This is a genomic window from Streptomyces sp. MGP-P1, from assembly GCF_057766565.1.
On sequence record NZ_JBYMEM010000007.1, the window covers coordinates 2337802 to 2446946 of the forward strand.

The following is a 109145-nucleotide window of genomic DNA, read 5'->3' on the forward strand; positions in this document are numbered from 1 at the left end:
CCGAAACCTACGCGTATGCGGAGGGACAACGGCTTACCTGCCCGCTGACCGCGCTGGGCGGCGACCGGGACGAGGACGCGAGCCTTCCGGAGATCGCCGACTGGCGCCGCCACACCACGGGCCCGTTCGACCTGGCCGTCTTCGAGGGCGACCACTTCTTCATCGACGACGCGTGGCAGGAAGTGGTGGCCACGGTCGGCGACCGGCTGCGCCCATCCCCCGGGGGTACCCGGCGATGAGGTCCGGCGGTGTCCGGCTCGGACACCGCCGGGCCGACGATCACGCTCCCCATTCCGGCCGGTGCTGCCGGCCGCATCAACGCCAACCGTTACCGCCGTACCCTTGTGGAGCTGCCGTGGGGGAAGCCGGAGAGCCTGTCGTGACCTTGGCGCGGGGGCTCGGACATTCTTCGCCGGCGATCACTCTCGGTTAATATGCTCACTTCATGCCGGAGGCCGGCAGCAAGGGCTGCGGCGCCATCGACGGGCTGCCTGGGAAGGGCGGGGCATCGGCTCGCCGGCCGAAACTCCTCGGATTCTCCCCAGCGCCGTCGGTCGGCGATTCTCGCCTCTGCGCCCCGCGGGGGTCCTCCGTTGATGGTAAGGCTGAAGAGATGGGTGGCCTGGGAAAGTGTTGAAAGAGGTCGTAGCGACTCGCTATGTCACGCCTCTGCGTGAGGGTGGCTCGCTCCCCGGAATCGTCGAGGCAGACGACCTGGGCACATACGTCATGAAGTTCACGGGGGCGGGGCAGGGCCGCAAGACGCTCGTCGCGGAGATCATCTGCGGGGAGCTGGGCCGTCGGCTGGGGCTTCGGGTGCCGGAGCTGGTGACCATCGAGCTCGACCCCGTCATCGGACTCGCCGAGCCCGACGAGGAGGTGCAGGAGCTGCTGCGCGCGAGCGGCGGACTGAACCTCGGGATGGACTACCTGCCGGGTTCGTTCGGGTTCGATCCGCTCGCCTACGAGGTCGGGGCCGCCGAGGCGGGCCGGATCGTCTGGTTCGACGCGCTGATCAACAACGTCGACCGTTCCTGGCGCAACCCGAACCTGCTCGTCTGGCACGGTGACCTCTGGCTCATCGACCACGGCGCGACCATGATCTGGCACCACAACTGGCCCGGCGCCCAGGCCTCCGCCGGCAAGCCGTACAACGCCTCGGACCATGTCCTGGCGCCCTTCGGGCCGGACATCGCGACCGCGGCCGCCGAGCTCGCCCCGCTGGTCACCGAGGAGCTGCTCACCGAGGTGGCCGCCGACGTGCCGGACGTCTGGCTGGCCGACGAGCCCGGCTTCGCCTCCGCCGACGAGGTGCGCCGGGCCTACATCGCACCGCTGCTCGCGCGGGCCGCCGACATCCACGGGCGGATCACGCTGGACGCGCCGGCCTCGACCCGGCCCTCCCAGGTGCCGGGCTGGCTCACCGAGCGGCTGCCGCCCCGGCCGAAGCGGGCCGCCGACGACCGCGCCGCGGCGTCCGCCGGTACCGGAGAGGAGGGTGGCCGATGACGCGCCGCGACGTCTTCGAGTACGCGCTCCTGCGCGTCGTGCCCCGCGTCGAGCGGGGGGAGTGCTTCAACGCCGGGGTGCTCGTCTACTGCCGGGCACACTCGTTCGTCGCCGCCCGTACGCACCTCGACGAGGCGAAGCTGAAGGCTCTGGACCCGGGCGCCGACGCCATCGGGGTGCGGGCCGCCCTGCGCGCCGTCGAGGGCGTCTGCGGCGGCGGTGAGGGGGCCGGTCAGGCGGCGGGCGACGACGCCGGGCGACGGTTCCGCTGGCTGATCGCCCCGCGCTCCACGGTCGTCCAGCCCGGCGCCGTGCACAGCGGCCTGACCACCGACCCGGCCGGTGAGGTGGAACGGCTGCTCGACCTCCTCGTGCGCTGATCCACGGCCCGGCGGGACCCTGACGGCACAGCGGCGGGCGCTTCCGCCCGGTGTGACGTGCGGCCCGCCGGGGCGTGCGCCGTTGACACCGGGTGCCAGGGCTTCTAGCGTCTCGTCTGCTGAAGGTACTAAGCGGTTGCTCAGCCATCGGGAGCCTTTCTGTCAGGGAAACGCCCCGGCCCCCGCTGAGCCCCGATCCAAGGGCGAGGAGAACCAAGCATGTCCACCACCGAGCAGCGCGTCGCCATCGTGACGGGAGCGGCGCGGGGCATCGGCGCCGCCACCGCCGTACGTCTCGCGGCCGAGGGCCGTTCCGTCGCCGTACTCGACCTCGACGAGGCGGCCTGCAAGGACACGGTCGAGAAGATCACCGCCGCCGGGGGCACCGCCCTCGCCGTCGGCTGCGACGTGTCGGACGCCGGTCAGGTGGAAGCCGCCGTCGCGCGGGTCGCCGCCGAGCTGGGCGCGCCGACGATCCTCGTGAACAACGCGGGAGTGCTCCGCGACAACCTGCTGTTCAAGATGAGCGAGTCCGACTGGGATCTCGTGATGAACGTGCACCTCAAGGGCGCGTTCCTGATGGCGAAGGCCGTCCAGGCCCACATGGTCGAGGCCAAGTTCGGCCGGATCGTCTCGCTCTCCTCCTCCTCGGCCCTCGGCAACCGGGGCCAGGCCAACTACTCCGCGGTCAAGGCGGGGCTCCAGGGCCTCACCAAGACGCTCGCCAAGGAGCTCGGCAAGTTCGGCGTCACCGCCAACGCCGTCGCGCCCGGCTTCATCGTCACCGAGATGACCGCGCAGACGGCCGCCCGTGTCGGCATGGGCTTCGAGGAGTTCCAGGCGGCGGCCGCCACCCAGATCCCGGTCCAGCGCGTCGGCCGTCCCGAGGACGTCGCGAACGCCATCGCCTTCTTCGCGGGCGACGACGCGGGCTTCGTCTCCGGGCAGGTCATGTACGTGGCCGGCGGACCCCTCAACTGACCCGAAGGGCAGCGGACATCATGACGGTGCAGGACAGCGGAAAGGTCGCCCTCATCACGGGCGCGAGCCGGGGCATCGGCTACGGGATCGCCGAGGCGCTCGTCGCCCGCGGCGACCGGGTGGCCATCACCGGGCGGGGCGAGGACGCCCTGAAGGAGGCCGTCGAGCGGCTCGGCTCCGACCGGGCGATCGGCATCGCGGGCAAGGCGCACGACGAGGCGCACCAGGCCGTCGCGGTCGAGCGCGCGATGGAGGCCTTCGGCCGCGTCGACTACCTGGTGAACAACGCCGGGACGAATCCGGTCTTCGGCCCCATGGCGGAGCTCGACCTGAACGTCGCCCGCAAGGTCTACGAGACCAATGTGATCTCGGCGCTGGGCTTCGCCCAGCAGACCTGGAAGGCCTGGCAGAAGGAGAACGGCGGGGCGATCGTGAACATCGCCTCGGTGGCCGGGGTCTCCGCCTCGCCGTTCATCGGCGCGTACGGCATGAGCAAGGCGGCGATGGTCAACCTGACCCTCCAGCTGGCCCACGAGTTCGCGCCGGTCGTCCGGGTCAACGCCATCGCCCCGGCCGTGGTCAAGACCAGGTTCGCCGAGGCCCTCTACGAGGGGCGCGAAGCGGAGGCGGCCGCCGCCTACCCGCTGGGCCGGCTCGGCGTACCCGAGGACATCGGGGGCGCGGCGGCCTTCCTCACCTCCGCCCAGTCCGACTGGATCACCGGTCAGACCCTCGTGGTCGACGGGGGAATTTTCCTCAACGCCGGCGTGGGCTGAGAGCGGCCTGGGCCGGTTTGGCCCTGATTGGGCCAAGTGCCCCGCCGGGCCAGCGGATTGACCCGGTGGGGCGCTGCGGTATGGTCTGCCGACCCATGGCTGATCGAGGAGCGTGCACGTGTTCTACCGGGCCAGTCTGCAGGCTGCTGCAGCCCTAGCTTCCCTTTCTCTGCTGGCCGGCTGCGGTCTCCTTTCCGACAGTGGATCGGAAACCGACCAGAAGATAACCGTCGGGACGACCAGCTCCCCGTCCACACTGGATCCCGCGGCAGCCTGGGACGGGTCCTGGGAGCTGATGCGGAACGTCTACCAGACCCTGGTGAGCTTCCCCTCCGGCACCACGATGCCGGAGCCGGACGCGGCGGACTCCTGCAAGTTCACCGACGCCACGAGCATGGCGTACCGGTGCACGCTCAAGAAGAACCTCACGTTCTCCAACGGCGAGAAGCTCGACGCCGAGGCCGTGAAGTACTCCATCGACCGCATCGTGGACATCCACTTCAAGGGCGGCCCGGCCGGGATGCTCGACTCCTTGGACCGGATCGAGACCAAGGGCGACGACACGGTCGTCTTCCACCTGAACAAGTCCGACGCCACGTTCCCGTTCATCCTGGCCACGCCCGCCATGTCCCTCGTCGCCCCCGGCGACTACCCCAAGGACAAGATCCGCGACGACGGCAAGGTCACCGGTTCCGGCCCCTACCTCCTGGAGTCCTACAAGGCCCGGGTCACCGCCGAGCTGAAGAAGAACCCGGACTACAAGGGCTTCGCGGACCGGAAGAACGGCGCGGTCACCATCCGCTACTTCGAGAAGTCCGCCGACATGGTGAGCGCGCTCAAGGCGGACGAGATCGATGCCACCTACCGGGGCCTGACCGCCGAGGAGGTCGTCAGCCTGGAGGACAACAAGGACGACAACGCCGGCCTCCAGATCGTCGAGAGCACCGGCTCGGACATCCGCTTCCTGGTCTTCAACCCGAAGGACCCGGCAGCCAAGAACCCCGCCGTCCGTAAGGCCATCGCCCACGTGGTGGACCGCGACGCCCTCGTCGCCAAGGTCTACCGGGGAACCGCCGAGCCGCTCTACTCCATGGTCCCCAAGGGCATCGCCGGACACACCACGAGCTTCTTCGACACCTTCGGCGACCCGGACGTCAAGAAGGCGAAGAACATCCTCACCGAGGCCGGTATCACCGAGCCCGTGAAGATGAAGTTCTGGTACACCACCGACCGGTACGGCTCCTCCACTGAGCCCGAGTTCGAGGAACTCAAGCGGCAGCTGGAGGCCTCCGGACTGTTCGAGATCACGCTGCAGGGCGAGCCCTGGACAACCTTCCAGGAAGGCTTCAACAAGGGCGAGTACCCGGTCTTCGGTCGCGGCTGGTACCCGGACTTCCCGGACCCCGACAACTTCATCGCGCCCTTCGTGGGCAAGGAGAGCGTCACCGGCACCCCGTACATCAACAAGGAGATCACCCAGCAGCTGATCCCCGCCTCGCGGCAGGAGAGCGACCGGGGCGCGGTCAGCAAGCAGTTCGAGCGGGCCCAGGAGATCCTCGTCGAGGACGTCCGGCTGCTGCCGCTGTGGCAGGCCAAGCTGTACGTCGCCTCGGGCGAGGACATCGGCGGCACCGAGCGCGCACTCGACCCGCAGACCGTGATGCAGCTGTGGGAGCTGTACCGCAAGGCCAGCTGGTAGACGCCGCACGGAGGGGCTTTCGGGACCCGTTGTCAGTGGTGACCGGTAGGTTCTGGGATCAAGAACCTGTTGCTCACCGGAGGTTGTGGACGTGACCGATATCGACCTGCTGCCCGAGTCCTGGCGCGCCGTCCTCGGCGAAGAACTCCAGAAGCCGTACGTCAAGGAACTGGCGGACTTCGTCGAGGAGGAGCGGGCCAAGGGCCCGGTGTATCCGCCGCGCGAGCAGGTCTTCGCCGCACTGGACGCCACTCCGTACGAGAAGGTGAAGGTCCTCGTCCTCGGCCAGGACCCGTATCACGGCGAGGGCCAGGGACACGGACTCTGCTTCTCCGTGCGCCCCGGTGTCAGGACGCCGCCGTCCCTGCGCAACATCTACAAGGAGATGCAGCAGGAGCTCGGCCTGCCGATCCCGGACAACGGCTATCTGATGCCCTGGGCCGAGCAGGGCGTCCTCCTGCTCAACGCCGTGCTCACCGTCCGGGGCGGCGAGGCCAACTCCCACAAGAACAAGGGCTGGGAGAAGATCACCGACGCGGTGATCCGCGCCGTCGCCGACCGGCCCGACCCGGCGGTCTTCGTGCTCTGGGGCAACTACGCGCAGAAGAAGCTGCCCCTGATCGACGAGGAGCGCCACGTGGTGGTGAAGGGAGCGCACCCCTCGCCGCTCTCCGCCAAGAAGTTCTTCGGCTCCCGCCCCTTCACGCGGATAAACGAGGCGGTGGCCGCCCAGGGGCACCAGCCGATCGACTGGCGCATCCCCGAACTCGGCTGACGGCCCCGGCCGGCAGACCCCGACCGGCGGGTCTCGACGCCCGTGTCTGACCGGTTATGCGTAACCCCGGCGTTAGCGTCGGACCGACGGCAACCGGCTGGACCGGCGACGGAGGAGACCGCAGTGGTGGAGCAGCAGGAGGCGTCCGACGACGCCGTCATGACCAGGATCGGCCAGGCGATCATGCTGCTCCACGGGGGTGACCGGGAGGAGGCCCGCAACCGCTTCGGCGCGCTCTGGTCGGAACTCGGAGCGGACGGCGACGCCCTGCACCGCTGCACCCTCGCGCACTACATGGCCGACACCCAGGACGACCCCGGTGACGAGCTGGCCTGGGATCTGCGCGCCCTGACGGCCGCCGAGGGGCTGAGAACCGCCGAGGGGCCGGGCGACGGGACGGACGGCGGGGACGGGCCGGGCGGCGGCGAGGGGCGTGACGTGGCCCGGTCGGCGGAACACCGCGACACCCCGGCCGTCCGGGCGTTCTACCCCTCGCTGCACCTCAACCTCGCGGCGGACTACCTCAAACTCCAGCGCCCCGACTCGGCCCGCATCCACCTCCAGCGGGCCCGCGCCGCGGCCGAGTCGCTTGCGGACGACGGGTACGGCGGCGGGGTCCGCGCCGCCATCGACCGCCTGGAGCTCCGCATGCGGGAGCAGTGACCCCGCGCGGAGGCGGGAGCGTCAGCGGCCGTACGTCTCCGAACAGCTGCGGGACTCCGGACTGCCCGCGGGCCAGCCGCCGTACCCCCGGCCGAGCGCGCAGACGCCCGCCCCGAGGCCGGGGACGCGCGGCAGGGTGGGCACGGTGACGGACGGGAGGCCCGGGACCCGGCGCGGCGCCCGGGACTCCGGCGGCTCCGGGCGCTCCCGAGGACGGGAGACCCCCGCCGGTGCGGTGCGCCGGGCCCGCGGTGGGGAGTCGGCGGCCGGGGTCGCGGGGGAGGGCGGCGGGGCCGCCGAGGGGCTCGGATCCGGCACTGCCTCCAACGCCTCACGGGCGGGCGGCTGCACGATCTGCGGGGCCACGTCCTGGACCGGCCCGGTGGCGCCGGGATGCGGCGGGGGAACGGCCCGGGGCTCCACCGAGACGCAGCCGGAGACGGCCGTGACCGTCAGCCCGACCAGGAGTTTCGCGGCGATTCTGGTTCTCTGCACCCGGGTAACTCTGCGGTGCGGCGCGCCCGCCGGGGGCCCGGTGGGCGCGAAATGGCCCGCACGAGTGACCCGGTCAGCTGCGTACCCCCAAGGGGGCGCCGGTCCTTCGGTGCGGAGCCGGGCCGGGCGCCGGTGCGTTCACTTGCCGGTCGCACCGTCGACGCGCTCGCGTATCAGATCGGCGTGGCCGTTGTGCTGGGCGTACTCCTCGATCATGTGCATGTAGATCCAGCGGAGGCTGAACGGCTCGCCCGACGAGCTGACGCCCCTGGAGAGGTCGTCCAGACGACATGCGGCGGCGCTCTCGCGGGCCGCCGCGATCTCCGCCCGCCAGACAAGCTCCGTCCCGGCCCACGTGGTGGACTCCGTCACCATGAAGTCCCCGTCCGGATCCTCCTCGGTGGAGTAGAGGTCCGGCAGCTCCGCGCCCTCCAGGATCTCGCGGAACCAGAAGCGTTCCACCTCGGCCAGGTGCTGTACGAGGCCGAGCAGGGTCAACGCGGAGGGCGGGACGGACGCCTCGCGCAGCTGCGCGTCCGTCAGACCGGCGCACTTCATGGCGAGCGTCTCGCGGTGGAAGTCGAGCCAGCCCTCCAGCATGGGGCGTTCGGCGGCGTCGAAGGCCGGCTCGGAGCGTTCAAGGTTCGCGGAAGAAGTCATGACGACCATCGTCACCCATGATCATGTCCCTGGCCAGGGGTTTTGTGACCGGAACCGGAGCGCGGGCCGACAGCGGAGGCGACGTATGCTGCCGGGGCGCGAACAGCCGCGCACCGCGGCGCGACACGGCGACAGGAGACCTCGTGAAGATCGGTTGCATCGGGCTCGGCGACATCGCGCGGAAGGCGTACCTGCCGGTGCTCAGCGCCGTACCGGGGGTCGAACTGCATCTGCAGACCCGCACCCCCGCCACGCTCCACGCGGTCGGCGACTCCCACCGCGTTCCGGCCGACGGACGCCACACGACCCTCGACTCCCTCCTCGCCGCCGGGCTGGACGCCGCGTTCGTGCACGCCCCGACCGCCGTGCACCCGCAGATCGTGGAACGGCTCCTCGAAGCCGGTGTCGCCACCTATGTCGACAAGCCGATCGCCTACGAGTACGCCGACTCCGAGCGGCTGGTGAACCTCGCCGAGGAACGCGGCGTCAGCCTCGCCGTCGGCTTCAACCGCCGCCTCGCCCCGGGCTACGCGCAGTGCGCGGAGCACCCGCGCGAGCTGATCCTCATGCAGAAGAACCGGGTCGGACTCCCCGAGGACCCCCGGAAGATGGTCCTCGACGACTTCGTCCACGTCGTCGACACCCTGCGCTTCCTGGTCCCGGGCACCGTCGATCACACCACCGTGCGGGCCCGGATCGTGGACGGGCTGATGCACCACGTGGTGCTCCAGCTGTCCGGCGACGGATTCACCGCGATCGGCATGATGAACCGGCTGAACGGGTCCACCGAGGAGATCCTCGAAGTCTCCGGCCAGGACTCCAAGCGACAGGTCCTCAACCTCGCGGACATCGTCGACCACAAGGGGCAGCCCAGCCTGCGGCGGCGCGGCGACTGGGTCCCCGTGGCCCGGCAGCGCGGCATCGAAGCCTGCGTGCACGCCTTCCTCGACGCCGTGCGCCGGGGCGAAACGCTCAGTGCCCGGGACGCCCTGGCGACCCATGAGCTGTGCGAGCGGGTGGTCCGGGAGGCCCTGGAGCAGGCCCCCTGAGCGCCCGCAGCCCCTCGACGGCGCACAGCACGGCCAGCGCCGCCAGCCCCCCGTACACCGGCCAGTCGCCGAGCCGGACGTAGAGCGTGCTCCCGCGCGCCACCGGCAGGTCGAACACCTCCGCCGCGCTCGCGTCCGTGCCGAGCGGCCGGCCCACACGCTCCCCCCGGGGCCCGTACGCCGCGCTGATCCCGGTGAGCGTCGAGTGGACCATCGGGCGGCCGTTCTCGGCGGCCCGCAGCGCCCCCAGCGAGGCATGCTGGGCCGGGGCCCAACTCTCCTGGAACGTCGAGGTGGCGGACTGGGCGACGATCACCTGCGCCCCGGCGCGCACCAGCCCGCGGCTCATGTCGGCAAACGCCGTCTCGAAGCAGACCAGGGGGCCGATCCGCAGCCCCCGCGCCCCGTCCGGCAGGGTCATCACCACCTGGCGGTCGCCGCGCAACCGGTCCTCGCCCGCGGCCTTGCCCACGGAGGTCGCCCACCCCAGCAGGGAGCGGGCCGGGACGTACTCACCGAACGGGACCAGACGCATCTTGTCGTAGCGGTCCCCGGTCGGCCCGTCAGGGCCCACGAGCACCGCCGACTTGAAGATCCCCGACCGCCCCGAGCCGTCCGTCTGCCGGGCGTCCACATTGACCAGCAGATCCGCGCCGACCAGGCGGGACAGCCCGGCCAGCCGCCGTGCAGTCTCCGGACGCTCCCAGGCGCCCGCCCCGATGCTGCTCTCGCCCCACACGACCAGGTCCACGTTCCGGCCCCGCAGCGAACGGGTCAGCTCCTCGCCCCGGTCGAAGCGGCGCGCGACGCTTCCCGGTCCCTCCACGACGCCCGGCTGCACGACGGCGATCCTGACCGCTCCCGTGTTCGTGGGCCGCGGCGCCCAGGCCCACACCGCCGCGACGGACAGGGCGCACCCCACCAGCAGGACGCCGGCGGCCGTACGGGCCGCGCGGTCGGCGACCAGCAGGGCCGCGCCGGTGTTCACCGCGAGCACCAGCAGACTCACCAGCCACACCCCGCCCACCGAGGCGACCCGCAGGGCGGGGGCGACCTCCCACTGGCTCGCGCCGAGGAGCCCCCAGGGCCCGCCGAGCCCCTCCCAGGAACGGACGAGCTCGATCATCAGCCACCCGGAGGGTACGACGACCACGGCGGCGACGGCACGCGGCACGGAAGGGGCTCCGCCGAGCAGCCGGGACACCAGCAGCCCCCAGGGCGCCCAGAGCAGTCCCAGCAGGGCGGCCAGCAGCACGATGAAGACGTGGAGGCTCGGGATCAGCCAGTGGTGCATCGCGATGACGAAACCGATGCCGCCGAGCCAGCCGTCCAGCGCGGCTCTGCGGGGTGAGGGCGCGGTGCGGATCAGCAGCAGCCAGGGGACCAGCGCCCCGTAGGCGAACCACCAGAGTCCGGGCGCGGGAAAGGCGAGCGCGGGCAGCGCCCCGGCGAGCAGCGCCGCCGCGCCCCGGGCCCAGGGGGACGAGAGCGCCCCCGCGCCGGCGGAGCCCCGGCCGCCAGCCGCCGGACCGTCCCCGGAGGCGCCGTCCCCGGTGGCGGCGTCTGCGCCGGTACCGCCTTCGGCGGCCGTGCCCGCACCGGGCGTGCCCTCGCCGGCCGCGTCCCGGCCGGCCGGGAGACGCCCGCCCCGGATTCGCATGCCGTGCCCTCCTCGGTCGTGCGCGGGCGGGCGGTCGCCGTCACCGCGTCAACCCCTGGATACCCAGTGTGGGGGAGGTGGTCCCCGCCGGACACAGGACGCGGGCCGAGCGGGGCACGGCGGACGGGCCCGGCGCCCTTCGACGGCGGCAATGCGAGGGCGGCGGCAGTGCGACGGCGAGGCCTACGCGCCCGGCGCCCGGCGCCACTTCTCATGGACGGTGACTGTACGGATCAGCCAGCCCGGTTCGGCGCGGTGCAGCTCGAAGGTGTAGCGGCCGCCGGTCACGAAGTCGGGCGTGGCGACCCCGGACTGCCCGGAATCCGTCCGGCCCGGGGCGCCCGCCTCCGGTCCGTCCGCCGTCCTCGGGGCCGGGCACATCGAATTGAGGTAGTCGGCCCGTACCTCGGCCCGGTCGCCCGTGTAGCCGCCCAGGTCCTCCAGGTCGATCCGGCGGTTGACGATCAGGTGCTGACGTACGGGGAAGAGGCGCATCGTCTCCTCCAGCCACCGGGCGATCTCGTCGGCCGGGCCCTCCACGCCCCCGGCGCCCCGGTAGTCGGCGCGGCCGTCCGGGGCGAACAGGGCGCCGTAGTCCGACCAGGCCCCGTCGTCGACGGCCACCGCGTATCCGGTGATCACCGCATCGATGGCAAGCCGGTCCAGCACGGTCGCGAGTGCCACACGCTGTGTCATCGGGCAAGTCTCGGTCACGCCGCCCGCCAGGCCAAGGGGCCCGCGCCGACGGGCCGCGTCCGGCGACCCGTCGACGCGTGGGAGAACGGCTCGGCGGAGCAGGGGAGCCGGCTCGGCGGAGCAGGGGAGTCGGCTCGGCCGAGCAGGGGAACCGGCTCAGCAGGGCACGACGGCGACCGGTCCCAGCGCGTGCGTGACCGCCGTCTGCGCCACCGGGGACAGCCCCAGTCCGAGCGACTCGCCGCCCTTGCGACGGCCGACCACCGTCAGGGCCGCCGTCGCCGACGCGGTCACCAGGGTGCGCGAGGCCGAACCGTTGACCGGCTCCCGGACGATCTCCACCTGCGGGTACTTCTCGTGCCACCCGGAAGTCAGCTCGGCCAGGGTCCGCGCGGCCGAGCCGGCGGCCTCCTGCCGGTCCAGGACGGGGCCGCCCGCGAGCATCGAGGAGAACATCGTCCAACCGTGCACGATCCGCAGCCGGGCGCCCGGCCGGGAGGCCGCGGTGGCGAAGGCGAACTCCAGGACCGCCTCGCTGCTCTCGTCGGCTGCCACACCCGCCACGATGTCGGTGAAGGCCCCCGCGTCCCCGGGACGGCTCTCGTCCCCCTCCGGGCGGTCCTCCTGCACGACCACGACGGGACAGCTCGCCATCGACGCGGTGGCGAGGCTGTTGGAACCGACCATCAGCGAGCGGAAGCCGCCGAGCCCGCGCGAGCCGACCACGATCATCGACGCGTCCCGGCCGAGCGAGACCAGGGCCGCCGACGGGAAGTCCAGCGGGGCCAGCGTCGAGGGCCGCAGCTCCGGAGCGATGAGCGCGCTCTGGCGCACGGACTCGGCCAGGAGGGCCTCCGCCTCGCGCCGTCCGGTCTCCTCGTCGACCTGCCGGGTGAGCGGGCGGACGTGGACGATCAGCAGGGGCAGCCCCCGCCGCACGGCTTCGTGGGTGGCCCAGTCGAGCGCCTGCCGACTGTGCGTGGAGCCGTCGACTGCGGCGATCACGGGAAGATCGTTGGTGGTCATGGCTCCGAGCGTACGTCGCCGGGCGGACGGCCCTCACCCGCGGTGGCGGACGCCGCGCACCCGCGGTGGCGGACGCCGCGCACCCGCGGTGGCGGACGGCGCGCACGCCCGCCACCGGACGGCGCGCACGCCCGCCACCGGACGGCGCGCACGCCCTGCGGCGGACGGTCTCTCAGTCGTGGTTGTGGGTGGAGGTGGCGTCCTTCGGGGTGTGCTGCGCCCGCCGTCACTGCCGCTGGCCACGACGGCGACGAGAGCCGCCAGGACCGCCACCACGGCGAGCCGGCCACCCACGCGCAGGGCCCACCCGGTACGGGCCCCGGTGGTCGTGCCCGGCCGGCCGGGCAGCTTCTCGGAGCGGCGGGCGGGCCGCATCAGGCGCAGGAGCAGCAGCGCGGCGATCGGGAGCTGGAGCAGCCAGACACTCGTGCGGAACCAGCCGTCGTACCAGACGTTGGTCCCGTACAGCAGGGTGTGCCAGACGCTGAGGACGTAGACGACGATCACGCAGCGGTGCAGTACCCGCCAGGTCTTCTGACCGATGCGGTGGCGCACGTAGAAGATCAGGCCGAGGGGGATCGCGAGGTAGAGGGCCGCCTGGCCGATGGGGATGGCGATCTTGCCGGTCCCCGAGTCGTAGCCGCCGGGTACGAGGGCCTCCACGAAGGCGGTGGCGACCGCGGAGTTCCAGGACGCGGTGTCGTGCCGGACCAGTTCGGCCCCGAACAGCAGGGCGTGGGCCGCGATCAGGGCGATGGTGTTGAGGCTCGTGGTGCGGTGCAGACGTTCCAGCCGGGGGCCCGACAGCGGCAGGCGGCCCGGTCGCGGCCCGGACAGCATCAGCCCGAGGATGACGGTCCCCCAGGCCCAGAGCAGGGCGGACCAGCCGAACGCCTGGCTGAGGAAGTACATCCAGAAGCCGCCCGCGTCGGCCATGAACGGCATCACGGTGACCGTGGACGAGGTCTTGTTGCGGATGCGTATGTAGAGCAGGACGAAGATCGCCGCGGTGATGAGGAGCGCCACCAGGCCGTCGGGCCACGAGGCCCGCAGGTCGGAGCGGAGCGTCGGCCGTCTCGGCTCTGCCGGCCGTCGGGCGGCGGGAACCCGGCCGTCGTCCGGTGCGGTGCTTCCGGGGGCCGCGGCCGCGGTTCCCGGTCGGACTTCGGTGGTCGGCGCGGTGCTTCCGGGCGTCTCGGCGGCCGCTGCCGGTTCAGGGGTGGGGAGCGGGTTCGTCATGCGGCCTCTTCGGGGCGGGGGGCATCGGGTGGCGGGGGCGGATGCGGCGGCCCCGGGCCACGAGGCGTACGCAGACGCGTTGTTGGAGCAGTCGGACGCTCGGAGGGGAAAGTTCCCGCTCTTCGTGTGTGATATGGATCACGTGTGGTTGCTGGTGGGGCAAACGCGGCGAACTCCCGTTGTTTCGGCATCTGGTGCTCTTCTCTCCGGGGTGGGTGCGACTGGCACGATGGCCGCTATGGGAGCCGGAACCGCACTCCGACTCGGACGCACCGCGCTGTTCGCGGTGGTGTGCGTCGCCGTGTCCGGACTCGGCCACGCGCTGATGTCCGGCGCGCCCCTGCCCGTGCCCGTCCAGGCCGCCGCGCTGCTGCCGGTGTGCGGGGCGGGGTGGTGGCTCGCCGCGCGGGAGCGGAGCGCTCCGGTGACCGTGACGGCGCATGTCCTGGGCCAGTTGGGGCTGCACGCCCTCTTCGCCTGCGCCGGATCCTGGCTCCCGTCCGGCTTCGGCGCGCACCACTCGGGCGGCGGGCGTCGTGCGTCGGACGCGATGAACCACTCCGCTCACGAGGTCCCGATCGGCGGACCGTCCGACCTGATGGGGCTTCTGGCCGCTTTCGACGGGGCGGTGTTCACCCTCGGCATGGCCGCCGCCCACGCGGTGGCCGGGCTGATCTGCGGCTGGTGGCTGTGGCGCGGCGAGGTCGCCCTCGCCCGGCTGGGCCGCTGTCTGGTGCTGTTCGTCCGGGCTCCGCTGCGGACGGCCTGGCGCCTGTGGTCCGCGACGCCCCCCGCACCCGCGCCGCCCGTCCGACGACGCGTCCGCCCCCGGCCCCGCCGCCCCCGGGACCTTCTCGCCCTGCACGCCATCTCCCGGCGCGGGCCACCGCACTCCCTCCCCTTCCTCTGACCTCCATCCGCCCTCCGGCCGCTGAGCGCCGGGGCGGCACGGGTGTGCGCCGCGCACACCCGTGACAGGCATGCCGGTCCACCGGGCCGCCCCCGACGGGGCCCGGGACCGGTCGCCGGAGCCGGGCGACCGCTGCCGCGGCTCCGCAAGGACGCGAAGGACTGCTGTGACACTTATCGCTCCCGCGCTACCGGCCGCCGTGCTACCGGCCCCCGCACCACCGACCGTCGCGAGGCCCGCCGCTCCCGCACCACCGGCCGTCGCGAGGCCCGCTGCTCCCGCGCCACCGGCCGTCGCAACGCCCGCTGCCGCCGCGCCGCCGACCGCCCCCCGGCCGCCGGTCATCCGGGTGTCCGCCACCCGCCCGCCTCGCCCCCAGGCCCCGGCCGCACGGCAGAACGACGGGCAGATCACCGACTGGGCGCTCGCCGCGGGCGGCGGGGACCGGGAGGCCGCCGACCGCTTCGTCCGGGCCACCTACGAGGACGTCCGCAGATTCGTCGCCTACCTCAGCTCCGACGTCCCCGGGGCCGATGACCTCGCTCAGGAGACCTACCTCCGGGCGATGAGCGGACTGGCCCGGTTCGGAGGGCGTTCCTGCGCCCGGACCTGGCTGATGTCGATCGCGCGACGCGTCGTCATCGACCGGCACCGCGCCGCCGCCGTACGCCCCCGGACCGCCGACACCGCGGACTGGCAGACCGCCGCGGAGCGCGCCCAGCCCCGTCATCCCGCCGGATTCGAGGAGTCCGTCGCGGTGCTGGACGCCCTGCGCCGACTGGACCCGGCACGCCGTCAGGCCTTCGTCCTCACCCAACTGCTGGGCGCGTCCTACGAGGAGGCGGCCGCCGCCGCCGGCTGCCCGATCGGCACGGTGCGCTCCCGCGTGGCCCGAGCACGCCGCGAACTCGCCGGGCATTGGCGTGGGGCGTCGGCCCCGGAGCACCGGCCCCCGCTCCCCGCATCGGCCTGACCGACCTGCTCCGGACGGGCACCTCTCAGCCGACGCCCGCCCGCGATCCCTCGGGGTCCCGGGCGGTGCGCCGTCGGCGGAGCAGGAACACGGGCAGCAACAGACACTGGAGGCAGACCGCCACCCAGAACCCCCGCGCCGAACCCGCCGCCTCCGCCGCCCCGTACAACTGCCCGCCCACCACCCCGCTGGCGAACGCGCCGATGCCCGCCGCCAGCCGTTGGCGACCGAACACACTCGCCGGGGCGGCCGACGAACGGGCCAGCGCCTCCAGGTCGTTCTTGAGGAAGAGCACGATCTCCCCGAGACACAGCAGCGCCCCGCCCACCGCGATCCCCGCGTGCCCCCCGGCCCCGATCGCCGCCATGCCCGCCGCCATCGCGCCGAACCCCCACCGCAGGGCGGCCGGGTAGCTCAGTGCGGCGACCCGTTCCGCCAGCAACGGCTGGCCGACGACGAGGAGGGCCGCGTACCCCGTCAGGACGGCCCCGTAGAAGGCCGCCGACGTCCGGGGGACCGCGTACAGCGCCAGGTAGTGCTGGAAGAACATGAACGCGTACACGCTCAGCACGGTCACCACGAACGGCGAAGGCCCGGGGCGCGGTGCACCGGAGTCCGGGGCCCGACCGGCGGCGGGCGCCGCGGAGGACCCGTCGAACGACCCGTCCTCGGAGGGCCGGTCCGCCGCGCCCGCCGGCAGCAGCGCGTGCCCGGCCCCCACGAGTGCGAACAGCACGGTGACGCAGGAGAACAGCACCCCGGGGGAGCCCATGACGAGTGGCGCGGCGGCCGGAGGGCCCAGTGCCATACCCGCGTTGAACGCCGAACCGCTCGCCGACAGCAGCCGGGCGCCGCGCCTTCGACGCCCCCTCCACCAGATACGCCTTGTTCGCCGGGAGGTACAGCGCCGCGCCCGCCGACACCAGCAGCAGCGCCCCGACCGCCAGGACCGGACTCGTCAGCCCCGGGACGAACGCGGCGAACCCCGCCGTACGCAGCCCCAGCGCCAGCAGCATCGCGCGCCGCAGCCCGATCCGCCCGGTCACCGGCCCCGCCACCACACCGCCGGCGAACTGGATCAGCGAGGCGACGGCCAGCACGAAGCCGACCGTGCCGAGGCCCAGGCCGAGCCGCTGGTGCAGCAGCACCGACATATAGGGCAGGACGGCGAAGCTGCCCAGCGTGATCAGGAACGAGCCCCCCAGCAGGAACCGCTGCGGGCCGGTGAGCGACGAGTGCCCCCTACGCCCCGGGGCGGCCCGGCCCGGCCGCCCCGGGCCCGCGCCGGCCCCCGGAGCTGCGTCCGTCCGGCCGGGGCTCACCTTCCCGGGCTCACGGCGCCCCGGCGACGACCGGGCGGACCCGGACGGCCGCGCTCCACGCCCGGTGCTGGGCCAGCTCCGCCGTCCGCGCCTCGGCCAGCACCATGCCCGTACAGCCCCGCTGGTCGCCGACGTGGAGCACGCTCTCGCCGGGCTCGCGGACCGGGAACCACTCCACCGCCCCGGGGAACGCCCCGAGTTCGTCGAGGCCGTGCCAGCCCTTCAGCACCCCGGGCCGCTCCGCGTACACCAGGACGAAGCCGTACGCGGGCCCTGCGGTGTCGAGCGGGGTGTCCAGCAGCGCCGGGCGGCGGCCGAGCGCCTCGTCCATCATGGCCGTGTAGACGTTGGTCCGCAGCGTCCGGCACAGCACCTCGCCGACCAGCGCGCCGCCGATCCTGCGGTTGATCTCCACCAACTCGGGCCCCTCGGGCGTCAGGACGAACTCCACATGGGCGAAGCCGCGCACGTGCCCCGCCGCCGCGAGGACCCGGCCCACCCACGCCTCGATCCCGGCCCGCTCCTCCTGGTCCAGCGCCACCGGGAACGCCGCCGCCTCCTCCCGTACCACCGCCGCCCGGGACGTCTGGCGGCTCAGCACCCCGAGCAGCCGGGTGGTCCCGTCCCAGCCGATGGTCTCCGCGCTGTACAGCGGACCGGCGAGGAAGGCCTCGGCGAACAGCTCGCCGGTCAGAGGCTGTCGCGCCGCCTCCGCCAGCGCCCGGTGCAGGGCCTCCTCGTCGTGCACGATCCACACAGAGCGCGAGGAGGTGCCCGCCGAGTCCTTCAGGACCGCGGGCAGCCCCACTGCCCGCAGCACCTCCCCGGCGCCTTCGGGACCCGGCGGGACGGATACGGCCGCACTGCGGCTCAGCCCGCGCGCGTGCAGCGTCTGACGGACCCGGCGCTTGTCCCGCAGCAGGGCCACAGCGCCGGGATCGGCGCCCGGGAGCCCCAGTTCGGCGGCCAGTTCGGCGGCCGGCAGGCTCCAGGTGTCCGTCGTGTTGATCAGCCCGGCCAGGCCGGGCACGGCGGCCAGGGCCCGGCGGGTGGCCTCCGAATCCATCGTGTCGACGTCCACGACGTCCAGCGCGTCCGGCGGCAGGACCGCCAGCTCGTGCCGGTAGACCGAACGGTCGCCGGTCAGCAGGCACAGCCGGTGCCCCGCTCCGGCGGCGGCCTCCGCCATCCTGCCCAGGCCGAAGGACAGAGACTCCAGTGCGGCGATCGTCATGGCAGCAGCTCCACGGTCGGTACGGGGGAGGGGGCGTCGCCCTCGACGGTCCTGGCGGCCTCCGGCGCGGCCCGCCCGGCCCACTCCATCACGGACCACGGCGGTCGCAGCTCGGCCGGCGACGCGATGGTCCGGGGCCGCAGCCCGGCCGGGTCCAGGGCCTCGGCATGCCGGGTGAACACCCGCTCCGCGTACCGGTGCCCGGTGTCGGCGCCCAGCACCAGATGCAGCCGGCCGGGATCGCGGGCCGCCTCCCAGGCCGCCGCCAGATGGGCCGCCCCGGTGGACAGGCCGGCGAACACCGCGTGCTCCCGCAGCAGTCCGACCGCGCCCGCCATCGCATGGCGGAAGTCCATCCAGTGGACGGTGTCGTACAGCTCGTGGCGGACGTTCCCGAAGGGTATCGAGCTGCCGATGCCCGCGATGATCGCCTCCGGGTCCTCGAACCCCTCGCTCCCGAACGTCACGCTGCCGAACGGCTGGATGCCCACCAGCCGCACCGACCGGCCCGACTCCCGCAGCGCGCGGGCCAGTCCACCGGTCGACGCACCCGTGCCCACCGCGCCGACCACGGTCAGCGGGCCCTCGGGCAGCGCCCCGGTGAGCAGCTCCGCGAACTCCCGGTAGCCCTCGTGGTGGACCTGGTCGTGGTACTGCCGCATCCAGTGGAAATCCGGCCGCTCGGCCAGCAGCCGGCGGACATGGCGCACCCGCAGCTCCTGGTCCAGGCGCAGGCTCCGCGAGGGCGGCATCGCGTCGACCGTCGCGCCGAGGATCTCCAACTGCGCCCGCATGGTGGCGTCCACGGTGGTGGAGGCGACGATGTGGCAGCGCAGCCCGTAGCGGTGGCAGGCCATGGCGAGCGCCAGCGCGTAGATCCCGCTGGAGCTGTCGACCAGGGTCTGCCCGGGGGCCACCCGGCCCCGGCGCAGCAGCGAGCGGACCGCGCCGAGCGCCGCGTACACCTTCATCGTCTCGAAGCGGGCGAGGACGACGTCGTCGGTCAGCCGGATCAGGTCCGGGGTCTTCACCGCGTCGGTGATGTGCTCGTGGACCGTCGCGACGGCCGGGCGCGCGGAAGCGTCCGGTCCCGCGGCGCGCGGACGGGCGTCCGCCCCGGCCCTCACTTGCGCCGCCCGCGCACGATCAGCCGGTCCGAGCGCTGGTCGTAGCCGGACGCGTCGAACCCGCCGAAGCACTCCACGTCGGTGAAGCCCGCGCTCTCGAAGAGGGCGTGCAGCTCGGCCGCCGAGTAGAGCCAGGAGGTGATGGACGCCGTCCGCGCGGTCGTGCCGCGCACCAGCGTCCAGTCCGTGCGCAGCCGCCGCCAGCTGTCGAGGACGGTGTCGCGCTGGAATACGTAGGCGCCGTCGGGCAGGTCGACCGCCTTCGGCCGCCCGATCCAGCCCGCCAGCACCTCCTTGCCCATCACGTCCACCAGGAGCTGCCCGCCCGGGGCGAGGCTCTCGTGGGCGTTGCGCAGCACCCGGAGGTTGTCCTCGGCCTCGTCGAAGTAGCCGAACGACGTGAAGACGTTCAGCACCACGTCGAAGGCGCCCGGCTGCCGGTACGCGAGCATGTCGGCGCGCTCCAGCCGGACCTCGGCGCCCGCCGCGTCGCAGGCGGCCCGTGCGCCCTTGAGCATGGAGGGCGACAGGTCGACCCCCGTCACCTCGTACCCGCGCTCCGCCAGCGGCACCACGAAGAGACCCGGCCCGCAGCACAGGTCCAGGACTCTCGTGCCCGGTGGGAAGTCCAGCAGGGGAGAGGACGCGACCAGGGCGGCGGCGGACTCGGCCCGCGCCGCCGAGAACATCGTCGGGGCGAAATCGGACCAGAGCGCGTCGTCCTCGTACCAGTGCATGCCTCGCGGCCTCCTCCCGGGCCCGGGGCCCGTGGGTGTCCTGCTGCCGTCGCCCCGGCAGCCGTGTCACGTCACCGGCCGCCGCTTCCGTCGCCGGGAGGGCCTCCCACACCCGGCGTCTCTCCAGTAGTCGGGCGACCCGACCGGGAAGTTCCCGGCGATCACCGGCCGGCGCCGGGGCCACCGTCCGGCGTCGCCCGGGCCTCACCGGCGGCCCCCGGGCGGTGTGCAGGCGACGTAACCGTCGTTGTTCGCCCGGTGTCATCCCCGGGTAACGGGCCCTTCCTAGATTCGGGGGTGACCGCAGCCCGCCCCCGCGTCCCTCCGGGAACGCCGTCCCCGAAGGGCCCCCATGACCGTGCCGCCCCCGCCGCCGGACGCTCCCGCCACCGACCGGGTGCGCACGGTCTGCTCGTACTGTGGTGTCGGCTGCGGGATCGTCCTCGACATCGCCGCAGGACCCGACGGCCGCCGCACCGTCGTGAAGGCCTCGGGGACAAGGAGCACCCGTCGAACGCCGGCCGGCTGTGCACCAAGGGCGCCACCGGCGCGGACCTCCTCGCCGCCCCCGGACGGCTGACCACCGCCCTGGCCCGCCCCGACCGCAGCGAGCAGCCAGCCCCGCTCGGCCGGGACGCCGCCATCGAGGAGACGGCGCGCCGACTGCGGTCCGTGCTGGACACCCACGGCCCCGACGCGGTGGCCCTCTACGTCTCCGGCCAGATGACGCTGGAGGCGCAGTACCTCGCCAACAAGCTGGCCAAGGGCTTCATCGGGACCAACACCATCGAGTCCAACTCCCGGCTCTGCATGGCGAGCGCGGGCAGCGGCTACAAGCTGTCCCTCGGCGCGGACGGGCCGCCCGGCTCCTACGAGGACTTCGCCCACGCCGACGTCTTCCTCGTCACCGGCGCCAACATGGCCGACTGCCACCCGATCCTCTTCCTGCGGATGATGGAGCGCGTCAAGGCGGGCGCGAAGCTGATCGTCGTCGACCCCCGGCGCAACGCCACCGCCGCCAAGGCCGACCTGTACCTCCGGATCCGGCCCGGCACCGACCTGGCCCTCCTCAACGGGCTGCTGCACCTCCTCGTCGAGAACGGGCACACCGACCCGGAGTTCATCGCCGAGCACACCGAGGGCTGGGAAGGGATGCCCGCCTTCCTCCGCGACTACCCGCCCGCCGCGGTGGCGGAGATCACCGGCATCCCCGAGGACGACATCCGGCAGGCGGCCCGCTGGATCGGCGAGGCGGGCGACTGGATGAGCTGCTGGACGATGGGCCTCAACCAGTCCACCCACGGCACCTGGAACACCAACGCGATCGTCAACCTGCACCTGGCGACCGGAGCGATCTGCCGTCCCGGCAGCGGCCCGTTCTCGCTCACCGGCCAGCCCAACGCCATGGGCGGGCGCGAGATGGGCTACATGGGCCCCGGACTGCCCGGCCAGCGATCGGTCCTGGTCGACGAGGAACGCGCCTTCACGGAGGAGCTGTGGGGCGTTCCGCCCGGCACCCTGCGCGCGGACGGCTCGGGCACCGGCACGATCGACATGTTCCGGCGCATGGCCGAGGGAGAGATCAAGGCCTGCTGGATCATCTGCACCAACCCGGTCGCCACGGTCGCCAACCGCCGGACCGTCATCGAGGGCCTGGAGGCCGCCGAATTCGTCGTCACCCAGGACGTGTTCGCCGACACCGAGACGAACGCGTACGCCGATGTCGTCCTGCCCGCCGCCCTCTGGGCCGAGTCCGAGGGCGTGCTGATCAACTCGGAGCGCACCCTCACCCTCTCCCGCCGCGCCACCGACCCGCCGGGAGAGGCCTGGCCGGACTGGCGGATCATCGCCGCGGTGGCCTGCGCCATGGGGTACGAGGACGCCTTCGGCTACACGAGCGCCGAGGAGGTCTTCGCCGAGATCACCCGGGCGTCGAACCCGCGCACCGGCTACGACCTGCGCGGAGTGACGTACGAGCGGCTGCGCGAGACGCCTGTGCAGTGGCCCAGCGCCGAGGTCGACGGTCCGGCCCGCAACCCCGTGCGCTACGTCAACGACGGCGTCAGCCAGGAGCTGACCGTACGGCCCGACGGGAGCGTGCCGAGGCTGGCCTTTCCCACGCCGAGCGGCCGGGCCGTCTTCCACACCCGCCCGCACCTGCCGCCGGCCGAGATGCCCGACGAGGACTACCCGTTCGTCCTCAACACCGGGCGGCTCCAGCACCAGTGGCACACCCTCACCAAGACCGCGAAGATCACGAAGCTGAACCGGCTGGACCCCGGCCCGTTCGTGGAGATCCACCCCGACGACGCCGCCGCCCTGGGCCTCGGCGAGGACGACGGCGTCGAGGTCGCCTCGCGGCGCGGCCGCGCGGTGCTCCCGGCCCGGATCACCGACCGCGTGCGGGCGGGGGAGTGCTTCGCCCCGTTCCACTGGAACGACCTGTTCGGCGAGTACCTCGGTGTGAACGCCGTGACCAACGACGCGGTCGACCCGATCTCGTTCCAGCCCGAGCTGAAGGTGTGCGCGGTCCGGCTGGCGAAGGTGGCCGCACCCGCGTCGCGCCGCGATCCCGCCGCGGCGCAACGGCCCTCGCCCACCGGTGGCCCCGGTCTCCCGTTCGTGGGCGGCACGCCGGGCCCGGTGAACACCTCGGGGCTGGTGGGCGCGCTGGGCCTGGTGGACACCGCCCCACCCGTCCTCACGGAGACGGAGCGCCGCTATCTGGCCGGATTCCTCGCGGGCCTGGGCACCCGGCCGGAGGGCACCCCGGTGCTTCCGGCGGGCGCCCCGTTCGCCCCGGATCACGCGCTGTGGGTCAACGGAGTGCTGGCCGGCACGTACTCCCGGCTCGCCGGGACGCCGGAGCCCGGGCCCGCCCCCGGGGCATCGGACGAACCGGGCCGGCCGGTCGTCGTGCTGTGGGCCTCGCAGACCGGCAACGCCGAGGAGGTCGCCGCGACGGCCGCCCGGACCCTGGCCGCCGAGGGGTACCGCACCACGCTCCTCGGCATGGACGACGGGGCGCCCGACGCCCTGCCGAGCCCGGCCGACCTCCTCGTCGTCACCAGCACCTTCGGCGACGGCGACGCCCCCGACAACGGCTCCGGCTTCTGGGAGGCGCTGAGCGCCCCCGGGGCCCCGGGCCTGGCGGGCGTCCGTTACGCCGTACTCGCGCTCGGCGACTCCAGCTACGACGACTTCTGCGGCCACGGCCGCCGTCTGGACGAACGCCTCGGCGAACTGGGCGCGGAGCGGCTGGTCCCGCGCACCGACTGCGAACCGGAGTACGAACAGCCCTTCGGCCAGTGGCTCAAGGAGGTCCGGGCCGCGCTGGAGGCGACGACGGCACCGGAAGGGACGGCGGAGCCGACGGCGGCCGCACCGCCCGCAGCGGCGGCGGCGGAGTCGCCGGTCGGGACGGCCCCCGCCCGTCCCTCCCGGGCCGCACCCGTCACCGCCCTCCTCACAGGCAACCGCCTCCTGAGCCTGCCCGGCGCGACGAAGGAGGTCCGTGCCTTCACGATCGACACGCGGGGCGCCGACACCCCCCTGACGTACACGGCCGGGGACGCGCTGGGCGTCCAGCCCCTCAACTCGCCGGACCTGGTGGCGGAATGGCTCGCCGTCACCGGACTCGACCCCGCCGCCGAGGTGGACGTCCCCGGGCACGGCCCGGTCGCCCTGGAGACGGCCCTGCACCGCCACCTGGACATCGCCCGCATCACCCCGGACCTGCTGCGCCTGGTCGCCGACCACACGGGGGACCGGTCCCTGAAGAAGCTGCTGCGCCCCGACAACAAGGGCGAGCGGGACCGGTGGATCTGGGGGAGGCAGGCCGTCGACGTCCTCGCCGAACACCCGGTACGCGCCACGGCCGCCGCCTGGGCCGAGGTGCTCGGGCCGCTGAGGCCCCGGCTGTACTCCATCGCCTCCAGCCCGCTCGTGGACCCCCACCGGATGCGGCTGACCGTCTCCGTGATCCGCTACGAGAGCCACCGCGGCCGGACGCGCAAGGGCGTCGCCTCCACGTTCCTCGCCGACGCCGCACCGGAGAGCCCTCTGTCCGTGTTCGTCCAGCGCAACGAACGCTTCCGCCCGCCCGCCGACCCGGCCACCCCGATGATCATGGTGGGACCGGGTACCGGAGTCGCCCCGTTCCTGGGCTTCCTGGAGGAACGCCGGGCGCTCGGCCACGCCGGCGCCAACTGGCTGTTCTTCGGCGAGCAGCACCGCGCCACGGACTTCTACTACCGCGACGAACTCGACGCGCTGAGCCGCTCGGGCACCCTGACCCGGCTGGACACCGCCTTCTCCCGCGACCAGCGGGCCAAGGTCTACGTCCAGGACCGGATGCGCGAGCACGGAGCCCAGCTCTGGTCCTGGCTCCGCGACGGCGCCCACCTCTATGTCTGCGGCGACGCCTCCCGCATGGCCAAGGACGTCGACCGGGCCCTGCGCGACATCGCCGTCGCCCACGGGGGACTCGAACCCGACGCGGCGGCCGCGCAGGTCAAGCAGCTAGCCTCGGACCGCAGATACGTGCGTGACGTGTACTGAACGAGGGAGCGCGGCCCATGGGGTGGACGGAAGTACCGGTGGACACCGAGCCGGTGGCGGGCGCCGTCCTGCTGATCGGCATCCCGGGCAGCGGCAAGAGCACCGTGGCCGCGGCTCTCGCCGCCCGCTTCGCCGCCTCCGCCCACATCGAGGTGGACGCCCTTCAGGAACTCATCGTCTCCGGCGGCCGGTGGCCCTCGCCCGACAGGGACGAGGAAGCGGACCGGCAGATCTTCCTCCGGGCCCGCAACGCCTGCCTGCTGGCGCACAGTTTCGTCGCCGCGGGTTTCCTCCCGGTCATCGACGACGTCGTCGTACGCCGTGCCCATCTGGACTTCTACCGCGCCACGCTCACCGGCGTACCGCTGCACTGCGTGGTCCTGGCCCCGGGCGCCGCGAAGGCCATGGAGCGCAACCTCGCCCGGGACAAGTCGCTGACGACGGACTGGTCCCCCCTGGACGACGTCCTGCGCGCCGAACTGGCCGACGAGAAGATCTGGATCGACAGCGCGGAGCTGACCGTGGACGAGACGGTCGACGCGGTCCTGTCCGCCACCGGCCTGACGCCTTCGGGGCCCTGACGCTCCAGCGGCCGACGGCCTGGGGGAGCGGGCGGCGCCCGCCGGTGGGCTGCCCCGAGGCATGTGAGACTCCCGTGGGGGCATTCGTACCCATTCCGGCTGGTCGCTGTCGACAGCCGCTCCGACGGAGAAGTGCGCAAGAAAGTAGGTCCGGTACCGGTGGACAGACCCAGCGCGGTCGAGCGCTCCCTGCGCGAGGCCGCGCCCCATGAGATTCTCGATGTGATCCGCTCGGAGATCGAGCGCCGCCATGGCGCCCGGGCGGTGGAGCTGCTGCTGGCGGACTACGCCATGACGAGGCTGCAGCCCGTCGGGGTGCTTCCGCACACGCGTCCACCGGTGCCGGTGCACAACAGTGATCCGGGCCGTGCGTTCGGCGCCCAGGAGCCGCACTGTTCGTACGACCACTCCGCTTCCACCGTGACGGCTCACCTCCCGGTCAGCGTCCGGGGGGACCGCTTGGGCGTCCTGAGCGTCACCCTGGGGGTGGAAGGAGGCGCCGATCTGGCCGCCGACGTGCTGGAGGAGCTGCGGGAATGCGCCGATGCCCTGGCGCACGAGGTGGTCGTCGCGGAGCGGGACACCGACCTCTTCCTGCAAGCACGGCGGGCAGAGCGTCTGACGCTCGCCGCCGAGATGCAGTGGCAGCTACTGCCCGGACGGTCATGCGCCCGGCCGGAGTACAGCCTGGGCGCCCAGTTGGAGCCCGCCTACGCCATCTTCGGCGACAGCTTCGACTGGTCGGCGTCGGCCGACGACCTGTATGTGACGGTCAGCAACGGCATGGGCGAAGGGATCGACGCCGCCTTGCTGACGAACCTCTGCGTCAACGCGCTGCGCAACGCCCGCCGCGCGGGCCTGAGCCTGAGCGACCAGGCCTACCTGGCCGATCAGGCGGTGTACGGGCAGCACGGAGGAAGCCGGCATCTGTCGACCCTGCTCTTCCGCTTCCACCTCCCGACCGGGGATGTGGAGGTCATCGACGCCGGTTCACCGCGGGTCTGGCGGGTGCGCGGCGGTGTGGTCGAGCCGATCGAGCTGGAGGAGCAGATGCCTCTGGGCATGTTCGAGGACACTGCCTACCGTCCGCAGCACTTCCGGGTCGAACCCGGGGACCGTCTGCTGTTCATCAGTGACGGCGTCTACGACGCGCTCTCCCCGGGCGGTGAGAAGTACAGCCTTCGCGCACTCGCCGCGTCGATCAGCAGCACCCGTCTGCTGCCTGCTCCGCAGGTGCCCAGAGTGATGCTGCAGGAACTGCTGGGACACCGCGGGTCCGGCCCCGCCGCGGACGACTCCCTCGTGATGTGCCTGGACTGGCACGGCCGTTAGGGCGGCTGCGGTCGTCGAGGTCCTGTCGTCAAGCTTCCCTCGTCGACCGAAGGGCGGCCCTGCGGGGTCGGGCGGGGGTTCGACGGCAGGTCTGGGCCTTCGGATGCGGGGTATGTGGTTGCCAGGTGAAGACCCTGCGACCTTCCACGCGGTGGGGCCCGTGTGGAAGGGGGGCGGGTTGTCAGGCGGCGACGGGGTGAGGGATGGTTGCCTTCAGGCAATCGTCTAGTTGATGAGGTGAGGGATCCGCCCAGCGGGTCCTCGATATTTGGCTTCCACCCAAGCGCGAACCCTTGCGGACACGCGGTCGGACTCCCCGTGGGGCCGGCCCCCGTATCCGGTGCTGGTCGCTGACGCCCGAGGCGTGGTGGTGCGGCGCAATGACGCGGCCGGCCCCCTTCTGCCTGCCGCGGTCCCCGGGGCATCCCTGGCGGATGTGGCTCCGGCCTGGCTCTGTGCCGCACACTCCAGGCTCGCCTCCGCCGGCCCGCACGCCGTCCCGGAGACCGGAGCGACGGTGCGCGGCGACATCGACGGGCTCCACTTCGAGGCGCACCCCACGGTGCGGGGCGACGGCTCGGTGGCCTGGTGGCTGGTGGATGACACCGCCCATCAGCTCGTCCGGGAAGCTCTGCGCAGGGAGCGCGAGCGAAGCGCGTTCCTCGCGAAGGCGTCCAACGTTCTGCTCGCCTCCCTCAATCTCGGACGCTGCATGGATGTCACCGCGCGCATGGCCGCCGAGAACCTCGCCGACGCGGCACTCGTGATCGCGCCGGCGCGTGGTCAGCGCCTCCCGGTGGTGACCTGTGTGCGCGGCGGTGTCCCCGCGACGACCACGATGACGGGGGAGCTCGACGGCGTGCCGGGGCTGGCGGAGGCGCTGCGCGGGTTCCCCCCGGTGCCCTCGCGCTGGATCGACCCGGCCGCGGCCCCCGGGTGGATGATGCCCGAGGGGTTCGGGCCGGTCGGCTCGATCGTGATCACCCCGCTGCCCGGGCACGGCGTCCCGGCCGGAGCGCTCATCCTCCTGCGCGCGACCGAGACCGCCGTTTTCAGCGACGAGGAGGAGGTCTTCGCCCGGTTGTTCGCCGCCCGTGCGGGAGCGGCGATGTCGGCCGCCCGGCTGTACGCGGAGCAGAGCACGATCAGCGACATGCTGACGCGTGAACTCCTGCCCCCGGTCCTGCACCAGATCTCCGGCGTGGATTTCGCCGGCGGCTACCGGCCCTCGGCGGACCATGAGCGTATCGGCGGTGACTTCTACGACGTCCACCCGGCGACCGTCGAGGGCGAAGGCTCCCTGGTTTCGCTCGGGGACGTGTGCGGCAAGGGCCTGGAGGCCGCCGTGCTGACCGGCAAGATCCGCAACACGCTGCACGCCCTGCTGCCACTGGCCGACGACCACCAGCGGATGCTCAGCCTGCTGAACACAGCGTTGCTCAGCTCCCACCACACCCGCTTCGCGACCATGGTCCTCGCCTCAGCCGTACGCCGCGGCAGTGCGGTGGACCTCAAGCTCACCAGCGGCGGCCACCCCACCCCGCTGATCATCCGCGCGGGCGGCACCGTCGAGGAAGCCGACACCCACGGAACCCTGATCGGGGCCATCCCGAACGTCTCCGCCAGCACCGCCGCCGTGTCGCTGGCCCCCGGGGAGTCCTGCGTCCTGTACACCGACGGCATCACCGAGGCCAAGGGCGGCCCGATGGGCGACGACCTGTTCGGGGACGAGCGCCTCAAGCGCGCGCTCGCCGGATGTGCGGGTATGCCGGCCGCGGGGATCGTGGAACACGTGCAGATGCTGGCCGCCCAGTGGCTGGGCGACCGACCCCACGACGACATGGCCGTCGTCGTGATCTCCGCGCCTCGCACCCACCATCTCAGTGCGGTGAACGGCCATACCCGGGGCAGGTTCACCGCATGAGAACGACCACCCCGCCCCGCCTTGCCCAGGCCGAACTCGTGGAGCAGTCGGCCAGGCTTCTGTGGGACGCCGTCTCGACCGCGGACGAACACGCGGCCGCGGAGCTCGTGCTGCGCATACTCGACGACGGGGCCGACCCCGAGAGCGTCCTGCTGGACGTGATCGCCAGGGTGCAGGGCCACGTCGGTGAGGAATGGGCGGCCAACAGGCTCAGCGTCGCCCAGGAGCACGCGGCGACCGCCATCAACGAACGGGTCGTCGCAGCGGTGAGCGGGCACCCCGCCGCCCGCGTCGCTGCCACCCGGGGCCGGATCACCGTGGCCTGTGTGGACGGTGAGTGGCACGGGCTGCCGGCCCGCCTGCTGGCCGAAGTCCTGAAGCTGCGCGGCTGGCGAGTCGACTATCTCGGCGCCCAGGTCCCCACCCCGCACCTGATCGTTCACCTCCACAACACCCGGGCGGACGCGGTCGCGCTCTCCAGCTCCATCGCCACCCGGCTCCCCACCGCGCACGCGGCGATCACCGCCTGCCAGGCCGTCGGCGTCCCCGTCCTCGTCGGCGGCGCAGCCTTCGGGCCCCGGGGCCGATACGCGAAGCCGCTGGGCGCTGACGCCTGGGCCCCCGACGCCCGCGCCGCCGCCGACCTCCTCGCCGAGGAGCCGCTTGCCAGGCCGGAGACCGACCACCAGCAGTTCGACGACCTGCCGCACCTGGCCGACCAGGAGTACACCGTGGTCTCCCGCAGCGGCGCCTCGCTCGTTCGTCACGTTCTCACCGCACTGGAGGACGCCTTTCCCGCGATGCGTGCCTACAGTGATCTGCAGCGCGAGCGCACCGCGGAAGACCTCGCGCACATCGTCGAGTTCCTCACCACCGCCCTCTACCTCGACGACGAGGAACTCTTCACCGGGTTCATCGCCTGGACCGCGCAGGTCCTCGTGGCCCGGGGCGTCCCCGCGTCGAGTCTGCCGCCGGCCCTGGATCTCCTGGCCCGCGAACTCAAGGACTTCCCCCGGGCCTCCCGTATCCTCCGGGCCGGGACACGCACCCTTTCCACCGCCCATCACACCGCCGCCGGGAACACCGTATGACCACACACCCCGACCACCTGCGGCTGACCACGGTCGACGCCCAGGACAGCGTCCGCATCGAGCTCCATGGGGACCTCGACCACGACAACGCCGATCTCCTCGTGCAGGAGGCCCTCGCCCAGCTCACCGCACGGCCCACCCTGACCGACCTGCACCTGGGATGCGCGGGCCTCCGGGCCGTCGACTCCACGGGACTCAGCGCCCTGCTGATGATCAGTCGCCGTACCACCGAGGCAGGGGTGTGGATGCACCTGGACGACCGGCCGGCGAGACTGGACCGGCTCCTGGCCCTCACCGGTACCCTTGACCACCTCACGGCCCCGCCCCCGACCGGATCGGTCGCCGAGGGAAGCCCCATGCGGGCCCGGTCCACCGGACCGGAGAACACCACCTGAGCCACTGCCCGGCCCTTCACCGGGCAGAAGCACACACCCGACGGGCAATCATGACCGCAGCAGAGGCCGCTTCCAGCAGGGCCTGGCAGGAGGCCACCCACTCCGCGAGCTCCATCGTCGAACTCCTCGACGTGATGTGGGACCACGCCAGAAACGCGACCACGGGCATGACAGCACCCGGCTCCACATCCCAGCTCCGCCTGATGTACGTCGTCGACCGTGGAGAGGGCGTACGGATGCGCACCGTGTGTCAACGCCTGGCCTCCGCGCCTCCGACCGTGACCCGCATGTGCGACCGTCTGCAAGCCATCGGCTTCCTCGAACGCCTGCCGTGCCCGGACAACGGCCGCGAGATCATCCTCCGGCTCACTCCTACCGGCAGAGAGCACCTGCAACGCATCCGCGAACAACGCGACGCCATGCTCCACCAGGCCATCGCCGGCATGCCCCCCGGCGAACGCGGCGCTCTCGCCCGGGGCCTGGCGGGACTGCAGAAACAGCTCGACTCCGCCCATGGCGAGGAACACCCCACACCCGGCAACCACTCCGCAGCCTGAACAGCGGGTGTCCCGTCCGTCACGCGCCGTCGTGCGCGTGAGCCGCGCGTCACCGAACGCGGGAGCCGAACGAACAGAGGTCGGCCCCCGGCGTTGTCAGACCCCCGCCGTACGGTGGGGACCATCTATCCGCGCTGCTGGCTGCTGCGCTGCTGGATCGCCCCGCCCGGCTGCTCCCGGGCGGGGCGCGCAACGCCTACGGGGTGGTGCCCGCCGACTCACCCGCGTGCGGGCTGAGCACCCCGGCCCAGATCAGGATGAAGAGGACGATGCCGAGGAGGATGCGGTAGATGACGAACGGCATGAAGCTCTTGGTCGTGATGAACTTCATGAACCACGCGATGACGGCGTATCCGACGAAGAACGCCACCACGGTCGCGAAGATCGTCGGGCCCCAGGAGATATGCCCCTCGCCCACGTCCTTGAGCTCGTAGGCGCCCGAGGCGAGCACCGCGGGGATCGCCAGCAGGAACGAGTAGCGGGCGGCCGACTCGCGGGTGTAGCCCATCAGCAGACCACCGCTGATCGTCGCGCCCGACCGGGAGACCCCGGGGACCAGCGCCATCGCCTGGCAGAACCCGAAGATCAGACCGTCCCTGACCCCCAGCTCCTTGAGCGTCTTGCGCTCCTTCACCACCCGGTGCTTGCCGCCCGACTCGTCGCGCGCGGCCAGCCGGTCGGCGATGCCCAGCACGATGCCCATGCCGATCAGCGTCGTCGCGATCAGCCGGAGATCGCGGAACGGCCCCTCGATCTGGTCCTTGAGCGTGATGCCCAGTACGCCGATGGGGATCGAGCCGACGATGACCAGCCAGCCCATCTGGGCGTCGTGGTCACCGCGCATCGCACGGTCCGTCAGCGAGCGGAACCACGCCGACAGGATGCGCGCGATGTCCTTGCGGAAGTAGATGAGCACCGCCGCCTCCGTGCCGATCTGGCTGATGGCGGTGAAGGCGGCCCCCGGGTCGTGCCAGCCGGCGAACGCGGCGGTCAGCCGCAGATGGGCGCTGGAGGAGATCGGCAGGAACTCGGTCAGTCCCTGAACGAGTCCCAGGACGAATGATTCGAACCAGCTCATGGGGCTTTGGCCATCCCGGAGGTGATCGTGCATCGGCCACGGACGACTGGGCCCGTCGGCTGCGTGCGGAGTACGGAGTGCGGTCAAGGACAACAAGGACATCGAGGTCGCGGGCAGCGTATCGCCCGAAGGTAAACGTCAGGCCTACTGCACCGGTCGTCCACGTGCCGCCGTACGCTCAGCTCTCCGGCGTGTCGCGGCCGAGCCGGTGGCGCTTGCGCCAGGCGACCAGCGCCCCGCCGAGAGCGGACAGCACGATGAAGGCCATGGCGGCCAGGAAGACCGGCGAGGTCGGCGACGCGGCCTCGCTGCCGGCTATCACGTACGCCGCCGTGTTCGGGATCGACCCCAGCCCGGTGGCCAGGAGGAACGGCGGAGCGCTCATCCGGGAGGTCGCCGCGCAGTAGTTGGCGGCGGCGAACGGGACCCCGGGGAAGAGCCGCAGCGCCAGGACGGACCGGAAGCCGTGCCGGCTCAGCACCCCGTCCGCGGCGGTCAGCAGCCTCCCGCGCAACAGGGTCCGCAGCGCGTCCTGGCCCAGCACCCGGCCCAGCATGAACGACACACCCGCGCCCAGCACCGTGCCCGCCAACGCCGCCGCGAGACCCGCCTGCGCGCCGAACAACGCGCCCGCGGCGATGTTGAGCAGCGGGCGCGGCACGAACGCCACCGTCAGCGCCCCGTACGCCAGCCCGAAGAGCATCGCGGCCGTGCCCCCGGTCAGCTGGTCCGGCCAGCCCGACGCCAGCAGCCGCTGCGGTTCGAACAGCAGCATCGTCGACGCGGCCCCCAGCAGGACCACCACGAGCAGCGAGAACCGGGACCACGGCGACAGCAGCGCCCGGGAGAGGCGCAGGGCGGGACCGGTGGCGGGCCGGGCGGAGGGGACGGGGTCGAACATTCGGGGAGAGTAACCGAAAAGGCTGTGTGATCGCCGTAATGTGCCTCGCGTGAACCCCGCCGCCGACGCCCACGACCCGCCGGACAGCACCCTCGCCGACACCGTCCTGGAGCGGCTCGTCGCCGTCTACGCCCCGGCCGCCGACCCCGTACGGGCCGAGGGAGCCGCCGCGTACATGAAGCACGTCGCCCCCTTCCTCGGGATCCCCACCCCCGAGCGCCGGGCCCTGTCGCGGACCGTGCTGGCGGGCGCCGGGCGGCCGGACGAGGCGGACTGCACGGCGATCGCGCTGCGCTGCTGGCGGCTGCCGGAGCGGGAGTACCAGTACTTCGCCGCCGACTACCTGCGCCGGTACGTGGGCCGCTGCACCTCGGGCTTCCTGCCCGTCCTGCACCACCTCGTGACCACCGTCCCCCGGTGGGACACGGTCGACGTGCTGGCCGCGCATGTCGCGGGACCTCTGGTCGCCGCGGATCCGGCGCTCGCCCGGGAGATGGACCGGTGGATCGACGACCCCAGCCTCTGGGCGGCCAGGACCGCCCTCCTGCACCAGCTGCGCTACCGGGAAGCCACCGACACCGACCGGCTCTTCGGCTACTGCCTGCGCCGCGCGGACCACCCCGACTTCTTCCTCCGCAAGGCGATCGGCTGGGCCCTGCGGGAGTACGCCAGGACCGACCCCACCGCCGTACGCGACTTCGTCCAGGGAGCCGGGACCCGCCTGTCGCCGCTCTCCGCGCGCGAGGCGCTCAGGAACCTCTGAGGCGTCGGGAAAACCATTCGACGCCGACGCCCCGCCCGGCCATGATCAGGGGCATGTTCCGGTACGCCTTCCCCGCAGCGCCGTCCGCAGTCGCGGACGCGCCGAAGGCTGCCGCGAACGACGCGGCCCTCGCGGCGGCGTTCTCCGCGGAAGCGGCAGCGTGCACCGCTGCCGCAGCGCCCATCGGCGGCGCCCGAAGCTGACCCTCCCCCGACAGTCCGGCGGACCCCGCAAGGGGAGGGTCGGCGGGGCCCTGGGGTCTTCTCTTCTCAGCTTCGAGTTCTTCAAGGAACGAGCCATGTCCAAGACGGCATACGTGCGCACCAAGCCGCACCTCAACATCGGCACCATGGGCCACGTCGACCACGGCAAGACCACCCTCACCGCCGCCATCACCAAGGTCCTCAGCGAGCGCGGCGGCAGCTCCACCTCCTACGTGTCCTTCGACCGGATCGACCGGGCCCCCGAGGAGGCCCAGCGCGGCATCACCATCAACATCGCGCACGTCGAGTACGAGACCGACACCCGCCACTACGCACACGTCGACATGCCCGGACACGCCGACTACATCAAGAACATGGTGACCGGCGCGGCGCAGCTCGACGGGGCGATCCTCGTCGTCTCCGCGCTCGACGGGATCATGCCGCAGACCGCCGAGCACGTCCTGCTGGCCCGTCAAGTGGGCGTCGACCACATCGTCGTCGCCCTCAACAAGGCCGACGCGGGCGACCCCGAGCTGACCGACCTGGTCGAGCTGGAGGTCCGCGAGCTGCTCTCCGCGCACGGGTACGGCGGCGACACCGTCCCCGTGGTCCGGGTCTCCGGGCTCAGGGCGCTGGAGGGCGACCCACGGTGGACGGCGGCGATCGAAGGGCTGCTGGACGCCGTCGACACGTACGTACCGATTCCGGTGCGCTACACCGACGCGCCGTTCCTCCTGTCCGTCGAGAACGTCCTGACCATCACCGGCCGGGGCACCGTCGTCACCGGCGCCGTCGAGCGCGGCACCGTCCGCGTCGGCGACCGGGTCGCGGTGCTCGGCGCGGACGTCGAGACGGTCGTCACCGGTCTGGAGACCTTCGGCAAGCCAATGGAGTCCGCCGAGGCCGGGGACAACGTCGCGCTGCTGCTGCGCGGGGTGGAGCGCGACCGGGTCCGCCGCGGCCATGTCGTGGCCGCGCCCGGCAGCGTGGTGCCGAGCCGCCGGTTCACCGCCCAGGTGTACGTCCTGTCGACGAAGGAGGGCGGCCGGTCGACCCCGGTGACCACCGGATACCGGCCGCAGTTCTACATCCGTACGGCGGACGTCGTCGGCGACGTCGACCTCGGCGAGTCGGCCCTCGCGCGCCCCGGCGACACGGTCACGATGACCGTGGAGCTGGGCCGTGACGTGCCACTGGAGTCCGGTCTCGGCTTCGCGATCCGCGAGGGCGGCCGCACGGTCGGCGCGGGCACGGTCACCGCGCTGCTCTGAGCACCACCACTGCCCGCCACCCCCGCCCCGGGGGTGGCGGGCAGCGGTGCGCGAGAGGCGACAATGGAGGCGTGAACGAGCCGATACCCGTCATCCGCGAGGTCGACCGCGGCACCGCCCGGCTGCTGCCCGACGTGGACCGCGACCGGGCCTGGCTGCTCACGGTCGACGACGCCCCCCAGTCCTACGTCGACCTCGACGACCCGTCCCACCTGGAGTTCGAGTACGTGCGCCGGCTCGCCCACGTCGTGGACGGCGCGACCGGGCCGGGCGAGCCCCTGGACATCCTGCACCTGGGCGGCGGGGCGCTGACCCTGCCGCGCTACGTGTCGGCGACCCGCCCCGGATCGCGCCAGGACGTCGTCGACGCGGACCACGAGCTGCTGCGGCTGGTCCGGGACCACCTGCCGCTGCCCGAGGGCGGCGGCATCTCCCTGCACGCGGCCGACGCCCGGGAGCGGCTGGAGGCGGCGGCGCCCGCCTCCGCCGACCTCCTGATCGCGGACGTCTTCGGCGGCTCCCGTGTTCCGGCGCACCTGACCTCCGTCGAGTACGCGCGGGCCGCGGGCCGGGCGCTGCGCGGGGACGGGATCTACGCCGCCAACCTGGCCGACAGCGCGCCGTTCGCCTTCCTCCGCTCCCAGCTGGCGAACTTCGCCGCGGTCTTCCCGGAACTCGCGCTGATCGGGGAACCGGCCGTGCTGCGCGGGCGGCGCTTCGGCAACGTCGTCCTGCTCGCCTCCTGCGAGCCCCTCGACGTGGCCCCGCTCGTCCGCGCCTGCGCCGCCGACGCCTTCCCCGCACGGGTCACCCACGGACCCGCGCTGACCCGGTTCATCGGCAGGGCCCGCCCGGTGGCGGACGTGGACGCGGTCGCCTCGCCCGAACCGCCCGCCGGAGCCTTCAGCGTCGGCTGAGGCTCCGGCGGGCGGTTCGGGGGCGGGAACGGACGGGGCGCGGCCGGTCAGCCGGTGGGCTCACCGGAGAGGCGGACCGTGCTCAGGATCTTCTGGATGGTGGTGTCCGGAAGCTCGTCCTTGACGCCGGCGGCGGCGTAGAGGACCCAGGTCGAGAAGTCGCCCTTGGAGTTCTTGAAGGAGAAGGCGATCGACTTCCCGTCGCTGTCGCACTTCTCCTTGTTGGCGAGGCCCAGCGCGGTGCCCTGCACGACGCTGCCGGAGAGACCCGACTCGGTGGTGAACGCCTTGGGTTTGCCGGTCTTGACCTTGGTCTTGGGGTCCAGCTGGGCGTAGGCGGCCCACACCCAGTTGGCAGCCTCGATCCTCGCGGCCTCGTCGGTGCTCTTGGCGCCCTGGGCGCCCTTCGTCCCGACGCCGGCCAGCCCGGTGTCCTCCTCGCTGCCGTCCCCGTCGGAGTCGTCGACGCACCACTTGCTCTTGTAGTAGGCGGGTGCGGAGAAGCCGGCGACCGGCTTGCCGGTGGGCTCCTTGGCGTCCTCGAATCCGGAGAACATCCCCGAGCTCGCGACCTCCCAGTCACCGGGAACGTCGAACTGCGTACCCCACTTGGGGTTGGTGACGACCTTCCAGCCCGGAACGACCGGCTTGGGGTCGCTCTCGGAGCCCCGCGGGTTCTCCGCGGGCGGTGCGGAGCCGGTGTCCGCCTCGCTGGGCTTGGCGCTCGGCGACGCGGACTTCTTGTCGTCGGCGACGGTCCTGCCGTCGTCGTCCTTGCCGAGCACGAGGAAACCGGTGACGCCCGCCGCGACCACGACCGCGGTCGCCGCGACGATCGCCACGATCGTCGTCTTCTTCTTGTCGTCGCCGGGCTTCGGCCCGCCGGGCGGACCCGGGACGGCGTACTGCGGCACCGTCGGCTGCTGGTAGGGATTCGGCTGCTGGTACCCGGGCTGCCCGGCGGGCGGTCCCTGCGGGTACCCGTAGCCCGGCTCCGTGGGCTGCCCCGGCTGGCCCTGCGGCGGATATCCCGGTTGCTGATAGGGATTCGGCTGCTGGTACCCCGGCTGCTGGTACGGGTTCTGATTCTGGTCCTGCGGGTTCTGCTCGCCCCCGGGCGGCTGCGTTCCTGGCCACATGGCCAGTAACCATAGATGGGCCGTCCGGCCACTTCTACGGCCGCCCTGTCCCAGAGCCGTCACAAGGGGATGGCCAAACGGTGCTACTGATGAGTAACCTTCGGGCATGAGCGCTGAACAGATGACCGTGGGCGAGATGCTCGTCGCGACGGTCCCGATGGCCCGCACCCTCGACCTCGACTTCCTGGAGACGACCCCGGAGCGCGCCGTCGTCCGGCTGCCCGACCAGGCGCAGTACCACAACCACCTCGGCGGACCCCACGCCGGAGCGATGTTCACGCTCGCCGAGTCCGCCAGCGGCGCGATCGTCATCGCCGCCTTCGGCGACCAGATGTCGCGCGCCGTGCCGCTCGCCGTGAAGGCGGAGATCGGCTACAAGAAGCTCGCCAAGGGCGAGGTCACGGCGACCGCGACCCTCGGCCGCCCCATAGCCGACGTCGTCGCCGAGCTGGACGCCGGACAGCGGCCGGAATTCCCCGTCGCCATCGAGATCCGGCGCGCCGACGGCGCCGTCACCGGCGAGATGACCGTGGTGTGGACCCTGCGCCCCAACAGCTGAGAGGTCCCGGCGGCTGAGAATCGGCCGTACGCATCCGGGCCGCCGCCCCTCCCCGAACACAGGAGGGGCGGCGGCCCGGTGCGCTGTGCTGCCAGGTCCGGGCCTCAGCCCCCGTGCGCCTCGCGGTGGGCCTTGGCCAGCTCCACGTACCCGGCCGCGTTGAAGCGGATGCCCTCCAGCTCCTCGACGGTCAGCGGCCGCCTCACCTTCGCGGGCACCCCCGCGACGAGCGAGCCCGGCGGCACCCGCATCCCCTGCGGCACCAGCGCCTGCGCCGCGACCAGCGAACCCGCCCCGATGTGCGCGCCGTTGAGCACCGTGGCGCCCATTCCCACCAGCACGTCGTCCTCGATCACACAGCCGTGCAGCACCGCGTTGTGGCCGACCGAGACCCGAGCGCCCACGGTGAGCGGGAAACCGGGGTCGGTGTGCGCGCTGCAGTTGTCCTGGATATTGCTGTCGGGGCCGAGCGTGATGGGACCGCAGTCGGCCCGCAGCACGGCCTGGTACCAGACGCTGGAGCCCGGGGCGAGCGTGACCTCGCCGATCACCACGGAGGTCGGGGCCACGAACGCGTCCACGTCGATGTCCGGCTCCTTGCCGCCCATGCCCGTGATCAACGCCTGCTCCGCCATCGCCTGCTCCTTCGCGCCGGTGTGGTGCTCCTGGGCCTTCCCGCCGAATCGTCGGATCCGCCGGACCGGGCCGCCTCACACGGTAGGGGACGGCTCCCCGCGCACGCCGCCCGGTGGGGCGAACATCACAGGTCATCGCACGGGTCGCCCACCGCGCCGCCGACTACCGTGAGCGCGTGCCGAAGAACCGAAACGCGTTCTCCTTCCTCTCCCGCCGGCCGCGCCGTGCCGCCTCCCGCGCGGTCCACCTCGGCTGGGCCTGGGCACAGCGGGTGGGCGCGGTCACCGCCGAGCACCCCGGGCGGCTGCGGTTCCGCGCAATCGGCACGGGGACCCGGCTCGCCTTCCCGCAGGGGACCGTCTTCGGGGAGCCGTGGATCGAGCTCGGCGCGCACTGCGTCATCGGCGAGCAGGTCACGCTCACGGCCGGGATGATGCCGGACCTGGACCTCGGCCCCGACACCGTCCTCACGCTGGGCGACGGCGTGGTGCTGGGGCGCGGCAGCCACGTGATCGCGGACACGACGGTGACGATCGGCCCCGACACGTACTGCGGCCCGTACGTCTACATCACCTCGACCAACCACAGCTACGACGACCCGCACGAGCCCGTGGGCAAACAGTGGCCCCGGATGGAACCGGTGGCGATCGGGCCCGGCTGCTGGATCGGCACCGGCGCGGTGATCCTGCCCGGCGCCCGGCTCGGCCGGAACGTCGTGGTCGCCGCGGGCGCTGTCGTCCGGGGCGAGGTGCCCGACCACGCCGTGGTCGCGGGGGCCCCCGCCCGCGTCGTCCGCAGCTGGGACCCGGAGAAGGGCTGGCAGCCGCCCCTGCGCACACCGGCGCCCGTGCCGATCCCCGAGGGCGTCACGCCCGAACAGCTGCTGGCCCTCGCGGAGCTGGACGAGGCGCGCGAAACGCCGTAGGGCGGCGGTGGCGGCACAGCCCGCCGGACGCGGGAAACACACCGTACGGCGGTGCAATATTCTTGACCCCGGCATGCGCCGTACACGACTCCGCACTCAGCACGTCGCACCCGGTACGGCGCACTCCGCCACCCGAACTCCGCCATCCACCGCAGGGACGGTACGTGCCCGACCTCGACCAGCTCACCCAGTCGCTGGCCCGCAACCTCAAACGCTGGCGGGGGGAGCGCGGCTTCACCCTCGACGCCCTCGCGGCCCGCGCCGGGGTCAGCCGCGGGATGATCATCCAGATCGAGCAGGCGCGGACGAACCCGAGCGTCGGCACCACCGTCAAACTGGCCGACGCGCTCGGCATCAGCATCACCACCCTCCTCGAACACGAGCAGGGCGCCCAGGTCCGGCTGGTCCCGGAGAGCCGGGCCGTCCGCATATGGTCCACCGGGGCGGGCAGCTCCAAGACACTCCTCGTCGGCGCCGAGGCCCGCGGCCCGCTCGAACTGTGGACCTGTCGGCTGATGCCCGGAGAAGGCACCTCCTCCGACCCGCACCCCGAGGGCACCGTCGAACTCCTCCACGCGACCGAGGGCGAACTGACCCTGGTCGTCGACGGCCGCACCCACCTCGTCCCCGCCGGAACCTCCGCCACCTTCGAGGCGCACGTGCCGCACGGCTACCGCAACGAGGGCTCCGAACCGTCCGTGTTCACCATGGCCGTCGCCATCCCGCCCGTCCGCTGAGACGCCTGGCCGGACCCGACCCCGCCGCTGTTAGCGTGAGTGCCATGCGCGCACCCATCGGTACCTTCGAGGACGCCGCTCCCGCCGCGGAACGGCTCGACCTGCTCCCCGCCCCCGTCGTCACGGCCCTGACCGCCGGCTGGGGCGATTTCACCGCCGAGCAGGTCATCCACGTCGACAGCGACCCGGCCGTCGCCGACACCGCGGTCTTCGCCGAGCACTACGGCGTGGAACTGCTGGACTCCTCGGCCAACTGCGTCGTCGTGGCGGGCAAGCGCGGCCAGGACGTCACCCTCGCCGCCTGCGTGGTGCTCTCCCGCACCCGGGTCGACGTCAACGGGGCGGTCCGCAGACACCTCGGCGCCCGCAAGGCCTCGTTCGCCTCGATGGACACGGCGGTCGGCGAGAGCGGCATGGAGTACGGCGGCATCACCCCGATCGGCCTGCCCGCCGCCTGGCCCCTCCTGCTGGACCCCGCCGTGGTGGACGAGGAATGGGTCCTGATCGGCAGCGGCAGCCGACGCGGCAAGCTCATCGTCCCCGGCAAGGCGCTCGCTGCCCTCCCGGGCGCCGTCCTCGTCGAGGGCCTCGGCGTCTGAGCCGCTCTTCGCGGGCGCCTCAACGTCCCATCGGGCGGCCGGACCGGTGCTCCGTGAGCCAGTCCGTGGCGAAGTCGACGGCGGGGCGCAGCCGGACGAGCCTGCAGTCGGCCGCGCCCACGCGTCCCGCGCGTACGGCACCGTCCGCCGCGGCATCCTCGAACGCCGCGCCCAGGGCGGCGAAGTCCCCGTCGTCCAGGGCGACATCCTCGTAACCCCACCACCGGCGCACCCCCCGCGACGTCACCACACAGCGGTAACCCCGGCGCGGCGGACCGGGCATCCGGTACTCGCCCAGATGGAACGCCGTACACGTGGCGTAGCCGGTGCCGAGCAGCAGGATCCGGGCATCCGCCTCGTACAGCCGGGCCAGCGGCGAGTCCTCCCCGAGATGGCAGTCCGCCCGGTGCCCGGCGAGCAGGCGTGCCGCGTCCGGGCCGAGCGCCGCGAACGAGGTCTGCGGATGCGCGCTGCGCCCGGCCCCCGGAGCCGTCCGTACGGTCTCGGCCAGCGCACCCATCGACGGCGCGGGGGTCAGCGCCGGGTCGTACGGCTCCATCGAGGCCCGCACGGCGTCGACGGCCCCCGCGTCCAGGCCCCGTACCCGCTCGCGGTAGTGCGGGGAGGTGTCGGAGTTCTCCGGGGTGAAGGAGGGGACCACCAGGGTCCCCTCCGGCCCCACGGCCCGGCGCAGCGCGCCCAGCACGCCCCGGGCGCCGTCCGAGACCGGTCCCAGCGAGCGCAGCGAGGCGTGCACCAGGAGCACGTCGCCGGGCCGCACGCCCAGCGCGGTCAGAGCTGCCGTCGTCCGGGCCCCGTCGAGCACGTCCGCGTCGAGTACGTCGTCCACGGCGGTGATTCTTCCCGTCCCGGGGCGTCCCGCACACCCGGTCCGCTCAGGCGGGCCCGCCCAGCCGCGGGATCTCGATCGCCGGGCACCGGTCCATGACCATGTCCAGCCCCGCCGCGCGCGTCCGCCCGAAGGCGTCCGGGTCCACGACGCCGAGCTGGAACCACACCGCCTTCGCGCCCACCGCCGCCGCCTCGTCCGCGACCGCGCCCGCCAGCTCGCTGTTGACGAACACGTCCACCACGTCGACCGGGAAGGGGATGTCCGCGAGCGAGGCGTACCCCTGCTCCCCGTGCACCGTCTCGGCCTTCGGGTGCACGGGAACCACCCGCTTGCCGAACCGCTGGAGGACCTCCGCCACCCCGAAGGCCGCCCGGGAACGGTTGCCGGACAGGCCCACCACCGCCCAGGTGTCGCCCGTCTCCTGGAGAATCCGCCTGATCGTCGCGGGGTCCGCGTACGAGTCCGCCGCGCTGCTGCCGTCTGCGTTCATGCCGGGACAACCGACGAGCCCCGCCCGCTCATTCCCGCCGGAACCCGCCCTCGCGGCAGCGCATAGGGTGGACGGATGCAGGAGCAGTACCGGACCGTCGCCCGCGCGGGTGTGCACGAATGCGAGATCAACCGATCCCGTTTCCTCTGCTCCCTCGCCCCCGCCGCCACCGAACCAGAAGCGCAGGACTTTCTCGCCCGCGTCCGCAAGGAGCACCCGACCGCCTCCCACAACTGCTTCGCGTACGTGATCGGCGCCGACGCATCCGTACAGAAGGCGAGCGACGACGGCGAACCCGGCGGGACCGCGGGCGTCCCGATGCTCCAGATGCTCATGCGGCGGGAGGTGCGGTACGCCGTGGCGGTCGTCACCCGCTACTACGGCGGGGTCAAACTCGGCGCGGGCGGGCTGATCCGGGCGTACGGGGGAGTGGTCGGCGAAGCCCTGGACGCGCTCGGCACCCTCACCCGGCAGCGCTTCCGGCTCGCCACGATCCGGGTCGACCACCAACGGGCCGGAAAGCTGGAGAACGACCTGCGGGCGACCGGGCGGGACGTCCGCGAGGTGCGGTACGCCGAGGCTGTCACCATCGACATCGGGCTGCCGGACGGCGACGTCGAGGCGTTCACCGCCTGGCTGGCCGACGCGACGGCGGGGACCGCCGTGCTGGAGCTGGGCGGCGAGGCGTACGGCGACGTGTGACGGCGACCGGTGATGGCGCCGACGTGCGAACGCGCGATGAGGGCAATCCCACGGACACCGAAATCATGATCGATGCGGGTTCGGCGGCCCGGCGGCGATAGCGTGGTCGGTGCCGAGCGGGATCACGGGCCGCCGGTGCGCGGCCCACGGGGTGGAGGACGACGACGATGCAGGCCACAACCGGCGCGATGACGATGCCGCCCGCGACGGGCGGGACGGCCGGGCAGGCCGCGATCGGCGGGACGGCGACGCGGGCCGCGACCGGCGGAGCGACGGCGCCGACCGGATCCGCCGGAGCGATGGCGTGAGGATCCTGCACACCTCGGACTGGCACCTGGGCCGGTCCTTCCACCGCGTCTCCCTCCTCGACGCCCAAGCCGCCTACCTCGACCATCTCGTGGCGACCGTCCGGGAACGCGAGGTGGACGTCGTCCTCGTCGCGGGCGACGTCTACGACCGGGCCGTGCCGCCGCTCACCGCCGTCGAGCTGTTCGACCGCGCGCTGCACCGGCTCGCCGCCGCCGGCGTTCCCACCGTCATGATCTCCGGCAACCACGACTCGGCCCGCCGGCTCGGCGTCGGCGCCGGGCTCTTCGAGCGGGCCGGGATCCACCTGCGGACCGACCCGGAGAACTGCGCCACCCCCGTCGTGCTCGCCGACGACCACGGCGACGTGGCGTTCTACGGGCTTCCCTACCTGGAACCCGCCCTGGTCAGGGACGTGCTCCGGGCGGACAGGGGCGGTCACGAAGCGGTCCTCACCGCCGCGATGGACCGGGTCCGCGCCGACCTCGCCACCCGCCCGAAGGGCACCCGCTCCGTCGTCCTCGCGCACGCCTTCGTGGCGGGCGGGGAGCCCAGCGACAGCGAACGCGACATCACCGTCGGCGGGGTCGCGGCGGTCCCGGCCGGGGTCTTCGACGGCGTCGACTACGTGGCCCTCGGCCATCTGCACGGCTCCCAGCGGGTCACGAGCCGCGTCCGCTACTCCGGCTCCCCGCTCGCCTACTCCTTCTCCGAGGCCGACCACCGCAAGACCATGTGGCTCATCGACCTCGACGGCGACGGGGACATCGCGGCCGAGGAACGGATCGACTGCCCCGTGGAGCGGCCCCTCGCCCGGCTCCGCGGCCGGCTCGACACCCTCCTGGAGGACCCCGCCCTGGACCGCCACGAGCACGCCTGGGTCGAGGCCACCCTCACCGACCCTGCGCGCCCCGCCGAACCCATGGCCCGCCTCGCCCGGCGCTTCCCCCACACCCTCAGCCTGGTCTTCGACCCCGAGCGGCCCCCCGACGACCCGGGGGCGTCCTACGCCCAGCGCCTCCAGGGCCGCGACGACCACCAGATCGCCGAGGACTTCGTCGCCCACGTCCGCGGCGGCAGCGGCCCCAGCGACCTCGAACGCACCGTGTTGCGCGCCGCGTTCGACGACGTACGGGTCGACGAGACCGTGCGCGAGGTGTCCCGGTGAGACTGCACCGCCTGAGCATCACCGCCTTCGGTCCGTTCGGCGCCACCCAGGAAGTCGACTTCGACGCCCTCTCCTCCGCCGGGCTCTTCCTGCTCCACGGACCCACCGGCGCCGGGAAGACCTCCGTCCTGGACGCCGTCTGCTTCGCCCTGTACGGGGCCGTCCCCGGCGCCCGGCAGAGCCCCGGCGCCTCCCTGCGCAGCGACCACGCGCCGGCGGACCTGCCCACCGAGGTCCAGCTGGAACTGACCGTCGGCGGCCGACGCCTCGAAGTCACCCGCAGCCCCGCCCAGCCCCGCCCGAAGAAGCGCGGCGACGGCTTCACCCTGGAGAAGGCCCAGAGCCGGCTGCGCGGCCATGACCCCGAGCGCGGCTGGCAGGCGCTCAGCAAGTCGCACCAGGAGATCGGCGAGGAGCTGACCCAGCTCATCGGCATGAGCCGGGACCAATTCTGCCAGGTGGTGCTGTTGCCACAGGGAGATTTCGCCCGCTTCCTACGCGCGGACGCCGAAGCCCGCGGCAAGCTCCTCGGCCGGCTCTTCGACACCCGCCGCTTCGCCGCCGTCGAGGAACGCCTCGCCGAACTGCGCCGGGGCGCCGAGGCCAGGGTCACCGCCGCCGACGAGCGGATCCTCGCCCTCGCCCAGCGCATCGCCCAGGCGGCCGGACCCGTCGGGGCCGAGGCCACGCCGATCGCCGCCCGGCCCGGCGAACCAGGTCTCGCCGAGGCCGTCCTGGAGTGGGCCGCCATCGCCCGGTCCACGGCCCGCGAACGGCTCGACATCGCCCACTGCGTCCTGACCGGGGCCGAGGGCCGACAGCGCGCGGCACGCCACGCCCTGGACACCGAGCGCGAACGCGCCCGCCTCCAGCAGCGGTACGAGGAGACCGTGCGGCGCGCCGCGGCCCTGGAGGAGCGGCGTCCCGAACACGACCGCTGCCAAAAGGAGTTGGAGCGCGCCCGCAAAGCCGATCGGGTCGCTCCGGCGCTGGAGCTGCGCGAGGAGGCGGAGCGGGCGTACCTGGCCGCGAGCGAGGGTCTCCACCGGGCCCGGTCGCTGCTGACTCCGGAACTCTCCGACGCGGGCGCCGAGCGACTGGCCGAGCTGGGAAGGAAGTTCCAGCAGGAGCTGTACGCACTCGACGCGGCGCGACAGGCCGAGGAGCGCAGTGCGCGGATCGACGGGGAGCGCGCCCGGCTGAACCGGGAGGCCCAGGCGGACGACGAGCTGATCCGCGAGGCGGACGCGTGGCTTGCCGACTGGGACATCACCCGTGCGGCCCTCAAGGGACGTATCGACGCCTCGCAGGAGGCCGCCACCCGCGCCGAGCAGCTCGCCGGACTCCTCGCCCCGGCCCGCCGCCGCCTGGACGCGGCGGGCCGCCGTGACGCGCTCGCCACCGACGTACAGCAGGCCGAGGAGCGGCTCACCGCCGCACGTGAGCAGGAGCTGGACGCCCGCACATCCTGGCTCGACCTGCGCGAACGCCGACTGCGGGGCATCGCGGCCGAGCTGGCCGCAGGTCTCGTCACGGGCGAGCCCTGCACGGTCTGCGGGTCGGCCGAACACCCGGCCCCCGCCAGCCCCGGCGACGGCCATGTCGACCGGGCGACGGAGGAGAGGGCACTGGACGCCCAGCGGTCCGCCGAGGAGACCCGCGCCCGTACGCAGCAGCAGCTCGGACTCGTACGCGAACGGCACGCGGCGGCGGAGAATCAGGCTCTGGGGGACGATGCCGCCGCAACCGCCACCGTGGCCGAACTCGATGCGCTGGTAGACCGGTTGGTCGACGAGCACGCCGAGGCCCACCGGCTCGCCGCCGGGACGAACCCGGCGCGCGAGGCCCTCACCACCGCCGAGCGCGAGCACGCCGAGCGGCTGGAACAGCGGCAGGAAGCGCACAGCCGGATCTCCGCTCGCACCGCCGCGCGCGAGGCCCTCGATGCCGAACAGACCCGCCTGGCGGAGCAGATCGCCGCCGCCCGGGGAGAGTCGCCGTCCGTCGCTGAGCACGCGGAGCGGCTGACCCGCCGCGTGGCACGCCTCGCCGACGCCGCCGAGGCCGTACGCGCCGAGCAGGAGACGGCCCGGCGGCGCAAGGAGGCCGACGACCGGCTCTCCGACGCGGCGTTCCGGGCCGGCTTCGACACCCCGGAGGCCGCCGCGGCGACGCTCCTCGACGCCGCCGCCCAACGCGACCTCCAGCACCGCATCGACGCCTGGCAGGCCGAGGCCGCCGCGGTCGCCGACCGCCGCGCCGAACGCGACGCCCGCGAGGCCGCCGAGCAGCCGCCCGCTCGACCAGCGGTAGCTCAGGGCGAGTTCGAGACAGCGGAGTGGCTGCTGCGCGAGGCGACCTCCGCATATGCCGCCGCCGACGAGCGCTGCGGGGAGCTGGCCCGGCTCTCCGGTGAGGCAGCCGAAGAGGTGCGGCGGCTGGGCCCGGTGCGCCAGGAGTACGAGCGGATCGCCCGGCTCGCGGGTCTGACGGCGGGCACCTCCGCCGACAACGAGCGCAAGATGCGGCTGGAGGCGTACGTCCTGGCCGCCCGCCTCGAACAGGTGGCGGCCGCCGCCACCGCACGGCTCCAGCGGATGTCCTCCGGCCGCTACACCCTGGTCCACTCCGACGCCCGCACCGGCGGACGCCGAGCAGGGCTCGGGCTGCATGTGGTCGACGCCTGGACCGGCAGCGAACGGGACACCGCGACGCTCTCCGGCGGGGAGACGTTCTTCGCCTCGCTGGCGCTGGCGCTGGGCCTCGCCGACGTCGTGACCGAGGAGGCCGGTGGCGTACGCCTGGACACCCTCTTCATCGACGAGGGGTTCGGCAGCCTCGACGACCAGACCCTGGACGAGGTGCTCGACGTGCTGGACTCCCTGCGGGAACGGGACCGCAGCGTCGGCATCGTCAGCCATGTGGCCGACCTGCGCCGCCGGATCCCGGTCCGGCTGGAGGTGGTGAAGGAGCGCCAGGGCTCCTTCGTCCGCCACCGCCTGTGACCGGCCCGGCCACGCGGACGCCCCGCCGGGTCAGCGGCCGATCGCGCGGCGGGGGAGCGGCGAGGAGTACACGACGCTGGTGGTGACGGAGCCCAGCGCGCCGATCCGCCCGGTGGTCTCCTCCAGATGCCTCATCGAACGGGCCGTGACCTTGAGGACGAAACAGTCGTCGCCCGTGACGTGGTGGGCCTCGATGATCTCCGGCGTGGTCTCCAGGAGATCGTGGAAGGGCTTGTAGTTCCCGTTCGGGTAGCGCAGGCGCACCAGGGCGAGAAGGGGCAGCCCGAGCCGTTCGGCGTCGACCACCGCCGTGTACCCGCTGATCACCCCCAGCTCCTCCAGCCGGCGCACCCGCTCCGTCACGGCGCTCGGGGACATGGCGACGGCGCGTGCGATCTCGGCGAAAGTGGCACGGCCGTCGCGCTGGAGGACGTCGAGGATGCGCCAGTCAGTGGCGTCCGGGGAATAGTCGGTCACTGGGCCGAGACAACAGGGAAAACCTCGGCGAATCAAGAGGAGTGCCGGGGAATCCTCCTTCCCGGTCCCGTTCCGCGGCCATAGATTCGTGGTCATGACCTCGCACCCCACGGCCACGGCCGCCAACCCCGTCCTGAGCGTCGCGCCCGCTTCTCCCGCTGCGGCGGCGGCCTACTTCGGCGCTTCGCTCGCCTTCCACGCAGACGTCTCCGACGTCGCCTCCACGCTGGCCGCCGACGACGATCCCGGCTTCGTCGTCCTGGACAGCCGCTCCACCGCTTCCTGGGACCAGGGACACGTGCCCGGCGCGGTGCACCTGCCCACCGCGCTGATCCCCGAGCAGGCGGCGGCACTGCTGGACCCGGCCGTCCCCGTCATCACGTACTGCTGGGGGCCGGGCTGTAACGGAGCGACCCGCGCGGCCCTGGCCCTCGCCCAACTGGGCTACCAGGTCAAGGAGATGCTCGGCGGATTCGAGTACTGGGTGCGCGAGGGATTCGCCTTCGAGACCCCGGAGGGCGTCGAGCGGCGCGGCGCCGACCCGCTCACCGCGCCGGCCGACGCCGCCGACTGCGGCTGCTGAGACCGGTGCGCGGGCGGAGGGTGGCACGGTTCGACGGTCGCCCGGCCCCCCGGGTCGGGGTCAGCGCGGTTCGGCGCCCGCCGGCGCGGCGAACAGGGCCCCGGCCTCCGCCCCGGCGGGAAGCCCGCTGCCCTGGCCGTCGCCGACCTCCACCACCCGCCGGACGCCGTCCTCGCGCAACGCCAGGTCGGTGGTGGCCCAGCGCAGCCCGAGGCGGCCCACGGCCTCCCGCGCAGAGGCCGGTCCGGGCACGGACACCGGGCCCGGAGTGCCGGGGTGGGCGGTGACGGGCACCGCCTCCCCGTCCACCCACCACACCCGCGCGTCATGATCGAGCAGCGCGATCCGCCCGTCGGCAGCACGCGCCGCCGCGAGCTCGGCGGCGAACTGCGGATCGGGCCGGGAGAGCCGCAACGGGTCGGAGCGGAAAAGGAATCCGTTCCGCTCGCTCATGCCCTTCATGACGCGCTGCCCACTTTCCTCGATCTGATCTCCTCGATCAGATGTCCTGGATCACAGCCGCGACAGCTCGTCCACCAGATCGTCCAGGCCCAGCGACCCCTGGGAGAGCGCCGCCATGTGCCAGGCCTTGAGGTCGAAGGCGTCGCCGTGCGCGGCGCGCGCGTTCTCCCGGCCGAGCAGCCAGGCGCGCTCCCCGAGCTTGTAGCCGATGGCCTGGCCCGGCATCGACAGATAGCGGGTCAGCTCGCTCTCCACGAAGTCGGCGGGACGGCCGCTGTGGTTGCCGAAGAACTCCTGGGCCAGACCGGGTGTCCAGCGCTCGCCCGGGTGGAAGGGGGAGTCCGCGGGAATCTCCAGCTCCAGGTGCATGCCGATGTCGACGATCACCCGGCAGGCGCGCATCATCTGCGCGTCCAGATAGCCCAGCCGCCGTTCCGCGTCGGGCAGGAAGCCCAGCTCGTCCATCAGCCGCTCCGCGTACAGGGCCCAGCCCTCGGCGTTCGCGCTGACCATGCCGATCGACGCCTGGTAACGGGAGAGGCTGTCGGCGACGTGCGTCCACTGAGCGATCTGCAGGTGGTGGCCGGGAACGCCCTCGTGGTACCAGGTCGATACCAGGTCGTACACCGGGAACCGGGTCTCGCCCATGGTGGGCAGCCAGGTGCGCCCCGGGCGGGAGAAGTCCTCGGAGGGGCCGGTGTAGTACGGTGCGGCGGCCCCGCCGGGCGGCGCGATGCGGGACTCCACCTTCCGGACCCGTTCGGCGAGGTCGAAGTGCGTGCCGTCCAGCGCCTCGATCGCCTCGTCCATCAGACCCTGGAGCCACTCGCGGACCTCGTCCACGCCCTCGATGTGCTTGCCGTGCACGTCGAGGTGGGCGAGCGCCTCCCAGGGGCCGGCCCCGGGCAGGATCTTCTCGGCCTCGGTCCTCATCTCGGCGAGCAGCCGGTGGTACTCCGACCAGCCGTACGCGTACGCCTCGTCGAGATCCAGGTCGGTGCCGTTGTACAGCCGCGACCAGAGGGCGTAGCGCTCCCGGCCCACCGGGTCCGGTGCCCCCTCGATGCCCGGGGCGTACACGTCGCGCACCCAGTCACGCAGGGAGAGGACCGAGGCACTCGCCAGCCGTGCGGCCTCGTCCAGCTCCGCCCGCAGCGACGCGGGGCCGGGGGCGACGAACTCCGCGAAGAACGCCGTGCCCTCGCCCTCCCCACCCCACTCCGTGAGCTGACCGACGAACGTGGCGGTCGCGCGGGGACCGCCGTACAGCTTGCGCTCCAGGCCGAGCGCGAGCGAGGCGCGGTACCCCTCGTGCGCGGCGGGCACCGCGCGCAGCCGGTCCACGACCGCCGCCCAGTCCTCGTCCGTCGCGGTCGGCGTGAGGGTGAAGACCTCGGTGATGCTGTGGGCCGGCGACTGCAGGTTGGAGACCGTCCGCAGCCCCTCCTCGGCCTCGTGCACGGCGAGTTCCGCCGTCAGGCGTTCCCGCAGCAGGCGTCCGCAGCGTCGTTCGGATGCGCTGTCGGCACCGGGACGCAGCTCGGCGGCGTCCAGCTCCCGCAGCGTGGCCCGGATGAGGTCGGCGACCGCGGCCTGACCCGAGGGTGAGAAGTCGGGCAGCCGACGCGAGCTTTCGGACACACCCAGATAGGTGCCCGTGATGGGGTCGAGTTCGATGATGGCGTCGACGTAGGCGTCGGCGACCTGACGGGGCAGCGCGCTGCTCGAAGTGTCTGACATGCGGACATCCTCGTACGGCGGTGGCCTCTTCGTCATCATCGGGGCCCCGGGGCGTCCGAAAGACGATCACTTCCAGCGCTTCCGGTGGGCGTCGCCGGCGCCTCCCGGGCACCTCTCCGGTACTCAGCTCCCGGCCGGAGGCAGCAGCGGCCCGCAGTCCCACTGCTGGAAGATCAGCCGGGTGTCCACCCGGGCCACCTCCCGCCGCGAGGTGAACTCGTCCAGCACCAGCCGCTGCAGATCAGCCGCGTCGGCCACCGCGACCTGCACCAGGTAGTCGTCGGGGCCGGTGAGGTGGAAGAGCGCACGCGACTCCGGCAGGGACCTGACCCGGTCGACGAACGGCCCGATGAGCTCCCGGCGGTGCGGCCGGACCTGCACCAGGAGCAGCGCCTGGAGACCCCGGCCGAGCTTCGCCGGATCGAGGCGCAGCTGGTCCCCGAGGATCACTCCGGAGCGGCGCAGCCGGGCCACCCGGTCCAGGCAGGTCGAAGCGGCCACGCCGACCTCGGCCGCGAGCTCCCGGTACGTGGTCCGCGCATCGTTCTGCAGCAGCCGTAGAATCTGCAGATCTACCGGATCGAGAGCGACGGAATCGGACATGTGGCGAACGTAGCACGGGGCTTTGCCCCTACGAACCGGTAACTGTTCAGAGTGACGGCATGGACAACGAAGTCTCGATGACGCCCCCTGCCCCCACCCCGTCCAGGGCTCTCGCCACCGAAGCCGTGCACGCCGGACGCGACGACCTCGCCTCCCTCGGTCTGCACGCCCCGCCGATCGACCTGTCCACCACCTACCCCTCCTACGACTCGCGCGGCGAGGCGATGCGGATCGACGCCTTCGCCACCACCGGGGCCCGACCCGACGGCCCGCCCGTCTACGCCCGGCTGGACAACCCCACCACGGGCCGTTTCGAGACGGCGCTCGCCCGGCTGGAGGGCGCCGAGAGCGCGGTCGCCTTCGCCAGCGGGATGGCGGCGCTGACCGCGGTCCTCCTCGCCCGCGCGAGTCAGGGGCTGCGCCATGTCGTCGCGGTCCGCCCGCTCTACGGCTGTAGCGACCATCTGCTCGGCGCCGGGCTGCTGGGCACCGAGGTGACCTGGACCGACCCGGCGGGCATCGCCGACGCCATCCGCCCGGACACCGGGCTCGTGATGGTCGAGACGCCGGCCAACCCGACGCTGGCCGAGATCGACATCCGGGCCGTCGCCCACGCCTGCGGAACCGTCCCGCTGCTGGTCGACAACACCTTCGCCACCCCCGTCCTGCAACGCCCCGTCGAACACGGCGCGCGGATCGTCCTGCACAGCGCCACCAAGTACCTCGGCGGCCACGGCGATGTCATGGGCGGCATCGTCGCCTGCGACGAGGAGTTCGCCGCCACGCTGCGCCAGGTGCGGTTCGCCACCGGGGGAGTACTGCATCCGCTGGCCGGCTACCTCCTGCTGCGCGGCCTGTCCACGCTTCCGGTGCGCGTACGGGCGGCCTCCACGAGCGCGGCCGAACTCGTCCGCAGGCTCACCGTCGACCCGCGCATCGCCCGGGTGCACTACCCGCGGATCGGCGGCGCGATGATCTCCTTCGAGGTGTACGGGGACCCGCACCGGGTGATCTCCGGGGTGCGGCTCATCACGCCCGCCGTCAGCCTCGGCAGCGTGGACTCGCTGATCCAGCACCCCGCCTCCATCAGCCACCGCATCGTGGAGGAGGGGGACCGGCGGGCTTCCGGCGTCGGCGACCGGCTGCTGCGGATGTCGGTCGGCCTGGAGGACGTCGAGGACCTGTGGGCCGACCTGTGCCAGGCGCTCAGCGACGGGCCCCTTCCGTCGGCGCAGCGGGAAGGGCGGACCCTTCAGTCGTCAGCCGGTCAGTCGTCAGCCGGGCGGTGATGACGAGCGTGCCCTCCTCGATCTGGTAGTCGAGGGGCAGCTCCAGCGCGCGCATCGCCGCCACCATGCCGGTGTTGTGGGACTGCGTGACGGCGTACACGCTGTCGCAGCCCGCCTCCACGGCGAGGGCCACCAGGCGGCCGAGCAACTCGGAGCCGATGCCCCGGCGCTGCCAGCCGTCCTCGACGAGGAGGGCGACCTCGGTCTCGTCGCCGTCCCAGAGGAGATGGCCCAGCGCCACCAGCTTGCCCGAGGCCGTCTGCACCGCCAGGGTGCGGCCGAAGCGGGGGACAGCAGGTGGTCGAGATAGCGGTCCGCGTCCGCGACCGGACCGTGGTAGCGCAGGCCCAGGGTGCGCTGCGAGCAGCGGTCGTGCATGGCGCGGGCCGCGGCGAGATCGCCGTGGTCCGCGCGGCGCACGGTGATCTCGTTGCCCTCGGGCAGTGTGAGGACGTCCTCGCTGCGCGGCACCCGCGGGCCGAGCCGGGCGTCGAGCTCGACCAGGGCACGCGCCCGCGCGAACTCGGTGGGCGTGAACGGCAGATAGGGCCGCTCGACGGAGATCACCCCGCCGGACGGGTCCCGCAGCCGCATCACCGTCTCCTCCAGCACGCCCTCGATCGGGGCGCCCTCCTCGTTCGGGCGGCCGGTGACGGAGACGGCGGGCAGCGAGTGGATGGTGCACCGGCCGAGCAACTGGCGCAGAGCGAGCGGCAGCTCGGCCGCGTCGAGCGCCGTCCGGGTGGCCAGCGACAGCACCCGGGTCGGAATGTCGACCAGGTCGTGGGCGTCCGCCCGCTCGATCCACGTGGACGTGCCGCCGGCGGCCGCGATCTCCCGGGACAGCTCCTGCGCCCGGAGCGAGGCCGGGGCCCGCAGCAGGAACTCGTCGACGGTCCCCCGCGCCAGCGGGTGGGTCCCCAGGGTCAGGATGTCCACCCGGAGCCCGGCGAGGGCCACGCACAGCGCGGCCAGACTCCCCGGGGCGTCGCGCACGGTCGTCCGCATCCGCCACAGGGCGGTCTCCTCGGCACCGGTCACCCTGCCCGCACCGCTGCCTCCGGCCCCGCCGGCCGACCCGTCCCGTGCCCCGTGCACCGCCGCGTCCGCTCCGCCCGGCGCGGAGCCCCCCTCGCCGGACGGGGGAGCGTGGCTGTGCCGTCGCGCCCACCAGGTGTGGAACGCCGCCGTGGCCACCAGCGCCACCGCCGACGCGACGAGCAGGTAGGGCCCGTCCGGCTGGTGTCCGATGAGGTTGGCGATGGCGTCGGCCACGGCCACGGCGGTGAACAGGGCGGCCAGTTCGATCAGGTCCCGCCGCCAGTGGTGCGGACGGCGGGCGCTCTTCGCGGAGGTCACATCAGTCATATCCTCACTGTGAACGAACGGTGTTGCCTGATCACGAACGCCCTGTGACTGATGGGTTACGTGTTGATCTGGTCGCTATCGTCGTTTTCAGTCAGATTCCGTGGAACCCTCCGCCACGGCAGGGAACGTCGCGAGCAGCCGGGCGGCCTGACGGGCCGTCTGGGAGGAGCCCTTGCGTCCCGCCGTGGCCGCGAGCCCCGCTATCGGCGGGATCCCGCCCGTACCGCAGCGTTCGGCGCACTCGGCCGCCACGGACAGCAGGTCGCCGAGTCCCCGCGGCGTCTTCCCGTACGCCAGGAGACCCGGCAGCATCGCGGCCAGCACGGTCAGCACCGTCCGATACGCGCCGGTGGCGGCCGCCGTGCCGAGCGCGTCGGCCGTGCGGTTCACCTTCACCAGGTCGCGGTCGACCAGGATCGCCAACTCCCGCCCGAGCGACGCACCGTCCAGCCGGCCTCCCGCGGCCAGCACGAGCAGGGCGTCCACCGCCGACGTCCGGTCCTCGGGGTGCCGTGCGCCGAGACCGTAGGCCAGCGCGAGATGTGTCGCACCGCCCACCTCGCCCGCGCTCTCCGCCAGGGCCGGCAGGAACCCGGCGGCTCCCCGCTGCCCCTGGTCGGCGGCGAACAGGAGGTCCGGCATCAACCAGGCGGCCAGCGTCTCCGGATCCTCGGGCAGGGTGGCCGTCCAGTGCGAGGACCGCTCGGGTCCCCAGTGGTAGCACTCCTGGGCCCGGGGGAGCTGCGCCCGGCCCAGCCAGTGGAAGGCTTCCGGGAACTCATGCCGGATCACCGGTCGCTCCCGGGTCGCCAACAGCACCTGACGGGCCCCCGTCGTCGTCCGCTGCCACCAATTGCCCGCGGACGGGCGGGAGACGGTGGTCGCCGGATGCCGGATCACCGGGGCCACCGGCTCGTCGGCACGGATCCAGGCGGCCAGCCGTTCGCCCTCGCCGGTGCCCAGTGCCTCGGCCGCCGCGGCGACGTCCGCCCCTTCGGGGCCGCCGCCCCGGCGGACCCGCAGCAGGGCCTGGCCGAAGTCGGCGGGGCCGGGACGGGCGCCCAGCTCCCGATACGTCCGCAGCCGTTCCACGAGCTCGGCCGCGTCGATCGCCCCGGTGTGCCAGTCCGGCGTGGCCAGCAGGAACGGAACCTCCTCGACCGCTATCGCCTCCGCCGCCTCCCACGCCCGGTCGAGCAGCACCCCGTTCAACGCGGCATGGGCACAGGCGTCCGCCCCCTTCACGGTCGTCTTCGCCCGCCACGCGGCCCTGTCCCGTTCGGAGACCAGGCCCAGCAGCGAGGCCACCACGACGGAGAGCCCGTGCGAGGTCGAGATGGACCGAGGATCGATCATGTACGGAGACAGGCCGTTCTCGACGAAGTGCACACCGGCCAGGGCCTCCCGCAGGGATGCCGTCAGTTCCTCCCGGTCGGTCCGGGCCAGCCGGACGAGGCCGTCGAGCGCCCGCTCGAAGCCGGTGACCCCGGCCGAGGAAGCCATGACGGCCGACGCCGGGATCCAGCGCTCCGACGCATGCGCCTTCACCCGCGCGGCCACTTCCTCGACGAGCTCGGCCACCGTCCCCGGCGCGGGCTCCTGACGCCGCAGCACCGGCGCGGCCGGCAGGAACTCCTCGTACGCCTCGGGTGCTTCCTCCTCCACCGGGCCACCGAACAGGGCGGCGACCGTCTCCCGGTGCAAGGGGCCCAACTGTGCGGCGGCGGAGGCCAACTCCTCCCGCACCCGCGGGCCGGCGACGGCGGGGAGATACCGTGCGACCAGCTTCAGGGACCGCTCCTGGACGTCGATGCCCTCATGGCCGAACGCCTCGGCGACCGCCGGAAGAAGCTCGTCCGCCGCCGAGGCGTCCCGGCGCAGCGCCTTGCCCAGCAGGGTCAGCTGGGCCCGTACCAGCTTCTTCTCCTGCCGGAAGAGCACGGCGCCCGACACGTCCGCCAGCTCCCGGGTGGACAACACGCCCCGCGCGTCGAGCCGTACGAGCACCTGCTGGGCGTGCGAGGCGACCGGGGTGATCCCGTCCGCCGCCATCGCCGTCCAGTCCCGCAGATGCCGCTCCTCCTCTTCCTCCGTCGTCCCCAGCCGCAGGAGAACGGCCAGGAAGAACCGCTGATCGACGGATCTGCCACCGCGCATCAGACGGATCACGCACCGCTCCACCAGGTGCGCCCGGTCCAGCGCCCCCTCCTCGACCAGCGCGCACAGAGCTCCGGGCCAGGTGTCCCGTGCATCCGGCGCGTCGTAGAAGTCGACCTGAGGCGGCAGCTCCGGCATCTCGAACAAGCGGGCCGCCAGCGCGGGGGAGTGCGGGTCCTCCCGCAGGATCTCGGTCAGGGGGCGGCGGGTCCGGCCGCGCCAACGCGCCGTGCTGACCAGCTCGCTCCAGCCCACGACCAGGTTGTCCGTGACGGGGAGAGGGACCTGGGCGAGCCGCGTCAGCTCGCCGACGAAGGTGTACTCCGCGTCCGAGAGGGCCGCGCGCTCGGCGAACCGGTGGGCGAGATCGCCCAGCCACGCCGGATCGCGGTCCTTCAGCGAAGCGAGGATCAGCGGATACGGAGAGCGGGCCCAGTCGCGCAGATCACGGCCCCCGATCCAGGCGGCGCACCCTGCCGCCCCGGTGTGACAGCCCGCGCCTGCCACCAGCAGCGCCTTGCGGATCTTGTCCCGCCGCTGCCAGTCCCAGCTCCGCACCTCCTTGCGCAACTCCTTCAACCCGGCGAGGGCGGCGCGGCGGCCGGGCCGATCCAGACCGAGCACCAGCGGCGGTACGTCGTGGTGGCGTCCCGCCCGTACGGCGGTGAGCAGCTCGTTCATCGCAGGCCTCCGGCGGCCTTCGCACCCCGGCGGACCATGCGCACCGCGAGCGCGTGTTTGCACGGCCCTCGCCGCCCCCGGTAGTCCGCCCACCACTGACAGGTGCAGCTGACCTCGGAACCGCTCTCGCGCACCTGGTAGCGCCGGTCCCCGGAGGCGACCGTCGCCCGCGCACCGTCGAGGGACACCGCGCCCCCACCGGCCAGCCTGCGGGCGGCCACGAGACGCGGGTTGTGCCGCTCCGCCCGGTCCGCGTCGTACGGCAGTTCCCGGTGGAAGTACGCGGCGTCCGCCAAGTCGTAGCCGACCCGGCCCGCCGTGCCGAGCCGGGTCAGCGCGGCGCGCACCCGCTCCACGCCCAGACCCGCCTGCTCGGCCAGCGAAGCCGGTTCGATCCGGGGCTCCCAGGCGAGCAGCACCGACACCAGCTCGGCATCGGCCGCCGCGTCATCCGTGGCCAGCGCCTCCAGGACGCCGCCCTCGCCCGAGAATCCCCGGGAGGAGTCGGGGGAGAGCGTCAGCGTGAGCCGCATCCCCGGCAGCACCACCTCCCAGGCACTCGCCGCCGCCGCGCCGTCGGCCACCGGCCCGTACACCCGCAGGGCCGTCGCGTCGCGCAACACCCGCTGCAACGCCACCAGCCGCTCGGGGCCCGGCAGGCACACCGCGCCCGGGACGGGGCGGGTCGTCGGGCGCAGAGACCCTCCCGACGCCACCACCCACCGGGCGCCGCGTGCCGCACGGCCCGAGGACGGGGAGCGGGGCAGCGAACGGAGGAACGCCACCGCCTGCGCCGCTGTCAGCTCGGCCCGCAGATCGAACCCGGCCGAGGCGACCTGCGCCTCGGCGAAACCGCGCAGCCACCGGTCGGGAAGCGGCACCTTCTTCTCCACCACCGGACCGTCGAGGGTGGTCACGGCCAGCTCCTCCGGACCCACCCGCAGATGCAGCGGATCGTCCGCCGTTATCCGCGAGAGCGCCTCCCGCAGCGGAGGGTTCACGTCCACGTTCGTCGTTCCGTGGCCCGTCTCCCGGCCGTCCAGGCCCTCCTGGAGCACGTCGAGGCGTGCGTACACCCCGCAGCAGCCGGAGAACGACTCAAAGCGCAGCCGGTCGCCGTTGCCCGTCACCACCGGGTCCAGGGAGGCGGGCAACGCGCGCTGGTAGTAGCGGGCGGCGGCCACGTCCGCGACCGCCAGCAGCCCGCGTGCCGCTGTCCGCGGCGCGGCGAGGAAGCCCGCGAAGAACCGCGGGTGCGCCTCCGCTCCGCGCGGGGTGAGACCCCCCGCGGTCTCCAGACCGAGGGACGGCCCCACCTGCGATGACGTCAGGGAGGACGGGCGTGCGTAGGCCAGGGCCTGAACGGATCGGGTCATGAGAAAAAGCGTAGGACCCACCACTGACAACGCACCTTGCCCCGACCCCGGTTCACTGCCCGACGCGGCCCGGCCGGAGCACCTTGGAGAACAGCACCGCTCCGCCCTCGGCCCGCAGCCGCACCGTCAGCTCCGCACTGTCGCCGTCGATCTCCACCTCGCCGAAATACTGCGGGGACTCCATCGGCGAGACATTGGCCCGGTCGGGAGCCCGCACGAAGACCCGGTCCGGGCCGAAGGTGCCGTCCAGCGCGTTGGCCGGGAAGCCGCCCGCCGCCAGCGGCCCCGAAACGAACTCCCAGAACGGCGCGAAGTCCTTGAACGCCGCCCGCTCCGGCGCGTAGTGCTGGGCCGAGGTGTAGTGGACGTCGGCCGTCAGCCACACGGTGCCTGTGATCCTGCGGTGCTTGATGAACCGGAGCAGTTCGGCGATCTGGAGTTCCCGCCCGAGCGGGGCCCCGGGATCGCCCTGCGCCACGGCCTCGAAGTCCGTAGCGCCGTCCGGGACCACGAGGCCGAGCGGCATGTCGGCGGCGATCACCTTCCACTCCGCCCGGGAGGCGGCCAGCGAGCGCTTCAGCCACCGCGCCTGCTCCTCGCCGAGGATGCCCGTCGTGTCATCGGCCTGCCGGCCCGGGGAGTTGGCGTCGCGGTACGAACGCATGTCGAGCACGAACACGTCGAGCAGCGGCCCGTGGTGCACGATCCGGTACATCCGCGAACGCCGCCCGGAACCGTGACCGGGCGCGAGCGGAACGTACTCGTGGAAGGCGCGCACGGAGCGTGCCGCGAGGATGTCCACGTTCTTCTCGGTGTAACGCGCGTCGTCGAGGATCTGGCCGGGGTACCAGTTGTTGCGCACCTCGTGGTCGTCCCACTGCACGACGGAGGGCACCTGCGCGTTGAAGCGGCGGACGTTCCGGTCGAGCAGGTTGTAGCGGAAGTTGCCCCGGTACTCGTCCAGCGTCTCGGCGACCTTCGCCTTCTCCTCGGTCATGACGTTGCGCCAGATCCGGCCGTCCGGCAGCGTCACGCTGGGCTCCAGCGGACCGTCGGCGTAGATGCTGTCGCCGCTGCACAGGAAGAAGTCCGGGTCCAGCCGGCGCATCTCCTCGTACACGCGGTAGCCCCCGATGTCCGGGTTGATGCCCCAGCCCTGCCCCGCGATGTCGCCGGACCAGAGGAACCGCACCCCGGTGCGTCGCCGGGCCGGGGCGGTACGGAAGGTCCCGTACACCGGTTTGCCGGTACGTCGTGGATCGGCCGGATCGGCGAGCGTCACCCGATAGTGCACCTGTTCGCCCGCGGGCAGGCCGTACAGCGGTGTGGTTCCGGTGAAATCCGTACCGGGGCCGATCGACGGCCCGTTCCACCTGCGGACCCGCCGGAACGACTCGGTCGCCGAGGTCTCCACCAGCATCCGGGCCGGCCGGTCCGAGCGCACCCACAGGAGCGCCGACGAGGCGGTGACGCCGCCCACCTGCACACCCCACGACGCCTCGGGCCGCCCCGCCAGGTGCAGCGCGGGCGCCGCCGAAGCGGTCGCGGGGGAGAGGGCGACCGCCGCCGGGGCGATCAGCGAGCCGCGCAGGACGGCACGGCGGCCGTGCGAGGGAACACGCGGACGGTGCGGACGGTAGGACATCGGAGCGCCTCCAGGGAGGTGGGCGGGCGGTGCGCCGTTCGCGAGAGGACCGTGGACCGGCGCCGGTCTTCGCCCATGCCTAGCGCCCCGCGGCGGCCGGAGCCCCAACCCCGGGTGAACGGCGCCCGTCAGCCGGGACGGGGCCGACCGGAACGCCACGCGGCCGCCAGCGCGGCGATCCCCCGCGCGATGTCGCCGGGGGCGAGGTGGGCGTAGCCCAGGACCAGGGGCAGGGTCCCGTCCTCGGAGTCGGCCGTTCCGCAGTCGCGCAGCGGCCGCAGCGCGACGCCCGCCCGGGCCGCCCGCTCCAGGAAGACGTCCTCGGGGCCGTACCGCGCGGGCAGTCGGGCGATGATGTGCAGGCCCGCCGCGATGCCGCTGACCGTCGCCCCGGGGAAGTGCTCGTCGAGCGCGGCGACCAGGGCGTCCCGGCGTTCCCGGTAGGCCCGCTGGCAGCGCCGCAACTGCCGGTCGTAGCCGCCGCGCACGATGAAGTCGGCCAGGACGGCCTGGTCGATCACCGGGTTGCCCAGATCCATGGTCCGTTTGCGGGCGACGATCCGCCCGGTGAGCGCGGCGGGGGCGACCAGCCAGCCGAGCCGCAGGCCGGGGGCCAGCGACTTGCTCACGGAACCGGTGTACACGACCCGCTCGGGATCCAGCCCCTGCAAGGCTCCCACCGGCGCCCGGTCGTACCGGAAGTCCCCGTCGTAGTCGTCCTCCATGATCACGGCGTCCGCGTCCCGCGCCCAGTCGAGCAGTTCGCCGCGGCGCTGCGCGGAGTATCCGATTCCGGTGGGGAACTGGTGCGCCGGCGTGGTCACGACGGCGCGCACCCCGGAGCGCTTCAGGGGTGTGAGGGCGAGTCCTTCGTCGTCGAGGGGCAGGGGGACCGTGCCCAGACCGGTCGCCGCGAACAGCGAGGCGTGTTCCGGGCTGCCCGGATCCTCCACCCCGACCCTGGTCACGCCCTCGTCCCGGAGGACGAAGCCGAGCAGGGTCGTCGCCTGGGCCACCCCCGAGCAGACCACCAGCCGCTCCGGATCGGCCACCACGCCCCGGCGCCGGGCGAGCAGTCCGGCCAGGGCCTCACGCAACTCCGGCAGCCCGCGCGGATCGGGGTAGCCCAACGCGCCGTGCGGCAGTCGGCCGAACACCGTCCGCTGGGCGGCGCTCCACGCACTGCGCGGGAAGAGGGACAGATCGGGGGTGCCGGGCCGGAAGTCCACCAGCGCGCCCGCCGCGCGCGGCGCGCGGTCGCGTACGGGACGCTCCGCCGCGCGTACGCCCTCGCTCACCCAGGTGCCCGCGCCCTGCCCGCTGCGGAGATAACTCTCCGCGGTGAGCTGCTCGTACGCCTCGGTGACCAGCCCGCGCGACACCCCCAGATCGGCGGCGAGCTCGCGGCTGGAGGGCAGCCTCGTGCCGGCCGCCAGACGGCCGGAGCGGACAGCTTCCCGCAGCGCGGACCGGAGTGCGCGCCCTCGTCCGCGCGCCGGCGCGGAGGCGGCGGGCAGCAGCAATTCCCACGCCGGAGAACGGGGTTCCGCCGACGGACGATGCGCATTGGTCCCCGAAGACGTCATGGAAGTGGACCTTAAACCGGTCCGCCGCCGAACCTAGCGTCGACCCCATGAACGCAACCTCTCTGCGCGGGGCCCTCCTCGCGGCCTTCGCGTGTGTGCTGGTGGGGGCATCCTTCACGGCCAACAGTGTCCTCGGCGACTACCCGTTCGCGGGTGGCCAGGCGCTCCGTTACGGTCTTGCCGCGCTCCTGCTCGTCCCGTTCCTGCGGCGTGATCCCGACTCCACGGCGGCGCGGCTGCGTCGTCTCACCCGCCGCCAATGGGGGCGGATCGGATTGCTCGCCGCCGTGGGCATGGTCGGGTTCAACCTGGCGGTGCTGGCGGCCGAACAGTCGGCGGAACCAGCTGTTCCGGGTGTCTTCGTGGGCTGTGCGCCGATCGTGGTGGGCGTGCTCGTCCCGCTGTTGGACGGTCGTCGCCCGTCCCGCGTCACGCTGTACGCGGCCGGACTCGTCGCCGTCGGGGCGTTCACCGTTCAGGGCTGGGGGCGCACCGACCTGGCGGGCGTGCTCTTCTCGGTGGGCGCGCTCGCGGGCGAGGTCGGCTTCGCGGTCCTCGCCGTGCCTGTGCTGCGGCCGCTCGGCCCGAAGCTGCTCTCCGCGACGGTCTGCGGGGTCGCGGCCGTCGAGTCGGCGCTGCTCGGTCTGCTGATGGACGGCGGGTCGTTCCTGCGCGTCCCGACGGGAGGCGAGGCGGTGGCCCTGCTGTGGCAGGCCGTCGTCGTCACCGTGATCGGGTTCGTCTGCTGGTACAGCGGGATACAGCGCATCGGAGCCGAACGCGCCACACTTTTCTCGGGCCTGATCCCGGTCTCCGCCGCCCTGACCGCACCTCTCGTCGGAGCCGGGACGTACGGCATCGCACAGGGGGTGGGAAGCCTCCTGGTCGGTGCAGGTGTGGCGTACGGTTCCGGCGTCCTCGGGCGGCGAGGGGCGGTCGGAGCGTCGATGCCCCGACCGGTCGGCTCAGCGGCTGGTGTCCAGGATGACGCGGGCCACGAGCGCGGGGTCGTCGCTCATCGGGACGTGCCCGCAGCCGGGCAGCCTCACGAGGCGGGCGTCGGGGATCACCCTCTTGGCGCGGCCCCCCTGCCGGCGCGGCAGTATCCGGTCGCGGGTACCCCAGGCGACGGAGACGGGGACGCCCTTGACGTCGTGGCCGAAGCGCAGGCCCCTGCCGGTCTCCAGGGTCTGGTGAAAGCCGGTCGCTCCGCGCAGGGCGAGCGTCTCGGCGACGACGGCCTCCGGTGAACGCCTGGCGGGTCGGGCGTAGATGGTGCTGGTGAGGGCCACCCGGCCGGCCGCGCTGCGCGACAGGCGCCCGATCAGTCCCACCGGCAGGGCCAGCGCGCTCCGGCGCATGGTCCGAAGCGTTCCGAAGGCGTAGCGCCGTTCGGCCTCGGTCCAGAAGCCCGCCGGGGACAGCGCGGTCACCGACCGCACCAGCCCGGTGCGCCCCAGTTCCAGCGCGAGCAGGCCGCCCAGCGAGTTCCCGGCCACGTGGGGGCGGTCCAGACGGAGTTCGGCGCAAAAGGCTCCGAGCACCCGGCCGACGGTCGCGAGATCGTAGGGGACGCCGTCCGGCAGCGCGGGTGAGGTGCCGAAGCCGGGCAGGTCCACGGCTATCACCTCGCGCTCGGCGGCCAGGATCCGTGTCACCGGGTCCCAGGCCCTCAGATGGTGTCCGATGCCGTGCAGGAGCAGCAACGGTTCGCCCGAGCCGGTCCGTTCGTACGCGACCGAGACCGGGTGGGGGCCGTCGGCCGATACGACGGTGAAGGAGACCGTGGTGGTCATGCTGCTGCTCCCTGGAGTGGGTAGACATCGTGTCAGCAACAATTACCGTCGGGTAGCTCGTAGTTCAAGGGGCTCGGCGATTCCCGCTGGACAGCGCGTGACCGGTGGGCTGGGATGGGCCGATGACCGTCGACACCGCGACCGAGCTCTTCGAAGAACACCGGCCCGTTCTCACCGGTGTCGCCTATCGCATGCTCGGTCGTATCGCCGACGCCGAGGACGTGGTCCAGGAGGCGTGGCTGAGGTGGTCGGCGGCGGCGCGTGAGGACGTCCGGGAGCCGCGTGCCTTCCTGGTGCGGATCACCGCCCGGCTGGCCATCGACCGGCTCCGGCACCTCCAGTCACGCCGGGAGTCGTACACGGGGCCCTGGCTGCCGGAGCCGGTGGTCACGGAGTTCGGCCCCGCCGTGCCGGACACCGCCGAGCGCGCCGTCCTCGCCGACTCCGTGTCCCTGGCCGTGCTGGTCGTCCTCGAATCACTTTCGCCGCCGGAGCGCGCGGTGTTCGTGCTCCGGGAGGCCTTCGGGTTCCCGTACGCCGAGATCGCCACCGCCCTGGACCGCACCGAGGAGGCCGTCCGGCAGCTCGCAGGCCGTGCCAGGCGGCATGTGGAGGAGCGCAAGCCGCGTTACGACGTGGACCCGGCCGAGCGCCGTGATCTCACCGAACGCTTCCTGGCCGCCGCCTCCGGAGGCGGCATCGAGCAGCTTCTCGCACTGCTGGCCCCGGACGTCCGGCTGGTCAGCGACAGCGGTGGCAAAGCGAAGGCGCCGCGGCGGATCATCGAGACCGCGGACAAGGTCGGCCGCTTCCTCTTCGCCGTGGCGGGGAGCCTCGGCGAGGACGGGGAGGTCCGCATCATGGAGCTCAACGGCGGGCCGGCCGCCGTCTACTTCGTCGGGGGGAAAGCCGACACCGTCTTCCAGATCGAAGTCAGCCAAGGTGTTGTTCAATGCGCCTATATCATTCGTAATCCGGACAAGCTTTCCGGGCTGCCCGTCGTATAACCAGAAGCACCACCGGCCCCCTTCGACCCCCGGAACCCCGCAGGTCCGCCACGAGCCTGGTCAGAGCCCCGCCATCCGTCGTGCTGGTGGGGCTCTTTGCTGCGCTCGCCCCACGGCACCACGAACGTCGTGTGAACGCTCTGCGCCAGAGTTCCGTTTCGTTCCGTTACGGAATAAGGATTGGTCTTGACCAAGGGGGTATGCCGTCCTAGGGTCTCCCTTAAGGCAGGAACCTTTAATAAATAACGTCGCGGAAAAGAAGCCGGGCGATTGCGGAGGATCAGGGTGGGGACCACGCAGCTGGAATCGGTACAGGAGCCGAAGTACTGGCACCTCAAGACCGTGCTCAGTGAGGCACTCGACTCGGACTTTGCGGTGGGGGAGATCCTGCCCAACGAGCGGGACCTCGCTGCGCGGTTCGGTGTCGCGCGAGCCACGCTCCGGCAGGCCCTGGAGCAGCTCGAACTCGAAGGCAGACTGCAGCGCCGCCGTGGTGTCGGGACGACCGTCGCCCCGCCGCGCGTGGGCATCGCCGTCTCCACCGCCCAGCACGAATGGACGGGCGGCGTCAGCGGCGAGGCCTGGCAGCCGGTCGACAGCGCCATGGACAAGGCCCCCGCGGCGGTGGCCTCCATGCTCGGCACCGACCCCGTCGAACCGGTGCACGTGGTGCGCCGTATCCGTGACACCCAGGGGCAGGCGGTGGCGGCGGAACTCCTCTACATCCCCGCCTCGTCGGTGCCCGACCTCTCGGCCATCGAGGCCCCGTCCGGCGCCGTCCGCGCCCGGAGCGTGCTGCGCGAGCTGCACCGGCTCGGCCTGCACGGCCAGGACCGCTCCGTGGAGCTCGGCTCGGCGCGCGCGGCCGACGCCAAGGAGCTGGACCGGCTCCCCGGCGCCCCGTCCTCGTCGTCACCACCCGCTACCTCACCGCGGACGGTACGGCGGCCGTGTCGGTCGCCACCTACCGCGCGGACACCTGCCGGCTCACCTTCGGGGACTCCGGCGCACTGGAGATCAGCCACGACGACCAGCCGGAGCGCCAGGCCTCCTGACGCCTCCGACCCGCTCGGCCCCACGCCCGCCGCTTCTCCAGGACCTCAGTCCCCGGGAACCGGCGGGCGCGCGTGTTCCCGCCCGATCCCGCTCAGGAAACAGTGCCGGTGAGCGACCCGGTGCGGAGAAGCGCCCGTGATACCCCGGCTCCCGGGGCATCGCCCGTAGTCCCCCGGCTCCCGGACAGCGTCCGTAGCCCACCCGCCGAAGAGCACGCGGTCCGTGTGCCGCCCCCTCCCCGCGGTCAGCGGCGGGCCGTCACAGCACCCTCCACGGCGAACAGCTGCTCCTCGACGTGGTCCAGGGCGAGCCGCAACGCCCCCGTCGCGACGGCGGCCTCCCCGAGCAGCGACAGGGTCACCCGGGGCGGGCGCAGGCAGTAGCGGGCCAGCTCCCTGCGCAGGGGCTCCAGCACCCCGTCCAGCCCGGCGGCCCAACCACCCACCACGACCAGCTCCGGGTCGAGCGCCAGCACCAGCGCCGCCACATCGTGCACCAGCCGCTGAAGGAAGCGCTCGACCGCCGCCTGGGCCCCGGCGTCGCCCTCCCGGGCCTTGGCGAACACCGCGGCCACCGCAAGCTCGTCCAGCGGGTCCAGTGGTGTGTCCGTCGTCGACAGCAGATGCTCCGGCGTCACGTCCCTGCCCAGCAGGTGCAGAGCGCCGATTTCCCCGGCGGCCCCGCCGAACCCCCGGTGCAGACGCCCACCGATCAAGGACCCCGCCCCGGGGCTCAGCCCCGCCAGCACGAAGACCACGTCGTCGGACTCGGTGGCCGCGCCCTTCCAATGCTCGGCGACCGCCGCGGCGTTGGCGTCGTTCTCGACGAGCACGGGGCAGCGGAACGAACGGCGAAGCCGCTCCCCGAGGGCGAGGCCGGTCCAGTCCGGCAACGCCGTACCCAGCCGTACGGTGCCGTCGGCCTCCACGATCCCGGGACTGCCCACGCCGACCGCACGCAGACTGCTCCGGGCCACCCCGGTGCGTCGCAGTATGTCCGCGATGACGGCCCGTACCTGGTCGAGCCGGTCGTCCGCGCCGGCCGTCTCGGACACCACGCGGGAGCCCGCCCCGATGATGCGGCCGTCGAGCCCCGAGATGAGCGCCGACACCCGGTGCGGACCGATCTCCACCCCGAGGAGATGCCCCGCCTCGGCCCGGAAACGGAACCTCCGGGCAGGCCGCCCCTGGCGCCGCGCCTCGCCCTCGTCGGGCAGCGCCTCGACCACGAGACCCGCTTCGAACAGCCCCTCGACGACCCCTTCGACCGTCGGCCGGGACAACCCGGTGATCCGTGTCAGGTCCGTCAGCGTCGGCGCGCCGGCCCCTCTCAGGGCGTGCAGTACTACCGCGGAATTGATCCGTCGCAACAGCGAGGGGTCCCCACCGGTCAGCCGGCCCACGGTATGTCCTCCCAGCTCGTGCGCATGTCTGCCGGATCGTACTCGCTGGCCGTGAGCCCTGCGACCAGCGAGGGAAGCCGGTATCGAGCCGCAACCTCGGTCACCCCGGAGCGACGAACCCGGACTCGTACGCGGCGATGACCGCCTGGGTACGATCCCTGGCCCCCAACTTCGCCAAGATCGAGCTGACATGGGACTTCACCGTCTCCGTCCCGACGACGAGGGTGGCCGCGATCTCCGCGTTCGACAGGCCCCGGGCCATCAACCGGAGGACCGCCGCCTCCCGCTCGGTGAGCGCCGCCCGGTCGAGAGCGGCCCGTGCTTTGTCCGTCCCGTACTCCGCGGCGAGCTGCCGGACCGCCGCCGGGAACAGCAGGGACTCCCCCTCGGCCACCAGACGCACGGCATGCACGATCTCCGCGGGCCGGGCTCGCTTGAGCAGGAAGCCGTCCGCCCCCGCCCTCAACGCCTCGTACACGTACTCGTCGTTCTCGAACGTCGTCACGACCAGGATCTTCGGGGGATCCGGCACCGTACGCAGCACCAGCCGGGTCGCCTCGATGCCGTCCATCAGCGGCATCCGCACATCCATCGCCACCACATCGGGCCGCAACCGGTTCACCAGGGGGAGCACCGCCGCGCCGTCCGCCGCCTCGCCCACCACCTCGATATCGGGCTGGGCCTCCAGGACGGCCCGCAGTCCGGCGCGTACCAACGGCTCGTCATCGACCAGAAGAACGGTGAAGGGCATCCGACCAGCGTATGCCGTCCAGCGGGAGGCTCACGCGCACCCGCCAATCGCCCTCCCACGACTCCATCCGCGCCTTCCCGCCCAGCAGCGCGGCCCGCTCCCGCATACCGCGCAGCCCACTGCCGCTCCCCGGCAGACCGGCCGCTCCGGAGAGCGGATTGATCACCTCCAACTCCAGCCGCCCGTCGGCCACCGTGATGCTCACCCGGATGGGTACCGGCCCCGCGTGACGGAGCACATTGGTGAGGCTCTCCTGAAGAATCCGATACCCCTCCCGCGAGACCGGCGCCGGGATCAGTCCCAGATTCCCGGACACCCGCGCATCCACCTGCGCCCCGGAACTCCTCGCGGAGTCCAGCAGCCGCTCCACCTCTCCCAGCGTCGGCCGCCGGCTCACGGGTGTGCCGGATTCACGCAGCACCCGCAGCACCCGCTCCAGGTCCTCCAGCGCATCACGCCCCGTCTCCTCGATGGCGGCCAGCGCCCGCTCGGTGAACGCCGCATCATTCGCCGCCCGCGCCGCACCGGCCTGCACCACCGCCACCGTCAGGGCATGGCCGATGGAATCGTGCAGCTCCCGCGCCATGCGGTTGCGCTCCAGCAACTGCTCGGTCAGCTCCTCCAACACGCTCAGCCGGTCCGTCGGCGACGGGCCCAGCAGCCACCGGGCGGCCGCTGTACTGAGCCGGCCGCCGAGCACCACCAGAACGAGCAGCGGAATGATCGGCAGCGGTGCGAGCAGCGCGTTCCACCAGTGCGGACTCATGCCTTCCACCAGCCCGTCCGGAGGCCTGCCCGTCGCCGACAGGACGAGCTCGATCGACGCGACGGGCAGCCAGAGAGCCATGATCGCAGCAGCCGAGATCAGGAGCCGCACCTCCAGCCAGAGCACGGTCCGCCACCGCTCCGCCCAACTCGTCGAGGAAGCCACCGAGATGGAGGCGTCCGGCTGCCCACGCTCGGACGGAGTCAGCAGCAACTGCGCCTGCAGACCCTCCTCGAGCCGCATCGCGGGTATGAGGCCCACGGGCACCGCGAAGAGCAGGGGCATCCAGAGCTGGTCGGAGATGAAGAACCACAGACTGGCCGCGGCAGCCGGGATGAACATGTGCAACCAGCGGCTGTAAGTGACCGCGCTGGTCAGCGGGGTGAGGATGCGGTGCATGCCCTCATCGTCCCAGCGGGCCGGGCGCACCGGCTCCCCCATGCGAGGGAGACGATCCCCGCTGACGGGGGAGGCGGGCCGCCCGGCGTACGGGCCAGGCTGGTGGGCATGACCAGCATCGACGTCCACGAGCTCACCAAGGAGTACGGAACCACCCGTGCGGTGGACCGCCTCAGCTTTCGCGTGCAACCGGGCAGGGTCACCGGATTCCTCGGCCCCAACGGCGCCGGCAAGTCCACGACCATGCGTCTCGTCCTTGGCCTGGACCGGCCGACCGGCGGCTCGGCCACGATCGGCGGGAGGCCGTACGCCCGGCTCGTCGAACCGCTGCGCACCGTCGGCGCACTGCTCGACGCCCAGGCCGCCCACGGCTCACGCACACCGCGCAGCCATCTGACCGTACTCGCCGTGAGCAACGGGATACCCATGTCGCGGGTGAAGGCCGTGCTGGAGGAGACCGGGCTCGGCGACGTGAGCGCACGGCGCATCAAGACCTTCTCCCTCGGCATGCGGCAGCGTCTCGGCATCGCGGCCGCCCTGCTCGGCGACCCGCGGGTGGTCATGCTCGACGAGCCGTCGAACGGCCTGGATCCCGAAGGCATCATCTGGATCCGCGAACTCATGAAGCGGCTTGCCCGCGAGGGCCGGACGGTGCTGGTCTCCAGCCACCTCATGAACGAGACCGCTTCCTTCGCCGACCACCTGGTGGTGCTCGGCCGGGGCCGCCTGCTCGCCGATATGCCGATGGAACAGTTCCTCGACTCCCGTAGCCGCCCCCGCGTACGCCTGCGAACGACCGAAGCGGGCAGGCTCCACTCGGTGCTGGCCGCCAAGGGCCTGTCCGGAGTGCAGGCCGAGGACGGCCGCTGGGTGATCGACGGCGCCACGGCGGAGGAGATCGGCGCGATCGTCGCCGAAGAAGGCGTTCCCCTGCTCGAACTGGGCGATGAGCGCGCCACATTGGAGCAGGCCTACCTCGACCTCACGGCGGACGAGACCCCCTTCGCCGCTTCGGCCACCCGCAACCGCCAGGAGGCGTGACCATGACCCTGACGGCAGTACTCCACTCCGAGTGGATCAAGATCAGATCCATACGGTCGATCTACGGTTCCCTGATGGCCGTCCTCGCCACCACCCTCATCATCACGGTGCTCATCCTGGGAACCACCGGCCAGGAGCAAGCGGAGCAGCCTGGATCCGACGCGCTCCTCAACGCCTTCTTCGCTCTGACCTTCGGGCAGATCGCGGCCATCGCGTTCGGTGCGACCGCGGTCTCCTCCGAGTTCCTCGACGGAGCTCTGCGCATATCGCTTGCCGCGGTTCCCCGACGTTCCCTCTTCTACGCGGCGAAGATGACGGCGATCGGCGGATCGGTGCTCGTCGTCGGGCTGGTGACCAGCTTCACGTCGTTCCTGGTCGGTCAGCTCTTCCTGGGGGAGCACGCGATCGGCCTGGGGCACCCGGGCGCGCTGCGTGCCGCCTTCGGCGGGGGGATCTACCTGGCGCTGATGGCACTGCTCGCGGCGGGCCTGACGGCGCTCCTGCGGAGCGCGGTGGCGGTGCTCGGCCTGCTCATACCGCTCTTCCTCATCGTCCCCTTCGTGTTGGTGGACGTGGCCACCGCGGTGGTGACCTATCTGCCCGACCGCGCGGGACAGGCGGTGCTGCACCAGAATCCGGAAGACGGTCCGGGGCCGTGGACCGGCCTGGCGGTGACCGCCGTATGGGCGGCGGCCGCGCTCCTGGCGGGCTGGTCGGCGGTCCGCAACCGGGACGCGTGAGGCCCGGGGGAGACGCGCGGTCGAGAGGTCCGGGGAAGGGGCGAGGCCGGGCCGGTTCAGTCGGTCGGGGCGGGGCCGGGGGTCGCCCGGTCGGCCGGGGGCGGGGTGAGGGTGGCGTCCCGGAGGCGGGCGTACTCCTCGGCCATGCTCTGGACCGTCCAGTGGGCGTTGAGGCCGCTGGGGTTGGGCAGAGCCCAGACGCGGGCCCCGCCGACCGTGCGCTCCTGGGGGCCGATCCGGGCTCGGGGCTCCCCGAAGGCCGCGCGGTAGGCGGTGATGCCGACCACCGCGAGCCATTGGGGCGCGAGCAGTTCGACCTTCGCCGTCAGAGCGGCTCCGCCCTCCCGGAACTCGTCCGCGCCGAGCTCGTCGGCCCGGGCCGTGGCCCGCGCCACCACGTTGGTGATGCCGAGTCCGAGACCGAGCAGCTCGTCCTGCTCCGACGGACGCAGCCGCCGGGGGTGAAACCCGCGCGGTGCAGGACCGGCCAGAACCGATTCCCGGGGTGAGCGAAATGGTGGCCCGTCACCGCGGTCGTCAGGCTCGGGTTGATGCCGCAGAAGAGCACGCGCAGACCGCCCGCGGCCACATCGGGGACGATGCGATCGCGGGCGGCGCTCAGCTCTTCGGGGGTCACGCGGTGAGGGCGGTGCCGGTCAGAGGATCGAGCCGGGGGTGTACTTCGCGGCCTCGGGGTACCGCTCGGTGATCCCCTCGATCCGGGCGACGAGCGAGGACACCTGGTCGCCGGCGGCACCCGTGAACGAGAGCTTGTCGGCCATCAGCTCGTCCAGCTGCGCGCGGTCCAGCGGAATCCGCTCGTCCGCGGCGAGCTTGTCGAGCAGCTCGTTGCGCTCGGCGCCCTGCTCCCGCATCGCGAGGGCGGAGGCCACCGCGTGCTCCTTGATCGCCTCGTGCGCCACCTCGCGGCCCACTCCGGCCCGTACGGCGCCCATCAGGACCTTGGTGGTCGCCAGGAACGGAAGGTAGCGGTCCAGCTCGCGCGCCACGACCGCGGGGAACGCGCCGAACTCGTCCAGCACCGTCAGGAAGGTCTCCAGGAGGCCGTCGAACGCGAAGAACGCGTCCGGGAGTGCCACCCGGCGGACCACGGAACAGGACACGTCGCCCTCGTTCCACTGGTCGCCCGCCAGCTCGCCGGTCATCGAGGCGTAACCGCGCAGGATCACCATCAGACCGTTCACCCGCTCGCAGGAGCGCGTGTTCATCTTGTGCGGCATCGCGGACGAGCCGACCTGGCCGGGCTTGAAGCCCTCGGTCACCAGCTCGTGGCCGGCCATCAGGCGGATGGTCTTCGCCACCGAGGAGGGCGCCGCGGCGAGCTGCACCAGAGCGGTGACCACGTCGTAGTCGAGCGATCGGGGGTAGACCTGACCCACCGAGGTGAACGCCTCGGCGAAGCCGAGGTGCCCGGCGATGCGCTGCTCCAGATCGGCGAGCTTGCCCGCGTCACCGCCGAGCAGGTCCAGCATGTCCTGCGCCGTGCCGACCGGCCCCTTGATCCCACGCAGCGGGTAGCGCGAGAGGAGGTCCTCCAGACGGCCGTGGGCGACCAGCATCTCGTCGGCCGCGGTCGCGAAGCGCTTGCCCAGCGTCGTCGCCTGCGCGGCGACGTTGTGCGAGCGTCCGGCGACGACGAGCTCGCGGTACTCCGCCGCGAGCCTGCCGAGCCGGGCCAGCACGGCCACGGTGCGGTCGCGCATCAGCTCCAGCGAAAGGCGGATCTGGAGCTGCTCGACGTTCTCCGTCAGGTCCCGCGAAGTCATGCCCTTGTGGACCTGCTCATGACCGGCGAGGGCGTTGAACTCCTCGATCCGGGCCTTGACGTCATGCCGGGTGATCTTCTCGCGCTCGGCGATCGAGGCCAGGTCCACCTGGTCCAGCACACGCTCGTAGTCGGCCAACGCCGCATCGGGAACCTCGATCCCGAGGTCCTTCTGAGCGCGCAGCACCGCCAGCCACAGCTGACGCTCCAGCTTCACCTTCTGCTCGGGGGACCAGAGGACGGCGAGCTCCGCGGAGGCGTAGCGGCCGGCCAGGACATTGGGGATGCGAGGCTTCGCAGACACAGCAGTCACGTAACGGGATTCTACTGGCGGTTTGTGCAGGCCAGCGACGCGCCCCGGTTTGTGGCTTGCTACGAAGGAGCGAGGGAGGGCGTCGGCCCGGGCGACCGGTTCAGTCGGTCTCCGCGGTGCCCACCGCGGCGTCGGGGGAGACGGCGCGACGCCACCCCGTCACCGGGCCCGGGTTCTCCGCGTCCGCCGACGTGATCCAGAAGGCACGGCCCGTCGTGGCATCGAACTGGGCGCCCCAGCGCCCGTCGCCGGAGGAGCGGCCGGTGAGCCGCCGCCCGATCCAGGGGGCCAGGTGCTGACGGGCGAAGAGGATGTCCTCCGTTCGCCGGGCCGCCCAGCGCGGCGGCGCGGTCGCGGGCATCCGCGCACCCCAGTCCAGTTCGGCCGGCAGCCCCAGGGTCTGCCAGACGGCCTCGGCGACGCGCCGGTGGCCTTCGGCGGTGAGATGGAGCCGGTCCACGTCCCACATCCGGGGATCGGCGATCGAGGGCGCGGAGTAGAGGTCCACCACCGCGGCGCCGTGCCGCCCGGCCAGATCGTCGATCAGGGCGAACAGTGCCTCCACCCGGGGGCGGAACCGGTCGAACACCGGCCCGCTCCGCCCGGGGCTGCGCATCAGCACGAGCTGCTTGCAGGTCGGTGCGAGACGCTCCACGGCCTCTTCGAGCCGCCCTCTGACCCTTCCCATGTCGCACTTCGGGCGCAAAGTGTCGTTGAGCCCGCCGACGAGGGTGATGACATCGGCCTGGAGTGAGGCCGCCGCCTCCACCTGCTCGTCGACGATCTGGCCGATGAGCTTCCCGCGTACGGCGAGATTGGCGTACCGGAAACCGGGGGACCGGACCGCGAGCCGGGCGGCGAGGACGTCGGCCCAGCCCCGGTAGGTGCCGTCGGGGAGCCGGTCCGACATGCCCTCGGTGAACGAGTCGCCGACCGCGACGAGACTGGTGTAGGAGGCATTCAATTCCATGGCGAGATGAGCGTACCGGTCGGTAGGCCGGGAGGCCAGCAGATCAGCGGGGACCCGGCCGTCCCACGAGTTCGCGGAGTACGTCCTCCATCGTGACCATGCCGGCCAGTCGGTCGTCCTCGTCGAGAACGGCCGCCAGATGCGTTCGGCTGCGCCGCAGGGCGGTGAGCACGTCGTCCAGCGGAGTCACCGCCCGGACGCGGGCGATCGGCCGCATCGCCGTCACCGGGAAGGGGACGTCCCGGGGCGTCGCGTCCAGGGCGTCCTTCACATGGAGGTACCCGAGGATGCGCTGCTCGCCGTCCATCACCGGGAAGCGGGAGAACCCCGACTCGGACGAGAGCCGCTCCAGCTCCTCCGGCGTGGTGCCGACCCTGGCGTACAGCACCCGGTCGACCGGCATGACCACGTCCCGTACCGGCCGGCGGCCCAGCTCCAGAGCATGGTGGAGGCGTTGCGCGGAGCGGTCGTCGACCAGCCCCGCATCCCCGGCGTCCTGGACCAGCCGGGCCAGTTCGTCGTCCGAGAACGTCGCGGAGACCTCGTCCTTCGTCTCCACCCGCAACAGCTTGAGCAGGGTGTTGGCGAACGCGTTGATCGCGAAGATCACCGGCCGCAGGGCACGGGCCATCGCCACCAGCGGTGGGCCCAGCAGCAGGGCGCTCCGCGCCGGTTCGGCCAGGGCGATGTTCTTCGGCACCATCTCGCCCAGGAGCATGTGCAGATAGGTGGCCACGCCCAGCGCGATGACGAACGACAGCGGGTGGACCAGCCCGTGCGGCACCCCCACCGCGTCGAAGGCCGGCTCCAGCAGATGCGCGATGGCCGGTTCGGCGACGATGCCCAGCACCAGGGTGCAGAGCGTGATGCCGAGCTGGGCGGCGGCAAGCAATGCGGAGACGTGTTCCAGGCCCCAGATGACACTGCGGGCCCGCCGGTTCCCGGCCTCGGCCTCCGGTTCGATCTGGCTGCGGCGCACGGAGATCAGCGCGAATTCGGCACCCACGAAGAAGGCGTTGGCCACCAGGGTCAGCAGGCCGATGAAAAGCTGGAGAACGATCACCGCTGGTCCTCCGTCCGGTTCTCGGACCCCGGAAGTGGGGCGTGCAGCAGGACCCGCGCGGCGCGGCGGCCCGAGGCGTCGACCACGTCGATCCGCCATCCCTCCAGCTCGACGCTGTCGTCCACCGTCGGGATCCGTCCGATCTCGGCGGCGACCAGCCCCGCGAGGGTCTCGTAGGGCCCGTCCGGTACCCGCAGACCGATCCTGCGGAGCTGGTCGGTGCGCGCCGCCCCGTCGGCCGACCACAAGGTCCGTCCGTCGGCGTCCTCGCCGGCGGCGGCGAGGTCCGGCGTCTCGTGCGGATCGTGCTCGTCCCGGACCTCGCCGACGACTTCCTCCACGATGTCCTCCAGCGTCGCGACCCCGGCCGTCCCGCCGTACTCGTCGATCACCACGGCCATGGCGAGCCTTCCGGACAACCGGTCCAGCAGTCGGTCCACGGTGAGTGTCTCCGGTACGAGCAGGGGCTCGCGCAGCAGTTCCGAGATCCGGGTGTGGGGCCTTTGGTCGGCGGGGATCGCCAGCACGTCCTTGATGTGGGCCACGCCGACCACGGTGTCCAGGTTGCCCCGGTAGACGGGGAAGCGGGACAGACCGGTCGCCCGGGTGGCGTTGGCGACGTCCTCGGCCGTCGCGCGCAGCTCCAGGGCGGTCACCTGCACCCGTGGCGTCATCACGTTCTCCGCGGTCAGCTCCGAGAGGTTCAGCGTGCGGACGAACAGTTCGGCCGTGTCCGCCTCCAGCGCACCCGCCTTCGCGGAGTGCCGGGCCAGCGCCACCAGCTCCTGCGGACTGCGGGCGGAGGCCAGCTCCTCGGTCGGTTCCAGACCGAAGCGGCGCACGAGCCGGTTGGCCGTGTTGTTGAGATGGCTGATGAAGGGGCGGAACAGCGCGGTGAACACCCGTTGCGGTGTGGCCACCGCCTTGGCCACGGCGAGCGGGGAGGAGATCGCCCAGTTCTTCGGGACCAGTTCGCCGACCACCATCAGGACCACCGTGGAGAGCGCCGTGCCGAGGACGAGCGCCAGGGTGGACGCGGCGGCGGGAGGCAGCCCCGCCGCCTCGACGGGACCGCGGATCAGCTTGGCGATGGACGGTTCGGAGAGCATGCCGATCACCAGATTGGTGACGGTGATGCCGAGCTGGGCCCCCGAGAGCTGGAAGGTGAGGCTCCGGACCGCCTTGAGCGCGCTCGCGGCGCCCCGGTCACCCCGCTCGACGGCCCGTTCGAGCTCGCCGCGCTCCACCGTGGTCAGGGAGAACTCCGCGGCGACGAACGCGCCGCAGGCGACACAGAGCAGCAGGGCGACGAGCAGCAGCAGCACTTCGATCATCGGTTCACCTCCGTCCCATGATCGGGCAGGGGCGGGGGGACCGCGCGGTGTCGGCGGTATCGGCTACTGGGAGGCTCGCCCATGGACGGACGCTCACACCTTTCGGCAGGGGGTGACGGGGGGCATGTCATCGTAGGCGTCTGCCCAGCGCCGCCCCGCCTACCGCCTCAATGTCCGCGCTACCGTGCCGGAAGCTCCGCGCTACCGTGCCGGAAGCTCCGCGGTACCGTGCCGGAAGCTCCGCGGTACCGTGCCGGCGGTGCGGTACCGCGGTCCGCGCCCGCCGCACCGCTCAGCCGGTCAGGTGCTTCACCCAGCGGCTCCACTGCGGCTGGGGCTCGTAGCCCGCCGCGCGCCAGGCGTGGTGGGCCGAGGTGTTGCGGTCGAGGACCATGGCGTCGGCGCGCCGCCCGCCCAGCGCGACGAACCGTTCCTCGGCCGCCGCCAGGAGGGCGCCGCCCACGCCCCGGCGCCGCTGGTCCGGGTGGACCGCGAGCCGGTAGAGATGGCAGCGCCAGCCGTCGAAGCCCACGATGACCGTGCCCACCAGGGCTCCGTCCCGCTCCGCGAGTATCAAGGCGTCGGGGTCGCGTTCCACCAGGCGTGCGACCCCGTCCCCGTCGTCGCTGATGCTGGTGCCCTCGGCGGCCGCCTTCCAGAAGGCGAGGACCGCGTCCAGATCGTCCGGCGTCGCGGACCGTAGCGAAAGATCGTTCATGGCGGCCATCCCACCATCCGTGACGACGGGCGTCGATCGCGTTCCACACTCCGGGCGCGGCACCCCCACTGAGCCCCCGCGCTCCCCTTGCCGGTGCTAGCACGGCCGCGCTAGCGTGGTCGGGTGCCCAAGACTCAGCTGAACGTTCGAGTGGACGAGGCCACCGCCGAGGCCGCGCGGCAGCGCGCGCTGCAAAGGGGGATGAGCGTGAACCGCTACATAGAGGAACTCGTCCAGCAGGACGCGGGCGAGGTGGGACACACCTTCGTCGAGGCCGCGGCCGACTTCATGAAGCAGTACGAGTCGGTGTTCGCCGAGGAGTTCGGCCCGGAGCGCGAAGGTACCCGTTGAACCTCCGGATCGACCTTTCCTGGTTGCTGATGGTCGCCGAGCACAAGACGCCCGGGGACCCGCAGGTCGTCGACTGGGGTGCGCTCGTCGCCGCCGTCGCACGGCATGACGCGGAGATCTTCGGCAGCGCCGTCTACAGCGACCCGCACGCGCGGGCGGCCGCCCTGTTGCAGCTGCTCCTGCACGTGCCCGCACTCGAACACTCCAACGCGATGTTCGCCTCGGCCGTCGCCTACGGCTACCTCGTCGCCTCCGGCCTCAAGGTCATCACCTCGCCCGAGCAGGTCCGCGATCTGGCGCTGCTGGTGAAGCAGGGCAAGGCGGACGTGCGCGCCATCGCCGACGAGCTGCGGCAGTGGAGCGTGTGAGGCCGGGCGGAACACGCCACGACAGACCGGGCGAAGCGCTCCTCGACCCGGTTCGGCCCCAGATCTCGACCCCTCAGTCCTCGGCGAACGGCTTGCGGGCCACGCCCAGCACACAGGGGGAGGAGGGCACCTGGAGACCCGTCTCCGGAATGCGCAGCCTGCGGTACGTGCCCACCTCGAAGCCCGCCGCCTCGATCGCGGCCAGCGGGTCCCGGGCCGTGTGACAGCCGCCGAAGAGCAGCGGCCACAGGGTCCGGTCCGCCACCCGCTGCGCTGTGGCCAGCGCCCGGCCCGGCGCCAGCCCGTGCTCGAAGAACCGCAGCTCACCGCCCGGCCGCAGCACCCGCCTGATCTCGGCGAGCGCCCGTGGCAGATCCCGCACGGTGCACAGGACCAGGGACGCCACCGCCCCGTCGAAGGCCTCGCTCTTGACCGGCAGCGCCTCGGCAGCCCCCGGCACCACGTCCACCGGCACCTCCGCGCGCAGGGCGGAGCGGACGGCGAGCTGTCGCAGCGAGCGTTCCGGCTCCAGCGCCACGACCTCCGAGACGGCGCCGGGATAGTGGGCGAAGTTCAGCCCGTTCCCCGCGCCGATCTCGATGACCCGGCCCCGGAGCCCCGACAGCAGCTCCTCGCGGTACGCGGCGATGCCGCCCTTCAGGTCCGCGGTCACGCTCACCCGTGCGTAGAAGCGGGCGAAGACCGGGTGGTGCACGGCGTCCCGGGGGAGCTTCCTGCTGCGCGGCTGCATGACGGACCTCCGTCGAGGAGTGGTCGTGACGCTTGAGGAGCGGACGTGACGTCCCTCCACGATTCTCCCCCGGATCGCCCCGGCGGGATCATCGAGCACCGCCCCGACGTCAATTTTCGAGCACCGCTCCGACGGGAATCTTCAGCACCGCTCCGACGGGAATCCTCGAGTACCGCCAGGACAGGAGTGAGTCCCCGAAGGCCGCCCGGACGCCCCCGGCGCGCCCGTCAGCGCGGTGCCGCCCAGGTCCCTCCGAGCTCCGGAGCCAGCCAGCCCGGCGCGAGGGCCGCGAAGGCGGCGCCCGACAGTGAACCCGCGCCGGCCGGTACCGCGCCGAGCAGCGGTGCACCCGCCGCCACCGGAAGGTCCTCGACGTTGCAGCGGGACGCGAGGTCCGGCTCCGCCGGCATGCTGCCGATCACGACGCCCCGGCAGCTCAGCCCCCGATTCCGCAGCGCCTCGGCGGTCAGCGCGGTGGCGTTCAGCGTGCCCAGGCCCGCGGGGGCCACCAGCAGCACCGGCGCGGACAGCAGACGGGCCGCGTCCGCGAGGGTGCCGCCCTCGTCGTCGAACCGCACGAGCAGCCCGCCCGCACCCTCCACCAGCACGAGATCGTGCTCGGTGGCCAGCTTCTCCGCGGCCTCGGCGACCTCGTACGGCCGCACGGGCACGAGCCCCGACCGCCGGGCGGCCGTGGCCGGAGCCAACGGCTCCGGAAAGCGGGCCAGTTCGACCGCCGTGACCTGGCCCCCCGCCAGGCGCGCGACCTCGGCCGCGTCGCCTGGCTCCCCGGGGGCGAGCCCGGTCTGCGCGGGCTTGAGCACCGCGACCCGACGGCCCCGCGCGGCGGCGGCCACCGCGGCGGTCACCACGGTCTTGCCGATCTCCGTGCCCGTGCCGGACACCACCAGAATCGTCGACATATCGGCTCAGCCCTCCCGTGCCGCCGCGCACACGGCCCGGCAGATCCGCGCCACGTCCTCGTCCTCGGTGACGTACGGCGGCATCGTGTAGACGAGATCGCGGAACGGCCGCAGCCAGACGCCCTCGCGCACGGACGCGCGGGTCGCCGCCGCCATGTCCACCTCGTGGTCGAGCTGGACGACCCCGATCGCCCCCAGGACGCGTACGTCCATCACCCCGGCGAGGTCCGCCGCGGGAGCGAGTCCTGCGCGCAGGCCCGCGCCGATCCGCGCCACTTCGCCCTCCCAGTCCTGCCCGAGCAGCAGGTCCACGGAGGCCGAGGCCACCGAGGCGGCCAGCGGATTGCCCATGAACGTCGGTCCGTGGGCCAGCACCGGCACCTCGCCGCTGGAGATGCCCTCGGCCACCCGCGTGGTGCACAGCGTCGCCGCCATCGTGAGATAGCCGCCGGTCAGAGCCTTGCCGACGCACATGACATCCGGCGAGATCCCGGCGTGCCCGGCGGCGAACAGCTTGCCCGTACGCCCGAAACCGGTCGCGATCTCGTCGAGGACCAGCAGGACGTCGTGCTCGTCGCAGGCCTCGCGCAGCACCCGCAGATAGGCGGGGGAGTGGAACCGCATCCCGCCGGCCCCCTGCACCACCGGCTCCACGATGACCGCCGCCAGCTCCTCGGCGTGCGCGGCGATCAGCTCCCGCAGATGCGTCGTATAGGCGGGGTCCGGCTCCGCGTCGAAGCCGTCCGGCGGGGCGTCGGCGAAGACCTGGCGGGGCAGGGACCCCGACCACAGCTCGTGCATCCCGCCCTCCGGGTCGCACACCGACATCGGCTGCCAGGTGTCCCCGTGATAGCCCCCGCGCCAGGTCAGCAGCCGCTGCTTGGCAGGCCGCCCGGCCGAACGCCAGTACTGGAGGCACATCTTGACCGCGACCTCCACGGAGACGGACCCCGAGTCGGCCAGGAAGACGTGCTGGAGCGGGCCGGGGGTGATCTCCACCAGCCGGGTCGCCAGCCGGACGGCGGGCTCATGGGTGAGCCCGCCGAACATGACATGGCTCATCCGGTCCAGCTGGCCGCGTGCCGCCTCGTTGAGGACCGGGTGGTTGTAGCCGTGCACCGCCGACCACCAGGAGGACATGCCGTCCACCAACTCGCTCCGCCCCTCGACGGGTTCGGCGAGCCGGAGGCGTACGCCGGAGGCCGACTCCACGATCAGCGGCTCCTGGCGGCCGGGCATCGGACCGTACGGATGCCAGACGTGCGCCCGGTCCAGCGCCCGCAGTTCGTCGGGGGCGTACGGCTTCGGCGCGGCGGACAGGGGGAGTGCCGGGGCGTACGGCTCAGGCATTGGGCGCGAGGTCCGTTCCCGCGCCGCGCCGGCGCACCGCCACCAGATCCGTGCGCGCCGCGCTGTTGGCGTCCGTACGCGCCACCGGCGCGCTCTCCCCGGCTTCGGAGTCGGCGGCAGCCGCCGGCTCCCGCTCCCCGTGTCCACCGCACGGTCCGCAGCCCCCGCCGCCACCGTGGGAACCGCAGCCGGCGGCTTCGGAGTCCTCATGCGCTCCGCAGCCGGACCCCGCCGGGGCGTCCCGCGTCCCGCAGCCGCCGCTCAGGGCGTCGGCCCGGTGGCGGGGAAGGGTCGTGGTGCCCGCGCCCTCCACCTCGAAACCGGCGTCCGCGATCATGTCCAGGTCGGTCTGGCCGGCCTGGCCCTCGCTCGTCAGGTAGTCGCCCAGGAAGATGGAGTTGACCAGGTGGAGCGCGAGCGGCTGCATCGAGCGCAGGTGCACCTCACGGCCCCCCGCGAGCCGGACCTCGACGTCGGGGCAGACGAAGCGGACCATCGCCAGAATGCGCAGGCAGCGCTGCGGGGTGAGGTTCCACTCCTTGGCGAGGGGCGTCCCCTCGAACGGGATCAGGAAGTTCACCGGCACCGAGTCGGGGTCCAGGTCCCGCAACGCGAACACGACGTCGACCAGGTCCTTGTCGCTCTCGCCCATCCCGGCGATCAGCCCCGAGCACGCCGAGAGCCCGGCGGCCTGGGCCTGTTGCACGGTCTCCACCCGGTCCGCGTACGTGTGGGTGGTGGTGATCGCCCCGTACGTCTCCTCGGACGTGTTCAGGTTGTGGTTGTACGCGTCGGCACCCGCAGAACGCAGCCGGTCGGCCTGTCCGTCGGAGAGGAGGCCGAGGCAGGCGCAGACCTCGATGCCCTCGTTCTCCTCCTTGATCGCCTCGATGGTCTTCGAGACCCGGTCGACGTCCCGGTCCGTCGGGCCGCGCCCGCTCGCGACCAGGCAGACCCGCTTGGCGCCGCCCGCCACTCCGGCGGCGGCGGCCTTGGACGCCTCGTCCGGCTTCAGCCAGGTGTACTTGAGGATCCCGGCCTTCGAACCGAGCCGCTGCGAGCAGTAGGAGCAGTCCTCGGGGCAGAGCCCCGATTTGAGGTTGACCAGATAATTGAGCTTGACGCGCCGCCCGAACCACTGACGGCGCACCTTCCCGGCGGCAGCCACCACGTCGAGCAGCTCGTCGTCGGAGGTCGCCAGTACGGCGAGCGCTTCTTCGCGGGTCGGCAGTTCGCGCCGCAGCCCCTTGTCCACCAGCGTGTTCAGCAGGTCCATGAGAGATGATCCTGACGTACGGCACCGCCTCCAGCCAAGGAGGAACCAGACAGGAGACCCGGGGGAGGGTGTGTGTATCGCCACACCCTGGCCTGCTGCGCACCCGGCTAGGGTCTGTTGGCTGCCTACAAAGGGACCGTCCGCACCGGACCGTCCGCGCGGAGCCGCCCGCCGAGGGCCCGCCTACCCAAGGGACCGCCCCATGTCCTTCGCCCCGTTCGACTGGATCGACGCCGAGGCCCGCAGCAGGGCCGCCGCCGGACTCGTACGGACCCTGCGTCCGCGCGGCGCCGAGCCGGAGCTGCTGGACCTCGCGAGCAACGACTATCTGGGCCTCACCCGGCACCCGGAGGTCACCGCCGCCGCCGCCGACGCCGCCCGACGCTGGGGGGCGGGAGCGACGGGGTCCCGGCTGGTCACCGGCTCCACCGCCCTGCACGCCCAGCTGGAACGGGAACTCGCCGCGTTCTGCGGTTTCGAGGCGGCCCTCGTGCTCTCCTCCGGGTACGCGGCCAATCTCGCCGCGCTGACCGCGCTGACCGGACGCGGCTCCCTCATCGTCTCCGACGCGGGCAACCACGCCTCGATCGTGGACGGCTGCCGACTCTCCCGCGCCGGGACCGCCGTCGTGCCCCACGCCGACCCGGACGCCTTCGAGAAGTCCCTGCGGGAACACGACGGGCGGGCCCTCGCCGTCACCGACTCGGTCTTCTCCGTCGACGGCGACGCCGCCCCGCTCCCCGCACTGGCCGAGGTCTGCCGTTCCGCGAACGCCGCCCTGCTGGTCGACGACGCCCACGGCCTCGGAGTGCTGGGCGAGGGCGGTCGCGGCGCGCTCGCCGCGGCCGGACTGGCGGGCCGCGACGGGATCGTGGCCACGCTCACGCTGTCCAAGTCCCTGGGCAGCCAGGGCGGAGCGGTCCTGGGGCCCGCCCGGGTCATCGACCACCTGGTCAACACGGCCCGGACGTTCATCTTCGACACCGGACTCGCCCCGGCGGCGGCCGGCGGCGCGCTCGGCGCCCTCGGGGTCCTGCGCCGGGAGCCCGAACGGGCGGCCCGTGCCCGGGAGGTGGCCACCGCGCTGTTCACCCGGCTCACCGCGGCCGGGCTGAGAGCGGTCCGGCCCGACGCGGCCGTCGTCTCCGTCCGGGCGCCCTCGGCGGACGCTGCGGTGCGCTGGGCGGCCGACTGCCGTGCGGCCGGGATGGCGGTGGGCTGCTTCCGCCCGCCGTCGGTACCGGACGGTGTCTCGCGGCTGCGGCTGACCGCGCGCGCCGACCTGACCGAGGAGCAGATCACGGCCGCGGTGGCCACGGTCCTCACCACCGCTCCCCGGCAGGCGGACGCTCCGGTCAGTTGAAGCGCCGTTGACTCGCTCCGTGCGGGCCGAGTCCGTCCACGAAGGTGCTCCAGGCCGCCGCCGAGAAGTGCAGCGGTGGCCGGCGCACGTCCTTGGAATCGCGTACGGCGAGGAGCGCGCCGCCCAGCAGGGCGGTCTCCACGCAGTTGTTCATCCCGGTCGAGCGGCTGCTGCGCCGCCACCGCGGGGCGGGCGGCACGGTGGACGGCGGCGGTAAGGCGGGCAGTGCGAGACGGTCTGACATGGCGGCCCCTTAGCTGCGTCTGATCTCGGTGATGAGGTCCAGCGAGCGTTCTGGTGACAGCGCGTGTGCCTGCAAGGAACGGAAGGCCGAGCTGTACGCGTCGAGGTCTTCTTTCCGCTCCAGGTAGAGGCTACTCGTCAAGTGGTCAAGAACGACTACATCCAGATCAGAATTGTTCGGAAAAGAGAAAATAACGAAAGGCCCGGTGAGCCCGACGTATCCGCCGACCGAGAAGGGGAGCAACTGCAGTTGCACATGCGGTAGTTGGGCAACCTGGGTCAGGTGATGCAGCTGGTCCCTCATCACCTCCGGCCCGCCCACCTCGCGGTGGAGCACCGCCTCGTCCAGCACGGCGGTGAAACGCAGCGGCGGACTCGCGCGCAGCACCCGCTGGCGGGTCAACCGGACCTCGACCAGCGAGTCGAGCCGGCCGTCGGGTAAGCCGTCCAGCGAGGCGCGGGTCACGGCACGTGCGTATCCGGCGGTCTGGAGCAGCCCCGGCACCACCGAGGTCTCCAACGTCCGGACCGTACTGGCCTGCGACTCCAGGCTGATGAAGTCCCGGTACTGCGGCGGGATCAGCCCCCGGTAGGCATGCCACCAGCCCGAACCGCCGCCGCCCGCCGACCCCGCGAGGACTTCGAGCAGGGAGCGCAACTGGGTGTCGCGCACCGCGTAGACGTCCAGCAGCCGTGACACGTCGGCGGGCGCCACCCCGCTCGCGCCCGTCTCGATGCGGCTCACCTTCGACTGGTGCCAGCCGAGCAGTCGCGCAGCGTCCCGGCTGGTCAGCCCGGAGGCGTGGCGCAGACTCCGCAGCTCCTCACCGAGCTTGCGGCGTCGGACGACGGGGCCGTGCAGCATGCCGGTCTCCTTCTGCTGTTTCGGGAAGGGCCGGCCCGTCACCGGGGCGGGCCCGCAGAGAGGTCAGTGTGCCGCCCGCCCACACCGTACGGGTCCCGAATTCACCGCTTCGAGCGACAGATATATGCATATCTTGGCCGAACGCCGTTACAGGGAGCTGCATCAATGGCAATCTGGCGCGAAGCACAATCCTGGCAGGCCGCCGGTCGGCCAGGGCGGGAAAGGGACGGCGTCGCCATGGCAGACCATCAGGAAGCAACCGTCACGCTGCCGACCGATCCGGTCTCGGTCTCATCGGCCCGCAGACATGTCGCCAGGACCCTGGCCCAATGGGGCCTGCCCGACGACACGGAGTTCGCCGACACCATCCGGCTGATCGTCTCGGAGCTGGCCACCAACGCCGTGCAGCACACGTTCGGCCAGTCGCCCACCTTCACCGTGGACCTGCGCCTCGAACGCGACGAGGAGCTGTACCTCGGCGTCACGGACAGTCACCCCCGCTGGCCCCAACGGCTGCCCGCCGCCGTACGGCAGGACAACGGCCGGGGCATGGTCATCATCCGGGCACTGGCCAAGGAGCGCGGCGGGCGGCTCCAGGTGACCCCGACCGCCGAGGGCGGCAAGACGGTCTGGATCGCCCTCCCCTGGGTCGTCCCGATCCAGGGGCTGACCCGGTGAGGCTCATCGCGCGGGGACCGTGCTCCCGCGGCCGAAGCCGCTGCGCAGCAGCGCGAGCAGCGTCGCCGCCGCCGCGGTCGACCGGTCGCCCCGGTGCACGACCGAGATGGTCCGGCGGAACGAGGCGGGCTCCAGCCGCCGGACCGACAGCGGGGCCGAGGACATCGAGGCGACCATCTCCGGCACCACCGCCACCCCGAGCCCCGCGCTGACCAGCGCGCACACCAGCGCGTACCCGGGCGACTCACAGACCACGGCCGGAGTCGCCCCGGCCTCGGCGAGCGCGTTCTCGACCCCGCGCCGGGGCGGGTGGGTGGGCGCGCTGCTGATCAGCGGCCGCCCCGCCAGCTCGCCGACCGGCAGCCGACCGGTGCCCTCCGAGAGCCGGTGGCCCACCGAGGCGACCAGCACCAGTTCCTCGACCAGCAGGGGTTCGACGAGAACGCCCGCCGACGGGGGCTCGGCCGCCGCCGGTTCGTAGGCGTGGGTCAGGGCGAGATCCACCTCGCCCGCGACGACCGCGGCGATGCCGCCCGGCGGTTCGTATTCGGCGACGGCCAGCTCGACCTCCGGATGGGCCCGCCGGAACGCGCTCAGCACCGGCGGCAGCAGATGGATCCCGGCCGTCGTGAACGTCCCCACCCGCAGCCTGCCGCCCGAGAGCCCGGCCAGCTGGGCGAGCTCGTGCCGCGCCTGCTCCAGCTCGTCCAGGACCCGCCGGGCCCGGCCCGCCAACAGCTCACCCGCCGCCGTCAGCCGCGCCCCGCGGTGGTGGCGCACCAGCAGCGCAGCCCCCGCCTCCCGCTCCAGTTTGGCCAGCTGCTGGGAGAGCGCGGGCGCGGTGTAGCCGAGGCGGGCGGCGGCCCGGGTGATCGATCCGGCCTCCGCGACCGCCACGAGTGCCGCGAGCCGTGTGGGGTCGTACATGAAAGCGTTCCTTTAGGCAGACCCAGAAGATTGCAAGTACACGCTAAAGGCTCCGCCGGTCCAAGGTGGACCCATGGACGCACAACTGATCGCCTTCACCGGGGTCGCCGCCGGGATGGTCGCGCTGCCCGGCGCCGACTTCACCGTCGTCGTACGCAACGCCCTGGGCTCGCGCACCGCGGGCCTGGCCACCGCGTTCGGCGTCGCGGGAGGGCTGCTGGTGCACACCGCGCTCGCGGTCGCCGGACTCGCCGCGGTGCTGGTGACCATGCCGGTGCTCTTCCGTACCGTGCAGTTGCTCGGCGGCGCGTACGTGCTCTACCTCGGGATCAGCGCGCTGTACGCGATCCGCCGCCGACCCTCGCAGGACAGCTCCGGCCCACCCTCCGGTACGCGGGAGGACGAGCCGGGGCGGCCCGTGACCGGGGAGTTCGGACGCGCGCTGCGCCAGGGGTTTCTGACCAACGCGCTCAACCCGAAGGCCCCGGTCCTCTTCCTCAGCCTGTTGCCGCAGTTCGTGCCCCACGGTCAGCCGCCGCTGCCCAGGACCCTGCTGCTCGCGGCCCTGGTGGTCGTGCTGGCACTGATCTGGTTCCCGGCCGTCGCCCTGCTCGTGGACCGGCTGGGCCGGTGGCTGCGCCGCCCGCGTACCGCCCGCGCCATCGAGGGCGGCAGCGGTGTGGCGCTCACCGGTCTGGGGCTGGCGCTGGTCACCGGCCCCCTGCTGCGCTGAGGGCGCGGTGGACGTCGCGGGCGGCCCCGAGGACGGGCCCGGCCGCCCGCACCGCAAGAGCGTCCGGTCGGTGGGTCAGCGGACCCGCCCGTACCAGACGCTCTTGGACCAGATCTTGGCCAGTCTCACCACGTCCCCCGATTTGGGGGAGTGCCAGATCTTCCCGGCCCCGGCGTAGATGCCCACGTGGTAGACGCTGCGCCCCGAATGGAAGAAGACGAGGTCGCCGCGTTTGCGCTGCGACTTCCCGATGTGGCGGGTCTTGTTGTACTGCTGCTGTGCCGTGCGGGGAAGCTTCTTGCCGGCCTTCTTGAACGAATAGACCGTCAGCCCCGAACAGTCGAAGCGGCTGGGACCGGCCGCTCCGTACTTGTAGGGGGCCCCCTTCTTCGACGCGGCGACCTTCAGGGCCTTCGTCGCGTGGGTGGCGGCCTCGGCATCGCTCACCAGACCGGGCGCCAGCATCGAGGACGTCACGGCCAGGGTGAGTACCGAGGCCGTACCGACCCGGGCGAACAGAGACGGGACATGAACCTGCGCAGACATGCGCAACCCTTCGTCAGCCGCCTGTGAAGGATGACCTGTCGGGTTCGGGCTGGCGAAGTTGCCCGGCCGCTCTCGCGGCTTCACCCCGAGGGCTTCCCGGTCTCCCGGGCGGCCCGTTGTGCTCGGGTCCTCCACTCCTGCCGATCCACTCCTGTCGACCAGTCATCCGGGCGGCGGCAGGACTCGGCGTCCGCCCGGACCGCCCCGCCGCGGTGGCGGGGGCTTGTCGTCCCAGGGATCTTGACTCACCCGGTGCCGGATTTCCGAGCCGAAACAGCGGTTTGTGAGTCTCCTCACCACTGATCCATTCGAGTGGACAGGTCGGATTCGCGCTCGCCCGCGAGCCGGGCGCACACCCTCGTACCAGCGACGAAAGGGCGCATTTCGAGTACGGACCGCGCGCCGAACGCAAGTTGAGCCGTCGCTCGGGCGGGTGATCGTCTACGCCGAACGAGCGAGACGAATCGGTCCCGGGACCGGGCGTGTCGTGCCCGGGGCCGACCGGCCCGCTCCCGTAGCGCGCTCCCCGTGCGCGGGGCCGGTCAGTTCACGGGCGGCTCCATCGCGACCCGGCCCGCCCGGCGCTCCCCGTCCAGGACGCGCAGGGCCCGCGCCAGGGTGGCGGCGTGGATCCGCGACTCGCCGCGCTCGTGCATCAGGGCCAGGGCGTCGCGCAGCGCGGCCGCCCGCGAGGCCAGGGCCTGGGCGGCCCGCAGCGCGCTGTAGGTGTCGCTGCCACGGGCCGGGTTGATCCGGCCCACCTGGTCGAGCACGGCCAGATAGCAGTCGACGAACTCGCCCTCGGCCCGGGTCAGTGCGGGCAGGGGCGGGAACTCGGGTGGCTCCATCGGCGTTTCACCTCGCGTCGTACGGCGGCCGGGAGAGTCAGCGGTTCTCCACGACGTGGTCGACCAGCCCGTGGGCGAGGGCGGCTTTGGCGTCGAGGATGGTGTCGCGCTCGATGTCGGCGGTGATCTGCTCCGCGGTCCGGCCCGTGTCCCGGACCAGCATGGCCGCGAACATCTCGCGGGTGCGCACCAGTTCGCGCGCGTGGATCTCCAGGTCGGACGGCTGGCCCCGCATCGGTTCCTCCATGGCGGGCTGCTGAATGACTACCCGCGCGCCGGGCAGCGCATGTCGGCGCCCCTTCGCCCCGGCCGCCAGCAGGGCCGCCGCGTAGGAGCCGGCCTGCCCCAGACAGAAGGTCTCCACCTCGCAGGTCAGAAACCGCATGGTGTCGTAGACCGCCGCCATCGCCTGGAACGTGCCGCCGGGGGAGTTGATGTAGAGCGACAGGGGCCGGTCGGGATCGGCGTGCTCCAGATACATGAACTGGGCGATGAGGTCGCTCGCGGCGATGTCGTCGATCGGGCTCCCGAGGAAGACGATCCGCTCGGACAGCAGCTTGGAGTACGGGTCCAGCGTCCGGGTTCCGGTCGCGGTGCGCTCGGTGAACTCTGGCAGTACGTGGCGGGCGGCGGGGCGGATCATGGCGGTGCCTCTCTCCTGGAGCTGGCCATCCGTCTGCCCGTCCGTAAAAAATGTACAGGACGTACAGAAGGTTATGATGGGGACTATGGCCTAGTGATCCAAGGGAAGCAACAGGTCAGACGCGGTTTCGCTCTCAGCGTGAGAGCCGAAATCTCACAATCTCTCACACGGCGGGCTGAGTTGGCCCGTCCTCGAAGCCCAGCAGGGTCTCCAGCTGGGCCGACGCAACCCGCATGTCGGCGGCCGTCGGGTGCACATAGATGCGCTTGGTGAAGCTCGCGTTCGTGTGCCCCGCCCACGCCGCGAGGATCGTGTCGGGCACACCGTTCATCGCAAGGAACGTCAGGCAGGAGTGCCGGGCGTCGTACAGACGCACCTTCCGCAGCCCCAGCCTCGCCATCAGGCTGTACGCGTGCTCACGCAGCTGCCGGGTGTCCATCGGCAAGCCCAGATGATCCACCCACACGTAGCCGGACCGCTGGTAGTAGTCGCCCAGCGACAGCTGCTCGACCTCCTGCGTCATCTGGGCGGACACCAGGGCCCGGGTCACCGGGTGGGGGAGCGGCAGCGTCCTCTCGCCGGTCTCCGTCTTCGTGTCCTTCTCCAGCGTGCGGGCGTTGCCGACCATCGTCCGGGTGTTCGCGACGACCAGCGTCCCCGCCTCCAGGTCGATGTCCGCCCAACGCAGCCCGGCCACCTCTGCCGGCCGCAGCCCCATCAGCCCGAGCAGGAGCGCGGCGAAGCAGCGGTCGTCACGGATCCCGACGACGAACTGCTGAACCTCCGTGACGACCCACGGCTCCTCGCGCCGGTTGTCACGCCTGTCGGCCTTCCGGGCCTTCCGGGGGATGGTGACGTACTCGGCGACGTTCCGGGCCACCAGGCGGCGCCTGACGGCCAGCCGCAGGGCGGCACGCAGGCGCCCCAGCACCCCGTCAGCCGTTGTCGTTCGCAGGCCCGTGCCGGCCTCGCCGCCGCGGCGGCGTGCTGCGACCAGCAGCCAGGCCACCATCGACTCGACGTGCTCCTCCTCCAGTTCCTGGACCCGGAAGTGACCGAGGTACTCGTGGACGTGCACGAGGGCGTTCCGGTACCCGGTAAGGGTCGACTCTTCGAGGTCGTCGGCCTTCGACTTCATGTACGTGTCGAGGAGCTGCGACACGGTCATCTTGGACGGCAAAATGAGCTGGCCCGTGCGCCGTTCGTGGCGCAGGCGGGCCAGCTCATTCTTCGCCTCCGTGCTCGTGTCCGACGTCACGGTCAGCTGCTTGCGCTGCCCGGACCGGCCCACGTCGATGACGAAGCGGTATCTGACCGTCCCGTCCCTCAACGTGATCTTCTTGATCGGATCGGCCATGATCCCGCCCTTCGTCGTGTCCGACTGCTAGTCGCCCAGCTCCAACTCGATCTGCTCGACCTCACTCTGGAGTCGAGTAAGTCGGTTCTTCGTGACGGCCAACTGCCGCTTTACTGCGGCCTTGTCGCCGCCCTCAATGGCACGAACGAGCCGAGCCACCATCGTGGTCACCGCCTCGGAAGCGGTGTTCGCGGGGTGGCGGGCGGCACGCCGGCGCTCCGCCGGGTGAGTCAACGACTCGTATCGCTCTCGTTGCTCGAAGTACTCACGCTCCTTCTGGTCGTCCAGGTCTGCCCCCTCAGCAGTAGTGCCCCAGTCATTGGCCGGCGCTCGCCCCTCGGCCCATAGCCACGCAGTACGGGTGCCGAGGGTGAAGTTGGGCGTCAGCTCGACCGGCTCGTCGTCCCAGGCTTGCGGTAGAAGGAGCGCCACCGGCGAGACGTCAAGGACCAGGGCGAACGCAACTAGATCGTCAACGTCGATGCGCCGCTCCTGCCGCTCGATCTTGCTCACAACAGTCGGCAGCATCGGGCGTCCCAGTTCGCCGAGTGCTTCGGACATGCCCTTCTGGTCCATGCGCCGCGCCTGGCGGAACCCCCTGATGTTCTCTGCCACGCGTGCGGCGGTGGGGCCGCTAATCACTGCATTGGAAGCCATGATGTGGATTCTCCTGCACACCATGGACATCATGCAAGCTACTGCTTTATACTCCACACAATGGCGAATCAGTTCGCCAACAACGGCAATTGTGCTGTGCACCTTGGAGTTCTCATGCCACAGAATGACGCTGGGAAGCCCGACGACTGGCTCACAGCCCCTGAGACCAGTGCCTTGGTGAAGGTGGCGCCGCAGACGCTCGCGAACTGGCGAGCGGCGGGCAGGGGGCCGCGGTACACGAAAATCTCCGCCGGGAGGGCTGGACGCGTTCGGTACCTCAGGGCCGATGTCCTTGCCTTCATGAGCGAGCGACAGGTGGCTGCCTGATGGCTACTCCCGACAAGCCGACGCTTGCAGACATCCGCGACTGGCCCGCCACCATCGGCGTTCCCGACGCCGCCAACGCCCTCGGGATCAGCAGGAGCCACCTGCTCGTGCTCATCAAGCGCGGCGAATCCCCCGTCCGGACCCTCTCCTTCGGAGCGCGCCACCGGATCGTCACGGCGGACCTGATCCGGCTCCTCGAAGCGGCCTAGTCCGCAAAACGACAGCGGCCCCGGGGTCGCCACCCCAGGGCCATCACCATCGCGCGCCACCGTCCACCAGACAGGCGCACAACAACCAGACAGGAACCAGGATGACACAGATCCGTCTCGCCCTCTCCGAGTCCACCGGACCCATCCCCGGCGGACCCGTCGAGCTCGGCAACGGCACCACCATCAACACCGTAGGAACCGGCAGCCTCTGCCCCGGATGCGACAAGGTGCCCACCGCCGGCCAGGACATCACGAAGATTTTCCACGCCTGGTGGCACGCCAACTGCGGGGCCGCCTACCTCCGGACCACCGGCACCGACGAAGCGTGGCTCGCCCTCGCCCACCAGCTGGAGCGCAGCCCCTCCAAGTTCACCAACGCGGAGACCAAAGCCATCACGCACAACCTGCTGCGCATCGCCGGACGCTCCTTCACCGTCCCCGAGGACGGCTACAACGACCGGGTCCACGGCTCCAGGGCCGTCCTCTCCGCCGTCCCCAGCGCCTGACGCGCCCCGCCCGGCCCTCCGGGGCCGGGCACCCCTCACCCCGTTAGCGAGACGCCCTCCAAGTACCCGCACCGTCTTGCACTCGCGATCGGACCACCACGTGAGTACGACCACTAGCACCCCAGAACAGCTACGTCGTCGCCGTCAAGCCGCCTACCGCCTGCCACCGCTGGACTGTGGGCACCGCGACCCCGAGGACTGCCAGACGGAATGCACCCCGGAGCCTGATGGCAAAGAGGTAGGGCCCAGCGAACTGCTGATCGAGCTGGCCGAGCAGATCGAACCCGGAGACGTGGTCGGTCTCTGGGCAAGCGCCAAGTCCCTCTTCTTCGCCAAGGACTTCCCCGACTACGCCACCCCGGAGTGGCGGCAGCTCGGCCCCGACGACCCCCGCCGACTTGCCGCCGCCCTCGATGCCGCCGAGAAGTGGCGCAAGTACGGCACCGACGTCACGCAGTGGCTTCAGGAAGCCTCCGCTCCCCGGCCCCCCATCTGGGTCGGGCGCACGCAGGCCGAGCTAGACGAAGCCGCGAAGCCGAAGCCCTCCCACGTACTTCGGGCAACTCCGGGCTGGCCCCCCATAGCCGTCCCTGGACAGCCCGGCCGGTACCTCACCTATATGCAGGAGATGGCGGCTTGACCACGCAATACGAAGCCACCCAATACTGCACACGGATGGTGAACGGCCGCCCCTGCGACAACGTGGAAGGGTCGCACCGGGACGGACGCATGGGCCACCCCTTCCAGCCGGCGGCGACCGGGGTACCAAATGGGGCGACGGGTACGACTGAGGATGCTGGGCCACGGCGCTCTCTGCTGCTGAGGCCCGCATCTCTGATCAAGATCAAGCCCGTTCGCTGGCTGTGGGACACAACCCCCGAGGGCGCTCCGCCGACCTCACACGGGCGAATCCCCATGTACTCGCTCGTCCTCGCGGCGGGCGGGCCAGGCCTCGGCAAGTCTCAGTTCGCGGTATGGCTGACCGCCCGCATCACAACGGGCACCCTGCCCGGCGAGCTCTGGGCCAAGCCGCGACCAGTGATCTACGCGGCTGCCGAGGACTCGTGGACGTACACGATTGCACCGCGGCTGGTCGCAGCCGGAGCCGACCTCGACCTTGTCTTTCACGTGGCGGTGAAGGACGAGGAGATCGCCCACGCCCGTCTCACCCTGCCCGTGGATACGTCCCTGCTGGCCCGGGAGGCAGAGGAGCGGAGCGTTGCTCTGCTGGTGATGGACCCGCTGCTGTCGTACATCGACAAGGGCATCAACGACTACAAGGCATCCGAGGTTCGGGCCGCCCTCGAACCGCTCGTCGCAGCGGCGGACCGGCACCACTTCACCATCCTCGGCCTGGCCCACTTCACCAAAGCCGGCGGCACAGACCCGCTCTCACGGGTCGCCGGGTCCGGGGCCTTCGGCCAGCTCATCCGCGGCCTAATTGCCTTCGCACGCGATGAAGGAGAGGGCGGCACCGACGACAAGTTCGTCATGTCCCTGGAGAAGAACAACCTAGGGCGCCTCGGCCTGCCCTCTCACGAGTACGTCATCCAGCCCGTCACGGTGCAGACCGACGAAGGACCCTCCTACGTCTCGAAGTTCACCCTCGGGACAGAGACGGACACCTCCGTCCGCAACATCATGCGCGACGAAGCGTCCATCGGCCTGGACAAGACGGAGCGCACCGAAGCCGTCGAGTGGCTGGAGGACTACCTGACCCAAGGCGACCGGGCCGGGGAAGCGCTACCGAAGGAGGTTCAGACCGCCGCCACCAAGGCGGGCATCACCCCAAACGCCCTCCGTGACGCAAAGAAGAAACTCAAGATCAAAAGCGTCAAGCCGAAGGGAGTGAAAGACGCCTCCTGGCTCTGGCAGCTGCCCGACTACGCGTCTGCCGACGACCCCCCTCCCTAGGTACGCGTTCCGCATCTTCCCCATCTTCTCTCTGACCTGCGGATATGTACCCCTCACCTTCCCCCCGCCTTCCCCTCATCTTCTCCCCACCTTCTAACCGCTCGATTTGAAGGTGGGGAGAACCGGAGGGGTAGTGGGGGGGGAAGGTGAGGCACCAAAACCGCAGGTCAGGCAGAAGGTGCGGAAGGTGAGGGGCCCATGCGGCTGGAAGGTCCCCAGCGCCCGTTCCGAAGTTCGGAGAAGCCCTTGACCACCAACGACCTCACCGAAGCCGAAGTGTTCGGCCCGATCGGGTACATCGCCCGCAGCCTCGCCCACCTTCGCGCCGGCCACCCCATCGCCGAACTCGACGCCCCCCACGTCCTGTACGTCGCCCCCACGCAAGCCGACGTCGACAACGCCCGCCACATGCACCAGCACCTCAAGGAGACCTCGTGACCACTGCACCCCACTTCGACGGCGCACGCATCACCGTCGACGGCACCACCTACGACACCGCCGACAAGCACGTCGCCCTCTTCGACAACGACGGATGCGCCTTCCTCACCCTCTACCGCGACGGCCAAGAGCTCAGCAACACCGCCATCCCCGCCGACCAAACCGAAGACCTCGGCGCCGCCCTGACCCACGGGGCCGCCACCGGCCAGCTGCGACAGGAACAGCCGGCCACCACGTTCGAGGACATCGTCGACCTCGACCTCGGCCTATCGCCCATGTACCGGGCCGTCATCCAGGCCGAAGCGCAGGACCCCGACCAGCTGCCCATCGTCATCGGCGTGAAGGCGTGGCAGCTCCTCGACCCCGACCAGCAGGCCAAGAGCCTCAAAGAGCTGCTGCACGCCTACGTCGACGTCGTCCAACACCAGCGCGACGGCCGCCCCATCCGCTAACCGCAACATCCGTCGAACCCGTAGCGCGGACACCCGCACCCGGACAACATCGACACCCCACCCACACCAGGAGGAACCAGTGATCGAATACGTCGCCCGCTCCGGACCCCCGGAGGCTATGAACTGCCCCGCTTTCATCTGCGACGCCTGCCGCAAGCAGGTCGTCGACCAGGGCATCGTCACTTGGTGCACCACCGTCGCCGACGAGGGTAAACCGGGCCCCCACCGTCAGTCGCCGATCTACGTCGCCCACAAGGGACGCTGCGGCCGGGCCCTCGAAGCCTGGCTGGAGAAGACCTACCCGCACGCCGACGGCTGGACTGACCTCTGGAACGACCTTGACGAGTTCACCCGACAGCTGGCCCACAACCTCACCAACGCCTTCGCCGACGACCCCGACGGCGAATACCACCAACACCGCCTCGTCCAGCCGGCCCGGCCCAGCAAGGAGCCCACATGAGCAAGAACGAAGACGCCGCCAAGAACGGTGTTGGCGAAGCCTTCGACCACTGGCTGTGGAACCACGAGGTCACTACCCGCGACGCCATCGAGGACGCCGCGAAAGCTGCTCTCGGCCAGTGGCTCACCACCCATGAGGAAGCGGTCACCAACGCCATCGCTAAGCAAATCGTCGAGCACCAGGGGCACCGCTGGGTCGGCATCGCCGAAGCCAGCCAGGGATTGCCCGAGATCACCACCAAGGACCTCTGCCCGGCCTGCCAGCTGCCCGCCACCTACACCCGGGAACTCGGCCGCTACGTCCATACGGACGGCAGCGACAACCGGCCCTGCTGGCTCGCCCTCAGCCGCGGTGAGGTCAGCGCCCCCGACCGCCCCGCCACCACCTAGGAGACGCTCATGCCCACAGACCTCGACAACCGAGCCGCCGCCATATTCGGGACCACCGAAGGCGCAATCAGCTGGCCCTACGGACTCAGCACACCCCACCCTCGCCGCAGCGGACTCAGCAGCGAGCGCCTGGCCGAAGCCACCGCCCGCGCCGAAACCGCTCAGAAGGCCATCGTGGAATGGGCCGAATACCACGGCCTGCGCTACACCTCCGTCGGCTGCTGCCAGCTCTGGCTGCTGCGCACCACCAGCCGACGATGCCCCGACGGCGCCTGCCGCAACAACGGCGGCCTCGACTACGTGTGGCTCGACCACGCCAACGGCTGGCTCAAGGACGGCCGCCCCGCGGCACTGACGAGCGCCCCCTACTCGACCAACTACAACGAGGAGAACGTCGAGATCCGGCAGTGCCTCGACTCCGACGACCGCCTACGGGTGGCGTTCGGGACCGGCTGGTACGGCCACGGCACCGCTCAGATCGTCCTGTGGCGTACCGACCGCATCACGGACGTCAGCCCCGCACCGATCAGCGCCTAACCCGCACCACGGCCGCCCCCGCGGGACTCGGGGGCGGCCACCCACCAGAGAACCACGGAAGGACCGCCATGACAGAACAGGCAGCCGAAGACGACGACCCCTTCAGCGCCGTCTCGATGAAAGCCATCTGCGCCCGGCTGAACATCCCCGTCACCACCTACATCAACGCCGAAGGGAAAGCCGACCTCCTCATCGACCGCGCCGGCATGGAACGGCTCCGCGATTCCATGCTCCTCGTCGGTGAACTCGAACTCGCCCAGTTCATGGACGAGTGCATCGCCAAGCACCTCCCGCCCACCGACGAGCCGGAGGCGCAGTGAACGTCGACGACCGGGTTCAGGAGCGCATAGACGCCGCCCGCCGGAAGATCGCCAACGACAAACGGCGGCGCGCCGAACTGAAAGCCGCCCGCGACCGCGGCCTCGCCGCCCGGCACGCCCAAAAACTCCGGCACCTCGCCGGCCAGCTCAACAACGCAACCCCCGCCGCATCCGCAGCCTGAACAAGGAGAACCACCATGTCGTTCAACGGCGAAGGCATCCAGATCACCCCGCCCCAGCAGTCCCCCCACCACATCGAACTCCCCACCGACCGCAACACCCTCCCGCCCCGCATCCTCGAAGCCCTCAACCAGACGCTCACCGCCGACGAGACCTACCGCAAGACCTTCACCAAGAAGACCGACCGCACCGCCATCGACAAGGCCGGCACTGACCTCACCGACGCGTACAACCACCTCGTCGACACCTCGTTCGCCACCGCCGAAGCCAACCAGCAGCACCACAAGGAGGCCTACACCTACGCCGCCCGGAAGCTGGAACGCGCCCTCGAAGACGCCAAGGCCGCCATCCAGCTCCTCGGCACCCACGCCCACCTGCACGACACCGCAGCCAACGACCCCGCCCGCATCGGCATCGACCGCCGCACCAAGAACAAGACCGTCGCCCAACTGCTCTGCCTCCAGAGCGACCTCGACACCCTCACCCCCGTACCCGCCCTCGACGCCTGACCCCACCTGCCGGGCCACCGCACGGGCCCGGCCTGGCGGCACTGAACCACGAGGAGATGACCAACGATGTCCGTTAGCGACCTGGACCAAAAAGCGAAAGCCGCGGTTCTCCTGGCCCGCGGTGTCACCACCGACAAGGTCGGCGAAGCCATCGGTGTCTCCGGGCGCACCATCCGCCGGTGGCGCGAAGACCCCACCTTCGAAGCCGACGTGCGGACCGCCCGCGCCACTCTCCTCGGAGAAGCCGTCAACGCCCTCGGAGCAGCAGCCCGCGACGCCATCACCTGCCTCCACGCCGCCCTCACCGACGACAGCCCCAACATCCGCATACGGGCCGCCAGCGTCCTCCTGTCGGCCCTCCCGTCCATCAGCGAACACGTCGAACTCGACGAGCGCATCACCGCCCTGGAGGCAGCAGTGCAGGACAACACCCAGAGTGCGGCATGAGCGGGCGCAGCCTTCGCGGCCGGCTCGCCGCCCTCGCGGACAAAGTCCCGGCGCAGGCCCTCGACGCGGCCGAGTGCCGGTTCCACGGACAGGACTGCAACATGGGGCGCACCTGGCCCGTGAAGGCGCTCAAGCAGGACGTGGAGCTGCGGGCCATGATGTGGGCAGCCCGCATCCGTACCGGGCGGCAGGAGCCCGGCGTGGACCCGTACACCCTCGACGTCCATGATCCGCTGACCGCCGAGGAGATCAGGGTGAAGCGGCGGGAAGCGAAGGGGCTCATTGCCGAGGCCAAGGCCAAGGCCGCCATCGAGGAGGCCGCCATCATCGAGGGAGGAACGTCATGACGCAGAAGCCCAGGACGAGGAAGCCGACGAGTGCGGAGCGGCACGCCGCACGGGCGGCAGGCGACGCGGAGCCGACCGAGGTCGAGGTTCCGGCGGTGACGTCTGCGGAGCAGCATCTCGCCCGTCTCAAGGCCCGTGAGGGGTTCAAGCCCACCGCGGCGTGACCCTGGACGTACAGGCGCCCGGCCCCTCATCAGGTGGCCGGGCGCCAGCAGGCTCTAAATTCAACAGTCAGTGAAAATTTGAGATCAGTCGTCGTCGGTGTGGTCCTCGGCCAAGTGCTCGGGGAATCCCTCCAGGACTGCTACAAAGCAGGATCCAGCCCGGAAGGTGAGGCGGCCGAGCTCTCTGGTCAGGGCGGTGAGATCCGACAGGTCAAGGGGGACGAACTCGGGCTCAAGCTTGAATCGTCTACTGCGTGAAGTCCCAGGCTGGCCGTTCGGGCCCTGCCAACTGACGGAGCCGTGCACGTACTGATTGCGTCGCTCGAATGCCTTGCCGCAGTCGTCAAGGGTGTCCTTGAATCTGGCGTGCCACTCGTCGCTGACGTCCTCGCGGGCCAAGATCAGCTTCCTGCACACGGTGATGACGCGACCGACCGGTTCCCCGCTTATGAGGAGGGCGCCGTTGGGGCTACCGCTGAGCGCCTTGGCGGTCTGCTCAAGGAAGTACTCCAACGTCGACGCCTGGCGGACCATCTTGCCGAGATGGACATCGAGGGCTTCGTCGGTCCTCATCCATTCAATGGGGTGCATCGGCACAGACTGGGTTGCGGTCACGGGGTTCCGCAACCCGATTCGGGTGTTTCCTAGGACATCGCGTTATGACTCCAGATAATCTTTATTCTCTGTACTCAGAACGGGTCCATCCCGAGGGGGAGTTCATGACCGACATCGAGAGGCGCGAGCACTCGTTCGCGCCCGCTGTCCGGCAGTTGTCGGACGAAGCGCGGGCCGCGCTCGCCGCCGGCCGGGCCGACTCCACACGCAAGGCGTACCGGGAGGACCGCGAGGCGTTCATCGCCTGGTGCGCCGACCGTGGCGAGCAGCCGTTGCCCGCGACGCAGGATCTACTGATCGAGTACGTCACCCACCTGACGCTCACCCCCCGCCCCCGCACGGGCAGGCCGTCGGCGCCGAGCTCCCTTGAGCGGATGCTGTCTGCGATCACGACCATGCACGCCGAGCTGGACTTGCCGAAGCCGGAGACGAAGGGGGCCCGCACCGTCATCGCCGGATACAAGCATCAGCTGGCCATCGACAAGAAGCCCGGCGGGAAGCAGCAGCAGGCGAAGGCCGCCCTGCCGCCCGCCCTTCGGCAGATGTTGGCCACCCTCGACCGGGACACCCTCATCGGTAAGCGTGATGCCGCCATGCTGCTCCTCGGGTACGCCGCAGCCACCCGCTCCTCAGAGCTTGTCGGCATCGACATCAGCGAGCCCGTCGAGTGCGACGAGGGATACATGGTGTCGATCTACCGGGTGAAGATGAAGAAGTTCACCGACTCGGCCATCCCCTACGGCAAGAACCCGACCACCTGTCCGGTGCGGGCCCTCCGCGCCCTCATCACGGCCATGCGTGAGGCGGGGCGCACCGAGGGCCCGCTGTTCGTGCGGATCGACCGACACGGCCGCATCGCCCCACCCATGCAGCGGAAAGGGAAACCCATCGGCGACCCCGCCGGCCGACTCACCCCGGACGCCGCCTCCGATGTCGTCGAGCGCCTGGCCGACGCCGCAGGCTTCGAAGGCCGGTGGCGCGGCCACTCGCTGCGCCGCGGGTTCGCCACCGCCGCACAACAGGGCGGAGCGCCCCTGATCCACGTTGCCCGGCAAGGCGGCTGGGCCGACAACTCAACATCTCTCGCCCGTTACTTCGACGAGGGTGACCCGTGGGAGGACAACCCTGTCATGGGGCTATAGCTCGGCAAGTGAGCGATAATGCCGGGATGACGATGAACGAGCTTCCAGCCGCTATTCGTAGGGAAGTTATGGCGCAACGCCGTCAGGAGCATGACGATTGGTGGCCAGGGATCGACGGTGTAGGTAGTCGGTACCGGATCGAGATGATCCCGCTTCTGTATACGGATAAGCCTAAGTCGGGCCATGTTCTGATTCCTGCCACGGAGGACATGGAACTGCGGCGGACGGTCGAAATCTTTGGTAAGTGCTTCTACCGTGAGATGGGTTTTGACTTCCCGCCCTTCGAGGCGGAACCCCGCCACTACGGGGGCGAGCCCAACGAAGCGGAGGTGGTTCTCTTTGACACGCAAAACCTTTGTGCCACGTTCCCTGTCGCAGCTGGTGCGGCAGGCTTGAGCTTCGTCAAAGAAACTCGCGTACTTGACTGGATCTGGATCCACCCGTTCGAACGAGGCAAGGGCCTAGCGGGCATTGCCTGGGATGACCTTGAAGCGGCATACGGGGCTGAGTTCCGAATCCGCGGCCCTCTCTCGAAGGCCATGCGCCGCTTCCTGGAGAAGCGAGACGTGGCCCCGGAGCGCTGGAAGCGCTCTCGGTAGGCTCGGCGCCTGGCGGGTCCGGCGTTGGCATCAGGGCCGGCGCCGACCACCTTCGGCCCGCCGGTACGACAAGGGGTACTCACCCAGTGAGTACCCCTTCGTCATGCCCGAGCCTGCGATTCCATCGCATCAAGCTTGACGTGCCTTTGAATCGTAGGTATTCGCGGGCGAGAGGCTCGGTTTGTGCCGCCGGTCCTGTAGATGCAGCGGAGCCCCGACCCGCCGAGTGGTCGGCTGCGACCGCATCCTGACCTAGCTGTTCACCGGAACCGGTGGACGCCCCGACGCCCGCCCGGCATCCTCTTGATCCATGCCGCCACAGATCGACCCTGAATCGCGCAGTCGTCAGCCGTCCCTGCGGCGCCTGCTCACCATCATGGTGAGTGGAGCCATGATCCTCTCTGCCTCATTCGCCGGACTCGCTCAATGGGGGCCCGAGGGCAAAGACTGGCCCGTATGGGCGCTTTCGTCGCTCCTATTGCTATCAGTCCCCATGCTCTGGCTGACGATCTCTGCACTGAAGGGGATGACTCAGAACGAGAGGGCAGCCGTCAGTGAAAGCCGGCAGCGCCTAACGCGCGCGGAAAGCGCACTGGCGGAAGCCATCCGCCGCGGCCACATCGATCGCCGTTCCCTTGGCGTAGATCCCACGTATAGCGAAGACGACACCCCAGGGCACCCTGAACAGGCAGCGCAGCGACGCCGACGTCAAGCGGCAAACCGCGAAGCCGGACGACTGGGCGGCACCCTTGGCCTCCCTGAACTCTGGGAAGCCACCCACGCCCGCCTCGACCTCTACCACCAGATCGCCACCGGCCAGGCCAAGACCTCTTTCCGGAACGCTCAGATAGCTATGGGTGCCGGGTTCCTCCTGCTGATCCTCTTCGCAGGCATTGCCCTATGGGCCAGCACCACCGCCGTGGCGATCGTTGCCGGCGGTCTCGGCGCCGTATCGGCTGCCCTCGCCGGATACGTCGCCAAAACCTTCATCCGCTCCCAGGAATCCGCAGCCACCCACCTCCGGTCCTACTTCGACCAGCCCCTCGAACTCTCCCGCTACCTCGCCGCCGAACGCCTCGTCGCCGACGGAGACCTCTCACAGGAGCAGCGCGGCGAGATCCTGTCCGCACTGGTGCAAGCCATGGTCGCCGGACCGCAACCGGCCCCTGCCCCGCCGTCCGTGGTCGTCGCCTCTGTACCAGGGCAACAAGGGGCGTAGGTGACGCACTGCTCCAGTCGCCGCAGTTTCCTTGAACCGACCAGTAGGTCAGGTGGCGGCCGGGATGCTGCCCGCATGAGAACTGCGCCTCGCCTACACACAACCATCAGACTCCGGCGCCCCATGTACCCACAACCCTGGCAACGTTGGGCGTGGGCGGCGGTGCCCCTGATCTCTCTTGCAGTGCTCGCGCCCATCCCCTTCGCCGTCGCCTGGACCCGGCGAGTAGTCGGCTGGCGCACCGTCGCCATCTACACGACTCTCAGCACGGCCCTCTTTGCCATGGCGCTCGCCGACGTCAACATTCGCGCTGGCGGCACCCTGTGGCGCGAAGTGTTCCGCTACCTCTACTGGGCCTACCTGTTGACGTCCGTCGCTCACGTCGCGTTGCTCGACACCGGCTGGAGCAAGCAGGTTCGCTCCCTCTGGATACGCTGAACGATCCTCGGCCTCCCGCCCTCGCGCGCAATCTTGCGCAACCAGCCCCCGGGGCAGGCTCGGCGCCTGCATGCTGGTGCCTCACCTGCGAGAACGGAGCCCTGTTGTGACGCTCAGGTTCATCGGCACCACCTCCGAAGGCGGCAACTGCCCCACCCTGTACGAGGTCGTCGAGACCGGCGACATCGTCGTCCAGGGCGACCAGCTCACCAACCCTGACGACCTGGCGCAGCTGCGGGACGTCGGGGAACACGAGACGTTCGTTGTCATCCCCCGTGAGCTCCTGACCCGCTTCGCCCCCAAGGAGTAGCCGTGCCGCTGGTCCCTTTCGAGGAGATCACCCACCTGTTCACCGAGTTCGAGCATGCCGCGTTCCGCCTGGAGACCCGACGCGGGTACACCACCGACCGGGAAGGCGACCGGTACAAGGCGTTCATGCGAGGTATCGACCCGCCACCGGTGCCGGGCAACCCCTGGAACACGAACGTGCGGGAGAAGGCTGCACAGGGGGCCCACTTCTCCCGTGTCCGGATCGTCGACGACCCGCCCACCGACGGGCAGCGGTTCCTCATGGCGACCGCATCCAGCAACGTGTCCGCCGGCGAGGACATCCGGGTACTCAGCCGCGTCGTCGCCCAGTCCGTGGAACTGCCCGACTATGACTTCTGGCTGTTCGACTCCCGCATCCTCGCCCGGATGCACATCGACGACACCGACACCACGATCGGCGTCGAGCTGATCGAGGACCCGTCGGCGGTCCTGGCCGCGTGCCGGGCGCGGGACACCGCCTGGCCGCTCGCCACCCCGTCCTCCGTGGTGTGGGCGCAGGTACGTTCGTCGGTGTGAGTACCGACTTGCAGAGTGCGAGGGAAGCCCTCGGTGCGCGGTTGAACGAGCTGCGCACCGGGGCCGGGCTCAACGGCCGCGCCTTTGCCCAGCTGCTCGGCTGGCAGCCGTCGAAGGTGTCCCGGCTCCAGAACGGCCGGCAGACCGCCACCCCCGAAGACCTCCAGGCGTGGGCAGCCGCCTGCGGGCGCCCGGAAGCGGCGGCGGATCTCCTCGGCCGGCTGCGTGCCCTGGAGTCCAGGCAACGGCACTGGCGTAAGCAGCTCGCCGCGGGCCACACCCCGGTGCAGGACCGGTACGTCGTCGAGTACCGGCAGACCACCGTCCTGCGCGGCTACGAGGCGACGGTGATCCCCGGCCTGTTCCAGACCCCGGACTACGCCCGACACCTGTTGATGGCGCACGCCGACCTGATCCAGACGCCCCGGGACACCGAAGCTGCCGTGGCCTCCCGCATGCGCCGCCAAGAAGTGCTGTACGCGACGGGCAAGCTGTTCCGGGTCCTGGTGTGGGAAGGGGCTCTGCATGCCCTGGTGTGCCCCCGTGAGGTGATGGCGGGGCAGCTGGACCGGCTCGTCGGGCTGATCGGGATGAGCACCGTCGAGTTCGGCATTGTGCCGCTCGGGGCTCCGATGCGCCTCACCCCGAAACACGGGTTCTGGATCTTCGACGAGTCCCGTGTCGTCGTCGAGACGATCAACACCGAGTTGTCGTTCGACTCCGCCGACGACCTCGCCCTGTACGGGCGGACATGGGACGGGCTGAACGAGGCCGCCGCATACGGGGCGAGGGCGCACCGGATCATCGCTCGCGCCCGGCACCTGATTGCCCCGTCCTGAGCAATCCGCCCCAACACTCGGCCGGGGTCGCGCAATCTCGCGCAATCACCGGGACCGCCCCGACCGGCCGCTCCTACGGTCCAGGCCATGACCACACCATCGAACACCGCAGCCCCCGCGCCCTTCGGCTGGTGCCACTGGCACAAAGGACCCTCGGGGACCGCTGTCATGGTCGACCTCGTCGAGCAGAACTCGGGGCCCGGGGCCGGCCTGTACGCGTGCGCCCCATGCAGGGAGCAGCGCGGCCTCGTCCCCGTCGTCGAGCAGGCCCACGAGGTGGCCTATCGGAAGTACCTGCTGCACACCACGGACTGCGAGGGGTGCAGCAGGATCGGCCGGTGCGACGTCGGGGCCGGCTCCGCGACATCTACCAGAAAGCCCTGGACGGTGCTGTCTGAAGATTCAGTGATGCGAGACCCCTCTAGCCCGCGTAGGCCGAAGGGCCCTCTCGTGTGCTCTGGAGCGCCCACCTGCTACTGAGAGAGCGACTTCAACGCCAGCGCTCCGGAGCAAAGTTCCGTCACGTCAGCCAGGAAGTGTCCCGCTGCAGCGGTAGAGGGAGTGCCGTGCGGGTCTTGCGCCGCTGGCCGTTTCCAGGGGTTCCGACCTTCCATGAAGAGCCACCTTGCGGCCTGAAGGATTTCCGACGCCTGGCTCGGTGCCAGCCACGCCGAGCCGGACGCGAGGATACGAGGACGTACCTCCTCGTCCAAGATGCGCGACTGGGACTGCACCTGGGTCTGCCACTTGCGCATGACCTCCCATTGACCCTTGTCCCGCTGCATAGTTCGGAGGCCCTCATACGGACGCGCGAGCGCGACGCTCGGCAGCAGGACGTGCAGCTTGTTGAAGAAGACCTCGGCGCGTCGGTTTTTCTCGTCGGCGTCTAGACCGCGGTCCCTTATCGCTTCCAGGGCCTGGGAAAGCTCCTGAAGGCCTGTCTTTAGCTGAGCGAGGTCTGCGGCAGTGAACGGCGCCAGAAGGACCGCTTCGAACTCGGCTGCCGCCTGTATGGCCCGGGTGCGCGCCTGGACCTTCTCGCGCGCCTCCTCCTGAGCCTGGCCGAGATGGCTGAATACCAGGAGTGCGGCTGGTACGCCGAAGCAGAGTGACGTGACACTGGAGGCGAGATTGGTTGCGAACTCGTGGCCTTCCCACCAGCCGTGCTCGTCGGCCAGTAGGCCGTAAGTGAACAGAACGATGCCCAGGACCAGCATGATCGCGGACGAGCGGAGGACTATCTTCGGTGTGTGTCTCAGCCACGCCCTCGTGCGGGCGATTCTTCCCGGTGCCACAAGGCCCCCTTCTATGTCGGCTGGTGGGAACGTAGCTGAGGCTGAAGGGCCCAGGGTCCGCTTTGATCAAACCGATCGCTCGATACGACCTGAGCGCACTCGTACACTGCCGCGATGGACAAGTGGATGATGGCGTGGCCGGTCGCGGTGTTCTTCCTCGGCGGAGTCGCAACGCAGTTCACGGGGTGGCTGGACTATCGGCGCCAACGATCGGACAGGGCGGCAGACGACACCGCTGCAATCGAGCAGCGGCGCGAGGACTTTGAGCTTGCCCACTTGGTGGAGTGCAACGAACTGCTGCGCAGGACGCGCTCAGCAGTGGGCGAGTTCGCTCACGCTACTGCGCAGTACGCCCCCCACGGCGACGTGAGGAACGAGGCCTACAGGCAGGCCTTTAATGACTCGGCGCGGGCATTTGAGGTTGCGGAATCCGCCCTGTCGGCACAGATCGGGTTCATCATCGACGACGATGTGCGGGTGCTAGCGGGGCGGATGCTCGACGAGTGCACGGCCGCCTTCAATCGCATCCTGGATTCGGACCATGCAGATACGGAGGTCGTTGGCCTCCATGATGTGACGGCTAATGCTTACGGCGCCCTGTCGGCTCGCGTTCGGGCGATCTACGCGGGGCAAGCCGTCTCCGCCCAACGCAGTTGAGGGACACCGTTTGCAAGAGGAAGCCCCCGCCGGTGGCGGGGGCTTCCTGATGTAAACCGTGGAACGCCCTGACCTGCGGTGCTTGCGGTCGGGTTTACACCTGATGGGTCTTGGCCCAGTCGACCATGGCGGCGAACGGGCCGGGGGTGAGGCTGATGCGGGGCCCGGTGCGCCGCTTGCTGTCCCGGACGAGGACTTCGCCGGCCGGGCGGGCAACCTCGACGCAGGCGCCGCTGTTCGTGTACGACGACGTCTGCCAGGTCAGCCCGTTCTCATGCCTGTACAAGTGCGCTCCTCGCGGCCTCGATCATCTCCAGCGATGCCGCAGGAGATGCGGCCCGCCCCTGCAGATCATCCCAAGCGTGGGCGTACAGAAGGGTTCTTTCGACTCGGTCGATGATCGTGCCGCCCATCAGCGTCTCGACGAACACCGACCGGCGGCCCCCGGCGCTGTACATCGTGAACTCCCCTGCGTGCCCGGCGTGGGCGTCGGTACTGGCGGGCAGTACGCGCACCTCCAGGGACGGACGGAGGGCAACCAGGCCGAGGAGGTGGGCCAGCTGTGCGGCGTGGACGACAGGGCCGCCTACGGCTTTCGTGAGGACGTCTTCGGCGATGACGAAGCGGGCGCGGCGGCCGGCGGCCTGGCCGAGGGTGTCGATGCGGGTCAGCCTGGCGGCGGCGATGGCCTCGACGTCGTGCGGGGGCAGGGCGGGCGCCGAGGCGCGGATGGTGGTGCGGGCGTAGTCGGCGGTCTGGAGCATCCCCGGCATCAACGTGGGGTGCCATCCGTGGATGTGGTCCGCCGCGGTCTCCAGGGCGAGCAGCCGGTCGAGGTGCTCGTCCAACGAGGTGGGCTCGGTGACGATGTTCAACGGGAGTCCTTCGTCAGGGTCGGGGTGGGGCGGGAGCCGGAGTGGTGGGTGCGCTGCCACGTGTTGAAGGCGCGGCGGCCGAGGCGCAGCCGGAGCTTGCCGTTGTGGCAGCGGGGGCACATGCGGGGCTTTCCGAACCGCTCGATGGCGCCGAGGCCGTGGCATTTGCGGCACGGGGCGAACGGCCGCAGAGCACACAGGGCGGCGTAGTACAGGGCGGCGGCGAGCAGGGCGAGGCTAGCGATGAGCATGGGGTGCTTCTCCTCCCGGAACTGGGGCTATGAGGGTGCTGGGCGGGGCCCCTGCTAGGTGTTAGATGCCTGCTCAGGGGCCCGTTTGGCTGCTAGCGGGCCTGCTAGACCTAGCGGGTGGGGGTGCTAGGTCTAGCGGCCCTGCTCGGGGTTAGGCGGCGGCCCGGTCGGCGTTGCGGCGGGTGATCGCGGCGGCCACATCGGCCCGTTTGATGCCGCGCCGGTTCTTGCCCTCGCCGTCGTCGGTCTGCCCCCACACCTGGTCCGTCTTCACACCCCACGGCTTGAGGGCGCTGGTGACGTTCTCGGCCTTCCAGCCGGTGTAGGCGTCAGGGCGCATTGCGGACAGGCGGGCGGCGATCCGCTCGCACCACACCGTCTTCTCGTCGGCGCCCATGACCGCGAGTACATCGCCGAGGACGTCCATGCCCGCGGACTCTTCGGGGCCCTGGCCGATGGCGTGGCCGGTGATGTTGCCGTAGTCCTCGCGCAGCTGCCGGGCCCGGGCCACAACCTTCTCGGCTCCGGGGCCGTCGACGAACGCGGACGCGGCGATCTGCGGGTCGTCGCCTTCGCCGGCCATCCAGCAGATGCCCCGGTCGGAGCGGGAGAACATCGTGGCCCGGATCCCCGCCTTGTACGCGCCGGTACCCAACACCATGTCGTTGGCCTGGTGGTTCATCACCTTCAGGCAGAACCGCAGGACAGCGTTGGCGCTGATGCCGGGCGGCAAGGACTTGGCGTCAGGGCGCTGAGTGGCGAACATGCCGACCATGCCGAGGGCGGGCCCCCGCTTGGTGATGTCGGTGCAGATGGACTCGAGCTCGGCCCCGTACTTCTCGTGCTCGAAGGGAACCTGGCACTCGTCGGCGCCGATGACGATCGGGTGCAGGCCGAGGCTCTTGTCGTTGGCGAGTTCCGGGGTCACCTTCGACTCGGGGCAGCGGGACTTCGGCAGGTTGCGGATCACCTTGGCGCGGCGCCGCAGTTCTTCCTTCAGCTCCCGCATGGCGTGCAGGACGTACAGCAGGTCGTCGTCCTCCTCACCGGACCGGTAGCGGTGCATCACCGGCTCGAGCGGTCCCAGGTCTCCGGTGCCCTTGAAGTCGAATCCGTGCAGCTCAGCACGGGGATCGAGGGCGGCGATGAGGAGGAGCAGGCGCAGCAGGAACGTCTTGCCCATGCGGGGGATCGACCCGATGACGACGCTGGCGAACATCAGGGTGACGACCATGTCCCGCATCCGCTGGTCGTTGCCGAACACGACCGGCTTGAACAGGTCGACCTGCCCATCCTTCAGCAGCGGCCACGCCGGCTTCGTCGTCTCGTTCATCGGCTTGTCGCCGACCCACAGGACCAGGCGTCCCTCGTGCTCGTCGGGATCAGGGGAGGGCCACACGCAGCCCAGCTTGCGGCGCAGCCCGGACGCCAGGGGGCCGCGGGCTTCCATGATGTCGTCGGGGGTCACACCGTAGGGAAGGTCGAGGTCAGCCCGGTATCCGGACCCGTCGCGGACGATCTCGGAGACGAAGCGCATGCCATTCATGTCTCCGCCCTTCTTGATCGCGGCGGAAATCTTCGCGTTCCCGATCGCGTCGAGGCCGCGCAGCACGATGCTGCCGGTCATCTTCTGCACCTCGGTCTTCAGCACCGCGGGGCCGATGACCGGGGCGTCCTTCTCCTGGCCGGCCAGCCCGCACAGCAGCACCCCGCCGGCGGCGAACGCGGCGAGGAAGCCGGGGGCCATGACGTACAGCCACAGGGCGAACCCGGCCCCGAACACGGCGGCGACGATGGTGACCAGGCCGCGGAGCCGCACCCGGTTGGCGCGCAGCCTCGACAAGGTCATGTACTCGACGGCGTCCTCGGCCCGCACGGCGGCTTCCCGGAGGGGGGCGGCTTCCCGGTCCCACACCCACCGGTTGGTGTCGGCGACGAAGCGGCAGGCACCGCGGGGGGCCATGAGGCCGAGGCGCAAGGCGTAGACGGGAAGGCGCACCCCGTGGAACAGGGTGGCGTACCCGGCGTTCGCCCCGGCGTGCTTTGTCGTGGCGAGGAAGTCGGTCCCGCTCTTGAGCCAGGGGGCGAGGATTGGGCGCCGCTTTTCCTGCGTCACTCCAGGTGAGGGCAGGTTCGGGTTGTCGACTGCGACCGGTGCGGTGGTCTCGGGGGCGTCCTCGGGTGCCGAGGCGGCCGGCTGGGGTGCGACGGCCTCGAGCGGGATGGGGTGCAGCTTCTCGATGGTGTGCCCGTTGACCGGGCCCGGAATGGTGTCCGTCATGCTGGTCTCTCCTGCTCTCTGCTGAGTGGCGGGTGGCACGGGGCGGCCGGCTGTCTTGGCGGATGACGGCCGCCCCGTGGTGGAGCTACTGGTTCTCGGCCCGGTTCACGGCCCGCTCGCTGCGCTTGAGCTGCTGTTCGGCGTCCCGCAGCGCCTGCTTGGCGGCGGCCTTGTCCTGGCGGCTCGCGGTGCGCACGGCGGCCTTGGCCTGTGCCACGGTCTGCTGGTCCCCTTCGCGGACGTTGTGCAGGGCGTTGAGCTCCCGCTGCCCGCGCTCGGCGGCGGACTGGTCGATGCGCTCGATCTTCTGCCGGATCGCGGGGTCGACGCAGTCGGCGAGGGCCTGGCGGAAGCCCTTCCGGAACAGCTTGGAGCGTTCGCGGTTCTCGGATCGGGTGTAGGAGTACATGGGTGTCCTTCCTGGTCAGACGTTGTTGGCGGCGAGGGCGGCTGCGGCCTTGGCGATGTCGGCGTAGACGGTGGCGAGTCCGCCGTAGATCGCGATGTGCTCGGCGTTCTGCGAGGCACTGGTGAAGCTGCTGCTGGCGAGCCGGTCGGCCCTGTTGGCGTGCCCGACGGCCTTGGCCAGGGCCTGGGTGCCGATCTCCTGCGGGGTGGGCTGGTCGCTCATGGTGGTGTCCTTCCGGTGGTGTGGTGCTGGGGTGGGTGTGGTCAGCGGTGGAGGCGCAGGCGCTCCAGGACGTGGCGGACCTCGGTGTTGTTGGTCCTCCAGCCGCAGGCGGCGGCGACGTGGGTGATCTCGGAGGGGCTGACCTGGCCGTGTTCGCGGTGCATGGTGCGGGCGACGCGGGCGATGAACGTGCGGCGCTGCCGGGCGGCGTGGTGACGGGCACTCATGACGGTGGTTCCTTTCGGGGGACGTGCAGGTGGGGTGGGCTACTTGGCCTTGATGTCCTGCCAGACGGAGCGCAGGACGAGGGCGAGGACCGCCACGGACAGGGCCACGGCCGCGATACCCAGGGCGGCTGCGGTGAAGGCGAGGAGGAAGAGAGGCCCGCCGACGACGACCGCGGCCCCGATCCCGATCCACTTGGCGTTGGTGCCGCTCGACGGTGTCGCGGCGGGTGCGGGTGCCAGGGGCTGCTGCTGGGTGAGCTGCTGCGCCTGGAGAACAGCGGCGATGAGGGCCAGTTGCTCCGTGTTCGCCGCGGCGTCGACGGCGTCCTTGGCGGCCTTCTCGAAGTCGCTCACGCGTAGCCGCCTTCCATCGGGTGGCGGGCCGGCTTCGCCTTCTTCGCTTCGCGGGACAGCGTCGTCCGGACGTAGTTCGGCTTCAC

116 protein-coding genes and 7 pseudogenes (2 of these 123 only partly in view) are annotated in these 109145 nt (G+C 71.7%); 65 read left to right on the plus strand and 58 right to left on the minus strand.

Translation table 11 applies throughout. The annotated features are described in order from the left end of the window. The 8 genes from AC3CH1_RS31970 to AC3CH1_RS32005 all read left to right on the plus strand — a co-directional run. Window positions 1-239, plus strand: partial view of a thioesterase II family protein gene (locus AC3CH1_RS31970; RefSeq protein ID WP_488466044.1) — the 3' portion only. It extends 481 nt beyond the left edge of the window; only the last 239 of its 720 coding nucleotides appear in the window; the start codon falls outside the window, past its left edge; it ends in the stop codon at window positions 237-239. 391 nt (window positions 240-630) lie between these two features. After that, window positions 631-1509 (plus strand): HipA family kinase, encoded by an 879-nt coding sequence (locus tag AC3CH1_RS31975; protein ID WP_488466045.1) that lies wholly within the window; start codon window positions 631-633, stop codon window positions 1507-1509. Then, on the plus strand, window positions 1506-1889 hold the full coding sequence (locus AC3CH1_RS31980; RefSeq protein WP_488466046.1) for a DUF3037 domain-containing protein: 384 nt from the start codon (window positions 1506-1508) through the stop codon (window positions 1887-1889). The genes AC3CH1_RS31975 and AC3CH1_RS31980 overlap by 4 nt, the downstream gene beginning before the upstream one ends. A 219-nt stretch (window positions 1890-2108) precedes the next feature. Next, a complete protein-coding gene (fabG, locus tag AC3CH1_RS31985) occupies window positions 2109-2870 on the plus strand; it encodes a 3-oxoacyl-ACP reductase FabG (RefSeq protein WP_030582031.1) in 762 nt (253 codons plus the stop codon). A 20-nt stretch (window positions 2871-2890) separates the two neighbouring features. Next, the gene (locus AC3CH1_RS31990) at window positions 2891-3646 is read left to right on the plus strand and encodes an SDR family oxidoreductase (protein WP_488466047.1); all 756 of its coding nucleotides are present in this window, start codon (window positions 2891-2893) and stop codon (window positions 3644-3646) included. 118 nt (window positions 3647-3764) lie between these two features. Continuing rightward, complete coding sequence (locus AC3CH1_RS31995) at window positions 3765-5345, plus strand: ABC transporter substrate-binding protein (RefSeq protein WP_488466048.1); 1581 nt, start codon at window positions 3765-3767, stop codon at window positions 5343-5345. Window positions 5346-5436: 91 nt separating this feature from the next. Next, on the plus strand, window positions 5437-6120 hold the full coding sequence (locus AC3CH1_RS32000; protein ID WP_398615911.1) for a uracil-DNA glycosylase: 684 nt from the start codon (window positions 5437-5439) through the stop codon (window positions 6118-6120). A gap of 123 nt (window positions 6121-6243) precedes the next feature. Further along, a complete protein-coding gene (locus tag AC3CH1_RS32005) occupies window positions 6244-6783 on the plus strand; it encodes a hypothetical protein (RefSeq protein WP_488466049.1) in 540 nt (179 codons plus the stop codon). Between the two features lie 21 nt (window positions 6784-6804). Here the strand turns inward: AC3CH1_RS32005 and AC3CH1_RS32010 are convergent, their stop codons facing one another. Continuing rightward, window positions 6805-7278: a hypothetical protein gene (locus tag AC3CH1_RS32010; RefSeq protein ID WP_488466050.1), complete on the minus strand. Its 474-nt coding sequence runs from the start codon at window positions 7276-7278 to the stop codon at window positions 6805-6807. 138 nt (window positions 7279-7416) lie between these two features. Continuing rightward, window positions 7417-7938 carry a DinB family protein gene (locus AC3CH1_RS32015; RefSeq protein WP_488466051.1) on the minus strand — a complete coding sequence of 174 codons (522 nt, stop codon included), beginning with the start codon at window positions 7936-7938 and terminating at the stop codon, window positions 7417-7419. 143 nt (window positions 7939-8081) lie between these two features. Between AC3CH1_RS32015 and AC3CH1_RS32020 the strand changes: the two genes are divergently transcribed. After that, window positions 8082-8987 carry a Gfo/Idh/MocA family protein gene (locus AC3CH1_RS32020; RefSeq protein ID WP_488466052.1) on the plus strand — a complete coding sequence of 302 codons (906 nt, stop codon included), beginning with the start codon at window positions 8082-8084 and terminating at the stop codon, window positions 8985-8987. Here AC3CH1_RS32020 and lnt read toward each other — a convergent pair. From lnt to AC3CH1_RS32040, 4 genes and pseudogenes are all read right to left on the minus strand, one after another. Continuing rightward, on the minus strand, window positions 8911-10647 hold the full coding sequence (lnt, locus tag AC3CH1_RS32025; RefSeq protein ID WP_488466053.1) for an apolipoprotein N-acyltransferase: 1737 nt from the start codon (window positions 10645-10647) through the stop codon (window positions 8911-8913). The genes AC3CH1_RS32020 and lnt overlap by 77 nt on opposite strands. A gap of 183 nt (window positions 10648-10830) precedes the next feature. Beyond that, on the minus strand, window positions 10831-11343 hold the full coding sequence (locus AC3CH1_RS32030) for a nuclear transport factor 2 family protein (RefSeq protein WP_488466054.1): 513 nt from the start codon (window positions 11341-11343) through the stop codon (window positions 10831-10833). A gap of 156 nt (window positions 11344-11499) precedes the next feature. Further along, window positions 11500-12369, minus strand: a complete 870-nt coding sequence (locus tag AC3CH1_RS32035; protein WP_488466055.1) for a universal stress protein — start codon at window positions 12367-12369, stop codon at window positions 11500-11502. 172 nt (window positions 12370-12541) lie between these two features. Beyond that, window positions 12542-13608, minus strand: a pseudogene (locus AC3CH1_RS32040) (ferric reductase-like transmembrane domain-containing protein). 238 nt (window positions 13609-13846) lie between these two features. Here AC3CH1_RS32040 and AC3CH1_RS32045 point away from each other — a divergent pair. Continuing rightward, complete coding sequence (locus tag AC3CH1_RS32045) at window positions 13847-14518, plus strand: hypothetical protein (protein ID WP_488466056.1); 672 nt, start codon at window positions 13847-13849, stop codon at window positions 14516-14518. A gap of 349 nt (window positions 14519-14867) precedes the next feature. Continuing rightward, window positions 14868-15491 (plus strand): sigma-70 family RNA polymerase sigma factor, encoded by a 624-nt coding sequence (locus AC3CH1_RS32050; RefSeq protein ID WP_488466057.1) that lies wholly within the window; start codon window positions 14868-14870, stop codon window positions 15489-15491. A 25-nt stretch (window positions 15492-15516) separates the two neighbouring features. On the opposite strand, the pseudogene AC3CH1_RS32055 reads toward AC3CH1_RS32050, so the two are convergent. From AC3CH1_RS32055 to AC3CH1_RS32070, 4 genes and pseudogenes are all read right to left on the minus strand, one after another. Then, window positions 15517-16813: pseudogene (locus AC3CH1_RS32055) on the minus strand (MFS transporter). Between the two features lie 10 nt (window positions 16814-16823). Then, a complete protein-coding gene (locus AC3CH1_RS32060) occupies window positions 16824-18047 on the minus strand; it encodes an ATP-grasp domain-containing protein (protein WP_488466058.1) in 1224 nt (407 codons plus the stop codon). Next, a complete protein-coding gene (locus AC3CH1_RS32065) occupies window positions 18044-19174 on the minus strand; it encodes a pyridoxal-phosphate dependent enzyme (RefSeq protein WP_488466059.1) in 1131 nt (376 codons plus the stop codon). The genes AC3CH1_RS32060 and AC3CH1_RS32065 overlap by 4 nt, the downstream gene beginning before the upstream one ends. Beyond that, window positions 19171-19911 (minus strand): class I SAM-dependent methyltransferase, encoded by a 741-nt coding sequence (locus AC3CH1_RS32070; RefSeq protein WP_488466060.1) that lies wholly within the window; start codon window positions 19909-19911, stop codon window positions 19171-19173. The genes AC3CH1_RS32065 and AC3CH1_RS32070 overlap by 4 nt, the downstream gene beginning before the upstream one ends. Before the next feature lie 352 nt (window positions 19912-20263). On the opposite strand from AC3CH1_RS32070, the pseudogene AC3CH1_RS32075 reads away from it, so the two are divergent. From AC3CH1_RS32075 to AC3CH1_RS32105, 7 genes and pseudogenes are all read left to right on the plus strand, one after another. After that, window positions 20264-24471, plus strand: a pseudogene (locus tag AC3CH1_RS32075) (bifunctional nitrate reductase/sulfite reductase flavoprotein subunit alpha). Window positions 24472-24488: 17 nt separating this feature from the next. Beyond that, window positions 24489-25052 (plus strand): AAA family ATPase, encoded by a 564-nt coding sequence (locus tag AC3CH1_RS32080; protein WP_488466061.1) that lies wholly within the window; start codon window positions 24489-24491, stop codon window positions 25050-25052. 159 nt (window positions 25053-25211) lie between these two features. Then, window positions 25212-26384 (plus strand): PP2C family protein-serine/threonine phosphatase, encoded by a 1173-nt coding sequence (locus AC3CH1_RS32085; RefSeq protein ID WP_488466062.1) that lies wholly within the window; start codon window positions 25212-25214, stop codon window positions 26382-26384. Between the two features lie 370 nt (window positions 26385-26754). After that, window positions 26755-28308 carry a PP2C family protein-serine/threonine phosphatase gene (locus AC3CH1_RS32090; RefSeq protein ID WP_488466063.1) on the plus strand — a complete coding sequence of 518 codons (1554 nt, stop codon included), beginning with the start codon at window positions 26755-26757 and terminating at the stop codon, window positions 28306-28308. Next, window positions 28305-29399 (plus strand): cobalamin B12-binding domain-containing protein, encoded by a 1095-nt coding sequence (locus AC3CH1_RS32095; RefSeq protein WP_488466064.1) that lies wholly within the window; start codon window positions 28305-28307, stop codon window positions 29397-29399. The genes AC3CH1_RS32090 and AC3CH1_RS32095 overlap by 4 nt, the downstream gene beginning before the upstream one ends. Continuing rightward, window positions 29396-29794, plus strand: coding sequence for an STAS domain-containing protein (locus tag AC3CH1_RS32100; RefSeq protein WP_488466065.1), 399 nt, complete (start codon window positions 29396-29398; stop codon window positions 29792-29794). Before AC3CH1_RS32095 ends, AC3CH1_RS32100 begins: the two co-directional genes overlap by 4 nt. 50 nt (window positions 29795-29844) lie before the next feature. Then, window positions 29845-30351, plus strand: a complete 507-nt coding sequence (locus AC3CH1_RS32105) for a MarR family winged helix-turn-helix transcriptional regulator (protein WP_488466066.1) — start codon at window positions 29845-29847, stop codon at window positions 30349-30351. A 196-nt stretch (window positions 30352-30547) separates the two neighbouring features. Here AC3CH1_RS32105 and AC3CH1_RS32110 read toward each other — a convergent pair whose 3' ends face one another. Continuing rightward, a complete protein-coding gene (locus tag AC3CH1_RS32110) occupies window positions 30548-31429 on the minus strand; it encodes an undecaprenyl-diphosphate phosphatase (protein WP_488466067.1) in 882 nt (293 codons plus the stop codon). A gap of 178 nt (window positions 31430-31607) precedes the next feature. Continuing rightward, on the minus strand, window positions 31608-32330 hold the full coding sequence (locus AC3CH1_RS32115; protein WP_488466068.1) for a TVP38/TMEM64 family protein: 723 nt from the start codon (window positions 32328-32330) through the stop codon (window positions 31608-31610). Window positions 32331-32379: 49 nt separating this feature from the next. On the opposite strand from AC3CH1_RS32115, the gene AC3CH1_RS32120 reads away from it, so the two are divergent. From AC3CH1_RS32120 to AC3CH1_RS32130, 3 genes are all read left to right on the plus strand, one after another. After that, window positions 32380-33093, plus strand: a complete 714-nt coding sequence (locus AC3CH1_RS32120; protein ID WP_488466069.1) for a DNA alkylation repair protein — start codon at window positions 32380-32382, stop codon at window positions 33091-33093. A 298-nt stretch (window positions 33094-33391) separates the two neighbouring features. Next, window positions 33392-34567: an elongation factor Tu gene (gene tuf / locus AC3CH1_RS32125; RefSeq protein ID WP_488466070.1), complete on the plus strand. Its 1176-nt coding sequence runs from the start codon at window positions 33392-33394 to the stop codon at window positions 34565-34567. 71 nt (window positions 34568-34638) lie between these two features. Then, on the plus strand, window positions 34639-35484 hold the full coding sequence (locus tag AC3CH1_RS32130; protein WP_488466071.1) for a spermidine synthase: 846 nt from the start codon (window positions 34639-34641) through the stop codon (window positions 35482-35484). 47 nt (window positions 35485-35531) lie between these two features. On the opposite strand, the gene AC3CH1_RS32135 is transcribed toward AC3CH1_RS32130, so the two are convergent. After that, window positions 35532-36623, minus strand: a complete 1092-nt coding sequence (locus tag AC3CH1_RS32135) for a DUF8017 domain-containing protein (protein ID WP_488466072.1) — start codon at window positions 36621-36623, stop codon at window positions 35532-35534. Window positions 36624-36744: 121 nt separating this feature from the next. On the opposite strand from AC3CH1_RS32135, the gene AC3CH1_RS32140 reads away from it, so the two are divergent. Continuing rightward, on the plus strand, window positions 36745-37182 hold the full coding sequence (locus AC3CH1_RS32140) for a DUF4442 domain-containing protein (protein ID WP_488466788.1): 438 nt from the start codon (window positions 36745-36747) through the stop codon (window positions 37180-37182). Between the two features lie 104 nt (window positions 37183-37286). Here the strand turns inward: AC3CH1_RS32140 and AC3CH1_RS32145 are convergent, their stop codons facing one another. Further along, complete coding sequence (locus tag AC3CH1_RS32145) at window positions 37287-37817, minus strand: gamma carbonic anhydrase family protein (protein ID WP_488466073.1); 531 nt, start codon at window positions 37815-37817, stop codon at window positions 37287-37289. Between the two features lie 176 nt (window positions 37818-37993). On the opposite strand from AC3CH1_RS32145, the gene AC3CH1_RS32150 reads away from it, so the two are divergent. The 3 genes from AC3CH1_RS32150 (at window position 37994) to AC3CH1_RS32160 (ending at window position 40079) form a co-directional block, all read left to right on the plus strand. Then, window positions 37994-38743: an acyltransferase gene (locus tag AC3CH1_RS32150; protein ID WP_488466074.1), complete on the plus strand. Its 750-nt coding sequence runs from the start codon at window positions 37994-37996 to the stop codon at window positions 38741-38743. Between the two features lie 164 nt (window positions 38744-38907). Beyond that, complete coding sequence (locus AC3CH1_RS32155; RefSeq protein WP_488466075.1) at window positions 38908-39480, plus strand: helix-turn-helix domain-containing protein; 573 nt, start codon at window positions 38908-38910, stop codon at window positions 39478-39480. A gap of 44 nt (window positions 39481-39524) precedes the next feature. Continuing rightward, window positions 39525-40079 carry a YbaK/EbsC family protein gene (locus AC3CH1_RS32160; protein WP_488466076.1) on the plus strand — a complete coding sequence of 185 codons (555 nt, stop codon included), beginning with the start codon at window positions 39525-39527 and terminating at the stop codon, window positions 40077-40079. Between the two features lie 19 nt (window positions 40080-40098). On the opposite strand, the gene AC3CH1_RS32165 is transcribed toward AC3CH1_RS32160, so the two are convergent. Both AC3CH1_RS32165 and AC3CH1_RS32170 read right to left on the minus strand, forming a co-directional pair. Next, window positions 40099-40929, minus strand: a complete 831-nt coding sequence (locus AC3CH1_RS32165) for an AAC(3) family N-acetyltransferase (RefSeq protein WP_488466077.1) — start codon at window positions 40927-40929, stop codon at window positions 40099-40101. Window positions 40930-40975: 46 nt separating this feature from the next. Continuing rightward, a complete protein-coding gene (locus AC3CH1_RS32170; RefSeq protein ID WP_488466078.1) occupies window positions 40976-41422 on the minus strand; it encodes a CoA-binding protein in 447 nt (148 codons plus the stop codon). Window positions 41423-41497: 75 nt separating this feature from the next. On the opposite strand from AC3CH1_RS32170, the gene AC3CH1_RS32175 reads away from it, so the two are divergent. The 4 genes from AC3CH1_RS32175 (at window position 41498) to AC3CH1_RS32190 (ending at window position 46603) form a co-directional block, all read left to right on the plus strand. Then, entirely contained in the window at window positions 41498-42124 is a 627-nt protein-coding gene (locus AC3CH1_RS32175; protein ID WP_488466079.1) for a YigZ family protein, read from the plus strand. Window positions 42125-42291: 167 nt separating this feature from the next. Further along, window positions 42292-42432: a hypothetical protein gene (locus AC3CH1_RS32180; RefSeq protein WP_488466080.1), complete on the plus strand. Its 141-nt coding sequence runs from the start codon at window positions 42292-42294 to the stop codon at window positions 42430-42432. Beyond that, on the plus strand, window positions 42429-43598 hold the full coding sequence (locus tag AC3CH1_RS32185; RefSeq protein ID WP_488466081.1) for an exonuclease SbcCD subunit D: 1170 nt from the start codon (window positions 42429-42431) through the stop codon (window positions 43596-43598). Before AC3CH1_RS32180 ends, AC3CH1_RS32185 begins: the two co-directional genes overlap by 4 nt. Further along, window positions 43595-46603, plus strand: coding sequence for an AAA family ATPase (locus AC3CH1_RS32190; protein ID WP_488466082.1), 3009 nt, complete (start codon window positions 43595-43597; stop codon window positions 46601-46603). The genes AC3CH1_RS32185 and AC3CH1_RS32190 overlap by 4 nt, the downstream gene beginning before the upstream one ends. Window positions 46604-46633: 30 nt before the next feature. Here the strand turns inward: AC3CH1_RS32190 and AC3CH1_RS32195 are convergent, their stop codons facing one another. Further along, window positions 46634-47080 (minus strand): Lrp/AsnC family transcriptional regulator, encoded by a 447-nt coding sequence (locus tag AC3CH1_RS32195; protein WP_488466083.1) that lies wholly within the window; start codon window positions 47078-47080, stop codon window positions 46634-46636. Between the two features lie 94 nt (window positions 47081-47174). Here AC3CH1_RS32195 and AC3CH1_RS32200 point away from each other — a divergent pair, with 94 nt between their 5' ends. Then, window positions 47175-47663 carry a rhodanese-like domain-containing protein gene (locus tag AC3CH1_RS32200; protein ID WP_488466084.1) on the plus strand — a complete coding sequence of 163 codons (489 nt, stop codon included), beginning with the start codon at window positions 47175-47177 and terminating at the stop codon, window positions 47661-47663. Between the two features lie 60 nt (window positions 47664-47723). Here the strand turns inward: AC3CH1_RS32200 and AC3CH1_RS32205 are convergent, their stop codons facing one another. The 3 genes from AC3CH1_RS32205 to AC3CH1_RS32215 all read right to left on the minus strand — a co-directional run bounded on the left by AC3CH1_RS32205 (window position 47724) and on the right by AC3CH1_RS32215 (window position 50468). Then, window positions 47724-48116: an ATP-grasp domain-containing protein gene (locus tag AC3CH1_RS32205; protein WP_488466085.1), complete on the minus strand. Its 393-nt coding sequence runs from the start codon at window positions 48114-48116 to the stop codon at window positions 47724-47726. Between the two features lie 60 nt (window positions 48117-48176). After that, window positions 48177-49865, minus strand: coding sequence for a DUF885 domain-containing protein (locus tag AC3CH1_RS32210; protein ID WP_488466086.1), 1689 nt, complete (start codon window positions 49863-49865; stop codon window positions 48177-48179). A gap of 123 nt (window positions 49866-49988) precedes the next feature. Next, window positions 49989-50468, minus strand: a complete 480-nt coding sequence (locus tag AC3CH1_RS32215) for an Lrp/AsnC family transcriptional regulator (RefSeq protein ID WP_018957866.1) — start codon at window positions 50466-50468, stop codon at window positions 49989-49991. Between the two features lie 59 nt (window positions 50469-50527). Between AC3CH1_RS32215 and AC3CH1_RS32220 the strand changes: the two genes are divergently transcribed. Continuing rightward, a complete protein-coding gene (locus AC3CH1_RS32220; RefSeq protein WP_488466087.1) occupies window positions 50528-51757 on the plus strand; it encodes a trans-sulfuration enzyme family protein in 1230 nt (409 codons plus the stop codon). Here AC3CH1_RS32220 and AC3CH1_RS32225 read toward each other — a convergent pair. The 5 genes and pseudogenes from AC3CH1_RS32225 to pdxR all read right to left on the minus strand — a co-directional run bounded on the left by AC3CH1_RS32225 (window position 51675) and on the right by pdxR (window position 60570). Then, window positions 51675-53116 (minus strand): annotated as a pseudogene (locus AC3CH1_RS32225) (GNAT family N-acetyltransferase). The gene AC3CH1_RS32220 and the pseudogene AC3CH1_RS32225 overlap by 83 nt on opposite strands. Window positions 53117-53212: 96 nt before the next feature. Further along, window positions 53213-55963, minus strand: coding sequence for a DUF7825 domain-containing protein (locus AC3CH1_RS32230; RefSeq protein WP_488466088.1), 2751 nt, complete (start codon window positions 55961-55963; stop codon window positions 53213-53215). Beyond that, window positions 55960-57339 (minus strand): SWIM zinc finger family protein, encoded by a 1380-nt coding sequence (locus tag AC3CH1_RS32235; protein WP_488466089.1) that lies wholly within the window; start codon window positions 57337-57339, stop codon window positions 55960-55962. Before AC3CH1_RS32235 ends, AC3CH1_RS32230 begins: the two co-directional genes overlap by 4 nt. 52 nt (window positions 57340-57391) lie before the next feature. Then, a complete protein-coding gene (locus tag AC3CH1_RS32240; RefSeq protein ID WP_488466090.1) occupies window positions 57392-58984 on the minus strand; it encodes an alkaline phosphatase D family protein in 1593 nt (530 codons plus the stop codon). Between the two features lie 128 nt (window positions 58985-59112). Then, window positions 59113-60570 (minus strand): MocR-like pyridoxine biosynthesis transcription factor PdxR, encoded by a 1458-nt coding sequence (pdxR, locus tag AC3CH1_RS32245; protein ID WP_488466091.1) that lies wholly within the window; start codon window positions 60568-60570, stop codon window positions 59113-59115. 47 nt (window positions 60571-60617) lie between these two features. Between pdxR and AC3CH1_RS32250 the strand changes: the two are divergent. Next, window positions 60618-61460, plus strand: a pseudogene (locus AC3CH1_RS32250) (DMT family transporter); the annotation flags it as partial. Between the two features lie 75 nt (window positions 61461-61535). On the opposite strand, the gene AC3CH1_RS32255 reads toward AC3CH1_RS32250, so the two are convergent. Next, complete coding sequence (locus AC3CH1_RS32255; protein WP_488466092.1) at window positions 61536-62366, minus strand: alpha/beta fold hydrolase; 831 nt, start codon at window positions 62364-62366, stop codon at window positions 61536-61538. 122 nt (window positions 62367-62488) lie between these two features. Between AC3CH1_RS32255 and sigJ the strand changes: the two genes are divergently transcribed. Together sigJ and AC3CH1_RS32265 are read left to right on the plus strand one after the other, a co-directional pair. Continuing rightward, the gene (gene sigJ, locus AC3CH1_RS32260; RefSeq protein WP_488466093.1) at window positions 62489-63373 is read left to right on the plus strand and encodes an RNA polymerase sigma factor SigJ; all 885 of its coding nucleotides are present in this window, start codon (window positions 62489-62491) and stop codon (window positions 63371-63373) included. A 285-nt stretch (window positions 63374-63658) separates the two neighbouring features. Further along, window positions 63659-64428 (plus strand): annotated as a pseudogene (locus AC3CH1_RS32265) (GntR family transcriptional regulator). Between the two features lie 245 nt (window positions 64429-64673). Here the strand turns inward: AC3CH1_RS32265 and AC3CH1_RS32270 are convergent. The 3 genes from AC3CH1_RS32270 to AC3CH1_RS32280 all read right to left on the minus strand — a co-directional run bounded on the left by AC3CH1_RS32270 (window position 64674) and on the right by AC3CH1_RS32280 (window position 67747). Then, window positions 64674-65831, minus strand: a complete 1158-nt coding sequence (locus tag AC3CH1_RS32270; RefSeq protein ID WP_488466094.1) for an ROK family transcriptional regulator — start codon at window positions 65829-65831, stop codon at window positions 64674-64676. A 100-nt stretch (window positions 65832-65931) separates the two neighbouring features. Next, on the minus strand, window positions 65932-66582 hold the full coding sequence (locus tag AC3CH1_RS32275) for a response regulator transcription factor (protein ID WP_488466095.1): 651 nt from the start codon (window positions 66580-66582) through the stop codon (window positions 65932-65934). After that, a complete protein-coding gene (locus AC3CH1_RS32280; protein WP_488466096.1) occupies window positions 66554-67747 on the minus strand; it encodes a sensor histidine kinase in 1194 nt (397 codons plus the stop codon). Before AC3CH1_RS32280 ends, AC3CH1_RS32275 begins: the two co-directional genes overlap by 29 nt. 108 nt (window positions 67748-67855) lie before the next feature. Between AC3CH1_RS32280 and AC3CH1_RS32285 the strand changes: the two genes are divergently transcribed. Both AC3CH1_RS32285 and AC3CH1_RS32290 read left to right on the plus strand, forming a co-directional pair. Next, complete coding sequence (locus tag AC3CH1_RS32285; protein ID WP_488466097.1) at window positions 67856-68788, plus strand: ABC transporter ATP-binding protein; 933 nt, start codon at window positions 67856-67858, stop codon at window positions 68786-68788. A 2-nt stretch (window positions 68789-68790) separates the two neighbouring features. Next, the gene (locus AC3CH1_RS32290) at window positions 68791-69528 is read left to right on the plus strand and encodes an ABC transporter permease (RefSeq protein WP_488466098.1); all 738 of its coding nucleotides are present in this window, start codon (window positions 68791-68793) and stop codon (window positions 69526-69528) included. A 56-nt stretch (window positions 69529-69584) separates the two neighbouring features. Here the strand turns inward: AC3CH1_RS32290 and mug are convergent. The 6 genes and pseudogenes from mug to AC3CH1_RS32320 form a co-directional block, all read right to left on the minus strand. Then, window positions 69585-70165, minus strand: a pseudogene (mug, locus tag AC3CH1_RS32295) (G/U mismatch-specific DNA glycosylase). Between the two features lie 19 nt (window positions 70166-70184). Beyond that, a complete protein-coding gene (gene purB / locus AC3CH1_RS32300) occupies window positions 70185-71627 on the minus strand; it encodes an adenylosuccinate lyase (RefSeq protein WP_488466099.1) in 1443 nt (480 codons plus the stop codon). A 100-nt stretch (window positions 71628-71727) separates the two neighbouring features. Beyond that, a complete protein-coding gene (locus AC3CH1_RS32305) occupies window positions 71728-72597 on the minus strand; it encodes an SGNH/GDSL hydrolase family protein (RefSeq protein WP_488466100.1) in 870 nt (289 codons plus the stop codon). A gap of 43 nt (window positions 72598-72640) precedes the next feature. Then, entirely contained in the window at window positions 72641-73660 is a 1020-nt protein-coding gene (locus AC3CH1_RS32310) for a hemolysin family protein (RefSeq protein ID WP_488466101.1), read from the minus strand. Then, window positions 73657-74994, minus strand: coding sequence for a hemolysin family protein (locus tag AC3CH1_RS32315; protein WP_488466102.1), 1338 nt, complete (start codon window positions 74992-74994; stop codon window positions 73657-73659). Before AC3CH1_RS32315 ends, AC3CH1_RS32310 begins: the two co-directional genes overlap by 4 nt. A gap of 292 nt (window positions 74995-75286) precedes the next feature. After that, the gene (locus AC3CH1_RS32320; RefSeq protein ID WP_488466103.1) at window positions 75287-75721 is read right to left on the minus strand and encodes a GNAT family N-acetyltransferase; all 435 of its coding nucleotides are present in this window, start codon (window positions 75719-75721) and stop codon (window positions 75287-75289) included. A 114-nt stretch (window positions 75722-75835) separates the two neighbouring features. Here AC3CH1_RS32320 and AC3CH1_RS32325 point away from each other — a divergent pair, with 114 nt between their 5' ends. Together AC3CH1_RS32325 and AC3CH1_RS32330 are read left to right on the plus strand one after the other, a co-directional pair. Next, entirely contained in the window at window positions 75836-76063 is a 228-nt protein-coding gene (locus AC3CH1_RS32325) for a hypothetical protein (protein WP_010062312.1), read from the plus strand. Further along, on the plus strand, window positions 76060-76431 hold the full coding sequence (locus tag AC3CH1_RS32330; protein WP_018957883.1) for a hypothetical protein: 372 nt from the start codon (window positions 76060-76062) through the stop codon (window positions 76429-76431). The genes AC3CH1_RS32325 and AC3CH1_RS32330 overlap by 4 nt, the downstream gene beginning before the upstream one ends. Before the next feature lie 73 nt (window positions 76432-76504). On the opposite strand, the gene AC3CH1_RS32335 is transcribed toward AC3CH1_RS32330, so the two are convergent. The 4 genes from AC3CH1_RS32335 to bioB all read right to left on the minus strand — a co-directional run bounded on the left by AC3CH1_RS32335 (window position 76505) and on the right by bioB (window position 80731). Continuing rightward, window positions 76505-77182, minus strand: a complete 678-nt coding sequence (locus AC3CH1_RS32335; protein ID WP_488466104.1) for a class I SAM-dependent methyltransferase — start codon at window positions 77180-77182, stop codon at window positions 76505-76507. A 227-nt stretch (window positions 77183-77409) separates the two neighbouring features. Continuing rightward, complete coding sequence (bioD, locus tag AC3CH1_RS32340; RefSeq protein WP_488466105.1) at window positions 77410-78105, minus strand: dethiobiotin synthase; 696 nt, start codon at window positions 78103-78105, stop codon at window positions 77410-77412. A gap of 6 nt (window positions 78106-78111) precedes the next feature. Then, window positions 78112-79455, minus strand: a complete 1344-nt coding sequence (locus tag AC3CH1_RS32345) for an adenosylmethionine--8-amino-7-oxononanoate transaminase (RefSeq protein WP_488466106.1) — start codon at window positions 79453-79455, stop codon at window positions 78112-78114. After that, entirely contained in the window at window positions 79448-80731 is a 1284-nt protein-coding gene (bioB, locus tag AC3CH1_RS32350) for a biotin synthase BioB (RefSeq protein ID WP_488466107.1), read from the minus strand. Before bioB ends, AC3CH1_RS32345 begins: the two co-directional genes overlap by 8 nt. 202 nt (window positions 80732-80933) lie before the next feature. On the opposite strand from bioB, the gene AC3CH1_RS32355 reads away from it, so the two are divergent. Next, window positions 80934-82094 (plus strand): 8-amino-7-oxononanoate synthase, encoded by a 1161-nt coding sequence (locus AC3CH1_RS32355; RefSeq protein WP_488466108.1) that lies wholly within the window; start codon window positions 80934-80936, stop codon window positions 82092-82094. On the opposite strand, the gene AC3CH1_RS32360 is transcribed toward AC3CH1_RS32355, so the two are convergent. Both AC3CH1_RS32360 and AC3CH1_RS32365 read right to left on the minus strand, forming a co-directional pair. Further along, window positions 82087-82338: a DUF397 domain-containing protein gene (locus AC3CH1_RS32360; protein WP_488466109.1), complete on the minus strand. Its 252-nt coding sequence runs from the start codon at window positions 82336-82338 to the stop codon at window positions 82087-82089. The genes AC3CH1_RS32355 and AC3CH1_RS32360 overlap by 8 nt on opposite strands. Before the next feature lie 9 nt (window positions 82339-82347). After that, entirely contained in the window at window positions 82348-83202 is an 855-nt protein-coding gene (locus tag AC3CH1_RS32365; protein WP_488466110.1) for a helix-turn-helix domain-containing protein, read from the minus strand. Between the two features lie 237 nt (window positions 83203-83439). On the opposite strand from AC3CH1_RS32365, the gene AC3CH1_RS32370 reads away from it, so the two are divergent. Continuing rightward, the gene (locus tag AC3CH1_RS32370) at window positions 83440-83880 is read left to right on the plus strand and encodes an ATP-binding protein (RefSeq protein WP_488466111.1); all 441 of its coding nucleotides are present in this window, start codon (window positions 83440-83442) and stop codon (window positions 83878-83880) included. Between the two features lie 3 nt (window positions 83881-83883). Here the strand turns inward: AC3CH1_RS32370 and AC3CH1_RS32375 are convergent, their stop codons facing one another. Continuing rightward, window positions 83884-84807 (minus strand): LysR family transcriptional regulator, encoded by a 924-nt coding sequence (locus tag AC3CH1_RS32375; RefSeq protein ID WP_488466112.1) that lies wholly within the window; start codon window positions 84805-84807, stop codon window positions 83884-83886. A 73-nt stretch (window positions 84808-84880) separates the two neighbouring features. Here AC3CH1_RS32375 and AC3CH1_RS32380 point away from each other — a divergent pair, with 73 nt between their 5' ends. Continuing rightward, complete coding sequence (locus AC3CH1_RS32380; protein WP_488466113.1) at window positions 84881-85540, plus strand: LysE family translocator; 660 nt, start codon at window positions 84881-84883, stop codon at window positions 85538-85540. Window positions 85541-85615: 75 nt separating this feature from the next. Here the strand turns inward: AC3CH1_RS32380 and AC3CH1_RS32385 are convergent, their stop codons facing one another. From AC3CH1_RS32385 to AC3CH1_RS32405, 5 genes are all read right to left on the minus strand, one after another. Further along, entirely contained in the window at window positions 85616-86086 is a 471-nt protein-coding gene (locus AC3CH1_RS32385; RefSeq protein WP_361880225.1) for a C40 family peptidase, read from the minus strand. Window positions 86087-86628: 542 nt separating this feature from the next. Beyond that, window positions 86629-86934 carry a hypothetical protein gene (locus AC3CH1_RS32390; RefSeq protein WP_018957895.1) on the minus strand — a complete coding sequence of 102 codons (306 nt, stop codon included), beginning with the start codon at window positions 86932-86934 and terminating at the stop codon, window positions 86629-86631. A gap of 37 nt (window positions 86935-86971) precedes the next feature. Beyond that, window positions 86972-87577, minus strand: a complete 606-nt coding sequence (locus AC3CH1_RS32395; protein ID WP_488466114.1) for an ATP-dependent Clp protease proteolytic subunit — start codon at window positions 87575-87577, stop codon at window positions 86972-86974. A gap of 163 nt (window positions 87578-87740) precedes the next feature. Continuing rightward, window positions 87741-88934, minus strand: coding sequence for a site-specific integrase (locus AC3CH1_RS32400; RefSeq protein ID WP_488466115.1), 1194 nt, complete (start codon window positions 88932-88934; stop codon window positions 87741-87743). Window positions 88935-88961: 27 nt separating this feature from the next. Next, on the minus strand, window positions 88962-89591 hold the full coding sequence (locus AC3CH1_RS32405) for a helix-turn-helix domain-containing protein (protein WP_488466116.1): 630 nt from the start codon (window positions 89589-89591) through the stop codon (window positions 88962-88964). A gap of 60 nt (window positions 89592-89651) precedes the next feature. Here AC3CH1_RS32405 and AC3CH1_RS32410 point away from each other — a divergent pair, with 60 nt between their 5' ends. The 16 genes from AC3CH1_RS32410 to AC3CH1_RS32485 all read left to right on the plus strand — a co-directional run bounded on the left by AC3CH1_RS32410 (window position 89652) and on the right by AC3CH1_RS32485 (window position 96790). Further along, window positions 89652-89918: a helix-turn-helix transcriptional regulator gene (locus AC3CH1_RS32410; protein ID WP_488466117.1), complete on the plus strand. Its 267-nt coding sequence runs from the start codon at window positions 89652-89654 to the stop codon at window positions 89916-89918. Then, entirely contained in the window at window positions 89918-90127 is a 210-nt protein-coding gene (locus tag AC3CH1_RS32415) for a DNA-binding protein (RefSeq protein WP_488466118.1), read from the plus strand. The genes AC3CH1_RS32410 and AC3CH1_RS32415 overlap by 1 nt, the downstream gene beginning before the upstream one ends. A 101-nt stretch (window positions 90128-90228) precedes the next feature. Beyond that, the gene (locus AC3CH1_RS32420) at window positions 90229-90633 is read left to right on the plus strand and encodes a hypothetical protein (RefSeq protein ID WP_488466119.1); all 405 of its coding nucleotides are present in this window, start codon (window positions 90229-90231) and stop codon (window positions 90631-90633) included. 100 nt (window positions 90634-90733) lie between these two features. Next, complete coding sequence (locus AC3CH1_RS32425; RefSeq protein WP_488466120.1) at window positions 90734-91273, plus strand: DUF2742 domain-containing protein; 540 nt, start codon at window positions 90734-90736, stop codon at window positions 91271-91273. 89 nt (window positions 91274-91362) lie between these two features. After that, window positions 91363-92547, plus strand: coding sequence for an AAA family ATPase (locus tag AC3CH1_RS32430; protein ID WP_488466789.1), 1185 nt, complete (start codon window positions 91363-91365; stop codon window positions 92545-92547). Between the two features lie 246 nt (window positions 92548-92793). Beyond that, complete coding sequence (locus tag AC3CH1_RS32435) at window positions 92794-92985, plus strand: hypothetical protein (protein WP_488466121.1); 192 nt, start codon at window positions 92794-92796, stop codon at window positions 92983-92985. Further along, window positions 92982-93437, plus strand: a complete 456-nt coding sequence (locus tag AC3CH1_RS32440) for a hypothetical protein (protein ID WP_488466122.1) — start codon at window positions 92982-92984, stop codon at window positions 93435-93437. Before AC3CH1_RS32435 ends, AC3CH1_RS32440 begins: the two co-directional genes overlap by 4 nt. 79 nt (window positions 93438-93516) lie before the next feature. Continuing rightward, entirely contained in the window at window positions 93517-93897 is a 381-nt protein-coding gene (locus tag AC3CH1_RS32445) for a hypothetical protein (RefSeq protein WP_488466123.1), read from the plus strand. Further along, window positions 93894-94286 (plus strand): hypothetical protein, encoded by a 393-nt coding sequence (locus tag AC3CH1_RS32450; protein ID WP_488466124.1) that lies wholly within the window; start codon window positions 93894-93896, stop codon window positions 94284-94286. The genes AC3CH1_RS32445 and AC3CH1_RS32450 overlap by 4 nt, the downstream gene beginning before the upstream one ends. A 9-nt stretch (window positions 94287-94295) precedes the next feature. Further along, window positions 94296-94823, plus strand: a complete 528-nt coding sequence (locus AC3CH1_RS32455; protein WP_488466125.1) for a hypothetical protein — start codon at window positions 94296-94298, stop codon at window positions 94821-94823. A gap of 68 nt (window positions 94824-94891) precedes the next feature. Then, on the plus strand, window positions 94892-95143 hold the full coding sequence (locus tag AC3CH1_RS32460; protein WP_488466126.1) for a hypothetical protein: 252 nt from the start codon (window positions 94892-94894) through the stop codon (window positions 95141-95143). Beyond that, window positions 95140-95325: a hypothetical protein gene (locus AC3CH1_RS32465; protein WP_488466127.1), complete on the plus strand. Its 186-nt coding sequence runs from the start codon at window positions 95140-95142 to the stop codon at window positions 95323-95325. The genes AC3CH1_RS32460 and AC3CH1_RS32465 overlap by 4 nt, the downstream gene beginning before the upstream one ends. Before the next feature lie 15 nt (window positions 95326-95340). Further along, window positions 95341-95832: a hypothetical protein gene (locus AC3CH1_RS32470; RefSeq protein WP_488466128.1), complete on the plus strand. Its 492-nt coding sequence runs from the start codon at window positions 95341-95343 to the stop codon at window positions 95830-95832. 66 nt (window positions 95833-95898) lie between these two features. Beyond that, a complete protein-coding gene (locus AC3CH1_RS32475; RefSeq protein ID WP_488466129.1) occupies window positions 95899-96279 on the plus strand; it encodes a helix-turn-helix domain-containing protein in 381 nt (126 codons plus the stop codon). Continuing rightward, window positions 96276-96626 carry a hypothetical protein gene (locus tag AC3CH1_RS32480; RefSeq protein WP_488466130.1) on the plus strand — a complete coding sequence of 117 codons (351 nt, stop codon included), beginning with the start codon at window positions 96276-96278 and terminating at the stop codon, window positions 96624-96626. Before AC3CH1_RS32475 ends, AC3CH1_RS32480 begins: the two co-directional genes overlap by 4 nt. Next, window positions 96623-96790, plus strand: a complete 168-nt coding sequence (locus AC3CH1_RS32485; RefSeq protein WP_488466131.1) for a hypothetical protein — start codon at window positions 96623-96625, stop codon at window positions 96788-96790. Before AC3CH1_RS32480 ends, AC3CH1_RS32485 begins: the two co-directional genes overlap by 4 nt. Before the next feature lie 84 nt (window positions 96791-96874). On the opposite strand, the gene AC3CH1_RS32490 is transcribed toward AC3CH1_RS32485, so the two are convergent. Then, window positions 96875-97363 carry a hypothetical protein gene (locus AC3CH1_RS32490; protein WP_488466132.1) on the minus strand — a complete coding sequence of 163 codons (489 nt, stop codon included), beginning with the start codon at window positions 97361-97363 and terminating at the stop codon, window positions 96875-96877. Between the two features lie 146 nt (window positions 97364-97509). On the opposite strand from AC3CH1_RS32490, the gene AC3CH1_RS32495 reads away from it, so the two are divergent. From AC3CH1_RS32495 to AC3CH1_RS32525, 7 genes are all read left to right on the plus strand, one after another. Then, entirely contained in the window at window positions 97510-98547 is a 1038-nt protein-coding gene (locus AC3CH1_RS32495; protein ID WP_488466133.1) for a site-specific integrase, read from the plus strand. A gap of 26 nt (window positions 98548-98573) precedes the next feature. After that, entirely contained in the window at window positions 98574-99146 is a 573-nt protein-coding gene (locus tag AC3CH1_RS32500; RefSeq protein ID WP_488466134.1) for a hypothetical protein, read from the plus strand. A gap of 310 nt (window positions 99147-99456) precedes the next feature. After that, window positions 99457-100365, plus strand: coding sequence for a hypothetical protein (locus AC3CH1_RS32505; RefSeq protein WP_488466135.1), 909 nt, complete (start codon window positions 99457-99459; stop codon window positions 100363-100365). A gap of 183 nt (window positions 100366-100548) precedes the next feature. After that, window positions 100549-100803, plus strand: coding sequence for a hypothetical protein (locus AC3CH1_RS32510; RefSeq protein ID WP_488466136.1), 255 nt, complete (start codon window positions 100549-100551; stop codon window positions 100801-100803). Between the two features lie 106 nt (window positions 100804-100909). Further along, complete coding sequence (locus AC3CH1_RS32515; RefSeq protein ID WP_488466137.1) at window positions 100910-101113, plus strand: hypothetical protein; 204 nt, start codon at window positions 100910-100912, stop codon at window positions 101111-101113. A gap of 2 nt (window positions 101114-101115) precedes the next feature. Continuing rightward, window positions 101116-101649, plus strand: coding sequence for a DUF6879 family protein (locus tag AC3CH1_RS32520; protein WP_488466138.1), 534 nt, complete (start codon window positions 101116-101118; stop codon window positions 101647-101649). After that, window positions 101646-102488 carry a helix-turn-helix domain-containing protein gene (locus AC3CH1_RS32525; protein WP_488466139.1) on the plus strand — a complete coding sequence of 281 codons (843 nt, stop codon included), beginning with the start codon at window positions 101646-101648 and terminating at the stop codon, window positions 102486-102488. Before AC3CH1_RS32520 ends, AC3CH1_RS32525 begins: the two co-directional genes overlap by 4 nt. 473 nt (window positions 102489-102961) lie before the next feature. On the opposite strand, the gene AC3CH1_RS32530 is transcribed toward AC3CH1_RS32525, so the two are convergent. Next, entirely contained in the window at window positions 102962-103705 is a 744-nt protein-coding gene (locus AC3CH1_RS32530) for a hypothetical protein (RefSeq protein WP_488466140.1), read from the minus strand. Window positions 103706-103897: 192 nt separating this feature from the next. On the opposite strand from AC3CH1_RS32530, the gene AC3CH1_RS32535 reads away from it, so the two are divergent. Then, entirely contained in the window at window positions 103898-104440 is a 543-nt protein-coding gene (locus tag AC3CH1_RS32535; protein WP_488466141.1) for a hypothetical protein, read from the plus strand. A 94-nt stretch (window positions 104441-104534) separates the two neighbouring features. On the opposite strand, the gene AC3CH1_RS32540 is transcribed toward AC3CH1_RS32535, so the two are convergent. From AC3CH1_RS32540 to AC3CH1_RS32580, 9 genes are all read right to left on the minus strand, one after another. Then, entirely contained in the window at window positions 104535-104726 is a 192-nt protein-coding gene (locus AC3CH1_RS32540; RefSeq protein ID WP_488466142.1) for a DUF397 domain-containing protein, read from the minus strand. Beyond that, window positions 104713-105315 (minus strand): DUF5753 domain-containing protein, encoded by a 603-nt coding sequence (locus AC3CH1_RS32545; RefSeq protein ID WP_488466143.1) that lies wholly within the window; start codon window positions 105313-105315, stop codon window positions 104713-104715. Before AC3CH1_RS32545 ends, AC3CH1_RS32540 begins: the two co-directional genes overlap by 14 nt. Next, a complete protein-coding gene (locus AC3CH1_RS32550; RefSeq protein ID WP_488466144.1) occupies window positions 105312-105566 on the minus strand; it encodes a hypothetical protein in 255 nt (84 codons plus the stop codon). The genes AC3CH1_RS32545 and AC3CH1_RS32550 overlap by 4 nt, the downstream gene beginning before the upstream one ends. 151 nt (window positions 105567-105717) lie before the next feature. Then, complete coding sequence (locus tag AC3CH1_RS32555; protein WP_488466145.1) at window positions 105718-107847, minus strand: cell division protein FtsK; 2130 nt, start codon at window positions 107845-107847, stop codon at window positions 105718-105720. Window positions 107848-107932: 85 nt separating this feature from the next. Further along, window positions 107933-108256, minus strand: coding sequence for a hypothetical protein (locus AC3CH1_RS32560; RefSeq protein ID WP_488466146.1), 324 nt, complete (start codon window positions 108254-108256; stop codon window positions 107933-107935). A gap of 15 nt (window positions 108257-108271) precedes the next feature. Beyond that, window positions 108272-108478, minus strand: a complete 207-nt coding sequence (locus tag AC3CH1_RS32565; protein WP_488466147.1) for a hypothetical protein — start codon at window positions 108476-108478, stop codon at window positions 108272-108274. Window positions 108479-108519: 41 nt separating this feature from the next. Further along, a complete protein-coding gene (locus tag AC3CH1_RS32570) occupies window positions 108520-108705 on the minus strand; it encodes a hypothetical protein (RefSeq protein ID WP_488466148.1) in 186 nt (61 codons plus the stop codon). A 39-nt stretch (window positions 108706-108744) separates the two neighbouring features. Continuing rightward, entirely contained in the window at window positions 108745-109059 is a 315-nt protein-coding gene (locus tag AC3CH1_RS32575; protein WP_488466149.1) for a hypothetical protein, read from the minus strand. Beyond that, window positions 109056-109145 carry the 3' portion of a conjugal transfer protein gene (locus AC3CH1_RS32580; protein WP_488466150.1) on the minus strand. 1047 nt of this gene lie beyond the right edge of the window, so 90 of the gene's 1137 nt are visible here — the last part of the coding sequence; its start codon lies off the right edge, out of view; the stop codon is at window positions 109056-109058. Before AC3CH1_RS32580 ends, AC3CH1_RS32575 begins: the two co-directional genes overlap by 4 nt.

Excerpts from the sequence above, each read along its gene's own strand:
- AC3CH1_RS31980 (WP_488466046.1), top strand. The coding sequence starts at position 1,506 with ATGACGCGCCGCGACGTCTTCGAGTACGCGCTCCTGCGCGTCGTGCCC.
- fabG (WP_030582031.1), top strand. The coding sequence starts at position 2,109 with ATGTCCACCACCGAGCAGCGCGTCGCCATCGTGACGGGAGCGGCGCGG.
- AC3CH1_RS31990 (WP_488466047.1), top strand. The coding sequence starts at position 2,891 with ATGACGGTGCAGGACAGCGGAAAGGTCGCCCTCATCACGGGCGCGAGC.
- AC3CH1_RS32015 (WP_488466051.1), bottom strand. The coding sequence starts at position 7,938 with ATGACTTCTTCCGCGAACCTTGAACGCTCCGAGCCGGCCTTCGACGCC.
- lnt (WP_488466053.1), bottom strand. The coding sequence starts at position 10,647 with ATGCGAATCCGGGGCGGGCGTCTCCCGGCCGGCCGGGACGCGGCCGGC.
- AC3CH1_RS32030 (WP_488466054.1), bottom strand. The coding sequence starts at position 11,343 with ATGACACAGCGTGTGGCACTCGCGACCGTGCTGGACCGGCTTGCCATC.
- AC3CH1_RS32035 (WP_488466055.1), bottom strand. The coding sequence starts at position 12,369 with ATGACCACCAACGATCTTCCCGTGATCGCCGCAGTCGACGGCTCCACG.
- AC3CH1_RS32045 (WP_488466056.1), top strand. The coding sequence starts at position 13,847 with ATGGGAGCCGGAACCGCACTCCGACTCGGACGCACCGCGCTGTTCGCG.
- AC3CH1_RS32060 (WP_488466058.1), bottom strand. The coding sequence starts at position 18,047 with ATGACGATCGCCGCACTGGAGTCTCTGTCCTTCGGCCTGGGCAGGATG.
- AC3CH1_RS32070 (WP_488466060.1), bottom strand. The coding sequence starts at position 19,911 with ATGCACTGGTACGAGGACGACGCGCTCTGGTCCGATTTCGCCCCGACG.
- AC3CH1_RS32080 (WP_488466061.1), top strand. The coding sequence starts at position 24,489 with ATGGGGTGGACGGAAGTACCGGTGGACACCGAGCCGGTGGCGGGCGCC.
- AC3CH1_RS32095 (WP_488466064.1), top strand. The coding sequence starts at position 28,305 with ATGAGAACGACCACCCCGCCCCGCCTTGCCCAGGCCGAACTCGTGGAG.
- AC3CH1_RS32100 (WP_488466065.1), top strand. The coding sequence starts at position 29,396 with ATGACCACACACCCCGACCACCTGCGGCTGACCACGGTCGACGCCCAG.
- AC3CH1_RS32105 (WP_488466066.1), top strand. The coding sequence starts at position 29,845 with ATGACCGCAGCAGAGGCCGCTTCCAGCAGGGCCTGGCAGGAGGCCACC.
- AC3CH1_RS32110 (WP_488466067.1), bottom strand. The coding sequence starts at position 31,429 with ATGAGCTGGTTCGAATCATTCGTCCTGGGACTCGTTCAGGGACTGACC.
- AC3CH1_RS32115 (WP_488466068.1), bottom strand. The coding sequence starts at position 32,330 with ATGTTCGACCCCGTCCCCTCCGCCCGGCCCGCCACCGGTCCCGCCCTG.
- tuf (WP_488466070.1), top strand. The coding sequence starts at position 33,392 with ATGTCCAAGACGGCATACGTGCGCACCAAGCCGCACCTCAACATCGGC.
- AC3CH1_RS32135 (WP_488466072.1), bottom strand. The coding sequence starts at position 36,623 with ATGTGGCCAGGAACGCAGCCGCCCGGGGGCGAGCAGAACCCGCAGGAC.
- AC3CH1_RS32140 (WP_488466788.1), top strand. The coding sequence starts at position 36,745 with ATGACCGTGGGCGAGATGCTCGTCGCGACGGTCCCGATGGCCCGCACC.
- AC3CH1_RS32145 (WP_488466073.1), bottom strand. The coding sequence starts at position 37,817 with ATGGCGGAGCAGGCGTTGATCACGGGCATGGGCGGCAAGGAGCCGGAC.
- AC3CH1_RS32160 (WP_488466076.1), top strand. The coding sequence starts at position 39,525 with ATGCGCGCACCCATCGGTACCTTCGAGGACGCCGCTCCCGCCGCGGAA.
- AC3CH1_RS32170 (WP_488466078.1), bottom strand. The coding sequence starts at position 41,422 with ATGAACGCAGACGGCAGCAGCGCGGCGGACTCGTACGCGGACCCCGCG.
- AC3CH1_RS32175 (WP_488466079.1), top strand. The coding sequence starts at position 41,498 with ATGCAGGAGCAGTACCGGACCGTCGCCCGCGCGGGTGTGCACGAATGC.
- AC3CH1_RS32180 (WP_488466080.1), top strand. The coding sequence starts at position 42,292 with ATGCAGGCCACAACCGGCGCGATGACGATGCCGCCCGCGACGGGCGGG.
- AC3CH1_RS32200 (WP_488466084.1), top strand. The coding sequence starts at position 47,175 with ATGACCTCGCACCCCACGGCCACGGCCGCCAACCCCGTCCTGAGCGTC.
- AC3CH1_RS32205 (WP_488466085.1), bottom strand. The coding sequence starts at position 48,116 with ATGAGCGAGCGGAACGGATTCCTTTTCCGCTCCGACCCGTTGCGGCTC.
- AC3CH1_RS32210 (WP_488466086.1), bottom strand. The coding sequence starts at position 49,865 with ATGTCAGACACTTCGAGCAGCGCGCTGCCCCGTCAGGTCGCCGACGCC.
- AC3CH1_RS32215 (WP_018957866.1), bottom strand. The coding sequence starts at position 50,468 with ATGTCCGATTCCGTCGCTCTCGATCCGGTAGATCTGCAGATTCTACGG.
- AC3CH1_RS32220 (WP_488466087.1), top strand. The coding sequence starts at position 50,528 with ATGGACAACGAAGTCTCGATGACGCCCCCTGCCCCCACCCCGTCCAGG.
- AC3CH1_RS32230 (WP_488466088.1), bottom strand. The coding sequence starts at position 55,963 with ATGAACGAGCTGCTCACCGCCGTACGGGCGGGACGCCACCACGACGTA.
- AC3CH1_RS32235 (WP_488466089.1), bottom strand. The coding sequence starts at position 57,339 with ATGACCCGATCCGTTCAGGCCCTGGCCTACGCACGCCCGTCCTCCCTG.
- AC3CH1_RS32240 (WP_488466090.1), bottom strand. The coding sequence starts at position 58,984 with ATGTCCTACCGTCCGCACCGTCCGCGTGTTCCCTCGCACGGCCGCCGT.
- pdxR (WP_488466091.1), bottom strand. The coding sequence starts at position 60,570 with ATGACGTCTTCGGGGACCAATGCGCATCGTCCGTCGGCGGAACCCCGT.
- AC3CH1_RS32255 (WP_488466092.1), bottom strand. The coding sequence starts at position 62,366 with ATGACCACCACGGTCTCCTTCACCGTCGTATCGGCCGACGGCCCCCAC.
- sigJ (WP_488466093.1), top strand. The coding sequence starts at position 62,489 with ATGACCGTCGACACCGCGACCGAGCTCTTCGAAGAACACCGGCCCGTT.
- AC3CH1_RS32275 (WP_488466095.1), bottom strand. The coding sequence starts at position 66,582 with ATGCCCTTCACCGTTCTTCTGGTCGATGACGAGCCGTTGGTACGCGCC.
- AC3CH1_RS32280 (WP_488466096.1), bottom strand. The coding sequence starts at position 67,747 with ATGCACCGCATCCTCACCCCGCTGACCAGCGCGGTCACTTACAGCCGC.
- AC3CH1_RS32285 (WP_488466097.1), top strand. The coding sequence starts at position 67,856 with ATGACCAGCATCGACGTCCACGAGCTCACCAAGGAGTACGGAACCACC.
- AC3CH1_RS32290 (WP_488466098.1), top strand. The coding sequence starts at position 68,791 with ATGACCCTGACGGCAGTACTCCACTCCGAGTGGATCAAGATCAGATCC.
- AC3CH1_RS32305 (WP_488466100.1), bottom strand. The coding sequence starts at position 72,597 with ATGGAATTGAATGCCTCCTACACCAGTCTCGTCGCGGTCGGCGACTCG.
- AC3CH1_RS32315 (WP_488466102.1), bottom strand. The coding sequence starts at position 74,994 with ATGATCGAAGTGCTGCTGCTGCTCGTCGCCCTGCTGCTCTGTGTCGCC.
- AC3CH1_RS32320 (WP_488466103.1), bottom strand. The coding sequence starts at position 75,721 with ATGGCCGCCATGAACGATCTTTCGCTACGGTCCGCGACGCCGGACGAT.
- AC3CH1_RS32335 (WP_488466104.1), bottom strand. The coding sequence starts at position 77,182 with ATGCAGCCGCGCAGCAGGAAGCTCCCCCGGGACGCCGTGCACCACCCG.
- bioD (WP_488466105.1), bottom strand. The coding sequence starts at position 78,105 with ATGTCGACGATTCTGGTGGTGTCCGGCACGGGCACGGAGATCGGCAAG.
- AC3CH1_RS32345 (WP_488466106.1), bottom strand. The coding sequence starts at position 79,455 with ATGCCTGAGCCGTACGCCCCGGCACTCCCCCTGTCCGCCGCGCCGAAG.
- bioB (WP_488466107.1), bottom strand. The coding sequence starts at position 80,731 with ATGGACCTGCTGAACACGCTGGTGGACAAGGGGCTGCGGCGCGAACTG.
- AC3CH1_RS32355 (WP_488466108.1), top strand. The coding sequence starts at position 80,934 with ATGTCCTTCGCCCCGTTCGACTGGATCGACGCCGAGGCCCGCAGCAGG.
- AC3CH1_RS32360 (WP_488466109.1), bottom strand. The coding sequence starts at position 82,338 with ATGTCAGACCGTCTCGCACTGCCCGCCTTACCGCCGCCGTCCACCGTG.
- AC3CH1_RS32365 (WP_488466110.1), bottom strand. The coding sequence starts at position 83,202 with ATGCTGCACGGCCCCGTCGTCCGACGCCGCAAGCTCGGTGAGGAGCTG.
- AC3CH1_RS32370 (WP_488466111.1), top strand. The coding sequence starts at position 83,440 with ATGGCAGACCATCAGGAAGCAACCGTCACGCTGCCGACCGATCCGGTC.
- AC3CH1_RS32375 (WP_488466112.1), bottom strand. The coding sequence starts at position 84,807 with ATGTACGACCCCACACGGCTCGCGGCACTCGTGGCGGTCGCGGAGGCC.
- AC3CH1_RS32380 (WP_488466113.1), top strand. The coding sequence starts at position 84,881 with ATGGACGCACAACTGATCGCCTTCACCGGGGTCGCCGCCGGGATGGTC.
- AC3CH1_RS32385 (WP_361880225.1), bottom strand. The coding sequence starts at position 86,086 with ATGTCTGCGCAGGTTCATGTCCCGTCTCTGTTCGCCCGGGTCGGTACG.
- AC3CH1_RS32390 (WP_018957895.1), bottom strand. The coding sequence starts at position 86,934 with ATGGAGCCACCCGAGTTCCCGCCCCTGCCCGCACTGACCCGGGCCGAG.
- AC3CH1_RS32395 (WP_488466114.1), bottom strand. The coding sequence starts at position 87,577 with ATGATCCGCCCCGCCGCCCGCCACGTACTGCCAGAGTTCACCGAGCGC.
- AC3CH1_RS32400 (WP_488466115.1), bottom strand. The coding sequence starts at position 88,934 with ATGGCCGATCCGATCAAGAAGATCACGTTGAGGGACGGGACGGTCAGA.
- AC3CH1_RS32405 (WP_488466116.1), bottom strand. The coding sequence starts at position 89,591 with ATGGCTTCCAATGCAGTGATTAGCGGCCCCACCGCCGCACGCGTGGCA.
- AC3CH1_RS32410 (WP_488466117.1), top strand. The coding sequence starts at position 89,652 with ATGGCGAATCAGTTCGCCAACAACGGCAATTGTGCTGTGCACCTTGGA.
- AC3CH1_RS32415 (WP_488466118.1), top strand. The coding sequence starts at position 89,918 with ATGGCTACTCCCGACAAGCCGACGCTTGCAGACATCCGCGACTGGCCC.
- AC3CH1_RS32420 (WP_488466119.1), top strand. The coding sequence starts at position 90,229 with ATGACACAGATCCGTCTCGCCCTCTCCGAGTCCACCGGACCCATCCCC.
- AC3CH1_RS32430 (WP_488466789.1), top strand. The coding sequence starts at position 91,363 with ATGGGCCACCCCTTCCAGCCGGCGGCGACCGGGGTACCAAATGGGGCG.
- AC3CH1_RS32450 (WP_488466124.1), top strand. The coding sequence starts at position 93,894 with ATGAGCAAGAACGAAGACGCCGCCAAGAACGGTGTTGGCGAAGCCTTC.
- AC3CH1_RS32455 (WP_488466125.1), top strand. The coding sequence starts at position 94,296 with ATGCCCACAGACCTCGACAACCGAGCCGCCGCCATATTCGGGACCACC.
- AC3CH1_RS32460 (WP_488466126.1), top strand. The coding sequence starts at position 94,892 with ATGACAGAACAGGCAGCCGAAGACGACGACCCCTTCAGCGCCGTCTCG.
- AC3CH1_RS32470 (WP_488466128.1), top strand. The coding sequence starts at position 95,341 with ATGTCGTTCAACGGCGAAGGCATCCAGATCACCCCGCCCCAGCAGTCC.
- AC3CH1_RS32475 (WP_488466129.1), top strand. The coding sequence starts at position 95,899 with ATGTCCGTTAGCGACCTGGACCAAAAAGCGAAAGCCGCGGTTCTCCTG.
- AC3CH1_RS32480 (WP_488466130.1), top strand. The coding sequence starts at position 96,276 with ATGAGCGGGCGCAGCCTTCGCGGCCGGCTCGCCGCCCTCGCGGACAAA.
- AC3CH1_RS32485 (WP_488466131.1), top strand. The coding sequence starts at position 96,623 with ATGACGCAGAAGCCCAGGACGAGGAAGCCGACGAGTGCGGAGCGGCAC.
- AC3CH1_RS32490 (WP_488466132.1), bottom strand. The coding sequence starts at position 97,363 with ATGAGGACCGACGAAGCCCTCGATGTCCATCTCGGCAAGATGGTCCGC.
- AC3CH1_RS32495 (WP_488466133.1), top strand. The coding sequence starts at position 97,510 with ATGACCGACATCGAGAGGCGCGAGCACTCGTTCGCGCCCGCTGTCCGG.
- AC3CH1_RS32500 (WP_488466134.1), top strand. The coding sequence starts at position 98,574 with ATGACGATGAACGAGCTTCCAGCCGCTATTCGTAGGGAAGTTATGGCG.
- AC3CH1_RS32505 (WP_488466135.1), top strand. The coding sequence starts at position 99,457 with ATGCCGCCACAGATCGACCCTGAATCGCGCAGTCGTCAGCCGTCCCTG.
- AC3CH1_RS32530 (WP_488466140.1), bottom strand. The coding sequence starts at position 103,705 with ATGCTGGTCCTGGGCATCGTTCTGTTCACTTACGGCCTACTGGCCGAC.
- AC3CH1_RS32535 (WP_488466141.1), top strand. The coding sequence starts at position 103,898 with ATGGACAAGTGGATGATGGCGTGGCCGGTCGCGGTGTTCTTCCTCGGC.
- AC3CH1_RS32550 (WP_488466144.1), bottom strand. The coding sequence starts at position 105,566 with ATGCTCATCGCTAGCCTCGCCCTGCTCGCCGCCGCCCTGTACTACGCC.
- AC3CH1_RS32555 (WP_488466145.1), bottom strand. The coding sequence starts at position 107,847 with ATGACGGACACCATTCCGGGCCCGGTCAACGGGCACACCATCGAGAAG.
- AC3CH1_RS32560 (WP_488466146.1), bottom strand. The coding sequence starts at position 108,256 with ATGTACTCCTACACCCGATCCGAGAACCGCGAACGCTCCAAGCTGTTC.
- AC3CH1_RS32565 (WP_488466147.1), bottom strand. The coding sequence starts at position 108,478 with ATGAGCGACCAGCCCACCCCGCAGGAGATCGGCACCCAGGCCCTGGCC.
- AC3CH1_RS32570 (WP_488466148.1), bottom strand. The coding sequence starts at position 108,705 with ATGAGTGCCCGTCACCACGCCGCCCGGCAGCGCCGCACGTTCATCGCC.